Source organism: Mucilaginibacter achroorhodeus (genome assembly GCF_007846095.1).
Lineage (GTDB): Bacteria > Bacteroidota > Bacteroidia > Sphingobacteriales > Sphingobacteriaceae > Mucilaginibacter > Mucilaginibacter achroorhodeus.
This window is the reverse complement of record NZ_VOEI01000001.1, coordinates 633739-749081: the sequence shown is the minus strand read 5'-3', so window position 1 is coordinate 749081 and position 115343 is coordinate 633739. Positions and strand designations below refer to the sequence as shown.

At 42.8% G+C, this 115343-nt stretch carries 108 protein-coding genes (2 of these 108 only partly in view); 60 read left to right on the top strand and 48 right to left on the bottom strand.

Annotation, left to right across the window (positions count from 1 at the left end; genetic code table 11):
* A protein-coding gene (locus tag FPZ42_RS03540; protein ID WP_146269096.1) for a hypothetical protein crosses the window boundary here: on the top strand, window positions 1-759 show its 3' portion. It extends 87 nt beyond the left edge of the window; only the last 759 of its 846 coding nucleotides appear in the window; its start codon lies beyond the left edge, outside the window; the stop codon is at window positions 757-759.
* An 8-nt stretch (window positions 760-767) separates the two neighbouring features.
* Window positions 768-2789 (top strand): tetratricopeptide repeat protein, encoded by a 2022-nt coding sequence (locus tag FPZ42_RS03535; RefSeq protein WP_146269095.1) that lies wholly within the window; start codon window positions 768-770, stop codon window positions 2787-2789.
* Between the two features lie 160 nt (window positions 2790-2949).
* Here the strand turns inward: FPZ42_RS03535 and FPZ42_RS03530 are convergent, their stop codons facing one another.
* On the bottom strand, window positions 2950-4593 hold the full coding sequence (locus tag FPZ42_RS03530) for a M28 family metallopeptidase (RefSeq protein WP_146269094.1): 1644 nt from the start codon (window positions 4591-4593) through the stop codon (window positions 2950-2952).
* A 466-nt stretch (window positions 4594-5059) separates the two neighbouring features.
* Here FPZ42_RS03530 and ileS point away from each other — a divergent pair, with 466 nt between their 5' ends.
* The 6 genes from ileS (at window position 5060) to FPZ42_RS03500 (ending at window position 12779) form a co-directional block, all read left to right on the top strand.
* Window positions 5060-8443 carry an isoleucine--tRNA ligase gene (gene ileS, locus FPZ42_RS03525; RefSeq protein WP_146269554.1) on the top strand — a complete coding sequence of 1128 codons (3384 nt, stop codon included), beginning with the start codon at window positions 5060-5062 and terminating at the stop codon, window positions 8441-8443.
* Window positions 8444-8821: a TraR/DksA family transcriptional regulator gene (locus FPZ42_RS03520; RefSeq protein WP_146269093.1), complete on the top strand. Its 378-nt coding sequence runs from the start codon at window positions 8444-8446 to the stop codon at window positions 8819-8821. It begins immediately after the preceding gene.
* The gene (locus FPZ42_RS03515; protein ID WP_146269092.1) at window positions 8822-9427 is read left to right on the top strand and encodes a lipoprotein signal peptidase; all 606 of its coding nucleotides are present in this window, start codon (window positions 8822-8824) and stop codon (window positions 9425-9427) included.
* Between the two features lie 293 nt (window positions 9428-9720).
* Window positions 9721-9912 carry a DUF4834 domain-containing protein gene (locus FPZ42_RS03510; RefSeq protein WP_370630586.1) on the top strand — a complete coding sequence of 64 codons (192 nt, stop codon included), beginning with the start codon at window positions 9721-9723 and terminating at the stop codon, window positions 9910-9912.
* Between the two features lie 9 nt (window positions 9913-9921).
* Complete coding sequence (locus tag FPZ42_RS19105) at window positions 9922-10218, top strand: hypothetical protein (RefSeq protein WP_186458671.1); 297 nt, start codon at window positions 9922-9924, stop codon at window positions 10216-10218.
* 89 nt (window positions 10219-10307) lie between these two features.
* Window positions 10308-12779: a YfhO family protein gene (locus FPZ42_RS03500; protein ID WP_146269089.1), complete on the top strand. Its 2472-nt coding sequence runs from the start codon at window positions 10308-10310 to the stop codon at window positions 12777-12779.
* Window positions 12780-12999: 220 nt separating this feature from the next.
* Here the strand turns inward: FPZ42_RS03500 and FPZ42_RS03495 are convergent, their stop codons facing one another.
* A complete protein-coding gene (locus tag FPZ42_RS03495; RefSeq protein WP_146269088.1) occupies window positions 13000-13515 on the bottom strand; it encodes a DUF2911 domain-containing protein in 516 nt (171 codons plus the stop codon).
* 272 nt (window positions 13516-13787) lie between these two features.
* Here FPZ42_RS03495 and FPZ42_RS03490 point away from each other — a divergent pair, with 272 nt between their 5' ends.
* Complete coding sequence (locus tag FPZ42_RS03490) at window positions 13788-15440, top strand: ArnT family glycosyltransferase (RefSeq protein ID WP_146269087.1); 1653 nt, start codon at window positions 13788-13790, stop codon at window positions 15438-15440.
* On the opposite strand, the gene FPZ42_RS03485 is transcribed toward FPZ42_RS03490, so the two are convergent.
* The 4 genes from FPZ42_RS03485 to FPZ42_RS03470 all read right to left on the bottom strand — a co-directional run bounded on the left by FPZ42_RS03485 (window position 15441) and on the right by FPZ42_RS03470 (window position 21307).
* Window positions 15441-17822: a TonB-dependent receptor plug domain-containing protein gene (locus FPZ42_RS03485; protein WP_146269086.1), complete on the bottom strand. Its 2382-nt coding sequence runs from the start codon at window positions 17820-17822 to the stop codon at window positions 15441-15443.
* 211 nt (window positions 17823-18033) lie between these two features.
* The gene (locus tag FPZ42_RS03480) at window positions 18034-18228 is read right to left on the bottom strand and encodes a hypothetical protein (RefSeq protein ID WP_146269085.1); all 195 of its coding nucleotides are present in this window, start codon (window positions 18226-18228) and stop codon (window positions 18034-18036) included.
* A gap of 84 nt (window positions 18229-18312) precedes the next feature.
* Entirely contained in the window at window positions 18313-20805 is a 2493-nt protein-coding gene (locus FPZ42_RS03475) for a TonB-dependent receptor domain-containing protein (protein ID WP_146269084.1), read from the bottom strand.
* A gap of 88 nt (window positions 20806-20893) precedes the next feature.
* Entirely contained in the window at window positions 20894-21307 is a 414-nt protein-coding gene (locus tag FPZ42_RS03470; RefSeq protein WP_146269083.1) for an EamA family transporter, read from the bottom strand.
* Window positions 21308-21482: 175 nt separating this feature from the next.
* Here FPZ42_RS03470 and FPZ42_RS03465 point away from each other — a divergent pair, with 175 nt between their 5' ends.
* Both FPZ42_RS03465 and FPZ42_RS03460 read left to right on the top strand, forming a co-directional pair.
* Window positions 21483-22508 carry a fatty acid desaturase gene (locus tag FPZ42_RS03465; RefSeq protein WP_146269082.1) on the top strand — a complete coding sequence of 342 codons (1026 nt, stop codon included), beginning with the start codon at window positions 21483-21485 and terminating at the stop codon, window positions 22506-22508.
* Window positions 22509-22578: 70 nt separating this feature from the next.
* Window positions 22579-23484, top strand: a complete 906-nt coding sequence (locus tag FPZ42_RS03460) for a hypothetical protein (protein ID WP_146269081.1) — start codon at window positions 22579-22581, stop codon at window positions 23482-23484.
* Here the strand turns inward: FPZ42_RS03460 and FPZ42_RS03455 are convergent.
* Window positions 23481-24230 (bottom strand): hypothetical protein, encoded by a 750-nt coding sequence (locus FPZ42_RS03455; protein ID WP_146269080.1) that lies wholly within the window; start codon window positions 24228-24230, stop codon window positions 23481-23483. The two genes, FPZ42_RS03460 and FPZ42_RS03455, sit on opposite strands and share 4 nt — an antisense overlap.
* A gap of 195 nt (window positions 24231-24425) precedes the next feature.
* Between FPZ42_RS03455 and FPZ42_RS03450 the strand changes: the two genes are divergently transcribed.
* The 6 genes from FPZ42_RS03450 to FPZ42_RS03425 all read left to right on the top strand — a co-directional run bounded on the left by FPZ42_RS03450 (window position 24426) and on the right by FPZ42_RS03425 (window position 28751).
* On the top strand, window positions 24426-25067 hold the full coding sequence (locus FPZ42_RS03450; protein ID WP_146269079.1) for an RNA polymerase sigma factor: 642 nt from the start codon (window positions 24426-24428) through the stop codon (window positions 25065-25067).
* Window positions 25064-26359: a hypothetical protein gene (locus tag FPZ42_RS03445; protein WP_146269078.1), complete on the top strand. Its 1296-nt coding sequence runs from the start codon at window positions 25064-25066 to the stop codon at window positions 26357-26359. Before FPZ42_RS03450 ends, FPZ42_RS03445 begins: the two co-directional genes overlap by 4 nt.
* Window positions 26360-26363: 4 nt before the next feature.
* Window positions 26364-26906, top strand: coding sequence for a YceI family protein (locus FPZ42_RS03440; RefSeq protein ID WP_146269077.1), 543 nt, complete (start codon window positions 26364-26366; stop codon window positions 26904-26906).
* A 22-nt stretch (window positions 26907-26928) separates the two neighbouring features.
* A complete protein-coding gene (locus tag FPZ42_RS03435; RefSeq protein ID WP_146269076.1) occupies window positions 26929-27876 on the top strand; it encodes a DUF5777 family beta-barrel protein in 948 nt (315 codons plus the stop codon).
* 11 nt (window positions 27877-27887) lie between these two features.
* Window positions 27888-28331 carry a QcrA and Rieske domain-containing protein gene (locus tag FPZ42_RS03430; protein WP_146269075.1) on the top strand — a complete coding sequence of 148 codons (444 nt, stop codon included), beginning with the start codon at window positions 27888-27890 and terminating at the stop codon, window positions 28329-28331.
* A gap of 147 nt (window positions 28332-28478) precedes the next feature.
* Complete coding sequence (locus FPZ42_RS03425; protein WP_146269074.1) at window positions 28479-28751, top strand: hypothetical protein; 273 nt, start codon at window positions 28479-28481, stop codon at window positions 28749-28751.
* 1 nt (window position 28752) lies between these two features.
* Here the strand turns inward: FPZ42_RS03425 and FPZ42_RS03420 are convergent, their stop codons facing one another.
* The 8 genes from FPZ42_RS03420 to FPZ42_RS03385 all read right to left on the bottom strand — a co-directional run bounded on the left by FPZ42_RS03420 (window position 28753) and on the right by FPZ42_RS03385 (window position 36507).
* Window positions 28753-29901, bottom strand: a complete 1149-nt coding sequence (locus FPZ42_RS03420; RefSeq protein WP_261382212.1) for an MFS transporter — start codon at window positions 29899-29901, stop codon at window positions 28753-28755.
* A gap of 65 nt (window positions 29902-29966) precedes the next feature.
* Window positions 29967-30503 (bottom strand): hypothetical protein, encoded by a 537-nt coding sequence (locus FPZ42_RS03415; RefSeq protein WP_146269073.1) that lies wholly within the window; start codon window positions 30501-30503, stop codon window positions 29967-29969.
* A 104-nt stretch (window positions 30504-30607) separates the two neighbouring features.
* Window positions 30608-31306 (bottom strand): DsbA family oxidoreductase, encoded by a 699-nt coding sequence (locus tag FPZ42_RS03410; RefSeq protein WP_146269072.1) that lies wholly within the window; start codon window positions 31304-31306, stop codon window positions 30608-30610.
* A 213-nt stretch (window positions 31307-31519) separates the two neighbouring features.
* Window positions 31520-31732, bottom strand: a complete 213-nt coding sequence (locus FPZ42_RS03405; protein ID WP_146269071.1) for a heavy metal-binding domain-containing protein — start codon at window positions 31730-31732, stop codon at window positions 31520-31522.
* Between the two features lie 2 nt (window positions 31733-31734).
* Entirely contained in the window at window positions 31735-33174 is a 1440-nt protein-coding gene (locus FPZ42_RS03400) for a PepSY domain-containing protein (RefSeq protein ID WP_146269070.1), read from the bottom strand.
* Between the two features lie 3 nt (window positions 33175-33177).
* A complete protein-coding gene (locus tag FPZ42_RS03395) occupies window positions 33178-35523 on the bottom strand; it encodes a TonB-dependent receptor (protein WP_146269069.1) in 2346 nt (781 codons plus the stop codon).
* 128 nt (window positions 35524-35651) lie between these two features.
* Window positions 35652-36023, bottom strand: coding sequence for a hypothetical protein (locus tag FPZ42_RS03390; protein WP_146269068.1), 372 nt, complete (start codon window positions 36021-36023; stop codon window positions 35652-35654).
* 121 nt (window positions 36024-36144) lie between these two features.
* Window positions 36145-36507, bottom strand: a complete 363-nt coding sequence (locus FPZ42_RS03385; RefSeq protein WP_146269067.1) for a glycoside hydrolase — start codon at window positions 36505-36507, stop codon at window positions 36145-36147.
* A gap of 354 nt (window positions 36508-36861) precedes the next feature.
* Between FPZ42_RS03385 and dnaK the strand changes: the two genes are divergently transcribed.
* The gene (gene dnaK / locus FPZ42_RS03380) at window positions 36862-38769 is read left to right on the top strand and encodes a molecular chaperone DnaK (RefSeq protein ID WP_146269066.1); all 1908 of its coding nucleotides are present in this window, start codon (window positions 36862-36864) and stop codon (window positions 38767-38769) included.
* A gap of 139 nt (window positions 38770-38908) precedes the next feature.
* Here the strand turns inward: dnaK and FPZ42_RS03375 are convergent, their stop codons facing one another.
* Together FPZ42_RS03375 and FPZ42_RS03370 are read right to left on the bottom strand one after the other, a co-directional pair.
* Window positions 38909-39658, bottom strand: coding sequence for a class I SAM-dependent methyltransferase (locus tag FPZ42_RS03375; protein ID WP_146269065.1), 750 nt, complete (start codon window positions 39656-39658; stop codon window positions 38909-38911).
* Entirely contained in the window at window positions 39658-40185 is a 528-nt protein-coding gene (locus tag FPZ42_RS03370; protein WP_146269064.1) for a serine acetyltransferase, read from the bottom strand. Before FPZ42_RS03370 ends, FPZ42_RS03375 begins: the two co-directional genes overlap by 1 nt.
* A 38-nt stretch (window positions 40186-40223) precedes the next feature.
* Between FPZ42_RS03370 and FPZ42_RS03365 the strand changes: the two genes are divergently transcribed.
* Together FPZ42_RS03365 and FPZ42_RS03360 are read left to right on the top strand one after the other, a co-directional pair.
* Window positions 40224-41555, top strand: a complete 1332-nt coding sequence (locus tag FPZ42_RS03365) for a glycosyltransferase family 4 protein (protein ID WP_146269063.1) — start codon at window positions 40224-40226, stop codon at window positions 41553-41555.
* On the top strand, window positions 41552-42304 hold the full coding sequence (locus tag FPZ42_RS03360) for a glycosyltransferase family 2 protein (RefSeq protein ID WP_146269062.1): 753 nt from the start codon (window positions 41552-41554) through the stop codon (window positions 42302-42304). The genes FPZ42_RS03365 and FPZ42_RS03360 overlap by 4 nt, the downstream gene beginning before the upstream one ends.
* Before the next feature lie 158 nt (window positions 42305-42462).
* On the opposite strand, the gene FPZ42_RS03355 is transcribed toward FPZ42_RS03360, so the two are convergent.
* The gene (locus tag FPZ42_RS03355) at window positions 42463-44283 is read right to left on the bottom strand and encodes a serine hydrolase domain-containing protein (RefSeq protein ID WP_146269061.1); all 1821 of its coding nucleotides are present in this window, start codon (window positions 44281-44283) and stop codon (window positions 42463-42465) included.
* Complete coding sequence (locus FPZ42_RS03350) at window positions 44270-45904, bottom strand: amidohydrolase (RefSeq protein WP_146269060.1); 1635 nt, start codon at window positions 45902-45904, stop codon at window positions 44270-44272. Before FPZ42_RS03350 ends, FPZ42_RS03355 begins: the two co-directional genes overlap by 14 nt.
* Before the next feature lie 218 nt (window positions 45905-46122).
* On the opposite strand from FPZ42_RS03350, the gene mutL reads away from it, so the two are divergent.
* The 6 genes from mutL to FPZ42_RS03320 all read left to right on the top strand — a co-directional run bounded on the left by mutL (window position 46123) and on the right by FPZ42_RS03320 (window position 53267).
* A complete protein-coding gene (gene mutL / locus FPZ42_RS03345) occupies window positions 46123-47988 on the top strand; it encodes a DNA mismatch repair endonuclease MutL (RefSeq protein WP_146269059.1) in 1866 nt (621 codons plus the stop codon).
* Between the two features lie 39 nt (window positions 47989-48027).
* Window positions 48028-48744, top strand: coding sequence for a rhomboid family intramembrane serine protease (locus FPZ42_RS03340; RefSeq protein ID WP_146269058.1), 717 nt, complete (start codon window positions 48028-48030; stop codon window positions 48742-48744).
* Window positions 48745-48779: 35 nt separating this feature from the next.
* A complete protein-coding gene (locus tag FPZ42_RS03335) occupies window positions 48780-49655 on the top strand; it encodes a rhomboid family protein (protein WP_146269057.1) in 876 nt (291 codons plus the stop codon).
* Window positions 49656-49658: 3 nt separating this feature from the next.
* Entirely contained in the window at window positions 49659-50771 is a 1113-nt protein-coding gene (locus FPZ42_RS03330; RefSeq protein ID WP_146269056.1) for an endonuclease/exonuclease/phosphatase family protein, read from the top strand.
* Between the two features lie 45 nt (window positions 50772-50816).
* Window positions 50817-52310: a cysteine--tRNA ligase gene (cysS, locus tag FPZ42_RS03325; RefSeq protein ID WP_146269055.1), complete on the top strand. Its 1494-nt coding sequence runs from the start codon at window positions 50817-50819 to the stop codon at window positions 52308-52310.
* 93 nt (window positions 52311-52403) lie between these two features.
* The gene (locus FPZ42_RS03320; protein WP_146269054.1) at window positions 52404-53267 is read left to right on the top strand and encodes a hypothetical protein; all 864 of its coding nucleotides are present in this window, start codon (window positions 52404-52406) and stop codon (window positions 53265-53267) included.
* Between the two features lie 79 nt (window positions 53268-53346).
* Here FPZ42_RS03320 and FPZ42_RS03315 read toward each other — a convergent pair whose 3' ends face one another.
* Together FPZ42_RS03315 and FPZ42_RS03310 are read right to left on the bottom strand one after the other, a co-directional pair.
* Window positions 53347-54309 carry an AAA family ATPase gene (locus FPZ42_RS03315; protein WP_146269053.1) on the bottom strand — a complete coding sequence of 321 codons (963 nt, stop codon included), beginning with the start codon at window positions 54307-54309 and terminating at the stop codon, window positions 53347-53349.
* A gap of 1 nt (window position 54310) precedes the next feature.
* Window positions 54311-55732, bottom strand: a complete 1422-nt coding sequence (locus FPZ42_RS03310) for a peptidylprolyl isomerase (protein WP_146269052.1) — start codon at window positions 55730-55732, stop codon at window positions 54311-54313.
* A gap of 152 nt (window positions 55733-55884) precedes the next feature.
* Here FPZ42_RS03310 and FPZ42_RS03305 point away from each other — a divergent pair, with 152 nt between their 5' ends.
* The gene (locus FPZ42_RS03305) at window positions 55885-56502 is read left to right on the top strand and encodes a hypothetical protein (RefSeq protein WP_146269051.1); all 618 of its coding nucleotides are present in this window, start codon (window positions 55885-55887) and stop codon (window positions 56500-56502) included.
* Window position 56503: 1 nt separating this feature from the next.
* Window positions 56504-57079 carry an RdgB/HAM1 family non-canonical purine NTP pyrophosphatase gene (rdgB, locus tag FPZ42_RS03300; RefSeq protein ID WP_146269050.1) on the top strand — a complete coding sequence of 192 codons (576 nt, stop codon included), beginning with the start codon at window positions 56504-56506 and terminating at the stop codon, window positions 57077-57079.
* Between the two features lie 2 nt (window positions 57080-57081).
* On the opposite strand, the gene FPZ42_RS03295 is transcribed toward rdgB, so the two are convergent.
* On the bottom strand, window positions 57082-59673 hold the full coding sequence (locus tag FPZ42_RS03295; RefSeq protein WP_146269049.1) for an OstA-like protein: 2592 nt from the start codon (window positions 59671-59673) through the stop codon (window positions 57082-57084).
* 49 nt (window positions 59674-59722) lie between these two features.
* On the opposite strand from FPZ42_RS03295, the gene tilS reads away from it, so the two are divergent.
* Together tilS and FPZ42_RS03285 are read left to right on the top strand one after the other, a co-directional pair.
* Window positions 59723-61057, top strand: coding sequence for a tRNA lysidine(34) synthetase TilS (tilS, locus tag FPZ42_RS03290; protein WP_146269048.1), 1335 nt, complete (start codon window positions 59723-59725; stop codon window positions 61055-61057).
* Complete coding sequence (locus FPZ42_RS03285) at window positions 61054-61539, top strand: hypothetical protein (RefSeq protein ID WP_146269047.1); 486 nt, start codon at window positions 61054-61056, stop codon at window positions 61537-61539. The genes tilS and FPZ42_RS03285 overlap by 4 nt, the downstream gene beginning before the upstream one ends.
* Before the next feature lie 66 nt (window positions 61540-61605).
* On the opposite strand, the gene FPZ42_RS03280 is transcribed toward FPZ42_RS03285, so the two are convergent.
* From FPZ42_RS03280 to FPZ42_RS03220, 13 genes are all read right to left on the bottom strand, one after another.
* Window positions 61606-63219 carry a gliding motility protein RemB gene (locus tag FPZ42_RS03280; protein WP_146269046.1) on the bottom strand — a complete coding sequence of 538 codons (1614 nt, stop codon included), beginning with the start codon at window positions 63217-63219 and terminating at the stop codon, window positions 61606-61608.
* A gap of 12 nt (window positions 63220-63231) precedes the next feature.
* Window positions 63232-64368, bottom strand: a complete 1137-nt coding sequence (gene gmd / locus FPZ42_RS03275; RefSeq protein WP_146269045.1) for a GDP-mannose 4,6-dehydratase — start codon at window positions 64366-64368, stop codon at window positions 63232-63234.
* Between the two features lie 76 nt (window positions 64369-64444).
* Window positions 64445-65008, bottom strand: coding sequence for a DUF3109 family protein (locus tag FPZ42_RS03270; protein WP_146269552.1), 564 nt, complete (start codon window positions 65006-65008; stop codon window positions 64445-64447).
* A gap of 9 nt (window positions 65009-65017) precedes the next feature.
* Window positions 65018-65800: a DUF3108 domain-containing protein gene (locus FPZ42_RS03265; RefSeq protein WP_146269044.1), complete on the bottom strand. Its 783-nt coding sequence runs from the start codon at window positions 65798-65800 to the stop codon at window positions 65018-65020.
* A gap of 34 nt (window positions 65801-65834) precedes the next feature.
* Window positions 65835-66350, bottom strand: coding sequence for a DUF2480 family protein (locus FPZ42_RS03260; RefSeq protein ID WP_146269043.1), 516 nt, complete (start codon window positions 66348-66350; stop codon window positions 65835-65837).
* Window positions 66351-66430: 80 nt separating this feature from the next.
* The gene (locus FPZ42_RS03255; protein WP_261382233.1) at window positions 66431-68527 is read right to left on the bottom strand and encodes a peptidylprolyl isomerase; all 2097 of its coding nucleotides are present in this window, start codon (window positions 68525-68527) and stop codon (window positions 66431-66433) included.
* Window positions 68528-68633: 106 nt separating this feature from the next.
* The gene (gene lptC / locus FPZ42_RS03250) at window positions 68634-69209 is read right to left on the bottom strand and encodes an LPS export ABC transporter periplasmic protein LptC (RefSeq protein WP_146269041.1); all 576 of its coding nucleotides are present in this window, start codon (window positions 69207-69209) and stop codon (window positions 68634-68636) included.
* A 9-nt stretch (window positions 69210-69218) separates the two neighbouring features.
* Window positions 69219-70541 carry a hypothetical protein gene (locus FPZ42_RS03245; RefSeq protein WP_146269040.1) on the bottom strand — a complete coding sequence of 441 codons (1323 nt, stop codon included), beginning with the start codon at window positions 70539-70541 and terminating at the stop codon, window positions 69219-69221.
* Window positions 70534-71277: a type III pantothenate kinase gene (locus tag FPZ42_RS03240; protein WP_146269039.1), complete on the bottom strand. Its 744-nt coding sequence runs from the start codon at window positions 71275-71277 to the stop codon at window positions 70534-70536. Before FPZ42_RS03240 ends, FPZ42_RS03245 begins: the two co-directional genes overlap by 8 nt.
* The gene (gene purQ, locus FPZ42_RS03235; RefSeq protein ID WP_146269038.1) at window positions 71277-71969 is read right to left on the bottom strand and encodes a phosphoribosylformylglycinamidine synthase subunit PurQ; all 693 of its coding nucleotides are present in this window, start codon (window positions 71967-71969) and stop codon (window positions 71277-71279) included. Before purQ ends, FPZ42_RS03240 begins: the two co-directional genes overlap by 1 nt.
* 45 nt (window positions 71970-72014) lie before the next feature.
* Window positions 72015-73001 carry a DUF6427 family protein gene (locus FPZ42_RS03230; protein WP_146269037.1) on the bottom strand — a complete coding sequence of 329 codons (987 nt, stop codon included), beginning with the start codon at window positions 72999-73001 and terminating at the stop codon, window positions 72015-72017.
* A 229-nt stretch (window positions 73002-73230) separates the two neighbouring features.
* Window positions 73231-74220: a glycosyltransferase family protein gene (locus FPZ42_RS03225; RefSeq protein WP_146269036.1), complete on the bottom strand. Its 990-nt coding sequence runs from the start codon at window positions 74218-74220 to the stop codon at window positions 73231-73233.
* A 41-nt stretch (window positions 74221-74261) separates the two neighbouring features.
* Window positions 74262-75116, bottom strand: coding sequence for a UDP-2,3-diacylglucosamine diphosphatase (locus FPZ42_RS03220; protein WP_146269035.1), 855 nt, complete (start codon window positions 75114-75116; stop codon window positions 74262-74264).
* A gap of 441 nt (window positions 75117-75557) precedes the next feature.
* Between FPZ42_RS03220 and FPZ42_RS03215 the strand changes: the two genes are divergently transcribed.
* The 4 genes from FPZ42_RS03215 (at window position 75558) to FPZ42_RS03200 (ending at window position 78146) form a co-directional block, all read left to right on the top strand.
* Window positions 75558-76031, top strand: coding sequence for a ribonuclease H-like YkuK family protein (locus tag FPZ42_RS03215; protein ID WP_146269034.1), 474 nt, complete (start codon window positions 75558-75560; stop codon window positions 76029-76031).
* 155 nt (window positions 76032-76186) lie between these two features.
* Window positions 76187-77026 carry a sulfurtransferase gene (locus FPZ42_RS03210; RefSeq protein ID WP_146269033.1) on the top strand — a complete coding sequence of 280 codons (840 nt, stop codon included), beginning with the start codon at window positions 76187-76189 and terminating at the stop codon, window positions 77024-77026.
* A 1-nt stretch (window position 77027) separates the two neighbouring features.
* Complete coding sequence (locus tag FPZ42_RS03205) at window positions 77028-77663, top strand: hypothetical protein (RefSeq protein ID WP_146269032.1); 636 nt, start codon at window positions 77028-77030, stop codon at window positions 77661-77663.
* Between the two features lie 15 nt (window positions 77664-77678).
* Window positions 77679-78146: an SRPBCC family protein gene (locus tag FPZ42_RS03200; RefSeq protein WP_146269031.1), complete on the top strand. Its 468-nt coding sequence runs from the start codon at window positions 77679-77681 to the stop codon at window positions 78144-78146.
* 1 nt (window position 78147) lies between these two features.
* On the opposite strand, the gene FPZ42_RS03195 is transcribed toward FPZ42_RS03200, so the two are convergent.
* Window positions 78148-78762 carry an HAD family hydrolase gene (locus FPZ42_RS03195; protein ID WP_146269030.1) on the bottom strand — a complete coding sequence of 205 codons (615 nt, stop codon included), beginning with the start codon at window positions 78760-78762 and terminating at the stop codon, window positions 78148-78150.
* Between the two features lie 111 nt (window positions 78763-78873).
* On the opposite strand from FPZ42_RS03195, the gene FPZ42_RS03190 reads away from it, so the two are divergent.
* The gene (locus FPZ42_RS03190) at window positions 78874-79059 is read left to right on the top strand and encodes a hypothetical protein (RefSeq protein WP_146269029.1); all 186 of its coding nucleotides are present in this window, start codon (window positions 78874-78876) and stop codon (window positions 79057-79059) included.
* On the opposite strand, the gene FPZ42_RS03185 is transcribed toward FPZ42_RS03190, so the two are convergent.
* The gene (locus FPZ42_RS03185; protein ID WP_146269028.1) at window positions 79056-79832 is read right to left on the bottom strand and encodes an SDR family oxidoreductase; all 777 of its coding nucleotides are present in this window, start codon (window positions 79830-79832) and stop codon (window positions 79056-79058) included. The genes FPZ42_RS03190 and FPZ42_RS03185 overlap by 4 nt on opposite strands.
* Window positions 79833-79877: 45 nt before the next feature.
* Here FPZ42_RS03185 and FPZ42_RS03180 point away from each other — a divergent pair, with 45 nt between their 5' ends.
* From FPZ42_RS03180 to FPZ42_RS03165, 4 genes are read left to right on the top strand one after another with little or no spacing between them, the layout of a single operon-like run.
* A complete protein-coding gene (locus FPZ42_RS03180; RefSeq protein WP_146269027.1) occupies window positions 79878-80078 on the top strand; it encodes a hypothetical protein in 201 nt (66 codons plus the stop codon).
* A complete protein-coding gene (locus FPZ42_RS03175; RefSeq protein WP_146269026.1) occupies window positions 80075-80440 on the top strand; it encodes a diacylglycerol kinase family protein in 366 nt (121 codons plus the stop codon). The genes FPZ42_RS03180 and FPZ42_RS03175 overlap by 4 nt, the downstream gene beginning before the upstream one ends.
* The gene (recO, locus tag FPZ42_RS03170) at window positions 80430-81146 is read left to right on the top strand and encodes a DNA repair protein RecO (protein WP_146269025.1); all 717 of its coding nucleotides are present in this window, start codon (window positions 80430-80432) and stop codon (window positions 81144-81146) included. Before FPZ42_RS03175 ends, recO begins: the two co-directional genes overlap by 11 nt.
* A 27-nt stretch (window positions 81147-81173) precedes the next feature.
* Window positions 81174-82124, top strand: coding sequence for a hypothetical protein (locus FPZ42_RS03165; RefSeq protein ID WP_146269024.1), 951 nt, complete (start codon window positions 81174-81176; stop codon window positions 82122-82124).
* Between the two features lie 3 nt (window positions 82125-82127).
* Here FPZ42_RS03165 and FPZ42_RS03160 read toward each other — a convergent pair whose 3' ends face one another.
* From FPZ42_RS03160 to FPZ42_RS03145, 4 genes are all read right to left on the bottom strand, one after another.
* Window positions 82128-83222, bottom strand: coding sequence for an AI-2E family transporter (locus FPZ42_RS03160; RefSeq protein WP_146269023.1), 1095 nt, complete (start codon window positions 83220-83222; stop codon window positions 82128-82130).
* Between the two features lie 69 nt (window positions 83223-83291).
* Window positions 83292-83534, bottom strand: coding sequence for a hypothetical protein (locus tag FPZ42_RS03155; protein WP_146269022.1), 243 nt, complete (start codon window positions 83532-83534; stop codon window positions 83292-83294).
* A 243-nt stretch (window positions 83535-83777) separates the two neighbouring features.
* Window positions 83778-84695 (bottom strand): glycosyltransferase, encoded by a 918-nt coding sequence (locus FPZ42_RS03150; protein WP_146269021.1) that lies wholly within the window; start codon window positions 84693-84695, stop codon window positions 83778-83780.
* Window positions 84696-84732: 37 nt separating this feature from the next.
* The gene (locus FPZ42_RS03145; RefSeq protein ID WP_146269020.1) at window positions 84733-85503 is read right to left on the bottom strand and encodes a class I SAM-dependent methyltransferase; all 771 of its coding nucleotides are present in this window, start codon (window positions 85501-85503) and stop codon (window positions 84733-84735) included.
* A 225-nt stretch (window positions 85504-85728) separates the two neighbouring features.
* On the opposite strand from FPZ42_RS03145, the gene FPZ42_RS19100 reads away from it, so the two are divergent.
* From FPZ42_RS19100 to FPZ42_RS03135, 3 genes are all read left to right on the top strand, one after another.
* On the top strand, window positions 85729-85887 hold the full coding sequence (locus tag FPZ42_RS19100; protein WP_186458670.1) for a hypothetical protein: 159 nt from the start codon (window positions 85729-85731) through the stop codon (window positions 85885-85887).
* Window positions 85847-86458, top strand: coding sequence for a hypothetical protein (locus tag FPZ42_RS03140; protein ID WP_146269019.1), 612 nt, complete (start codon window positions 85847-85849; stop codon window positions 86456-86458). The genes FPZ42_RS19100 and FPZ42_RS03140 overlap by 41 nt, the downstream gene beginning before the upstream one ends.
* A gap of 121 nt (window positions 86459-86579) precedes the next feature.
* Window positions 86580-87254: an FkbM family methyltransferase gene (locus tag FPZ42_RS03135; protein ID WP_222431534.1), complete on the top strand. Its 675-nt coding sequence runs from the start codon at window positions 86580-86582 to the stop codon at window positions 87252-87254.
* A 6-nt stretch (window positions 87255-87260) separates the two neighbouring features.
* On the opposite strand, the gene FPZ42_RS03130 is transcribed toward FPZ42_RS03135, so the two are convergent.
* From FPZ42_RS03130 to typA, 3 genes are all read right to left on the bottom strand, one after another.
* Window positions 87261-88025, bottom strand: coding sequence for a hypothetical protein (locus FPZ42_RS03130; RefSeq protein WP_146269017.1), 765 nt, complete (start codon window positions 88023-88025; stop codon window positions 87261-87263).
* A gap of 16 nt (window positions 88026-88041) precedes the next feature.
* Window positions 88042-89355, bottom strand: a complete 1314-nt coding sequence (locus tag FPZ42_RS03125) for a flippase (protein WP_146269016.1) — start codon at window positions 89353-89355, stop codon at window positions 88042-88044.
* A 134-nt stretch (window positions 89356-89489) separates the two neighbouring features.
* Window positions 89490-91301 (bottom strand): translational GTPase TypA, encoded by a 1812-nt coding sequence (gene typA, locus FPZ42_RS03120; RefSeq protein WP_146269015.1) that lies wholly within the window; start codon window positions 91299-91301, stop codon window positions 89490-89492.
* Window positions 91302-91660: 359 nt separating this feature from the next.
* Here typA and uvrA point away from each other — a divergent pair, with 359 nt between their 5' ends.
* Window positions 91661-94507, top strand: a complete 2847-nt coding sequence (gene uvrA, locus FPZ42_RS03115) for an excinuclease ABC subunit UvrA (protein WP_146269014.1) — start codon at window positions 91661-91663, stop codon at window positions 94505-94507.
* Between the two features lie 2 nt (window positions 94508-94509).
* On the opposite strand, the gene upp is transcribed toward uvrA, so the two are convergent.
* Entirely contained in the window at window positions 94510-95166 is a 657-nt protein-coding gene (gene upp / locus FPZ42_RS03110; RefSeq protein WP_146269013.1) for a uracil phosphoribosyltransferase, read from the bottom strand.
* Between the two features lie 307 nt (window positions 95167-95473).
* Between upp and uvrB the strand changes: the two genes are divergently transcribed.
* The 7 genes from uvrB (at window position 95474) to FPZ42_RS03075 (ending at window position 102017) form a co-directional block, all read left to right on the top strand.
* Entirely contained in the window at window positions 95474-97501 is a 2028-nt protein-coding gene (uvrB, locus tag FPZ42_RS03105) for an excinuclease ABC subunit UvrB (protein WP_146269012.1), read from the top strand.
* A 126-nt stretch (window positions 97502-97627) separates the two neighbouring features.
* The gene (locus FPZ42_RS03100) at window positions 97628-98302 is read left to right on the top strand and encodes a tetratricopeptide repeat protein (protein WP_146269011.1); all 675 of its coding nucleotides are present in this window, start codon (window positions 97628-97630) and stop codon (window positions 98300-98302) included.
* Window positions 98303-98394: 92 nt separating this feature from the next.
* Window positions 98395-98892 (top strand): 6,7-dimethyl-8-ribityllumazine synthase, encoded by a 498-nt coding sequence (ribH, locus tag FPZ42_RS03095; protein WP_146269010.1) that lies wholly within the window; start codon window positions 98395-98397, stop codon window positions 98890-98892.
* Between the two features lie 208 nt (window positions 98893-99100).
* On the top strand, window positions 99101-99430 hold the full coding sequence (gene ytxJ, locus FPZ42_RS03090) for a bacillithiol system redox-active protein YtxJ (RefSeq protein ID WP_146269009.1): 330 nt from the start codon (window positions 99101-99103) through the stop codon (window positions 99428-99430).
* Window positions 99431-99722: 292 nt separating this feature from the next.
* Window positions 99723-100601, top strand: coding sequence for a lipoyl synthase (gene lipA, locus FPZ42_RS03085; RefSeq protein WP_146269008.1), 879 nt, complete (start codon window positions 99723-99725; stop codon window positions 100599-100601).
* Window positions 100602-100626: 25 nt separating this feature from the next.
* Entirely contained in the window at window positions 100627-101181 is a 555-nt protein-coding gene (locus FPZ42_RS03080; RefSeq protein ID WP_146269007.1) for an RNA polymerase sigma factor, read from the top strand.
* Window positions 101181-102017, top strand: a complete 837-nt coding sequence (locus FPZ42_RS03075) for an anti-sigma factor (RefSeq protein WP_146269006.1) — start codon at window positions 101181-101183, stop codon at window positions 102015-102017. Before FPZ42_RS03080 ends, FPZ42_RS03075 begins: the two co-directional genes overlap by 1 nt.
* 243 nt (window positions 102018-102260) lie before the next feature.
* Here FPZ42_RS03075 and FPZ42_RS03070 read toward each other — a convergent pair whose 3' ends face one another.
* Window positions 102261-103766: an NAD(P)H-hydrate dehydratase gene (locus FPZ42_RS03070; protein WP_146269005.1), complete on the bottom strand. Its 1506-nt coding sequence runs from the start codon at window positions 103764-103766 to the stop codon at window positions 102261-102263.
* A 111-nt stretch (window positions 103767-103877) separates the two neighbouring features.
* Between FPZ42_RS03070 and FPZ42_RS03065 the strand changes: the two genes are divergently transcribed.
* On the top strand, window positions 103878-104573 hold the full coding sequence (locus FPZ42_RS03065) for a YjjG family noncanonical pyrimidine nucleotidase (protein ID WP_146269004.1): 696 nt from the start codon (window positions 103878-103880) through the stop codon (window positions 104571-104573).
* Window positions 104570-105094, top strand: a complete 525-nt coding sequence (locus FPZ42_RS03060; RefSeq protein WP_146269003.1) for a DinB family protein — start codon at window positions 104570-104572, stop codon at window positions 105092-105094. Before FPZ42_RS03065 ends, FPZ42_RS03060 begins: the two co-directional genes overlap by 4 nt.
* Window positions 105095-105151: 57 nt before the next feature.
* Here the strand turns inward: FPZ42_RS03060 and FPZ42_RS03055 are convergent, their stop codons facing one another.
* Entirely contained in the window at window positions 105152-106813 is a 1662-nt protein-coding gene (locus tag FPZ42_RS03055; RefSeq protein WP_146269002.1) for an SUMF1/EgtB/PvdO family nonheme iron enzyme, read from the bottom strand.
* Window positions 106814-107026: 213 nt separating this feature from the next.
* On the opposite strand from FPZ42_RS03055, the gene porV reads away from it, so the two are divergent.
* Both porV and ispF read left to right on the top strand, forming a co-directional pair.
* Window positions 107027-108214 (top strand): type IX secretion system outer membrane channel protein PorV, encoded by a 1188-nt coding sequence (gene porV, locus FPZ42_RS03050; protein WP_146269001.1) that lies wholly within the window; start codon window positions 107027-107029, stop codon window positions 108212-108214.
* A complete protein-coding gene (gene ispF / locus FPZ42_RS03045; RefSeq protein ID WP_146269000.1) occupies window positions 108211-108693 on the top strand; it encodes a 2-C-methyl-D-erythritol 2,4-cyclodiphosphate synthase in 483 nt (160 codons plus the stop codon). Before porV ends, ispF begins: the two co-directional genes overlap by 4 nt.
* A gap of 13 nt (window positions 108694-108706) precedes the next feature.
* On the opposite strand, the gene FPZ42_RS03040 is transcribed toward ispF, so the two are convergent.
* Window positions 108707-109516 carry an alpha/beta hydrolase gene (locus FPZ42_RS03040; RefSeq protein WP_146268999.1) on the bottom strand — a complete coding sequence of 270 codons (810 nt, stop codon included), beginning with the start codon at window positions 109514-109516 and terminating at the stop codon, window positions 108707-108709.
* A 133-nt stretch (window positions 109517-109649) separates the two neighbouring features.
* On the opposite strand from FPZ42_RS03040, the gene FPZ42_RS03035 reads away from it, so the two are divergent.
* From FPZ42_RS03035 to FPZ42_RS03010, 6 genes are all read left to right on the top strand, one after another.
* Window positions 109650-110357 carry an esterase family protein gene (locus FPZ42_RS03035; RefSeq protein ID WP_146268998.1) on the top strand — a complete coding sequence of 236 codons (708 nt, stop codon included), beginning with the start codon at window positions 109650-109652 and terminating at the stop codon, window positions 110355-110357.
* A 98-nt stretch (window positions 110358-110455) separates the two neighbouring features.
* On the top strand, window positions 110456-111589 hold the full coding sequence (locus FPZ42_RS03030; protein WP_146268997.1) for an ATP-grasp domain-containing protein: 1134 nt from the start codon (window positions 110456-110458) through the stop codon (window positions 111587-111589).
* A gap of 157 nt (window positions 111590-111746) precedes the next feature.
* On the top strand, window positions 111747-112844 hold the full coding sequence (locus FPZ42_RS03025) for a carboxylate-amine ligase (protein WP_146268996.1): 1098 nt from the start codon (window positions 111747-111749) through the stop codon (window positions 112842-112844).
* A 100-nt stretch (window positions 112845-112944) separates the two neighbouring features.
* On the top strand, window positions 112945-113790 hold the full coding sequence (locus tag FPZ42_RS03020) for a type 1 glutamine amidotransferase (RefSeq protein WP_146268995.1): 846 nt from the start codon (window positions 112945-112947) through the stop codon (window positions 113788-113790).
* A gap of 156 nt (window positions 113791-113946) precedes the next feature.
* Window positions 113947-115143, top strand: a complete 1197-nt coding sequence (locus tag FPZ42_RS03015; protein ID WP_146268994.1) for a hypothetical protein — start codon at window positions 113947-113949, stop codon at window positions 115141-115143.
* A gap of 56 nt (window positions 115144-115199) precedes the next feature.
* Window positions 115200-115343 carry the 5' portion of a FeoB-associated Cys-rich membrane protein gene (locus tag FPZ42_RS03010; RefSeq protein WP_146268993.1) on the top strand. 18 nt of this gene lie beyond the right edge of the window, so the window shows 144 of its 162 coding nt (coding positions 1-144); it begins with the start codon at window positions 115200-115202; the stop codon falls past the right edge of the window.

Here is a 115343-nt window from a genome sequence, read left to right as displayed (position 1 = left end):
TTCCCGGTAAGGCCAAAGCGGTTACTGCTGTCGCCATCCGTTAGCTATTTTTATGCAAACAGCGGTTGGGATTCGTTACGCCGCAGAACGCCTTTTGCTAATAATGGGCAGTTCTCATCAATAGGTTTTTCGCTTTATGCGGAGTATGGCATAAGCAGGCGCTTAACCGCAGTGGCTTTGCTGCCTTATGTGCGCAACACGTATGAAGATAACAACTCGAAAACAACCAGTACCGGTTTAACCGACCTTGAAATAGGCCTGCGTTATTATGTGGCCAACATCAATTACATCTATTATTTTACTGTGCAGGGTACGTATATTACACCATTGTACAATGATCTTACACTGGGTTACCGCGAACAGGGCGCTGAAATTAAACTTGCCTTTGCAGGTAGCGGTAAAGTTTTAGGGAAGAACTATTATTTTACATTAGAGAATGGCGTACGCCAGTATTTTGGCCCTGATGGCCCAACCCAGGACCGCTACACCGGTACCTTTGGTTTAACGCTGGATAGGCGTTTTCATCACCAGCTCTCGGTATCATTGGGTGGCTTTTACTCATCAAGTAACTTTACCAGGTTCTCGCCCATATTGGCTGTAAATAAAAACTTTGCATTTAACCAGGCATCGCTTACTTATGGGTACACGGCAAACAAACGCCTGTCGTTTTTTGCAACCGGGGGGCATTTCATAAACGGCCGCAATACCGGCTATGGCACCACGGCATCTTTCTCTGTTTTAGTTAAGCCTTTCAGATAATATTTAAGATGATAAGATTTACAATAGCTTTTTTACTGCTGCCGTTTTGCTGCCTTGCGCAAAGCGCCGAAACCTATATAGGTGTAGGAAATACCGAAGCTAATATTAAAAATTATCGCCAGGCTATAGTTGATTTTAGTAAGGCTATAGAAATAGAGCCTAACAACGCCAAAGCCTATTTCTATCGCGGTAACGCATACAATAATATAAAGGACGCTGACAAAGCCGTGGCCGACTATACAAAAGCTATTCAGTATGATCCTAATAATGCCTTTGCCTACATGTACCGCGCTAACATCTATAATGATAAAGGCCGGTATAACGAAGCCATTGCCGATTTTGATAAGGCGATAGCGCTAAACCCAAGGGCAGATATGTATCATTACCGTGCTAATGCCAAAGCAAACATGGGCAATCACCAGGGAGCGGTAGATGATTTTACTAAAGCCATCTCACTTGACCCGCGCGACCCGTCATTATACGAGTACAGAGGTGTTGCCAAAGCTAATTTAAAGGATAACGAAGGCGCTATTGAAGATTTTAATAAAGCAGTTACGCTTGATCCAAAGAACTCAGACCTGATCTATTACCGGGCAAACTCTAAAGGTAACATGGGCGATTACCGGGGTGCTATTGCAGATTACACCGCAGCATTGGCGCTTAACCCTAAAAATGCCTACGCCGTGTTTTATCGTGGCAATGCTTACGGAAACCTTAAAAATTACAAAGCAGCCGTTGCCGATTACAAAGCAACCATTGCTTTAAACCCACGGATGCCTAATCTGTACAAGTACCTGGCCAATGCTTTAAGCAATAACAATGATAAGAAAGGGGCGCTGCAGTATTTTGGCGAGGCCATAAAACGAGACCCAAACAATGCCGAGCTGTATCTTTATGATGGTTTGGTTAAATATAACCTTAATGATAAACAGGGGGCGCTGGCAGATTTTGATAAGTCGATAGAATTGAAGGAAACCTCAGATGCTTTTCAGAACCGTGCGGATCTCAAACTGGATATGAGGTCTTTTGAAGATGCCAAAGACGATGCCGACCGCGCCATTGAGCTGGACGCAAAAAATGCTTATGCCTACGTAAGCCGTGCCCGTGCCAACCTGGAATTGAAAGACACAGCTGCAGCATTGGCTGATCTTAACCAGGGAATAAAAATGAACCCCTCTAATGATTATTCTTATGTATTGCTGGGTAACATTGCGGCAGGGAAACATCAGTACGATACTGCTGTGGGCTATTACAACAAAGCATTGAGCTACAATGGTGGTGATTCTGAAACGTTATTAAAACGCGCAGAAACCCGTTTAAAAGTTAACGACCGTGAAGGTGCACTTGCCGATTACAAGCGAATTGCGGCCATCGACAAAGACGATGATAACCTGCGCGACAGGTTTGTACGATCAATGGTGAAAGCTCAATTTTACAGCGAAGGTTTGCCTTTGTTTAATACGCTGGTGAGTAAAAACCCTAAAAACGCCAATTACCTGATAGGCAGGGGAGCCGCCAAACAACACACCGGCAACCTGCAAGGCGCTATTGCCGATTACAATGCAGCCCTTAAGTTGGATACTGCATCATCGCAGGCTTACTTTAACCGCGGCAGCGCCAAGTTTGATATGAAGGATAACAACGGTGCATTGGCCGATATTGCTAAGGGTATTAAAATAAATGACGGCCAGGAAGATGCTTATTTTATTCGCGGGCAGATACGTTTGGCTACGCAAAACTACCAGGGCGCTGTCGATGATTTTAACAGTGCCATATTTATTGACATGAACAATACTGTTGCCTATGCATGGCGTGGACTGGCCCGAAGCCTGGCCGGTGATACCCAGCGCAGCAACCTTGATTTTAATTACGCGCTGAAGATAGAGCCTAAAAACCCGGAGATCTACCTGCTTCGTGGCCGTGCAAGGGTAAACCAAAAGGATACAGGCAACGCCTGTACTGATTTTAAACAAGCCGTTAACCTCGGCTCAAAGGCCGCCGCTGCTCAAGTGGCACAATATTGTAAATAGAAACTATTAACTAACTGATCTATAAAAACCAAGGCCGGGCGCAATGCCCGGCCTTTTATGTTTTATCACTTAGCGCCTACTGACAGGATCATGTCAGCGTTCACGGCGTTCACGATGTTCACAAGTGTTCATGGCGTGAACGTGAACACCGAAGCTTTGCTTATTTCCCCATTGCTTTATCTCTCACTGCTTTAAACTCCGAGCCTTTTTTCCAGCCCGGGAAGGTAGTTTCATTGCTCAACTGTACGCCGAGTTTGTACATTAGGTCGGTGGTCTGCGCCATGCCACGGGTGTCCATAGCATCGCTGTACTCGTCTGATGGTTGGTGGTAACGTTGGTCGTTATATTCCTTTAGCTTCTCTTTACCAAACTCTTCACCGCGTTGTATGCTTTTTGCCCCGTTGTGCAGGTCTAAAGCGGGTACACCAACTTTGGCAAAATTGAAATGATCGGACCGGTAGTAACTGCCCGAGCCGGGGTTCTCATCACCAACCACGTCCCAACCTTTGGCTTTGGTCAGTTTGATCACGTAGTCATCCAAGTCGTTCTGGCCTTTTCCGGTGATGGAGAAGTTACTGGTTTCGCCAAAGTCTGACAGCGCATCAAGGTTCAGATCAGCCACCGTTTTGTTAAGCGGATAAATGGGGTGCGTGGCATAGTATTCCGAGCCTAACAGGCCTTGTTCTTCGGCAGTAACAGCCAGGAAAACTATAGAACGCTTAGGCTTCTCTTTTTGCGAAGCAAACTTTTTAGCAACCGCTAAAATAGCTGCTACGCCACTGGCATTATCAACCGCACCGTTGTAGATGCTGTCGCCTTTAGCATCAGGTTTGCCAATGCCAAAGTGATCCCAGTGAGCGGTGTATAATATGGTTTCATGCGGGCGCTCGGTACCTTGGATGATACCGATAACGTTATTTGATTTTGAGTACTTCAAATTATTTTTCAAGTCAAGCGAAACGCTGCTGCCTAACGCCACCGCTTTAAAATCCTTACGGCGTGCATAGTCACGGATGTTGCCGTTGAAGCCGGCGCTTGCCAATAATTTAGTAGCGGCCTGTTCGCTTATCCAGCCCTCAACCTTGCAGCGGTTCATGTGCTTATCGGCTTGTTGCAAATAAAGTTTTGAGCCTGCAAAGCTGTTTTGTATCACCTGCCAGCCGTAGCTTGCCGGTTGGGTTTGATGGACGATGATGACACCTGCAGCACCCTGGCGCGCGGCCTCTTCGTACTTGTAGGTCCAGCGACCGTAGTAGCTCATGGTATCGCCTTTGAATAACTTTTCCGGCGCTTTAAAACCGGGGTCATTTACAAGTACAATTACGGTTTTGCCTTTTACATCAAGGCCTTTGTAATCGTTCCAGTTAAATTCAGGCGCTACCACACCAAAACCGGCAAATACCAGCGGCGAATTTTTAAGGCTCAAGGTATCCTGCTCGCGGCGGGTTGAGGCAACAAAGTCTACACCCGGTTTCAGGGCCATGGTAGTTTTGCCACTGATGCTCATATCATTTGCGGTAGAAGTGATCTCTACCATAGGCACTTCCTGAAAATAGCTGCCATTGTTACCCGGCTCAAGTCCCAGCTTCTTGTATTCAGATGCGATGTAGTTAATGGTTTTTTCTTCGCCCTTAGTGAACGGCTTGCGACCCATCAGAGAGTCATTAGCCAATACGGCTATGTGATGTTTAATATCAGCCGCAATACCTGTATCGGCAGTAGTGTTTTGGTTTTTATCAGTATCACCGGCGCATCCTGCAAAAAACGCGGCTGCGGTAACAATAGCTATTGCATTTATTTTCATAGTGAATATGGGTTTTAATTCAAATATAGGAATTTTACTCACCCGGTCTTTGCTCCGCTCGACCACCCTCTCTTCGCTGCGCGAAAAGAGGGTTTTAGAATACTCTATCTATTCCCTCGCAATGACGCGGTGTTGAATTTGCGTTAGCGATAGTAGCGGATACCGGCCCCGAGCCTAATGCCTGTGCGCGTATAAGCGAATAGCGCGGGCAGAAGGCAACGCCCAAAAGCCTCTCTAAATTGCGAAGCATTCATGAGCTTACAAAGCCCCCTCTAAATCTCCCCCGACAGGGGAGACTTGAAAAGAATAGCTTTTTAAAAGCCCCTCTCCCTCGGGGAGGGGTTTGGGGAGAGGCTTCTTCTCATAAACTCCGTGTAAAGCTTTATGTCTTTATAGTAAAACATATACCTATTCACAATTAAATTGCCTATTTTTGCAACCTTTAAAATTCGAGTCGAACATATTGATGTACAAGGAATATAAGCAATTAGATCTATCGAAAACGGGTGAAGAAGTCCTGGAGTTCTGGAAACAAAACAACATCTTCTCCAAAAGTATCAGCAGCAGGCCGGCAAGTAACCCTTACACTTTTTATGAGGGTCCGCCGAGCGCAAATGGTATGCCGGGCATTCACCACGTAATGGCCCGCTCTATTAAGGATATTTTTTGCCGTTACAAAACGCTTAAGGGCTATCAGGTTAAACGTAAAGGTGGCTGGGATACGCACGGCCTTCCTATTGAGCTGGCTGTTGAGAAAGCCTTGGGCATCACTAAAGACGATATCGGCAAGAAAATTACCGTTAAGGAATATAACGATGCCTGCCGTAAAGAGGTAATGCGCTACACCGACGTGTGGAACGACCTTACCGAAAAGATGGGCTACTGGGTTGACCTTGAAAACCCTTACGTTACCTACGAGAACGAATACATTGAAACCCTTTGGTGGATACTGAAGGAGCTTTATAAAAAAGACCTTTTATACAAAGGTTATACCGTTCAACCATACTCGCCAAAATCGGGCACAGGCCTTAGTTCGCACGAGCTGAACCAGCCTGGTACTTACAAAATGGTGAAGGATACTACCATTACCGCACAGTTTAAAGTTAAACGCGACGGCGATTCTGAGTTCCTGTTTGACGGTGTAAATACCGATGTGTTTATCCTGGCCTGGACGACAACCCCATGGACTTTACCATCAAACTGTGCCTTGGCCGTTGGTGAGGATATCACTTACGTAAAGATCAATACTTTTAACCCATACACTTACAAGCCTGTTTGTGTGGTATTAGCTAAAGAGCTGGTTGGCAAATACTTTAAAGCTGATGGCGAGAACGCTTCTTTTGATGATTACAAAGGCGGCGATAAAGTTATCCCATGGCAAACTGCCGGCGAATTCAAAGGCAGCGACCTGGTAGGCATCCACTATTACCAACTGATGCCTTATGTAACTAATGAAGACCTGCAGAAAAATGCATTCCGCGTTATCCCTGCTGATTTTGTTACTACGGGCGATGGTACCGGTATAGTGCACACTGCATCTGTTTTTGGTGCGGATGACTTTAGGGCATGTAAAGAGAACAACGTGCCATCGGTAATGGTGAAGGACGAGAACGGTAAAGACGTGCCCCTTGTTAACAAACAAGGCCGTTTTGTTGCCGAAGTTACCGACTATGCCGGCCGTTACGTTAAAGAAGAATATTATACAGATGCTGAGCGCGGCGCGGCGGACTTTAAACCGACCGACGTACTGATCTCTATCAAACTAAAAGAAGAGAACAAAGCATTTAACGTACAAAAATACGAACACAGCTACCCGCACTCATGGCGTTCTGATGAGCCAATACTTTACTATCCGCTGGATAGCTGGTTCATCCGTACCACTGCCGTTAAGGACAAGATGGTAGAACTTAACAAAACCATCAACTGGAAGCCCGAAAGCACCGGCACAGGCCGTTTTGGTAACTGGCTGGAAAACCTGGTTGATTGGAACCTGTCGCGCTCACGTTACTGGGGTACCCCACTGCCTATCTGGCGCGAGGAGAACGGTGGCGAAGAAAAATGTATCGGTTCAATTGCTGAACTGAATGCCGAGATCGATAAAGCTATTGCAGCTGGCTTTATGCCTGAGGGCTTTAAGCTGGAAGATATGCACCGCCCTTATGTGGATGATGTGATCTTAGTATCATCAACCGGCAATAAAATGGTTCGCGAGACCGACCTTATTGACGTTTGGTTTGATAGCGGGGCCATGCCGTATGCACAATGGCATTTCCCTTTTGAGAATAAAGACGAGTTTGAGGCAGCTTATCCGGCTGACTTCATCGCAGAAGGTGTTGACCAAACCCGTGGCTGGTTCTTTACCCTGCACGCCATAGCCGTAATGCTAAGCGAAGCAAGCGACGAGGTGAAAGCCGTTAATGAGAAAGTTGGTAACCGTGGCATTGCGTTCAAAAACGTCATTTCAAACGGTTTGGTGCTGGATAAGAACGGCAACAAAATGTCTAAACGGTTAGGCAATGGTGTTGATCCGTTTGCTACCATTGAACAGGTTGGTGCCGATGCTGCCCGCTGGTACATGATCAGCAATGCATCGCCGTGGGATAACCTGAAGTTTAATACCGAAGGTTTGGACGAGGTGCGCCGTAAGTTCTTTGGTACGCTTTATAACACGTACTCGTTCTTTACACTGTACGCCAATATTGATAAATTTATATACAAGGAAGCGGAGATAGCGATTGAGAATCGCCCCGAGCTTGATCGTTGGATCTTATCATTATTAAACACCCTGAGCGCCGAGGTTGATGGTTACTATGCCGACTTTGAGCCTACCAAGGCTGCCCGTGCTATACAGGAGTTTGTTGATGCACACCTGAGTAACTGGTACGTACGTTTAGGCCGCCGCCGTTTCTGGAAATCAGATAACTCTGACGATAAGCTATCGGCATACCAAACACTTTATACTTGTTTGATCACCATCAGCAAACTGATGTCGCCTGTTGCGCCATTCTTTGCCGAGCGTTTATATACCGACCTGAACAGCGTAACCGGTAAAGAGGAATTTGAATCGGTACACCTGGCTTACTTCCCTGAGTACCACGCCGACCTGGTAGACAAAGCTTTGGAAGAGCGTATGCAGTTAGCGCAGGACATATCATCATTGGTGCTATCATTACGGAAGAAAATAGAGGTGCCGGTCCGTCGTCCTTTAAGCAAGATATTATTGCCTATCCTCGATAAAAACTTTAAATTACAGGTTGAAAAGGTTAAGGAACTTATCCTGTCTGAGACCAACATTAAAGACATTGAGTACATCACCGATACTGCCGGTTTCATCAAGAAAAAGATAAAACCAAACTTTAAAGCCCTTGGTGCTAAGGTAGGCAAGGATATGAAGGATGTGGCTGCTGCCATAAACGCTTTCTCTCAAGATCAGATTTCAGAACTGGAAACAAACGGCTCCATCTTGATACTTGATACTAAATACTCGATACTATCATCAGATGTGGAGATCATCGCCGAGGATGTTCCGGGATGGCAGGTAGCCAACTTAGGTAAACTTACTGTGGCGCTGGATGTTACCATTACAGAAGAGCTAAAAGAAGAAGGTTACGCCCGTGAGTTTGTTAACCGCGTACAAAATCTGCGTAAAAGCAAAGGGTTTGAAGTTACAGACCGTATCACCGTACAAGTGAATTGCGGTGCTGAGATCTGGAAAGCCATTGAGAGTAATATAAGCTATATCTGTGCTGAAGTATTGGCAGATAGCATAACCCAGGCTACCGACCTTGCCGATAGCGAAAAGGTAGTTATAGACGAATTTGAGATATTGATAGCCATAAATAAAAGTTAAATGGAACACGAAAAAACAAGATATTCTGATGCCGAGCTGAAAGAATTCAAAGAATTGATACAAGAAAAATTACGCAGCTCTAAAGAAGAGTTAGCTGCATTGGCTTCTTCGCTAAGCTCGCCGAATGCAAATGGCACTGATGATACTGCAGGTACTTACAAAACACTTGAGGATGGTTCTGCCACGCTTGAGAAGGAATCGATAAACCAACTGGCTGCCCGTCAGAAAAAATTTATTGAACAGTTAGAAGCCGCATTGGTACGTATCGAGAACAAAACCTACGGTATTTGCCGCGAAACCGGTAAACTGATACCTAAAGAGCGCCTGCGTGCTGTACCACACACAACCCTAACTATGGAAGCTAAACTAAAGCAATAGATGAAGGCCGCTTACACAAGACCGTTCTTAACTGCTGCGTTTATCATCCTTCTTGATCAGATCATCAAGATCTGGGTACGAAAACACATGACTTTGGGCGAAGAGATCCATTTTCTTGGCGACAGGGGCATGCTTCACTATACCGAAAATAACGGTATGGCCTTTGGTATGGAGTTAGGTGGCGAGTTTGGCAAACTTGCATTGACGTTATTCCGTATTGTGGCAGTTTTTGGTATCGGATATGCGCTGGTGCATCTGATAAAACATAAATATCACCGTGGTTTAATTATGATGGTAGCCCTGATATTGGCCGGTGCGCTGGGTAATATCATTGACTCGACGTTTTACGGCCTGATATACAATTACGCGGGTATTTTCCATGGCCGCGTGGTTGATATGTTTTATTTTCCGTTACTCCAAGGTCACTTCCCTGATTGGTTCCCGATATGGAAAGGAGAAGAGTTTATCTTCTTCCGCCCGGTGTTTAACCTGGCAGATGCCGCTATCTCCATCGGTGTTATCATGATCCTGATTAATCAGAAACGATACTTCAAACATGAAACGCCTGAGGTTAGTTACCCCAATAGCGAAATGGTAGAAGAATAAAATTTGAAAGCCCTGCAGCGATGCAGGGCTTTTTTGTTGCCAAAACGATGTTAATTCGAACAAGCGGCAACGAAGAGAGATCTAATTGCGCGATACTTTCAACGCATATGATTGCTTCGTTCCTCGTAGCGGCACTGTCTCATCTCATCTATTTTTGACACTTTCCCAAGTAAACTATCAGGTTAAATTATTCGTTATATACTTATATTTGTATACTGACTAATGATAATGCCATGATATTGATACGTTTTCTAATTATAACTATCTGCTCTCTTTATATCATACGTAGCCTGGTGCGTATATTTTTGCCGATGCTGTTCCAGAGTGTTGTAAACAAAGCGCAGGAGCAAGCGCGTCAGCAACAAAACCAATACCAGCCACCCCGCCCCGACGGTAAGATCCGTATTGACCATATGCCCGAACAGCGCAAAAGTTCTGTACCTGACTCTGAAGGGGAATTTGTAGATTACGAGGAAATAAAATAACCTGAGCCTATGCTTCCCGAGGGAATTTACAAGAGAAGAAAGAACCATAACAACACGCCACCAACAGTGCTTCTTGTTATTACAAATTGCATTGTACTGGCTCTGCTAACACAACTTTTTACCGGCTGTAACAGCATCAATAATTTTTTTTGGGGCGCTTTGGCCATCCTTGCACTTTACAACGTTTACACTATAAGGCGTAATCCGGATGAGTACACTTGGCTCAACGGCATCATCTACGTGGTAAGCATCGGGATGATGATATTGCTTTTCTTTTACTTCCAAAACCAGCCTCATAACTGCTGATTCTGTAAAACTTATCATTTTTAATCTCATCCATTTTTCTATTTTTGGGAGATTTTACGATTATAATACTATTCCCTAAAGAAGTTTAAATGAACAACTGGATAAAGCGCAATGGCGGGCATCTGATAGTTGCTGCAATTTTTTTCGTTCTAACGTACGCCTATTTCTTAAACCCTATTATGCAGGGTAAGATCTTATACCAGGGCGACGTTTTGCAGGCAAAGGCGATGCAAAAAGAGATAATGGACGTAAAGGAAAAAACCGGCCACGCACCATTATGGACCAATCAGATGTTTGGCGGTATGCCAAGCTACCAAATATGGGCCAAATACGGTAAAAACCTAACCACTTACGTTATTGATGGCTTAAAGGGGATATTCCCTAATCCGGTTGATACGGTTCTGCTGTATTTGTTCGGCGCATATATGCTATTTAATACCCTGGGTTTAAAACGTTGGTTAGCTGCCGCTGGTGCGGTTGCGTTCGCTTTTTCATCATACAACTTTATTTATATTGAGGCAGGGCACGCAAACCAGGCTTACGCCATTGCATTCTTTGCGCCTTTAGTTGCGGGTATCATCATGACCTTGCGCGGCCAATATATCCTCGGCGCTTCGCTCACAGCGTTTTTCCTGGCCATGGAGATCCGCTCTAACCACGTACAGATGACCTACTATCTTGTTCTGGCTTTGATCATCCTTGTATTTATTGAACTGTACCACGCTATTAAAGCTAAAACTACTGCGCAATTCTTTAAGGCAATTGCTTATTTGTCTGTGGGGACAATTATTGCAGTGCTGGTAAACGCCGGGTCACTTTGGACTACCTACGAATACAGCAAGCTTACTATACGCGGTAAACCTAATTTGAAAAGCGAGACCACGGCACAAAGCACCGGCCTTACCAAAGATTATGCCTACCTGTGGAGCGAAAGCCCAACCGAGATATTTACCTTTTTTATACCCAACGCATACGGTGGTAGCAGTAGTACTACGATGGGTGAAGATTCAAAAGTTGCCAAAGCTCTGATCGATAAGGGAGTTGATCCCGGTCAGGCACAACAATTTGCTTCGCAGCTACCGTTGTATTGGGGTAACAAACCAAGCACTGTAGGCCCGTGGTATTTTGGCGCTGTAGTATTCTTCTTTTTTGTACTTGGTTTGATCATCATTAAAAACCGTATTAAGTGGTGGTTATTGGGTGCCGTTTTGTTGAGTGTATTTTTATCATTCGGTAAAAACCTTCCTTTTATATCTGATTTGTTTTTTGATTACTTCCCGCTATATAATAAGTTCCGCGCAGTAGAGTCTACCTTGGTCATCGCATCGCTTTGCTTCCCAATACTGGCTTTCCTGGCGCTTAACGAAGTATTTGAAAATCCAGATAAGGCATACATTTTTGCAAAAGCCAAACTGGCGTTCTACATTACCGGTGGTATTACCTTATTGATGATCGTTCTACCTGGACTTGTGCTAAGCTTTAAGGGAACTGAACACCAAAATCTTATCAACAATTTAGCGCAGTTGTTTCGTGGTGATATGGGAGCGGCCAATTCTGTTGCCGGTGCCCTTGTCGAAGACCGCCAAACACTTGAAAGGCAAGATGCTATACGTACGCTGATCTTCATCGCAATTGCTTTTGGTTTGGTATGGATAGTTATCAAACAAAAGATCAATACTACGTTTGCGGCTATAGTGGTATTAGGTGTGGTGCTGATTGATATGTGGAGCGTGGACAAACGCTATTTAAAGGACGATACCTTCGTATCAAGTGATGTGATAAACCAGGCTTATGTACCGCGCGAGGTAGACGAATTTATCATGCGCGATAAAGACCCAAACTTTAGGGTGATGGACCTGAGTTTGAGCGATCCTTTCCATGATTCGCACTCTTCTTATTTCTATAAAACAGTTGGTGGTTTCCATCCGGCAAGGTTGCGTCGTTTTGATGAAATTGTAGAAAATCAGTTCTCCAAAAGCGTAAACCATGATGTACTGGATATGCTGAATACTAAATACATCATCACTGCCGACCCTAAAACAGGTACTGCCAATATGCAAACTAATAACACGGCCTGTGGTAACGCATGGTTTGTTAAAAGTGTTAAGTATGTGAGTGGTGCTGACCAGGAAATGCAGGCCATCAGCAGCTTTGATCCTAAGAACGAAGCGATGATCGACCAAAGCTTCAAGAAAACTGTTGAAGCTAAAACCTTGGGTTATGATGCCAATAGCTCTATCAAATTGGTAAGTTATGAGCCGGAGCATTTAGTATACCAAAGCGGTTCTATGGCTAACCAGGTGGCTATATTCTCAGAGATATTTTACGATAAGGGCTGGAAAATGCTGATAGATGGCGTGGAGCAACCTTATTACCGTGCCAACTATGTCTTACGTGCCGCTACTATACCTGTTGGTAATCATAAAGTGGAATTTATATTCCATCCGGCATCGTACTACACCGGCGAAAATATCTCTTTAGCAGGTTCGGTATTATTGATACTTGCCCTTGGCGGTGCGGTATATACGGAACGTAAGAAAACCCAGCCGGCAAAAGCTTAGTTAGTTCCCCAATAAAATTGAAGGCGATGAGAGATCATCGCCTTTTTTATTTTCTAAATATTGCATTGCGGGGAGCGACAACAACGTGGCGATATCAATTGGGCGGATCGAGTAAGCTTATCAATTGATATTGCAGCGCTATCGCCCACCGAAAAAAATATTTATAACAAACAAGGCCACGAACTACCGTGGCCTTGTTTGTTTATCTTAAGTTCTGCAATTATTTGATACGTACAGGAACAGATAATTTATCCCAGCTAAGTGTAAAACCTTTTTTGTTCATTTTGTAAACCAAACGCTCGTTCATTGCAGACGGCATAGGTTTAACCATTACGCGTAGGGCATCCTGGCTTTCATCATATTTAAAGGCGCCCCATTGTTTAGCGGTCTTATTGAAGATGATGGTCCATGTGCTTGCAGTTGGTATAGCAAATAATGCATATGTGCCTGCAGTTAGTTTTTTACCCTCAACCGTAATGTCTTTTGTGGTGGTAAAAGTAGTAGCTTCATTAGCACCGGTGCGCCATACTTTGTCATATGGTACCAGCTCGCCCCAAACCTTGCGGCCTTTTACAGACGGACTGCCATAATTAATGGTGATAGTTGAACCGTTAATGGTTGCACTAACGCTATCGCGCGGACTCGGCATAGGTTTGTTTTGCGCAAAAGAAATTGTAGCAAATAACATAGCGCATACAAACATCGCTGTATGCTTAAACAGATTGGTGGTTTTCATTTTTTAGATGATTTAGTTTTTCTTGGTGGCTAAGATAGTATATAAACTTAACCAGCTAAAAATTATTACGTTAAGCTTTTGAAAAGTGAAATTTGGCACGATACGTGCGTTACAACATATGAATTCACATTGCAGTTAGGAATAGACCGAAAGGTTAAAACAATTGTTGTGAGTTTTTGCCCTTGTCGCTCTTTCGGGCGACAGGGGTTTTTTGGTTATAACTCTCACCGTGGCTTAACAAATTTGGCGTTACAAAGCTATATTTGTCTGTAATGAGCAATAGCCCCAAGCGTATATATATAGTGCTGTTAATATTGGCGCTGATAGTAAACTTCGTCGGTTTAAATGCGGGCTTTTTTACCGACGACCCCGGGCTTTATGCATCCATCGCTAAAAATATTGTTCAAAAAAACGACTTGCTGCAGCTTTTTACCTACAACACCGATTGGTTAGATAAGCCTCATTTCCCTTTTTGGATGGCGGCATTATCGTTTAAAGTTTTCGGGACAAGCGCCTGGGCGTATCGCCTGCCTGCACTACTTTTCTTCTGCCTGAGTTTGCTATACACCTGGCTGTTTGCCCGCAAGTACTACGGTAAGGACACTGCTTTTATTGCTGTATTGATATTAGCCACCGCAGAACATATCATTATCTCCAACATAGATACCCGTGCCGAGCCTTATTTAATGGCGCTGGTAATAGGTAGTATTTATCACATCAGTCAGTATAAAGACAAAGGCACTCTTAAGCATTTTATCTTAGCTGCCCTACTTACAGCTTGCGCTATCATGACCAAAGGGCTTTTTGTGGTAGTAGCGATCTATGGCGCACTACTGGGGCAGATGATAGCCGAGAAACAATTTTTGAAACTTTTTAGCGGCAAGTGGCTATTGCTTTACGTGTGTACTGTTGTTTTTACGTTACCTGAATTCTATGCACTGTATGTGCAGTTTGATCTTTATCCGAAAAAGTTGGTGTTTGGCAGGTACAATGTAAGCGGCATCCGTTGGTTTTTGTGGGATAGCCAGTTTGGACGTTTTGCTAACAATGGGCCTATTCATCAAAAAAAGTCAGGCGATCCGTTCTTTTTTTTGCATACCATGCTATGGACGTTTTTGCCCTGGTGCCTGATGTTCTATTTTGCGGTTTATAAGAACGTAGCAAAGATGATCAGGAAAGTTGGCCTACCGGAATATTACACCTTTGCAGGCGGGATGTTACTGCTGCTGCTGTTTTCACTTTCAAGGTTCCAGCTGCCATTTTACACCAACATTCTTTTCCCGCTCTTTGCTATTCTCATGGCTCCTTATATGCTATCGGCATTGACAAGATCTGAAGAGCGATTAAGGAACGCGTTCTTGCTAATATTTGCCGTTGCATTGCCACTTACAATTATCGCTGTTCACATTTTACTTAGGCCAGCAAGCAGTTTATTGTTCATTGCGGATGTTATGGCATTTGGCGGGCTTGTTATCTGGCTTATCAAACAGCAAATACCATCAGCTTTAAAGGTTTTTGCCTGCACATGCTGTGCGGCATTATTCGGAAACTTTTATATGAATACCGTTTTCTTCCCTAAAATGGCATCTTATAATTCACAGATCCAGGCGGCTAATTTTGTAAATAAACCAATATTTGCCAATGCAAATATTTATAGTTTGAGGCAATCAAATAACAGCTTCCAGTTTTACTGTAAAAAACCGGTTAATTACATTGGTCTTGAAGATTTCGGAAAGTTCTCGCCTAAAGGAAAATCCATATTTTACGCCAGCCAAGCCTCTTTAGACCAGCTGAGAAACGAAAGTGCGCAGTTTACCATCATTGCTACTTTTGTAGATTATCCGCAAGAGAATATCCTGCCTAAGTTTATTAACTACAAAACCCGGCAACAGGTATTGTCAAAGGCCTACCTCATTACCAAATAGTTACTTTACGGTGTAATGATAAACAACCCTGCCGAGGCGCCCATTATTATTGATCCCTTCAAGTATTACACGGTAGTTACCCGGCCCGGCATTATTAAAATTGAAGGATTCTCCGCCACCGCCATCAGTTGCGATATTAGACTTCCAGAAAATTGTAGGGCGCTTGCTTTTATTTATTGCAGATGAGGGTTGATAAACCGGGTTGTAAAAACTGCGTGCAGTATAGTAACCCTGGGGAGTTACGGATATAATGCCCGGAGCCATTTCCTGGCTTATGGGTTCAGCCTCGCTTCCCTGTCTGGTATTAATGATCATTACCCCGGCACCGGCACCCATGCCATAAATCGCTGCATTGGCACCCTTTAGTATCTCTATGTTATCTACGTCTTGTATCATAACATTATCTATGGAGCCTCCCTGACCAAGCAACCCGTCCACCACTACCATCATGGGTTCTCTTACATAGTTGCCATTTGCAACAACACCACCGGTACGTAAAAAAGCCTGCCCGTTAATAAAATCAACTCCGCGAATTATATTTTGTAAGCCTTGTGACAAGCTTGTTGCACTGGGTATATCTTTTCTAAAAACAACCTGATCAGCATTACCTGCGCCTATTAGACTGGTGGTATGATAGCTTGCACCGGCTTTTCTTTTTCCTGGTTTACTCATCGCTAAATTTACAGCTACATTATTTCCTGTTGAACTGTAATTTGATCTGTCCACAACTTGAACCGGTTCCCTTGTTGGAGAAACAGGCGCCGGGTTGTAGGTTTTTTCATTAGTTACTACTGCATTTTTACGAATCGATTTATTCTCAACGTTCAGTATAAACTTACTTCCGCTGTTAAAGGATACATTATCAAAAACAAAGCTTCCGTCTTTGTCGGTAGTGGCCTGTGCGCTTTGATTAGCATCCGTTATTACGGAAATTTTTTCATTGGCAATAGGCTTGCCCGCCTTTGTGGCCAGCCTACCCTTTAGCTGCAAGTTACTTTCAGGTTGATAATTGTTTGCAGCAGGCTTTTCAATCTGCGTTTTTACTAAACCTTTGTAACCCTGGGTAAGCAACAACAGATCAAGGTTGTTGCGTGTATCTGCATTGTTTTTTTCAAAATAGTAACCTGGCTGCTCTATGTAACCGCGAATATCGGAACTAAGTAACAGGTACGATAAAATATTATCTGTCGCCATATCCTTGCATGGATCTTCGTCCTCATTTACAACCGCTGCTGAGAAACTACCTCTTTCGCTACTGCCTGTATTTTGCTTGACATTGACGTTAAGGGTCACCTTTTCCCCGCTTTGGTAGATCTGTTTATCAGTTCTAAGATCTATGTTAAGACCATCATTGCCATTGATAAATAACATCCGTTCGCCTACTTCCATCCCGTCAGGGCCAAACAAAATAACAGTTGTTAAGCCGGACGGAAAATCCTTCTTAGGCATATCAAAGCCGATTATCTGGTTATCTAATGCTGTTTTAACCGTTTTAACTATTCCCGCTGCGGAAATAACAACGGAAATATTTTTATTCTTATTTTCCAGATAATAGGCCTTGGTTGTATTGATATCTACCGAAAACTTTGCAGAATCTGAGTTATTAACCGTCATGGCAATGCCGTTGGCTACTGGTTTCGGCAGATCCACTGTAGATGACGAGCCATCGGCAAAGTTTAATTTTGCGCGGTAGGTTTTACCTGCGATAGCTGTTAAATAAAATTGCCCCATGCCCAGATGAGCCGATCTTAATTTAGCGACAACTACATCATTGTTGTCGACCACCACGCCCTGCACGTCAATGCCTAAACCATTATCAGCTACTGCCTTAAACGCAAAACGGGTGGGTATACCGGTTACAAATACCCCTGCTTCCGCAAAAAATTGCATATCGGGCTTGCCGCCGGCATTTTGCGGTTTAGCAGCCGACATGGTGCCATTAACAGGTATAGCGCGATAAAAAAAGTTGTTATCCCTATAGTTACGCATCCAGTTAGTATACGCCCTTACCCGGTAATTGCCTTTTTGCAAATAAGCCGGTAAGGCAAAATCGCCGGCGACAGTTCCGTTTTGCGTTTGCAATAAGATCGATTGTACTATCGAGTCGCGGCCGCTTATCAGATCAACATGCAGCACGCCGCTTACCTTTGATGGTTCGTGTTTTTCTCCAGCTGTTAAATATGCTTTAAAATAGATAATATCGCCTGCGTTGTAGCACGCTCTGTCAAAGTGTAAGTAGGCTTTCTCTATAAGGGAGCTCGCCTTCGCAGCTTTTAAGTTCTGTACAAACTCATCCGCATTTGCAGGGCTTAATGCCACTTGCGCACTTAATGGCAATACAAACCCCAACAGGGAGTAAACGCAAAGCAAGGTCCGTTTCATATTTCCTGTGATTTAGATCAAACCGGGTGTTGGATACCCGGCAATCATTGGTATCTAAATATACTGATTTTGAGGGGAATAAGAAATTAACACAAGCCAAGGCCAAATAGGTATTTATTGCACGCCTACTTAAGTAAGAAAATTTATCCCGGCTGACCGATGTCTTAAGCTTACAACTTATCGATATAGCATCAAATACCGCGTCGTTAAATCAATTGTCAGCTTTTATTTCTTCCCAATAAACCGTGCCATGGTAGAGGCCATTTTTGCTGGCTACCTGGAATTTAACCTTTTCCAATTCTTCCTTTAACTTCTCGGTAGGGAGGCCTGCGTTAAGCGAGGTGTAGAAAATTACATACCCAGTCTTACTGTTTATGAATTTAAAGTGTTTGTCAGCAGTATTCATAGTAATAATGCTTTATTATATAACTGCTTTCTTTAAATTTTAGTTTGTAAAAAGGGCGGTTATTTTTGTTAACCGCCCTTTTTATTATTTACCGCCGCCGCTTTCAGGAATATCTGTACCGCCATTATTATCGCGGCCCTCTTTCTCCTTGTCTTTGGCAAAATCAAGCTTACCAAATTTGTAGCTTAAAGTGATCCCGAACGAACGTAATGGCATCTGCCTCAGGCTTTCCTGATTAAAGCTTACACCCGTAGTGGTAGAGTATTGATCAACATATTTATTAAACGGATTATTTGCTACCAAACCTATGCTGGCCTTCTTATCCAAAAACTGTTTACGTACTGCAAAATTGTACCAAAAGAACTGCGGCCTTGTGCCTTGTAACGTTCTCGCGCTGGAGTTGTAGTTACCAAATATCTCAGCCATAAAATTATTAGGGAACTGATAATTAGCATTTAGGTTTATGCGATAGTTAAAAGCACTTACGCGTTGGATAGCATTATTATTAGCAGGGTCTGGTGCGGTGTTCCAGCGGTTGGCAATAAAAATATTGCTCCGCAGGTTAAGTTTACCAACAGGCACAGATGCAAATATGTTGCCACCCAAGGTGCTTTGCGTACCTCGGTTAGCACGCTGGCTAAGCAAGACGTTGGTATACCTGTCTCCATTGACAACCAATGTATCAAACTGGGTGGTATATTGCTGTATATCATCTGTGTTATGGCGGTAAAAACTACCTACATAAAAATTAGCGCCGCTATTGAACGATCGATTGTAACCCAGTTCAACACTATTGCTTTTCTCTGGCTTCAAGTTAGGATTACCTGTGCTGATGTTGTGTGGGTCACTGATGTTATAGAAAGGATTTACTTCGCCGTAATCAGGCCGCTCTATCCTGAACGAGTAACTCAATTTTATACTTTGCGTTGCATCCAGTTTATGTGAAATAACTGCCGATGGCGCCACAGTGTTGTATCCGGGAATAACCACACCGGGGAAATCGGCATTGGTTGTGGTGTACTCGTTACGCAAGCCCAATTTCACATCCAAAAAATTCTTGAATAACGATGCCGTTGTAGAGATATACCCTGCGTAAATGTTACGCTTATAGTTAAAGCCGTAAGTTTGGTTGGCGTTGTTTAAATAATTCCCGGCAGCATCGAGCGTATCAGTATTAATGGTATTGGTAAGGTTTTCTAAAACCACTTTTGCACCGCCTTCCAAACTAAAGTTTTTGGTAACCGGGTGCGTATAATCTAATGAAATGTTGGTCTCCCTGTCCCGGCCTGGGTTATAACCCCTCGTGCCGGTTGCGGTCATCATTGGCGCATCATAATCCTGGCGTTGAAAATAGTTTACGGTGTTTTTACTACTGCTGGTGGTAATTAAAAACTCCAGTTCCTGGCCTTCTTTTGCAAAGGTCTTTTTATAATTTAAGCTGAGATCGGTAGAGTAAGCACTAAAACGGCTTTCAGAATTTCTGATACTGTTAAGGTCGTTCAATAAAGCTCCTGATATGCCGTACAAACTTTCTTCCTGGTTGGTGATGCCTTTATTGCTGTTACCAAAATGATCAAAACCTACAGAAGCGGTAAGGTCGTCTTTTGGGGTGATGCTCCAGTTGAAACTTAAGCCCGATTGATAGCCACTGCGTTTAGTATCTGCGTACCCATCCTGGAAAAGTTCGCTTCTGCTGCCATCCGGATTACTGGATGTACGCTTATTTGTATTCAGCGCCCTGGTATTCAGCATAGCATTGCCGCTAAAAAATGCGTTAACGCCGAAATTCCCTTTGCGGGCGTTCAGGTTAAAAGATCCATTCTCCTGGCGTGTACCTGCTGTTAGGTTAACACTTCCATTGATACCCGATACCTTACTATCCTTTAAAATAATATTAATGATACCACCTGTGCCTGCTGCATCGTATTTAGCGCCCGGGCTGGTAATTACCTCTATACTTTTAATCTGGCTGCCCGGGATGGCCTGCAAGGCGTCGGCAAGGCTTGCCCCAAAAATACTGCTTGGCTTACCGTTGATCAGGAAACGGATATTAGCATTACCCTGTAGCTCCACGTTGCCATCAATATCAACAGTTACCTGCGGAACTTTCTTTAACACATCAATAGCTGCCCCGCTTTGCGCCGTAAGATCATTCTGGGCATTGAATACCATTTTATCTATACGGTTCTCAATTATCGGTGCTTTGGCAATAATATCTACTCCCTTTAACTGGTTTTGGTTAGGTTGCAAAAGCACAGTGCCAATGGTAGCAGTACCGCCATCTTTAACTATAACATGCTCAACTATGTACTTTTTATAACCTAAAAAATCCACGGTAACACGGTAGTCGCCTGCCGCTATGCTTTGTATGTTGAATGTGCCTTTTTCATCTGTACTAATGCCATTGAACGGGCTTGTACTGCCTTGCTTAAATACAGATACTGTAGCGTAGTCTACCGGTTGTTGCGTGGTGGCGTCTATTACCTTTCCAATCAATTTACCTTTGCCCCCGGTGTTTTGGGCAAAAGTGCAGAACGATAACAGGATAAATGAAACTGACAGGATGTAACTACGCATAATGGCCTATAATGGAGGCGCAAATCTCCACAGAAAAATCCGATTAATGCGGAGGTTTCGTAAATGTTACATACACACTAAGGCAATGTTAAAAAATAAGCACAATGCTGCCGCCGATGATCAATAAAGCGCCCAAAGCATTCTTTAAAGTGAGTTGCTCGCCCAAAAACACTACAGACAAAACAATTGCCAATGCCACACTCAGTTTATCAACAGGGGCCACTTGCTGCACCTTACCAATTTGCAATGCCTTAAAATAAAATACCCATGATAACCCCGTAGCACAACCGGAGAGGATAAGAAAGGTCCAATTGAGCCGGTTAAGCGTTTGGATGCCCGTTTGTGCGTGCTTAAAAAACACAATTGACCAGGCAAGCACCACTATTACAACAGTACGTATTGCGGTAGCTAAGTCGCTGTCAATGTCCTTGATACCTATCTTAGCAAAAATTGCAGTTAGTGCTGCAAATACAGCCGAAAGTAAAGCGTATATCCACCACATAGTTTTCTGTTTATCTAATTATTTGGCTTGCTATTCAAAAATTAATGTTATTTTAGTCAAATATATTTCGTTAAGATTAACAATAATTAGTTTTTTAGCCGTATTTTTAAAAAATATTTATAGTTGAAATACAACCGTTGTACGGAATTGTTATCTTCAACGTTTTAACCCTAATATGAAGAAAACAGATTTTATCTACTCGCAGGAGTCCGAACCGCATCGTATACGTACAAAGAAAATTCTTAAGCAGTTCCCACAGCTACGAAACTTAATAGGTAAAAATCCAAAAACCATCTGGGCTATCTTAGGCATTGTTGGCTTCCAGGTAGCATTAGCATGGTTTCTTCGCGATCAATCCTGGTGGCTTGTTTTTGGCGCAGCCTATCTGCTTGGGGCATTTGCAGACCATGCTTTGTTTGTAATGATACATGAGTGTACCCACCAGTTATTATTTAAAAATCGTAACGCTAACCGCTGGGCAGCTATCCTGTCGAACTTACCACAGGTGGTGCCAACGGCAATGTCTTTTGAAAAATATCATATTAAACACCACTCTTTCCAGGGTATACACGAGCTTGATGCCGATCTGCCAAACCGTTGGGAAGCCAAACTGATAAGTAACTCTTTTGTGGGTAAAGCTATCTGGTTATTGTTTTTCCCGCTATTCCAGATCTTCCGCCTTTCCCGCTTACGCGAGATCAATCCTTTCGATAAATGGATAGTTATCAACTTTGTGGTACAAATGGCTTTTAACGTAGCTATATGGTACTTTATGGGCTGGCAATCGGTTGTTTTTCTGGTGGCAAGCTTCTTTTTTTCTGTTGGTTTACACCCGCTGGGCGCACGCTGGGTGCAGGAGCATTACCTTACCCACGGCGAGGAGCAGGAAACTTACAGCTACTATGGTGGTTTAAATAAAGTAGCATTTAACGTAGGCTTCCATAATGAGCATCACGATTTTCCATCAATACCATGGAACAGGTTGCCGGAGATAAAAAAAGCAGCACCTGAATACTATGATACGCTGCACTCGCACCAATCATGGACCAAATTATTTTTCCGTTTCCTTTTTGATAAAGAGATATCGTTATTTAACCGCATATTGCGTAAAGAACGCGGCAAGGTAACCTTGAAGGACGTTTCTAAGCCTGATGCTGAGATCGTTTACACAGAGAAAACAACCCTCATTGTTCAAGACTAATAACTAATTATAAACTTAAATTAGAGCGGCCTGTAATATATGGGTCGCTTTTTTGTTATATAAGCTTACTATGGTCAGATCAAGAGCTGTTAAAATAATTGTCCCGCTTGTTGTATTGGTGTTTGTTGCAGCATTTGCCAAACACCGCTTTATCGACAGCAAAATGCAGCCCGAAGGCAATTTGAAAGATAAAGCGATGGACGAAACATCGGGCATAGCAGCTTCTACTATCAATCCCGATATATTTTATGTACATAATGATAGCGGCGACACCAGTCGTTTTTTTGCAATAGATGCAAAAGGAAATCTTAAAAGCACCATTTATTTTAAAGGAAATGAACAACCTCCGGGCGTAACAGATTGCGAAGATATTGCCGTTGGCCCCGGACCTAAAAAAAAACAGAGCTACGTTTACCTTGGTGATATAGGCGATAACGCTGCGCACAGAAAAGCTATCACCGTTTACCGTTTCGCAGAATCAGCAGCCTGGGCAAGTGCCGGCAACACAGAAGCTAAACCAATAGCTTTCACTTATCAATATCCTGATGGGCCAAAAGATGCAGAGGCTATGGCCATAGATCCGCTGCAAAAACTGCTTTACATTGTTACCAAACGTGGCGACAGCGTTGGCGTTTACACAGCCCCGCTCAAAGCTGGTGAAGGCGATACTACAAAACTTACCTTTAGAGGCAAATTATTTTTCTCGGGCTTAAAGCCTTTTAAATGGATCACCGCTGCAGACATATCAAAAGATGGCAGCCAGGTATTGGTTAAAAGCTATGAACGGGTTTACTATTGGCGCAGGCAAGGCAACGAGGCTATTTGGCAAACACTGCAACGCCCTGCCCGTGAGTTACCATATAAACAAGAACGCCAGGGCGAAGCTATCGGCTTTAGCGCAGATGGTAAAAGTTATTACACTACCAGCGAGGGCGTTTTTGCCCCCATATACCATTATTCTTCTCCCGATAATTAACGGTTTTTTATAAGGGCCTGGTAGTTTACTTTGTCAAATTCAAACTCGGGCATTTTGGCGGCTTTGCAATAATTTACCACCATATTGTAATTACCGGCACTTTGGCGCGGAACATACATACGGTAGCGATAAGCAGGCGGCAGCTCGGTATCTTCCCAAACACTTAGTTTTGTTTTAGGATCAATAATGTAAATATTGATATTTGATTTTTTTATAAATTGGTAGAAAGGTGGTGCTTTGAGGTTGTATTTGTTATCTCCTATCTTCTTAAAATCATTTAGTACATGCGGCTCGGGGCCCTCTTCGCCTCGGTAGATGATCGTGCTATCTGTAATAATGCGTTTATCTGCATTTCCCCAATCAGCCGGTGCATATAGGTAGCGCTCGCCCTTGTAAGTGTAAACCGGCAGCCACTCGTTAGGCAGCCCGGCCAGGTCATATTTTTTTAGCGGCTTTGGGTTACGCACCTTTAACACTCTGTACGCTTGCTTATAGTTCACAGTATCGTAATGGTCAAACTTAAAATTTACCAGATCTTTAAAGATCTGTGCCGCATGATTTTTCTCTACATAAACTATGTGGTAATAATCTTTGGTCTTCTCTTTCTGCAGAAACATGGTATCGGTTGCTGCAGGAGCGGTGGCTGTTTTGGCGATGTCTTCTTTTGCGGTATCATCAGCTTTGTTGTTGTTATTGCCGACACAGGCCGTAAGTAAAAGCGGTATCAAGTAGAGTAATTTTTTCATAGTTGTATTACCTTATTAATAAACAAGCGTAATAATTACTTCAATATTATTCATTATTTCCTGATTATTTTTGAAGGATCATTGCGATTATTAAAATATCAAAAAAAATTTAATCGGAGGCAACCTTAGCAACACCTGCTGCGTGATGTATGCAGATAAGGTAAAATTCGGGGTAGTTAACAGATAAACCCAAATATGGGCGAAGAAGAATTACGAGAACTGGTAAGCGGCTGTTTAAAGGACGACAGGTTAAGCCAAAAGCTGTTGTATAAGGCTTTTTATGGCTTTGCTATGGGCATCTGTCTCAGATATGCCAATAACCGTTACGAAGCTTCTGAAGTGATGAACCAGGGTTTCTTTAAGGTTTTCAAAAACCTGGAGAAATACGATAGAGCCAAACCTTTTAAAGCCTGGCTTGGTCGTATAATGGTAAACACTTCCATAGATTATTATCGAGCTAATCTTAAAGTTGCCTATACGGAAGAGCTTGATAAGGCAGAGCACGTTAATGACAATGATTACGCAGATAAAAATTTAAGCTATAACGAACTGCTTGAGATGGTTACCAGGCTGCCACGTGCATACCGCACCATATTTAACCTGTTTGCCATTGAAGGCTACACGCATGAGGAGATTGGCGAAATGCTGAACATCAGCGTGGGGACATCAAAATCAAACCTGCACAAGGCACGGGAAAAATTAAAGGTGATGATAGCAGAAAGTGAGCGTTTGCCAGGATACCTATCAAAACAATCAGGAGACAACATTATAACAATAAACCAAACAAATACACCCAACCTGTCCGTATCTTTTTTTAGCAGAAATAACAAGAAATGAAAGAGGAAAAAGAAGATAGTATTGATAAATTGTTTAGCCGCGGCCTCAGCGACCCGGGCGACAATGCATCATACCGCGAGGCTGATTGGGACAAGCTTGAAGCTATGCTGGATGGGCAGGCTCCTAAGGCCAGTGGCATCCCTAAAAACATTATTTATCTCATCACTACCATTGCAGCAATGCTGCTGATCGTAATTGGATTAGCTTACTTTAAGGGTGATAATAAAACCACAAACCAACAAGTAACAACTAAGAAGCCGCAGACAAAAAAAGACTCAACTAAAAACGGTTCGCCCGTGCAGCAACAGGAAGTTCTCGCAAGTGGTACACTTTCGGCCGGTAAAAACAGCGTAGTTAGTGCAAATGAAAAGAGCCGTAAACGTAAATCGTTCTTCACCTTATCTGCTGCACCGGGCAACCGTATGCTTAATAATGGCATCATTGTACCGCATTACACAGGTGAGCCATTATTGAAAGATTCTGCAAATAAAAGTTTAGTAAGAAGCAGCAGCAACGAGCCTGCTATCACTTACAATAGCATAAAGCGTGACACAACACCGCCAGATCCGGCGGTGAACCTCGCAGCACTGAAACATGCTGATAGTGTGATCAACGGCGCCAAAAGGATGGAGTTAGTATCGGTTGTAGATGATATTAAAAAGCCTCTTAAAACAGTTGGAACGGCGGTAAGCTATCAACCTACTTTCGCCATGACAATTGTTGCGTCACCGGATGTAAACAGCGTGAACGGTTTAAGTAATACCCGCGTAGGTACAAACGCAGGTTTAATGTTTACGGTTGGCTTATCAAAATGGACCATCAGCACGGGCGCGGTTTATGCTGATAAACCTTACGCTGCGCCGTTCTCCGCCTACTCATCAGCCTATAAATTTTCAACAAACCCCAGTGAGGTTTATGCAAGCTGTGCCGTGCTGGATATTCCACTTAACATTGGTTACCGGGTTTATAATAAAAATCGCAACAAGTTCAGCATAGGTACCGGCCTGTCATCTTACTTTATGCTGCGCGAAAATTACACTTTTGATTATCCACCAAATGGGGTGCAGGGACCGGCTACGTACAATATTCGCAATCAAAACCAGCACATATTTGGCATACTTAATTTAAACGCTACTTATCAGCGGGATATCAATTCGAGGTTCGGGATAGCTATACAACCTTACATGAAACTACCGCTAACAGGTATAGGCTACGGCAAGGTCAACCTCCAGTCGACAGGGGTTGCAGTGGGAGCTACATGGAACATAATATCGGGCAAAAAACCTAAGTAAAAACATGAAACATATCGGGTTAATTTTACTCGTCTGGTTTGGGATAAATCAGGCGGGGCAGGACATCTATGTCTGTAAAAATGCAGTTGTAAACATCTATTCGAAGGCACCGATTGAAGACATCGAAGCCAGATCTGCTAAGGGGACATCCGTGCTGAACACCACAACAGGAGAGGTTGCATTTGCGGTGCCTATCCGCTCTTTAAAGTTTGAAAAGGCCCTGATGCAGGAGCATTTTAACGAGAACTACATGGAGAGTGATAAGTATCCTCAGGCATCCTTTAAAGGCAAAATAAATGAAAAGATAGATACCGGTAAAGATGGAGTTTACCCGGTTACCGCTACAGGTGTGTTTGAAGCGCACGGTGTAAAGCAAAACCGCACCATACCGGGCAAAATAACCATCAGCGGCGGTAACCTTACATTAACCAGCGAGTTTATGGTGGCTTGTAAAGACCACAAGATAGACATACCCACACTGGTATTTAAGAACATCGCCGAAACTATAAAAGTGAACGTAACGGCGGCATACTCGCCTAATAAATAACAAAAACTCCCTCACAATAACCATGAAAAGATCCCTCTTATTTGCAGCATTGCTGTGCTCGGCAATTATGGCTTCTGCGCAAACAAAATCTGATAGTACTACAAAAGCCAGCAGTACGGATTCATTAATGAACACGCTAAGCTCACCCGAAAAAGGCGAACCTGTTATTGCAACCTTTAAGGCAACCCGCCTCATATTTTCGCAAACCACCGAGACCGTAAAAAAGAAAGAACTCAACTTTTTGGTGATACACCGCTTTGGCGACATTGCTGGCGCACAGGGTGGCGGCAAAACCTTTTTCGGGCTCGATAACTCTTCGGACATTTACATTGGTTTTGAGTATGGCATCAGCGACAACTTTAACATAGGCCTTGGCCGAAGCAAGTATGAGCAGCTGATAGATATGCACCTTAAATACTATCTACTGCACCAAACCACCGATAATAGCGTACCGGTAGCGGTAAGTTTATTTCTGAAGGGCGGTTTTAAACCCTACCATGTTGAAACCAACATTTACGACAATTTTGCCAATCGTTTCGCCTACTTTGCACAAGCTATTGTTGCACGGAAATTCTCAAGCGCTTTATCCTTGCAGATATCTCCCTCTTACGTAATCGACAATATTCCCTTCCCGCTGGCGCCAACAAACGAAAATAACTTCTTTGCTATATCAGCTGCAGGCAGGCTCAAGTTCTCTAAACGCATGGGTATCGTATTGGATTATTTTCATCCCTTTTCCAGGTTTAGGAACAACAGCGTAGATCCTAAATTTTATGATGGGTTAGGCGTGGGCCTGGAGATAGAGACAGGTGGGCACGTATTCACTATCAACTTAAGTAACGCCCAGGCCATATCAGAGATCAACTACATGAGCAACACAACTTCAAACTGGGCTAAAGGCCAGTTCAGGTTAGGTTTTACCATTTCAAGGATATTCGACTTTAACAAGAAACATAAATCAGCTTACTAAACAAAAAACTCATGAAAAGGCAAGAATTTCTTTCAAAATTAGGTATCAGTGTAGCTGCTGCATGCATTGGCTGTGAAGTAGTTAGCTGCACAAAAAATAACCCGAGTGCTATTGATGATAAGGGGGGCGACAATAATCCACCATCGTCGGGGGCTGTATTATCTGCAGATCTAAGCAGCGAGTTACAAACCGTGGGCAGCTCAAAAGTGGCCAATGGCGTTATCATTGTTAGGTTAGCTGCGGATAATGTACCTGCTTCTTTTACCGCAGTACAGGTGGCCTGCACACACCAGGGTACGGCTATAAATTTCAATAGTAACCAAGGTGTTTTCATTTGCCCTAATCATGGCAGCGAGTTTACCACAACCGGCGCTGTTAAGGTTGGCCCGGCCACACAACCACTTAAAAAGTACAACGTAGCTATCGCAGGTAGCAATTTAACGGTTACCGCATAGCATTTAACATTGCAAACGGCCGGGCAGCATAACGAAAAAATTTGAGGGGTTATTTCGGGATGCCGGCCGTCTTGCTTTTACATTCCATAATTTCAGAAAAAACTTAATGGCGCAGGCCTTGTTCTTATTAGCAAACTAATAATTGTAATGATGAGTGCCTACCAGCAAAAATGGATAGATATATTGCAAGCAGCCAACTTAAAAGGCTGGGAGATAAAAGCCGAAGGAAATGAGATACATGTTGAGATGCCGCATGTGAGCGATCTGAAATTGATAAGGGATAACTTACCGGCAACACTTGCTGCATTAGCACTGGACATTAATTTACCTCCCGAGCGTTTAAAGTTTATCTTCCACAACGGATACGAGAACTTTGAGTACGTGCTTAACCCAAGCGCCGAGGAACTTAACGAGGAATAGCTTAAATTTTAGCTTTGGTGGAAAATGCGGTTACGCAAACGCCCATTAAGGCAATTAGCGTAAAAGATGCGCGTAGCGAAAACGCACCTGCGATAAAGCCGATTACCGGGGGGCCAACCAAAAAGCCCATAAAGGCTATGGTAGATACCGCCGCAATAGCAACACCCGGCGACATGGTTTTTGACTTACCTGCAGCACTGTAAACTAACGGTACTACAGATGATACGCCAAAGCCTACCAGTAAAAATCCACCCAAAGCGGTGTAAATATGTGGGAAGATAACAGCAATGGCCAAGCCTGTTGCCGTAAGCATACCGCTCAATTGCAGGGTTCGCTTTAAGCCAAACCTGTGCGAAAAGCTGTCGGCTACAAAACGCCCTGTTGCCATGGTAAACATAAAGGCAGTGTAACCCAAGCCCATAATTTCTTGAGGCGCGAGCACTACCTTTTTAAAATAAATAACGCTCCAATCGAACATTGCACCTTCGCAGATCATAGAACAGAATGCGATAAGCCCGAGTTTAATAAGCGATTTATCAGGCATTACAAATGCCGGTCCTGCACTTGCGGGCTTATCAAACTTAAGGAATCTTGAGGTCGCTACAATGGTTAGCAACACCACCAGCATGATCATCACGAAATGATGCAGTGGTACAATGCCGCGGCCAATCATAAAAGTACCTATGGCTGCACCGGTAAACCCTGCCAGGCTCCATAGGCCATGAAATGAGGCTAAGATAGGCCTGCCATACATTTCCTCAGCAGCAACGGCTTGGGTGTTTACAGATATATTGACCGCATTGCTGGCAAAGCCAAACAACAATAAGCAGCAAATTAATTGAATAGTATTGGTGCAAAGTCCTAACACCGACAACGTAATGCAGTAAATGGTAAGCGAAGCAATTAACAAATTACGGCTGCCTATGCGGGTAATTATCCAACCGGAAAATGGAAGTGAGCAGATCAACCCAACCGGAAGCGAAAACAAAACACCGCCTAATGCGGCATCACTAAGTTTAAGCGTTTGTTGTATAGTCGCTATACGCGATGCCCAACTGGCAAAACAAAGCCCGGTCATAAAGAACATTACGCCAACTATTGCACGTAGCGTTGTTCTCGAAAATTTATAAGTTGGTAATACTGCGCTCAATACGATGTGTAAATGTTACACAAATATAGCTATTATCCTTATTAGGAATTGTGTTTGCTTCGGGATTATTGTTTTATGTTGAACGAACCTCTGATAGATTCTTTATGACCACTGCTATTTACAACGTCCGCAGTAAAGCCACCTTTAATTGTGCCCTTTGAATATTGATCCATGGTTGATACTGTTACCTCTACCTTACCTGTCTCGCCGGGAGGCAGGCTATAGTCAAGGTAGCTGAACAGCAGTAGATCAAACGTTCCGGTTTTATCACCTACATAGGAGAAAGTGATGGTGTCAGAATTAAGTAAACCAACAAAATCAAGTATGCCCGAAACATCGTTATACATTACCTGATTAAAAGTTTGTATACCTGTGGCACTGTTAAGTTGTATCCTGATGGTGTTTGTGCCGCCGATTGGTAAACCTATGCTATTTACCGGTTCTGGTGTGCCTGGGTTAGTACCCGTGCCCGGATCTGTTACTTTAGGGCCATCTGTTATAGGTATTAAGTTGGCCGGCAACACAGGCGGATCCATTTTGCAACTGCTAAAGGCCACAAACAAAGTTGTAGCCAATAATATTTGACAGTAAATTTTTTTCATACACTTAACATTTACACTGCGCAGCAAGGTTTTTAAGACTTAATGATCTATTACGAAAGATCACTGCCTAAAGTTAATGTTAAGGTAAGAATATTTTGTGCAAATCAACAGTTACCATCAGGGCCGCATACTGGTCCATCTACCACTTCAAACGCGCTACGTTGCTGTCCCCATTCTTCGTAAGCTTTCTCAAGGGTTTGCGTAAACACCGGTGCAGGCTGTGCGCCTGATACCGCATACTTATCATTCATTACAAAAAACGGAACGCCGCGTATGCCAAGTTGCTGCGCTTCATTAATATCCCTCCTAACTTTGTCGGCAAAGGCATCTGATGCAAGCGTTTGTTTTACCAATTCAGCATCGAGGCCAATGGAAACGCCAAGCTCAATAAGCGTAGCATCATCATCGGTATTTTTGCTATCAGTAAAATAGGCTTTGAAAAGTGCTTCTTCGGCAGCATCGCCTAAACCATGTTGTTTAGCCAGGTGGCCAAACCGGTGAGCTTTAAAACTGTTTGCCACCACGGCGTTTGATAAGTTGTAGGTTAAGCCAACTTCTGCCGCCATTTGGGTAACATGCTGGTCCATTTGATGCACATAATCTTCTGTCCAGCCTTTTATTTGGGCAAGGTATTGTGTGTGGCTAACGCTGAGATCTGTTTTCAGATCAGGGTTTAGCTGAAAACTTTTCCATTCAACCTCAACTTTATCTTTATGCGGAAACTGTTGCAACGCCTCTTCAAAACGGCGTTTGCCGATATAACAGAAAGGGCACATCACATCAGACCATATCTCAACGTTCATAAGCTTTTTATTTTTGATAAAGTTACGATCAGGAGAAATGTGAAGGGTAAGGGGAAAGTCAAAAATTGACTCACCCCGACATCGCTTCGCTCGTCGACCCTCTCTTCGCTGTGCGAAAAGAGGGTAAGGAGTTTTCTTTTACCCTCTTTGCTGCTTGTAGCAGAGAGGGTGATCAAGCGTATCGTAGAACGCGTCAGTCAACCGGATCGCGGATTACTTGGTCGTATCGCGCTCAACCAGTTCCATGCCGCATTTGCTGCAGGTGCCCGGTTTATCTGATGTTACATCAGGATGCATAGTGCAATAGTATTTGCCTTTAGGCTTTGCAGCCTCTGTGGCCTTTGCATCTTTTTGTGATGATGAATTACACGCAGTGATGCTCAACGCTGCCGCTGTTACGGCTAAGATCAAAATGTATCTTCTCATAATTATCTGTTTTTTAAAAATCCAATAAAGCCAAATACCGACACAACCAAAACGCCCAACGCTGCTAACATGCTGGCAATATCCCGCACGTTTTTGCCCGCCCAGGCCATGCCAAAGTATTTGTGTAAAAATATGAACGATAACCCTTCCGCCCTGTCTATACCGGCAACCTTTGCAGCCAACTGGGAGGTTGTAGTTTCAACATACCAGTTTTCGCCATGGGGATAGCTTATTTGCTGCACCGGCAAACGTTTATTGATGAAACCGTACTCATTTGTAAATTCACGTATCTGGGTTGTCTTAACCTTACCATCAGCATTCTTTTCCGGCTCGGCACCGTAATAGGATGCAAGGTAGTTGGCATACATGGCATCACCATTCTCAAGTTCAGCACCGTTGTCCACATCGAAATATCGCACTTGCTTTTTGGTGCCATTTAACTGATAAAAGGTTCGTCCGTAAAATTGAACTAATCCGACGTTTTTAACCAGGCTATCCTCAACAGGTAGAGAAAGATTGGATGTTTTCAGTTGAGCTGTTTTCACCATTTGCCTGATGCCCGCCTTGGCGGCATGCCTGTCATTAGCCAGTTTAACGTACAGGTGAAATGCCCCGCTGACAGTAAAAGTAAACATAACCAACGACACGGCTAAACCTAACTGCCTGTGAAAACGATGCACAAATCGGGTGTCTTTACGTTTATCGCGGCGGCGGTTCTCAGTGGCTGTCTTAAATTTTTTCCAGAATAAACCATAAACCGTAAGCCCCGATATGAGGGATAACAGCATTATCCCAACGATAATCAATAACACTACTACCCTGAACTGCTCACCGGCTATAGCAGCCAGGAACTGCCATGTATGCAATTGTTCAAACACAACCAGCATTGCTTTGCGGGTGTTGTTATTAAAGGTGCCCATACGGCTCTGGCCGGTTTCGATGTATACATCCATTCCATCAGGGCGGTCAAATGAAATTTTCCAAACCGGCAACAGATGGTTTATCGGCTGATACTCGGCATCAAAAGCTTTTTGGATAGTGATGCTTGTAATTTTGGATGTACTATCCTGCGTGAAATATCTTGCGAGATAAGTAGCGTAAAGCCTGTCGCCATTAGCCAACACGTCACCCGTGTTAGCCGAATAGTATTGGTACGTACTATCCATACCCATCACCTGGTAATAGGGTTGTTCTTGATAAGTTATTGTACCAAAATTAATGAAACCGGGCACCTTATTCTTATCCAGCACCTGCTTAAGCGATAAGGCTGGCTTTACCTGCAGAGGCTGCGATTTATAAATTTCTCTGGCAATGGTAGGCCTAAACCAGTTTGACATGAACGGGTGCGAAAGGCCGCTTAGCGTCCACATCATGACAGGGATAAGGGCTATTAAGCCCAATATCCTATGCCATTTATAAAAGTTTTGTTTTGCAGTTGCCATCTCTTAATATTTTGCAAATGAGTAGCTGATACCTAACGAATACACCCTCGGCGGCGCAGCGTTATAGGTATCGCCATATTGGTTACTGGTAACCGTTGTTGCATACAGCTTATTGGTTAAGTTAAGCACGTTAAACCAAATACCGCAACCTTTAAGCGGCCCGCCTTTTACGTCAAAGCCGGTACGGGCGTTAAAAAGATCATACCCGCCATAGGTTTTGGTATTAGCAGGATTGGTAAAATATGAACCAATGTGTTGCCACTCTCCGGAAATGCGGAAACCGTTTAGATAAGCTGGTTTGTAAGTGATCTCGCTGTTTGCTATCCAGTTTGGTGCATTAGCCATGCGGTTGCCGTTGTATACCAGTACGGTGTTTGTCCCCGTCGCATAATTGGCTCTTACTTCGCTGTAATCGCGGTAGGTATGCCATGCATTGGTACCGCTGAAACGAAAAGCCAGCTCTTTAACCGGCGCAAAAGCTATGGAGTATTCCACACCGCGATGCCGGGTAGCACCGGCGTTTTGATTCTGAGTAGTATTATCGGGCAGCAACTGGCTGATGATCTCATTACGGCCTTCCAGGTCATAAACCGATAGTTCCAGGTATAACTTTTTATCAAAGGCAGCAAACCAGCCGCCTGCTTCGTAATTGTTAAATGTTGCCTGTTTAAGAGGAGTTAGCTGGCGGGCGCTGTAAAGGTCTCCTGTCTCTGGTGGCTGAAAGCCAACGCTGTAATTTGCGTACAAACCTTTGTTGTTACCAAAATTATAGGTTAAGCCCAATTTAGGAGCTACAATATTAAAGTCGTTCGTTTCCTGCTGCTTGTATTTACTACCACTGGTGATGCCGTTAGTAAAATTATAATGGATCCTGTCGTAACGTAAACCCATAACTATTCGTAAGGCATCAGTTGGCTTGATCTCGTACTGTGTGTATGCAGCGGTGTTGAATAATTTAATGCGGTAGTTGTCAATATACTTGCCAGTATTGGTATATCCTGTGTAGAAATTATTCGCCACATCTTTCTGAATGTCGAGATATTTGGCATAGTAAGAGCTCGGGCTGTTATCCATGTACGCACCTATTATCAACCTCGAATGCAGGAAATCGAAGTCCTGGCGGTGCTGGGTTAATATGCCAATGCTGTGGAAGCTTTGGTTATTCTCCTGCCCGTTTGAGCTTACATAGTTGCCGGCATTATCCCTTACGTCAGAAATAAAATAGCTTGGTAACTGGCCGGTTGAATTGTTGCGATAGAATAGCGTAAAGAAAGTATTGCTCTTATCATTCCACTTATGATCTAAACGTGTATTGGCGCGCAGGGCTTTTACCTCGCGATAAGTGAAGCGCTGATTTGCACCGTACTTTCTGCTGTAAAATTTGGCGCTATCTAAACTGCCCGGTGTTTGGGTATTCAAATAATTATAAGCCAGCGAGGTGGTTAAGCGGGTGTTGGCATCAAAATCATAAGTTGTTTTAAAATTGCCGCTGCGTTTATCAAAGTCAGTGTAATCCTGCCAGCCATTACGTTGGCGGGCCAGATAGCCGCCTACGTACAAACCAAACTTACCACTGCTGAAACCACCATCTGCATCAACCCTGCGGTAATGGTAGTTATCACCTTGTAAGGAAATATTACCTGCATAACCTGCGGGCGGCCCTTGCGTTATGAAATTGACCGCACCGCCTACAGCATTACTTCCATATAGAGAAGAGGCCGGGCCTTTGATCACTTCAATATCGCGTACACCGCTCATATTTATTTCGTATAGTGAGTTGTGATTGAAAATGCCCGTAGGACGAATAGGCAGACCATCTTCCATATAAAGATAAAGCGCATTATAAGTGATAGGTTGGCGAATAGCCATAGTGTGCTGCTCGTTACCGAGGTCGACCATGTAAACACCGGTTACCTTGTTCAGTAGCTGATAAAGTGCAGTGGCTTTGGTATCGTGGATCTGGGTAGCGTTTATTTTGCTAATGGCGATGGGCGCATCCTGCCTTGCCTGCCTTTCGCGGCTGGCAGATACTACTACCTGCTGCAGGTCGATAGTGGATGGCTCCATCATTACATCAATGGCTTTACCATCTGCGATATCGATTATCTGCGGGGTAAAGCCAACCATGGCAAATCGCAGGGAAGAAACGTTTTTAGCCTTAATTTCAAATTTACCTTTGTTATTTGTAGTGGTTAATACAGCACCGGTAGCAGTGTTGCTTATCATTACGCCCGCCAAAGGTTCATGGGTACGGGCATCGGTAACGGTACCATGCAGGTTATTTTGTGCAAAAGAAAATGCACTAACCATACACAGTATTATGGTATATAATAATGTAGAGAGTTTCATAAAAAAGTGTTCGATAGCCTGCGTAAACAGGCATCAAGTAGAAAAATACAGTCGGGTGCAAATGCACGGTTGCGCAAGCCTTTAAAGGATGCGTCAAAACTGTAACCTGTAAAATGAATTATACTTTTTTATGCGAGCCGGGGCGGCTGATAGATGTCACGGATCTGTTGCGGCAAAGCAATGCGGTGATTTGGGACTTTGATAACCGATAGCAGCACATTGTAAAAAGTAACCTTATTAGCCTGATTGTAGAAGGCTTCCTGAAAAAGGTTCTTTTGTGCCTGGCGCTCCTCTGTGCTTTTGTTTTCTTCGGCCTGCTTTAATTTCTTCATGAAATAGCATTTGCCATTACAATGCAGCTGAGGTTTGTTACGGTTCTCGCAAAGCTTTGTCGCAATGTAATTACGGTTCAGCTCAAAACCCGCGTAGATAAAAAAACGCGAGAAGTTGGCCGATACCAGCGCTACAATCAATAAGTAAGCGGTTATGCGTTGCAACATGGGCGCAAAGGTAAAACTTGTTAGCTACATTAAAGCACAAAAATGTGCTTTACTAAACAGCATTACGAACAAAAGCCCCGCCGGGTTGGCAGGGCTTAATTAAATTATAATATGGTTAAGATTATTTTGCGCGTTTAAGTACAAAATGAGATTTGCTGCCACCAAAATCAATGTCCATAGCACAAGAGTCTGCATATGCTTTTCCTTTGTGTGGGTAATCCGTACCGGAAACGTTTACGCTGAAGGTAAAATCGTCGCCCATCACTTTACCGTTATCAATAGCAATCTCGCCCATCTGTGATGTGGCTGTACCTGTCAATTTATCACCATTAACTTTAAAATTATAAGATACATCAAGGGCGTTACCATCTGGCGTGCTGATGGTGCCGCTCCATTTGCCGTTAATGTCTGCAAAAACTGCTGCAGCAATACAAACTGCTACAAAGCATGATAGTAAGATGGTTGTAAATAATTTTCTCTTCATGTTCAAAATGGTCTATAGTTTATAGCTCTAAGATAGCGTTTTAATTGAACCAAATTATAAACAGGAGATTAAATTGGTGATTAGTTAATTATATGGTAGAGGCAAGACTTCAATTGAGTAAGTAATGTTTTGAAAGAGCTTAAATACATGGTCATACCTAATCTCTAATCACAAGTTAACTAATCTCTTCCTTTCTCCCTGCCAACCTGTCACCGAAAAGTAATCACTGCCTGACTGATTGTACACTTACTGACACTAAATTATTTGATTTTCTGCCAAAATAATATTGGCACAAGCATTGATAAATAGTGGTAGAAACAAAACATTAATCAATAAAATATCAATCATCATAATATGTCTAAAATAATTGGAATTGACTTAGGAACAACCAACTCCTGCGTTGCAGTAATGGAAGGTAACGAGCCTGTAGTTATTGCAAACAGTGAGGGTAAACGTACTACGCCATCCGTTGTAGCTTTTGTTAACGATGGTGAGCGTAAGGTAGGTGATCCTGCTAAACGCCAGGCTATTACAAACCCTACAAAAACTATCTATTCAATCAAACGCTTTATGGGTAACCAGTTTAACGAGGTTACTAATGAAGTTGGTCGTGTGCCTTACAAAGTTGTAAAGGGCGACAACAACACTCCACGTGTTGAAATCGGCGACCGTAAATATACTCCGCAAGAGATCTCTGCCATGATACTTCAGAAAATGAAGAAAACAGCAGAAGACTTTATTGGATCTGAAGTTACTGAAGCGGTTATCACCGTACCTGCATACTTTAATGATGCACAGCGCCAGGCTACTAAAGAAGCCGGTGAAATTGCAGGCCTAAAAGTACGCCGTATCATCAACGAGCCTACTGCTGCTGCCCTTGCCTACGGTTTGGATAAAGCACATAAAGACATGAAAATTGTTGTGTTTGACTGCGGTGGTGGTACACATGACGTTTCTGTACTGGAGTTAGGTGATGGCGTGTTTGAAGTAAAATCAACCGATGGTGATACTCACTTAGGCGGTGATGACTTTGACCAGGTGATCATCGACTGGATGGCTGACGAATTTAAAAGCGACGAAGGCGTAGACCTGCGTAAAGACCCTATGGCTTTACAACGCCTTAAAGAAGCTGCCGAAAAAGCTAAGATCGAGTTATCAAGCTCTACTCAAACTGAAATTAACCTGCCATACATTACTGCAGGTGCCGAAGGCCCAAAACACCTGGTTAAAACTTTAACCCGTGCAAAATTTGAGCAATTAGCTGATAGCCTGATCAAACGTACTATCGACCCTTGTAAAACTGCTTTGAAAAACGCAGGCTACAGCGCTTCGGATATCGACGAGATCATCCTGGTTGGTGGTTCAACACGTATCCCTGCTATACAGGATGCAGTACAAAAATTCTTCGGTAAAGCGCCTTCAAAAGGTGTTAACCCTGATGAGGTAGTAGCTATTGGTGCTGCTATACAAGGTGGTGTATTAACCGGTGAAGTAAAAGATGTGTTATTGTTAGACGTTACCCCGCTATCATTAGGTATCGAAACCATGGGCGGTGTGATGACCAAACTGATAGAATCTAACACTACCATCCCAACAAAAAAATCTGAAACGTTCTCAACTGCGTCTGACAGCCAGCCATCAGTAGAGATCCATATATTACAAGGTGAGCGCCCAATGGCATCTGCTAACCGCACCATAGGCCGTTTCCACCTGGACGGGATACCCCCAGCACCACGCGGTGTGCCTCAAATTGAAGTAACCTTCGATATTGATGCTAACGGTATATTACACGTATCGGCAAAAGATAAAGCTACCGGTAAAGAGCAAAAGATCCGTATCGAAGCATCTTCAGGCTTAACTGATGCTGAGATCAAGAAAATGAAAGATGAAGCTGAAGCCAACGCTGATGCCGATAAAAAAGCAAAAGAAGAAGTTGAAAAACTGAACAGTGCTGATGCTTTGATCTTCTCTACCGAGAAACAGTTGAAAGAATACGGTGACAAGATACCTGCTGATAAAAAAGCGCCTATCGAAGCCGGTTTGGAAAAACTGAAAGCTGCTTACTCATCTAAAAACTTAGAAGAAATAGAAACAGCACAAACAGAGCTGAACACTGCTTGGACAGCAGCTTCTGAAGATATGTACAAAGCTTCTGCTGAAGCAGGCCAACAGCCGGGTGCTGATGCAGGCCAGCCTCAAGGCGGAGAACAGGGCGGCAGTGCCGATAACGTAACTGATGTTGACTTCGAAGAAGTTAAATAATCGGTTCTCCTGAATAAATTAAAAGCCGGAACAGTTGATGTTCCGGCTTTTTTTGTGCTCATTTCATAAACCATGTCATTGCAATTACATAACACTTGAAAGCAATGACTCAATGACAGCGCAGCGAATGACCCAATGATTATAAAGTCGCCTTTACCACTATATACGGCGACAACGCTTTACTATCTACGGGTATAATTTTAGTAAAAACCTTACCAACAATCCATATCGCTTTAACAACCCCTTTGGCAATGGCCGATTGTTCTGATTTATTTTCCAGCCAAACGGTAAACTTGCCGTGGTAATAAGTTTCAATATCCTTTAAACCCAAGGCTTTGCAGCTATCGCGCAGCAAGTTAAGGTTCATACTACTGATGTTGTGCTTGTCGTAATTTTCTTTGTCGAAGTTTTTTTGAACCCAACCGTTAACAGCTTTAAAGTTAGGCAGCGTTATAAATAAGGTTCCGCCGGGCTTTAAAAACTTAAGGTGTTCTTTGATGATGAATTGCGTATCATTAAAATGCTCTATCAACCCAAAAGACAGCACCATATCAAACTTCTCTTTAGGCTCATAAGTAAACAGATCGGTTTCGATGATATCGATATCGCCGGGCTTAAGGTCATTGACGGTAAGCAGTTGATCTATCAGTTCCTGATGGATAAAATAATCCAGCAGCGTAGTTCTAAGATGCTGATATTTTTTTAGATAAATGGAATAATACCCCGGGAAGCCCCCTAACTCAATGGCATTTTTGATGCCCTTTGCCTTGATGATCTTGCCCAGTATATCGCCAAAAACATAATTAGGCTTGATCTTAAAGATCAACCCTTTGCGCGATTCCCAAAACGATTTCCAAAAAGGGCGGTCGGTAAGTAAATTATTATCCATCAGATGCTTTCAATAGGGCTTTCTACCCTGTTATTCAATACCCGCGCCGGGTTCCCAACCGCTACGCTATTATCAGGTATGCTTTTTACTACAACGGTACCCGCACCAATAGTTACGTTGTTACCGATTACAATGTCGCCGATTATACAAACGTTGGCGCCAACATCAACATTATCACCCAAACGCGGGCAACCGCTAAGCGAACCGTCTGCCATTTTTTTGTGGCCTATTACAACGCCATTCCGTAGCACGCAATTCTCGCCGATGACTACTTTGTTATTAACAACAAGGCCCTGACCGTGATAGAAAACAAAGTTAGGCCCGATGGTAAGTTTACGCGGCAGTTCAACGCCTAACGTCCATTCTACAAAAAAGCGGTAAAATATCAGGTAAGGGAAAAAGATGATCTTGGTGAGGGTATATGTGTTAATGGCATTCACCAGCCTGAACATGGTTAGCACCAACCGGCCCTTCACGTTGCCGCGATTGACTTTCCAATCCTGGAATATGTAGCTGAAAAAACCCATTTGTTTGTCGGTGGTACTTAAACTTCATTTAAACACAAATGAAGCAATCAAAAGTAAAATTTTTATATTTAGTATCATTATACTTGCCGCGGGAAATGAAGGTTGCACTCATAAATACATCTGATGCAGGCGGGGGCGCAGCAGAGGCCTGCATGCGCTTGCTTAACGCCCTTAGGCAACATGGCATTGAGGCAACCATGGTGGTGCAGGAAAAGCGTCGCCAGGCCGAACATGTACATGGCGTTAACCAAAGCTTTTTTGGAAAGCTGAAAGCTCGGTTCAATTTTTTATTAGAACGGATACCGTATATTTTATTTGACGAACGCGAGAAGGCTGTACGCTTTGCATTCTCAACTGCAAACGTCGGTACCGATATAACCAAGGATGATGTGATCAAACAGGCGGATGTTATACACATTCACTGGACAAACTCCGGCTTCCTTTCTGTACAAGATCTTAAAAAACTTCTTGCGTTAAATAAACCAGTGGTTTGGACGCTCCACGATATGTGGGCCTTTACCGGTGGCTGCCATTATGCAGGCCCTTGTAACCACTTTAAAAACCAGTGCGGCAATTGCTATTTCCTGCGTGATCCACAGGATGACGACCTGTCGCATAGCGGATGGCTGCGTAAAAGTAGTTTGTTCGAGCAGGCGAAAAATCTATCTATCGTAACCTGCAGCCATTGGTTGGGCGAGGTAGCCATGAAAAGCAGCCTGCTTAAAGGTTTTATGATTGAGGCTATCCCTAATCCTATTGATACGGAAGTATTCTCGCCTAAAGATAAAGCAGCCATGCGTGCCAAGTGGAAAGTAACCGATAGCGCTAAAGTGATCTTGTTCGGTGCCGCTAATATTAATGACCGCCGTAAAGGGATAAATTTCCTGGTGGAAGCTTTAGATCATTTAAAAGCTTTATCTGCTGATGAGCGTGTGGAGATTGTGATCTTTGGAAAAAACAAGCATTTCGATACTTCAACGCTACCATTCCCGGTGCACCAACTGAATACGATTACATCTCCATCAGACCTGGCAGAGATCTACAGCCTTGCTGATGTTTTCATTTCGCCTTCGGTAGAAGATAACCTGCCCAATATGATTATGGAAGCTATGGCCTGCGGAACGCCCGTGGTCGCCTTCAATACCGGCGGCATTCCTGACCTGGTAGATCACTGGACCAATGGCTACCTTGCTGAATTTAAATCATCATCAGATCTGGCAACCGGCCTGCAAATGTTGCTTAACACCCATGAGTGGGACAAATATTCATCTGCGGCACGCTACAAAGTGAAACGTGTTTTTAATAACGAGAAGGTTGCCGGTCAGTATATCTCCCTTTACCAATCAGTATTAAAGCCCGTAAACGGATGAAACAGCCCGTACTTTCGGTTATAACCATTGTATATAACAATGTTCGCGATATTGAACGAACTATGCTATCTGTTTTGAATCAAACCTATCCGGATATCGAGTATATTGTTATCGATGGCGCATCAAACGATGGGACGTTGGATGTAGTTAAAAAATACGAAGACAAGTTAGCCAAACTTATCAGCGAAAAAGACAAAGGCATTTATGATGCCATGAATAAGGGGCTTGTGTTAGCCACAGGCGACTACATTATCTTCATGAACTCGGGCGATGAGTTTTATGACACCAACACAGTTGCTAAAGTATTTGCTGCTTCGCCTGATGCCGACATTTACTACGGCGAAACCGAAATGGTTAGTGACGAGCGCCAAAGCCTTGGCCGCCGCCGACACAAAGCTCCTGAAAAGTTTAACTGGCGAAGTTTTAAATATGGTATGAGCGTTAGCCATCAGGCAATTTACATTAAGCGCTCCTTGGTAGAACCATACGATCCAAAATATCAGCTCAGCGCTGACATTGACTGGATCATCAAAGCAGCAAAGAACGCAAAGAAGATCGTAAAGGTTGAAGGCTACGTTGCCAAATACTTGGTAGGAGGTATGTCAAAAGCCAAACACCGCCAAAGCCTGCTGGAGCGTTTTGATATCATGAAAAGACATTACGGTTTGGTACCGACGCTTTTTAATCACGGTGTGATCGCCTTTAACCTCGCCTGGTATTGGCTACTGAATAGAAGGACGAACGATTGATCCTATCGTCGTCCTGAACTTGTTTCAGGATCTGAAAGTTTGCAAATTCTTATTAAAAAAACATCAAAGCGAACTTCTATTGCAACGCACTCTTTTTGATTGCAAAAAAAAGGGTGGCCTCTTGTAAGCCACCCTTTCATCATGCTATGTTCACGATGCTACATTCCTTTCTGTATTGCCTCGTAAACTGCATCCTGTATGCGCGGGCGTATGTTTAAACTACCAAGTTTGTTACCCACATTAGGATAAACACGGTTGGATAAGAAAACATACACCAGGTTATATTTAGGATCTACCCAAATGCAAGTGCCTGTAAAACCGGTATGGCCGTAAGTTTGGTCTGATGCCAGTTTTGATGGGTAATGCCTGTCGGCAATTGGATCCCAGCGGTCAAAGCCAATACCACGGCGACTAACCGCGGATTGTTTCGAAGTCCATAGGTCAACCGTTTCCGGTTTAATATATTGGACACCGCCGTAGGTGCCGCGGTTAAGCATCATCTGATAAAGGATGGCTATATCGTTTGCGCTGGCAAATAGGCCTGCGTGCCCGGCAACGCCGCCCATTAAAGCTGCAGTTGGGTCATGTACGTAGCCGTCAAGCAGTGCTTTACGGTCTTTCCTGTCATCTTCTGTTGGCGCAATTCGTACAGCCGGGAAACGCATTAGCGGCAAAAAACCAGCGGTTTGCATGCCAAGCGGATCATAAAATTTCTTTTGTACGTAAAGGTTAAGCGGGGTTGATGTAATAGTTTCAACTATTTGCTGCGCGAATATCAAACCTACATCACTGTACACATATTGGCCGCGGGTTTTTACCGGCGAGGTTAACATTGCCGGCAGCATCACATCCTCGAAATAATTTCTTCGCAGGTAATAACCCTCGTTTACTTTAGTTGGGAAAGCTGCAGATGAGTCAACGGTATGGTCAGTAGGTTTTACAACTTCAAAGGTTTTAATATCCGGTATAAGGCCTGCCTGGTGTTCTAATATTTCGCGGACAGATAAAGTTTTTTTATTAGTGTTGCGGGCTATAGGCATATAACTGCCGATGGTTGAGTCGAGGTTTAGTTTACCCTGATCGTACAATTGCATGGCCTCCATCGTGGTAGCCGATATTTTAGTCATGGATGCAACATCGAATATATCAGTTATCTTATCCTGTATACCATTGTCATACATGTGGTAGCCATATGCTTTATTGAAGATCACCTTTCCATCCTTGGCCACTAATACTACACAGCCTGGCGTAGCACGCTGCGCAATGGCCTCGCGGGCGATGGCATCTATGGCGCTGTTCAGGTTATCGGCATTAATACCGGCATCTTCCGGTACAGTGTATTGCAAACGAACTTTTGAAGTAATAAAGCCCGTATTAGCAGCATATTTAGGCGAATAGCTTTTAGTGAGCCTTTGCGTTATCGAAACACCGCCAAATATGGCCTGTGCGCTAAATAAAGCCGAAACAGGTGATACCCTTGCCGACCAGATAACAGGAGCTGTAATATCATTCAGTTGAACAAGTGAAGCGCTGTTACCAATGAATGATATCACCACATCCTTCATTTTCTGATTATTTTTGATGAACTGGATGATCTGCGGATTACTCAATTCAGCGTCGGTAAGTTGGAGGATAAGCGTTTGATAAAACTTGGTGTCCTGTACCAGCATATCAAGCGGTTTGGCACCCATGTAATCGTTTCCATTTATCACATCAACTTTGGCATACTTGTTTAAAAGGCTGTCAAAGCCAACGGCATAAGCTGTAGAGAAATGGATGCTCGCTATCCTGTTGTTATCCAGGTTACGTAGTGGAATAATATTCTTTTCGTTGTTAAGCAACACGGTGGCCTGCTCTGCAGACCGCTGTTCATTTACATATGCTTTTCCGGTAAATGGCTGTGGCTGCGCACAAGCCGAATGAACTAAAATTAACCCGAACAGTGCAGTTAAGTATAAACCGCGCTTATTTTTTCTCATAAACCTTAACACCATTTACAAACGTTTTTAACACTTTAATTTTTGGCAACTCGCTGCCCCTGGCTTTCATGATATCCTGGTCGAGGATAACGAAGTCGGCAAATTTGCCCGGCTCAATACTGCCCTTTTCCTTCTCTTCAAAATTTGCTTTGGCTGCCCATATGGTCATGCCGCGCAGGGCTTCCTGGCGGTCAAGGGCATTCTCCATTTGAAATCCCCCATCCGGCTGGCCCTTTAGATCCTTCCGTTCGACTGCAGCATAAAACGTGTACATAGGATTTATATTTTCAACCGGGAAATCGGTACCCAGCGGTATCCATCCATTTTGCTTAAGCAGATTTTTGTAGGCATAAGCCGTTTTAAGCCGATCAGCACCGAGGCGTTTGATTGCCCATGCCATGTCTGATGTAGCGTGTGTAGGCTGTACAGACGGTATGATGTTGTAATCGCCAAACAGCTTAACATCCTCCGGTGAAATGATCTGCGCATGCTCAATTCTCCAGCGTTTATCATTCTTACCTTTCAGGTTCTCTGCATATATCTTTAAGATGACCCGGTTGGCAGAATCCCCAATGGCGTGTGTTGCCATCTGGAAACCATGTTCGGCAATTTTTTTAGCAACCTCTTCAAAATGTGTTTTTTGGCTCAACAAAAATCCGTTCCATTTAGGTTGGTCGGTATATGGTTTCAGCAAACAGGCCCCGCGCGAACCCAAAGCGCCATCGGCATAAACCTTAAAGGCGCGTACATTTAAACCTGGTGTTTTATAGGCACCACGTTTAAACAAGTAATCATAATTTTCTGGTTGATCTGCCAGCATCAGGTACAGGCGCATCTTAAGGTCGCCTTTGTGCTGAAGTTGCGCAATTACATTTATAAGCTGGTAAGGAACGCCGCAATCATCAATAGTGGTTAAGCCTACAGCAAAGCAGTTCTTTTGCGCATCCAGCAGGGCAGCCTGTATCATCGGCTCGGTTGGCGTAGGTATTTTGCGGGTAACAATACCAACGGCGTTATCCACCAAAATGCCTGTTAGCTTGCCATTGATGGTTTCAATGGCGCCACCTATAATTTTTTGTCCGGGCTTAACACCCGCTATATTCAACGCCGCCTCGTTTGCAATAGCTGCATGGCCGTCAACTCGATTCAAAATAACCGGGCGTACAGGGAATAGCGAATCTAGCTTTGCCTTGTTAGGGAATGCTTTGTTTGCCCAGGTGTTTTGGTCCCAGCCCCATCCAACTATCCAGCCTTCTGTTCTATGGGTAGCATAATTTTTAACGGTATCCAATGTGGCCTGCCAGCTTTTAAGACCTACTAAATTTGCGTATTGCAAGCCCAGCCCATACTCCATAAAATGTGCGTGAGCATCAATAAACCCCGGATAAACCGCTTTGCCCTGCGCATCTATCACCTCGCGTGCCACGTATTTATCTTCAAGCGAGTCTATGTTACCAACTGCCTGTATCTTGCCATTGCTCACTACAAATGCATTTGCAGTAGAAAAAGTACTATCGACGGTGTAAACAACAGCATTTTTGATGAGCAGGTCGGCGTTATATTCCTTTTTGGGTTTGCAAGCGGCTGCAAGCAATAGTATTGCGAGGAGAGGTTTCTTCATATTGATAAACAGGCGGATGTAAATATTGTCAACACAAATAGTATATACAACTATGTAACCGTAAAGTTATGCAATCAAATAATTAATTTAGCACCTGAAAAGGTGGTTAAAGAAAGCCTCGCCCCAAACCCCTCTCCAAAGGAGACGGGCTATACCTTTTTAACCCTTTCCTTTGGAGAGGGCAGGGAGAGGCCGAACAGAGAAGGGAAGATTTTTTAATGCCAGATATAATTCAGCTTTTACCGGATGCCGTTGCCAACCAGATAGCCGCAGGTGAGGTGGTGCAACGACCAGCATCGGCAGTAAAAGAATTGATAGAGAACGCTATAGATGCCGGTGCCGATAAAATTCAGCTGATCTTAAAAGATGCAGGTAAGGCCCTGATGCAGGTAATTGATAATGGCTGCGGCATGAGCCTAACTGATGCGCGTATGTGCTTTGAGCGCCATGCCACATCGAAGATCCGCAAGGCTGAAGACCTTTTTGCCATCCGTACCATGGGTTTCAGGGGAGAGGCAATGGCATCTATCGCGGCTATTGCACAGGTTGAATTGAAGACCCGCCGCCATGAAGATGAGTTAGGAACATGTATCCTGACAGAAGGATCGGAAGTGATCAGTCAGGAAGCTTGCTCAGCGCCTACGGGCACCTCCATTTCGGTTAAAAACCTATTTTACAACACCCCTGCCCGCCGTAACTTTTTAAAAAGTAACCCGGTGGAGATGCGTCATATCATTGATGAGTTTCAGCGTGTGGCGTTGGCCAATCCGCAGATATTTTTAACCCTGCACCATGACGGGCAGGAAGTTTACCATTTGCCCGCGGCATCGCTTAAGCAGCGTATTGTACACTTGTTTGGTAATAACTATAACCAGCGATTAGTGCCGGTTGAGGAGGATACAACCATCATAAAACTGCACGGCTTTGTTGGCAAACCCGAATTTGCGCGTAAAACCCGAGGCGAACAGTTCTTTTTCGTAAACAACCGGTTTATAAAGGATAATTATCTTAACCATGCGGTACTGATAGCTTTCCAGGAATTATTGCCCGATGATACTTATCCGCTGTATGTATTATTTATTGACATTGATCCGGCCAAGATCGATATCAATGTGCATCCTACAAAAACGGAGATCAAGTACCAGGATGAGAAATCTATCTATGCAATTATTCGCTCTGCGGTAAAGCGTTCGTTAGGAAAATATAATATCACACCAACGCTTGATTTTGACCAGGAGAATAGCATCGGTCACCTTATCACCCCAAAACCTTTTGAGGAGATTAAGCAGCCGAGCATTGCTTTTAATCCGGATTTTAATCCTTTCGCTACAGAAAAGAAAACGAACGAGCGCGAAACTGCGTCTTATAGAAGTACCGGCGTAAGTGATCACCGTACAGCCATCCCGCGTAACTGGGATACGCTTTACGAAATAGCCAAAAAGGAAGAAACGCAACAGCATGAATTACATCAGGAAGCGGCTACTATGGCAGTTAACGAGCAGGATGTAACTAAAAACAGCGAAAAGCAATTCTTCCAGGTGCATAACAGGTATATACTTTCGCAGATAAAATCAGGCTTTATGCTGATAAGTCAACAGGCAGCGCATGAGCGTATCTTGTACGAGCGTTTTTTACAGCAATTGCAAAACCACTCGGGTGTTAGCCAGCAAAGTTTATTCCCGCAGTCGGTTACACTAAACAGCGCCGATTTTGAGTTATTGAAAGAACTGTTACCTGATATACGCGCGTTGGGTTTTGATATACGCGAGTTTGGTCGTAACACCGTTGTAGTTGAGGGGATACCTGCCGACCTTACCAATGCTAACGAACACGAATTGCTTGAGCAGTTATTGGAAGGTTTTAAAAACAACCTGGCCATCCTAAAGTTAGATAAGCGTGATAACCTGGCACGTTCGCTTGCCCGCAATGGCGCCATGAAAGCCGGCACAAAGCTATCTATGGAAGAGATGAACCAACTGGTAGATCAGCTTTTTGCTTGCCAGATGCCAAATCTTGCCCTAAACGGCAAGCCGGTTATCAGCACGGTAACACTTGCAGAACTTGCCGAACGATTTGAAAAATAGCAGCGATGCTTAAACCATAATTACAATAATAAATAAAGGATGCAATCACCATTTGCCAATTTAACGCCGGTTGTAAAGAACCTCATCATTATAAATATCATCTTTTTTATAGCAACATATGCTTTAGCAAAAGTAATTGATATGGAGGCTTTATTCGCTGCATATTATCCCGCTTCGCCTTCTTTTAAACCCTGGCAGCCCATAACCTACATGTTTATGCATGGCGGGTTATCACACATCTTTTTCAATATGTTTGCCTTGTTCTCTTTTGGGCCATTGCTTGAATACGCTTTAGGTTCTAAAAGATTTTTCAATTACTATTTCATCACCGGCCTGGGCGGCTACGTATTGTACATGGCTGTACAGGCTATCCAGATACATGCTATCACAGGCTCGTTCTCTGTACCAAATGCAGGTGTAGAAGCATCTTACTTTCAGTACGGAGGCGGTCAGGAAGTTGCCCAAAAATTATATACCCTGGTAAATATGCCAATGGTTGGTGCATCGGGTTCTATATTTGGGGTATTGGTGGCTTTTGCAATGCTTTACCCAAACCTGGAGATGATGATCATCTTTATACCGATCCCTATAAAAGCCAAATACGTAGTTATCGGTTATGTGGCCATAGAGCTGTTCTCTGGTATAGGCAGGTTTGCAGGCGATAATGTAGCCCACTTTGCACACCTGGGCGGGGCTTTGTTTGGCTTCCTGCTAATTAAGTTATGGAATATAAAGCGCCCCAACAATTTCTATTGATAATGGTTTAATTGTATATAATAGTGGAGTAGGTTATGAGTACGCTTTGGCAGGACATCCAATACAAAATGTTGAAATCGCATAGCAGGTTAAGCCTGCTAATTGGCGTAAACGTTATACTTTTTCTGGCGGTTAACATTGTCTCGGTGATCTGGAAACTTGCCAATAACATGGGCGATGATACGATAATGTACTACGCCAATGAGTATCTTTTGTTACCCGCCTCATTACCTAAACTTACCCATCGCTTTTGGACGCCCTTCACTTACATGTTTATGCATGCGGGTTTTTTTCACATCCTGTTTAACATGCTTTGGCTGTATTGGATGGGGCAGATATTTGAAGAATACCTTGGTAATAAACGCACTATCGGATTATATATCTTCGGCGGCTTGGCAGGCGGTTTACTGTTTGTAGCTGCGTACAACTTAATACCCGGATTTACCAGGATAGATGCTGCAGCTAACGCCACCGTTGTTGGGGCATCAGCCAGTGTTATGGCTATAATCATTGCCACCGCTACGCTGCTGCCCAATTATGCCATCCAACTGTTTTTGATAGGTCCGGTTAAATTAAAATGGCTGGCTATATTTTACATAGTGATAGATTTTATAGGCATAGCAGGCGCCAACGCAGGTGGAGAAATTGCTCACCTTGGTGGCGCGCTTATGGGTTTCATTTATATTAAGCAGTTGCAACGTGGTAATGATTGGGTAGGGGGCATCACCAAACTGTTTGCACCTAAGCCTAAACTAAAAGTGGTAAGCACCAATTTTTCGGCAAAAAAAGCTGTTGCCGGCGTACCACATCAGGATGAGATAGACAGGATCTTAGATAAGATATCAGCTACAGGTTACGATAGTTTAAGCAAACAGGAAAAGGAAAGCCTTGATAGCTTGAGCAAGCATTAACAAATGAAGTTTAGAAACAGGAACCTTCCTTTTATTGATAAACTATTTCTTTGGATAAATTACCTGCTTTGCCTGGCTTTGCTGATAAGCTACCTGGCACCGGTAACAGATCCGCGTAAGTTTTGGCCAATAGCTTTCTTTGGGCTTGCTTACCCGCCGTTATTGGTTGGTAACCTGATAATGATAGCGTACTGGTTACTGCGAAGGAGATGGTTTGTTCTTATTTCTGTGATAAGTATCCTCATTGGCTGGAACGTGCTTACCAATAATGTAGGTATACGCCTGCCCGCGGGCGAAAGCAGCACGCCTCCGCAACATCAGCTCAGGATCATGACCTATAACGTACATGATTTTAAACGTTTTGGTGCCAAAAATGATGTTTCAACAAAGCATGAGATACTCAATCTGATTGGCGAGCAACAGCCTGATGTGATAGGCATGCAGGAGTTTTTTACCAAAAAGAAAGGTATTTATAATATGATAGACTCTTTAAAGCAGGTGATGCGGGCCCAGTATTATTATTTTGAGCCTACCATGACCAGCCAAAGTGAATCTATCGGCTTAGCCATTTTCTCCAAGTTTCCAATTAAGGCTTATGGGTTAGTACAACTATCTGAAAAGAACAGTGGGAACCAATGTATCTACGTAGATATACAGAAAGATAGCACCATATTCAGGATGTACAGCGTTCATTTGCAGTCTATTAAATTTGAGCCGCAGGATTATCAGTATCTTGATAAGTTATCATCAAAAGGCAAAACAGACATTGGCGCTACAAAAAGGGTAGGCTATAAATTAAAGCTTGCGTTCCAAAAACGGGCCGATCATGTTTTTATCATTAAGAACCACGCTAAACAATGTCCTTATCCATACATCATTTCCGGCGACTTTAATGATACTCCATCTTCATTTGCGGTAAACCAAATGGCGAAAGGATTAAAAAACGCATTCAGGGAAAAAGGTGCAGGCTTGGGCCGTACCTATAACGGTGCGTTCCCCAACTATCAGATAGATTATGTGATGGTTAGCCCGCAATTTTCAGTGTCCGAATATAAGATCATCGAGAAGAAATTGTCAGACCATTATCCTTTAAGCACCGTTGTTTCACTAAAATAAAAACAGCCAAATAAACTCAGCGCGTAAAATTGTAAGTTTGCCCTCATGACGGAACAAAAACTGTTTGTTTACAACTCGTTAACACGTACCAAAGAAGAATTTATCCCGCTTAATCCAGGCCACGTTGGCATGTATGTTTGCGGGCCTACTGTATATAGCGACGTGCATTTGGGCAACTGTCGCACATTTATTTCTTTCGATCTTATCTACCGTTATTTATTGCACCTGGGCTATAAGGTGCGTTATGTACGCAATATAACTGATGCTGGTCACCTGGAAGGCGATAGCGATGAAGGTGAAGACAAAGTATCCAAAAAAGCTAAATTAGAACAACTGGAGCCAATGGAGATCGTACAGAAATACACTGTAGATTTTCATAAGGTAATGGAGATATTTAATACTCTGCCGCCAAGCATTGAGCCCACCGCAACCGGCCATATTATTGAGCAGATTGAATTGGTAAAAACCATATTGGATGCAGGTTTTGCCTATGAAGTTGGTGGTTCTGTTTATTTTGATGTAGAGAAATATAGCGAGACCCATGATTACGGCGAACTTAATGGCCGTAAACTGGAAGACCTGCTGACCAATACCCGCACCCTTGGCGGCCAGGATGAAAAACGTGGTAAGCTCGATTTTGCACTTTGGATAAAAGCGAAACCCGAGCACCTGATGCAATGGCCGTCGCCATGGGGAATGGGTTTCCCGGGCTGGCACCTGGAATGTTCTGCAATGAGTAATAAATACCTGGGCCATCAATTTGACATTCACGGTGGTGGTATGGACTTAATGGCTACTCATCATACTAATGAAATTGCGCAAAACATTGCTTGCTGCGGAAAAACGCCTGCGCACTATTGGGTACATACCAACATGCTTACGGTGAACGGGCAAAAAATGTCAAAATCATTAGGTAACAGTTTTTTACCTTACCAGCTTTTTACCGGTGAGCATGCCTTGCTTAGAAAAGGGTATAGCCCAATGGTGATGCGGTTCTTTTTTATGCAGGCCAGTTATCGCAGTACAGTTGATTTCTCAAACGAGGCAATTGATGCTGCCGAGATCTTTTACAAAAAACTGGCAGAATCAGCTAAAAAACTTGCGGCATTACAGCAACAGAAGGTTGGGAAAATTGACGAAGAGACCGATAAAACTATCAATGGATTTTGTGATGATTGCTATGCCAGCATGAATGACAATTTTAATTCGCCTAAAACGTTAGAGGCTTTGAACAATCTATCAAAGTGGATCAACTCTTATGCGGCCAATACCCGTAATTCGGGTGAGATAAGTGCAGAAACTTTTGACAGGTTACGCAAAACTTATAACGCTTTCTTTTTTGATGTGCTGGGTTTAAAATTAGAAGACACTGAAGGTGGCGATACTGATGAACTAATGCAACTGATAATTAAGCTGCGTAATGAAGCGAAAACAAATAAGGATTACGCTACATCAGATAAAATAAGAGAAGGCCTTAAACAGATCGGGTTTCAGTTAAATGATAGCAAACAAGGCACAACCGACTGGATAAGAATTTAACAAAAATTAAGAAAACAAATTGGCACAGGTGATATTATGTAATCAGTTTTAAATTAATATTAACTTGCCCTATCAAATCTATACTATCTAAGCATGAAAAAATCATTACTGGTTGCATTAATACTTTCCGGAACTGCTCTTGGCGCTGCTGCGCAAGTTAAGGTATCTGTAAACGATGTTGTTGCCGCCGAAGAAAGTTTTAATAAGAGTGTTGCACGTAAAGGCATAAAAGAAGGTTTTTTATCAGTTGCTGATCCTGAAGGGATCGTGTTCAGGCCAAACCTTGTAAAGATATCCGAGTTCTATGGTGCTATTGATAAGCAACCGGGTAAACTCACATCTACACCAAAATTTGCACGCATATCAGCTAACGGCGACCTTGGTGTTACTGCAGGCCCCTATGTTTATCAAAATGGTAAAAGCGATGACGACAAGATCTATGGTGATTACATTTCTGTTTGGCGTAAAGACCTTACAACCGGTGTTTTCAAATTGCTTATTAATGTGGGTGAACAACACCCGGAACCTGAGCAGGAAGCTACTGTTGACTTCAAAGAGCCTGACTTAACAAAGCAAAAGGCCGCAAGTAAAGACCCGTTTGCGGGTAAGAAGATACTTACTGCAAATGACCAAACCTTAAATCATTCATTAGAATTATCTACACTGGCTGGTTACAAAGAGTTTTTAAGCCCGGAGGCACGTTTTTATTTTCCTGGTTTTGAGCCGGTAACAGGTGTTGACAAGATCTTGAAATTTGTTGCCAACGAGGCTATTAATATTACAGCCACAACGGTTAATACAGGCCGCTCAAGCAGTAACGATCTGTCTTACTCTTACGGTACTGCCCGCATAAAAAAAGGCAACATTGTTAACAACTACAATTACGTACGCGTTTGGGAAGCTGATGATAATCATCGTTGGAATCTGTTGTTAGAGATATTCTCAACTATCGAATAATAGTTGAACTAAATAAAATAAAAAAGTCCTGATAATTTTATCAGGACTTTTTTATGGAACGTTATTTAAACGCTAAGATTTAGAATAGCTGCTCAATGATGTCATTTGCAGACAAGCCATCGGCTTCGGCATGGTAGCTACGAACTATGCGATGGCTTAAGATAGGTTTGGCTACTGCACGCACATCTTCAATATCAGGAGAATATTTACCGTTTAAAACAGCATGGCATTTTGCCCCAAGTATCAGAAATTGTGACGCCCGTGGGCCCGCACCCCAGTTTAGCAGGCGTTTTATTTGTGGTGTGGCCAACTCGCCGTTGGGGCGGGTTTTACCAACCAGTTTCACGGCGTATTCCAGCACATTATCGCTTACAGGAACGTTCCTAACCAGTTGCTGAAAATAAGTTATCTGCTCTGCATTAAGCTTTTTGTTGACACTTGCTTTAACCGTACCTGTGGTGTTTTTAACTACTTCAAGCTCTTCCTTAAATGAAGGGTAGCCAAGCGTAACGTTGAACATAAAGCGGTCTAATTGCGCTTCAGGTAATGGATAAGTGCCTTCCTGTTCAATGGGGTTTTGGGTCGCCAGCACGAAAAACGGCTTACTCAAAGTATGGGTAATGCCAGCGGCTGTTACTGCTTTTTCCTGCATGGCCTCAAGCAGTGCGGCCTGGGTTTTAGGCGGCGTACGGTTTATCTCATCAGCCAATATAATATTAGAAAACACCGGGCCTTTAATAAACTTAAAATTGCGGTCTTCGCCCAAAATCTCCGATCCGATAATATCAGATGGCATCAGGTCGGGTGTAAATTGTATGCGTTTAAAATCAAGGTCTAATACTTGTGCGACGGTTTGCACCAGTAAGGTTTTGGCAAGGCCAGGCACACCAACTAAAAGACAATGGCCGTTGCTGAAGATAGAGATGAGCACAAACTTGATCACCTCATCCTGCCCAACTATAACCTTACTTATTTCGGCACGTATTTCCTGATAAGCACTTTTCAATGCATCAGCGGCCTCAACCTCTGAGCGGTATTGCATATTATTTGTTGGTGGTGGCGGTGTTAGCAGGAGTTGCATCAGCAACACTTGCTGTAGTTTTTGCAGATGCTGCAGGCAGCCATCCTTTCAACACGTCACAGGTCTGATATCCCGGATCTATTTTGATGTAGGTTTCTTTACGGCGTTTTTCAAACCACTGTGCAATAGTGCGATTAAGCTTATCATTCATAGCTGCATCTTTCAGCTTGGCAAAGTCTTGCTCCATGTTAGCTTTATGCGCGTTAACGGCTGATTTAAGATAAAGTATCTTGTAGCTCTTTTTATTAGTTTGAGGATCAGTAAACAGCTGAGGTTTTGAAATGCTACCCACTTTCATGGTATCAACCACAAGCGCAATTTGCGGATCAAGTTTATCGGTTGGGATAAAAGTTGTACGGGTCTGTACGTTCTCAGCATTCAACATCATACCACCGTTATACTTGGTTTCTTTATCATCCGAGTAAAATGCTGCAGCACTTGAGAAATCCAGTTTCTTCATGGCAAGTAATGATTTGTAAACACTATCTGCAGTACTATGTGCACGGTCAAGACTTGCCTCTGTAATAGTAGGTATAATAATGATGTGCCTTGCATGTACCTGTTCGCCACGGCGTTCTATCACCTGCAAGAAGTGGAAACCAAATTCTGTTTCAAATACCGGCGAAATTTCACCTGCTTTAAGTCTGAAAGCATTGGCGGTAAATTCTTTGGCCATTTGCTGGCGGTCAAAGAAACCAAGATCGCCACCTTGCTGTGCAGACCCATCTTGTGAATAGATCCTGGCAAGGTTTGCAAAATCTTCGCCCTTTTTAACTCGCTCGCGCAAATCAGTTATTTTTTTACGTGCCGATTCTTTCTCTTCTTTTGAAAGTTTAGGTTGGAAAACGATTTCGCCAACTTCTACTTCCTTATTGTAAGTCGGGATACTGTCTTTAGATATCTTATCAAAATAGTTTTTCACATCTAAAGGCGTAACATTTACCTTTTCAGTGATCTTGGCGCGCATACGCTGGGCCACTAAAGACTCTTTTATATCCGGGCGCATCTCATCTTTGTACTGGATGATAGAACGGCCCAGGAACTGTTCCAATTGCTCCTGCCCGCCAGCGCGTTGTAAAAACGAACGCATACGCCTGTCTACCTCGTTATCTACCTCATCATCTTTTACCTGCACACTATCAATAACCGCCTGTTGTGCCAAAAGCTTTTGGGTAAGCTGGTTTTGCAGTATAAGGCATTTAATGCTTGGGTTTGGCTGCTGGCCGCTAACAATATATTGTGCGTACTGTAGTTCTACGTCAGATTGTAAAACTATACTGCTACCCACAACAGCCGCAATTTTATCAAGCGTGCGTTTTTGCTGTGCATTGGCAACAGTGATAATCAACAGTATATTTAAAAGGGAAAGTCCTAATTTTCTCATGTAATGTTATAAACTAAAAGCGGGAGAGTGGCTCCGTAAGTATGCAAATTTCGGTAAAATTTATCAATATTAATGTATAATTGAACCGTTGTGCGAATATGCTTATAAAGCTTCAACCCAAATAGGTATTTTTGGTTAAAATTTGTTAAAATATGAGAGTTGAGTATCCACAAGCCTACCGCTTTATATTGCAGGAAGATCTGATTCTGCTGCCGCAGGATAGGCTTGCTGTAAGCGATATTACACCGGAGGATAAGGAAGCGCAACTACCGATATCACCAGATGTCGTTAGCTTAGGCGAGTTCACGGATAATCAAACTCCTAAAGTTTCAGAACAACAAACCACCGCAAACCCTGCCGCGGTTCAAACTATTAAACAAACGGAAAACACCGGATTTAAGTACTTGGGCAGCAATCAAAAACAGTTTTTGATCTTGGTAAACTACGCTAATGAAGAATATATAGCTGCCGGGCACTTAACTGCACTGGAAAGCATACTTGCAAGGAAGGGTTTAACGCTTAAAGATGTAGCGATACAAAATTTAAATAGTATCGCTCCGGTAAAACTTTCCGATTTAGTGAGCCATTACAATCCCACGAGGTTGTTGATCATGGGGGAAGATGCCTTGCCACAAGGAATAGGAAACCTGCCTTTAAATAAACCCGTGCAGGGGAAAAAGATACACGTACTGTACAGTTTTAGCTTTGATGAAATGATGAGCAGTAACGATAATAAGAAAGCTTTTTGGGAACAAATGAAATCGCTTTAATATGCAACAGTTAGTTTTTGCCACCAACAATAAACATAAACTTGAAGAAGTAGCCGCCAAAGTAGGTGATAAGCTGAAACTGGTTACCCTGAATGAAATAGGCTGCCAGGATGATATTGCTGAAACCGGCCATACATTCTACGAAAATGCATCTATTAAGAGCCATTACATATTTGAGCATTACGGACTCAATTGTTTTGGTGACGATAGTGGATTGGAGATAAATGCTTTAAATGGTGGGCCCGGTATATATTCTGCACGTTACGCAGGCAAACATGGCGACCATGATGCCAACAACAGCCTTGTGCTGCAGAAACTATACGGCCAAACAGATCGCAGGGCTCGTTTTCGCTCGGTTATATCGCTGATATGGAACGGTGACGAGCATTTTTTTGAAGGCGTTTTAGAAGGTACCATCAGGCAGGAACTTAGCGGCAACAAAGGTTTCGGTTACGACCCGATATTTGAGCCGGATGGTTACGATATTACCCTTGCCGAGATGACCGTGGACGAAAAGAATGCTATTAGTCACCGCGGGCAGGCTGTGGCTAAATTGGTAGCATTTTTAAAGGAGTAAAACTAAAGCTGCTTTGTAACTACCGTATCCTTCTTAATGTTTTTAGGCGCCAGTGGTGAGGTGTTATCTTCACGCTGCCTGTTTTGTATTGGCGCAGGTACCACGTTTGTAGTGTCGGTGTTTATTCTAACCGGCACTTTTACCTTTACGCTATCGGTGGTGTTATTTGTAGGCACAGTCTGCTTGTTGCTTTTGCCAACCGTTGTTTTTGATTTGCCCGACGTGTTAGTTGCCGGGGCACTCAAAGTTGGTTTATTGCGTAGTGAATCTAATGTCCTGGTTCCTGTTGGCTTAGTACCCGGTTTAGCAACAGAAGGTTTTTTTGATGTTGGATTACGCGCTTCCATCTTACGGCGGTAGGATGGAAGGATAGCTTCTTTTGATGCAGGGCGTTCCTTCGGTTTCCAGATAAAACCTTTTAATACCTTGTCTTCTTCTGTAAATTTCGACAGTGGGCCATAACGGTGTTCCGGCTTTGTCAAGAATACGATGGTCGACGCTTTGTTGTTCTTAAAATGAACCCGCATGCGGCTGCTTACAGATCGCTGCATACCGTCAACTTTCTTTAAACTGTCACGGCTAAAATAGATACTCTCAGCATTGCCTACCACAAACATCCTGTCGAGCTTATCATTCAGAAAATACCCCTTCATGCGCTTGCCCGCAACCTGGTTAAAATGCGTGGAATCGCCTTCCTCTATGTTCACTATAAACGATGACGGATACATGGTAAGGTTATCCATCTTTTTATTTTTCATTTGCACCATTATGGTATCTCCTGATAGCTGTGAGTTTTGTGCCCACAGTATCGGGTTTACATACATGCGTAAGGTAGAATCTGCATAACTGTAGAACATTGAATCCGACTTAGCCTGCAGGTCAGACTTGAACATCTTAGCGTTGTGATAAGCTTTTACGATCCGTATCCTGGCGGTATCTTTTAATTCCAGCGGTGGTGTGTAAAACAGCGGATCCTGATCCAGATCCTCGTCATCATCTCTTGGTGCGCTACCATCGCCACCTGCTTTCGGCTGCTTTGCGGCAACCTTGCCGTTTGCACCGGTAATACCGTTTTTGCTCGCCGCAACAGATTTATTTTTTGCAGCTTTAGCTGCTGCAGAATCCGCTCTGGCCTTAAGCATAGCAGCAAAGTAATCGCGATGGATTATAAGAGAAGTGTCCCTGCGTTGCCATGGCGGCAGATACATCAAAGTTTTGCTATTAACGGAAGATTTCTTTTTTGCCTTCGCAGTGGTATCACGTACTGGTTTGGCCTGCATCGCCTTGTAATCCTTAAAGGTCAACATCTGCGATTCAAGCGTATCGGCAGAAATAAATACCGAATCACGCTTAATTTTTTGAGGTGGCGCCACGATAGTCTTGTTCTTGGTGGTATCAGTAGCTTTTTGGCCAGACAGCGATTTTACCGGCATTGTACCAGCAGGAGTCTTTGCTGCTAATAGGTCTGCCTTTTTTACTAAGGTGCCTGCCTGGGTTACCACCCTTTTTACTGTATTCTTTATACGTGCCGTATCTGCTTTTACCGAATCTTGAATTGGGATGGGCAGCGACTTAAGCGGTAAACCATTCTTTGGCACGTTTGCGGCTGCGTTTTTAATAATATTGGTTTGCCCCTTCGAAGAAACTTTTGATCCTTTTGCTGGGACGGTCTTAACTGGGGTGGTATCTGTTTGGGTAGTGTCTTTCTGCTCTGTTACAATTATCACATATGGGTCTTGCGTAACAACAACACGTTCCGTAGCGCGATAGTAATCGGCCAGTTGGCCTTTAAGTGTCATGTTTTGTTTTTTATCCTTAAACACGATGTTTTTTATAGCCCTGCCATATCCCTGTGCCCTATCATAAAATAAGCTGTCGCCGGTAAAGGTCTTGGTATCCTGCTTGTAAAGATTCTTCTTACCAAAAAAAGCTTGCTCCGTTGCCGTATTGTAAGTGCCATTCTCCGTATACAGGGTATCTTTTTTTTGCTTAGTATCGTAAATGTTGGTAGGCCCGTAAAAGAAAGCAATGCGGCTGCCAGTGTTGTACCGCAGCGTGTCGGTCTTTATCAGGGCATCCGGTGTAACTAAAACCACATTGTACCTGAAATATGAATCGCGCGAGTAGGCAAAATAATAGCCGTTTTTGCTGGTAAGCGTATTGTCCTTGTTTATCAGTTTACCGCCACCTGTATATGTTCCTATGCGTGTTGCCGTATTATAAGTAAGGTAATTGGTTGTAAGTATTGCATCTTTATCAACCATGCGCACATTATCTGTAAGAATAGCTATTTTGGTGTTGCCGTTGTAATTGAGTTTATCTGAATAGATGTTTAGTGTATCGCCCTGGGTGATATGCACATTGCCAAATGCATCAAAGGCGTTATCCTGTGCGTAGAAGTATCCGCTGTCTGATCGCATGGTAGAAAAATCCTGCGTAAAAACACCCTGGAAAACCTTAACCACATCCTTGCCGTTAATTTTTACTAACTGGCTATTTTTTGACGAGATCAGCTTAACAACAGATTTTTTTTTCTGTGCTGAAACTGTTGAGGTTAGCAGTAAAAGTAGAGCGCTAAGGATGTATTTTATCACGTTGCAAAATTAGTTTTTTGCGGGGCTTATTAAATTAATAATTTTGGCCATGCTGCCGGTTAAACGCTTTATTGATTTTGTTGAACAAAACAGGCTTTTTAAGCCCGCCGATAAAGTGCTCGCAGCAGTAAGCGGAGGCATGGATTCCGTGTTAATGGCGCACCTGCTCAAAGCAGCAAGTTACAATTTTGCCATAGCCCATTGCAACTTTATGCTTCGCGGTGCTGATGCTGATGCCGACCAGCATTTTACCAAACAAATGGCTATTAACCTCGGCGTTCAGTTCCATACCATCAACTTTGATACAGCTCAATATGCTCGCGAGCATAAAGTATCTATCCAGATGGCTGCCCGAGATCTGCGTTACCAATGGTTTGAACAATTGCGCCTGCAACATGGTTTTGATGCCGTTGCACTTGCTCACCATCAAAACGATACGATCGAGACTATATTGTTAAACCTTACCCGGGGTACAGGCATAGCTGGCTTACACGGTATTTTGCCGGTTAATGGCAATCTTGTGCGCCCGTTGCTTTTTCTTTCGCGGGATGAGATACAGACCATAGTAGAGGCCGAAGGTTTAAATTATGTGGAAGATGCTTCCAACGCATCAACAAAGTATGCGCGAAATAAATTAAGGCATAAGGTTATACCTGTTTTAAAGGACCTTAACCCCAACCTTGAGGCAACGTTTGAAAATAACCTGCGTACGTTTAGGGAACTGGAGATGCTGTTGGATAACCAGGTAAATTTGTTGGCCAACGAACTGCTGGTTTCTCATGGGGATAATACAAGCATTTCAATAGAAAAGATTAATCACCTGTCACCAAAACGATTGCTGCTTTTTAAATTGCTGCAGCGCTTTAACTTTACCGAAGGTACGGTTGATGACCTGCTGACCGCATTGCACAAGCATTCCGGACGTAGATTTGAAAGCCCCACACACAACCTTGTAGTGGACAGGCAGGATATCATTATAACTGAGAGAACGGAGATAGAGCTTGATTATATCATCTTTAATGAAACAGACCATGAACGAAAATGGGGCAACTACCGCATCAATATTCTCCATGATGATAGCCCTATTATAGTACGTGATAATCCACTGGCTGTTTCTATCGATGCATATAAATTAATTTATCCGCTTAAAATCCGAAGCTGGCAGCAAGGTGATACATTCTATCCCCTGGGGATGAAAACGAGGCAAAAGCTAAGCGATTTCCTGATCCAGCAAAAAGTGCCGTTACATGTAAAGAAAACTGTTCCATTATTAATAAATGGAAACGGAGATATTATGTGGATAGGTGGCTACAGGTTAAACGACAAATACAAAGTGAGCGCTTCAACCAAAAAAGTTACTATATTCGAATTGTTTAAAATATGAGTGAAAAAGCCGTTTTTGTAGAAAAGCAATACCTTGGCCGCGAGTGGATACCTATAACCATCAGGCTGGTACTGGCGCTATTTTGCTTTGCCGCGTATTTTTTTACCGATGAGCGCGAGCGTAATGGCGATCTGCTGGCCATTGTTGGCTTTGTCATTATCATCATATCCATTATCATGGGTTTTCTGTTGCACTTTAGCACTACTGTGAAAAACAAAAGTGTGCTTTTAGATGGCTTGTGGTCAACCCGGCGTGTTAAGATAGATCTGAACAGCATTATTAAAGTAGAGAAGGGAACTTACAGTCGTTACCTTTTTAACAATCCGGTTTATAATCTTCACACCAAAGGAACTATCCGTTTTTACGCAGCCGGTAACGATGCCATACACCTCACAGACAGGGATGGTTTGATCTATATTATCGGTTCGCAACATGCCAACGAATTTTTAAGAGCTATTAAGGCAGAGATGAAAGAAGCCTGACAGGAAATACTCAATAAACAACAAAGGCAGCCATTGGCTGCCTTTGTTGTTTATTGAAAGTTAAATTTAATGCGTTTTGTAGCTGGCGAGATCAGTATAAATATTCCTGAATGAGCTGCGGACGCCAAAAGTTATCATGCCCGTTTTATCGTTGAACTGGCTGTTTTTTTCGTTACGATAGATTCCGCCAAGCTCAAGACGTAGATTATATTTCGGATTAAGCATGTAGCTTACCTTGCCTTGCAGGTAGATCATGTTAGTGGTTAATCCCTGGCCGATAATGTTGTTATCCTGATGCACAGGTTTTGTATACGGTTGAAAAATATCTTTTCCGTAATTGTCACCATTAACGTCTAATCCATAACGTCCGTAATCTACTTCGCCCATAAGGTTGAAGCGTTTGTACGAATAATTTAACAACCCAAGTACTTCACGGAAATTAGCACCCCAGGGATGAGCTAATGGTTCGCTGTTAGCAGAGTAATTTAGGATAGATGCTCTTTCACTAAAAGTATAAGGCCTAACTGTATTGTGTTCTACCAGGTAATTAAGGTTTTTAATTCCAAACAGGTTTGCACCTCTTAAGCCTAACTGATATCCAAATTTATTACGCACGCTTCCGGTGTTCTGAAAAAACTCTTTTGCTTGAAATTCATCAAGAGAGAATTGGCCGTAGGCCGTTACGCCATCGGTAATTTTGTATTTTGAAGTAAATCCAATAAGTGCATTATCAGGTGAGCCGTTTGCAGCTTCAACCGGGCGAAGGAAAATGATCGGATTGATATAATTGAAATCAAACCCGTGTTTATGCCCCTCGTCATCAACATCACCCCAAATAACAGAATCAAAGAAACCGATAGATAAACGTTTACTTATGTTCCAGTCTAAATAATGGAAAACGCCCCATTTGGCACGGTCGGTAAACTGATCGCTTGTACTTGCCGGGTCATCAAAACGTGCCCACATAGCCATGTAAGTTACGTTGCCCAAATTTCCAGTTAATTTTAGGAAGGGGTAGGGAGAGGCGTAATCAGACAGAAGCAATGAGCGGTAGCCGTCACCTATAAAAGTTTTATCGCGCCCGGCGGTGATGTTTAAGTATTTATTAGGCGTATAGGATGCAATTGCAGTAATGTAATCCCAGCCGTAAGCTCGAGGGTTGTTGTTAAATGTACCTGCGTAAGCCATACCAGGCATTATACCTACCTGCCGCACATATGTTGAAATATAGTCTGGCACCTCGGCACGGTTAAGATAACCGGTAACATTATAGAAAAATTTATCACTTACGGTACCGCCAATCTGCAGGCCTAACGAACTTTGCCACAGATTTTGTTTTTGGGCAAAATCTCGCCCGATAACAAAATCAGGTAAAAGATCAGCATAAAAAGTAGAGTTTTGGCCTTTTACATCTATTTGATGCTCATTAAAGAGCTTCCTTAAAAAAACGTTGTCATACTTTCCTGTACCATAATTCATGATAGAATCATATCTGCGTCGCAGTAATGAATCGGTTATAAAATAGGACTGTACAGCCGAATGTATCCTTGTTTTAGTAGAGTAGATATCCGCATCAAACTTCTGATAGAATTGGTAGGAATAAGGTTGGTAAACCGCCTGAGCGCGTGCTACCCCGGCCGCAGCCAACAACAAGCTGATGCTGATAAATATTTTTTTCATAGAAAAGTCTTACTATTCAAAGTAATTTAAAGTTTTGAAGCCGCCATTCTTCATGTATTCGTCTTTTTTGGCGAGATGCAGGTCTGACTGCACCATATCTGTAACCAAGGCCTGGAGGTCATATGTTAATTCCCAGCCTAATTGATTTTTAGCTTTTGAAGGATCACCTATAAGCAGGTCGACCTCAGTGGGACGGAAATATTTTGAATCAACCCTTACAATGGTTTGTCCAAATTTAAGAGCATCGGTATTAAGACCAAGCGAGATTGCTTTATCTTGATCAATATCAATTATAACGCCTTTCTCATTCTCGTCTTTTCCACTAAATTCAATCTCTATACCCAATTCGCCAAATGCCATTCTTATAAAATCACGAACGGTTGTGGTAATACCGGTTGCAATAACATAATCCTGCGGTTCATCCTGCTGCAACATTAGCCACATGGCTATAATGTAATCCTTAGCGTGGCCCCAGTCGCGCCTGGCATCAAGGTTGCCCACATACAGGCAATCCTGCAGGCCCAGGCTTATTTTTGCAACAGCACGGGTGATCTTGCGGGTAACAAAAGTTTCCCCACGGATGGGGCTCTCATGATTGAACAGGATGCCATTACAAGCATACATGTTATACGCCTCACGATAGTTTACAATTATCCAGTAGCCATATAGCTTGGCAACCGCATAAGGAGAGCGCGGGTAAAAAGGCGTGGCCTCGCTTTGCGGCACATGTTGCACTAAGCCGTAAAGTTCTGATGTGGATGCCTGATAAAGCCTTGTTTTATCGGTTAAACCTAATAAACGTATAGCTTCCAGTATCCGCAATACGCCAATGCCATCGGCGTTGGCGGTATACTCAGGCGAATCAAAACTCACTTTAACGTGGCTTTGCGCACCCAAATTATATATCTCATCCGGCTGAATTTCCTGTATCAGCCTGGTTAAGTTCATAGAATCAGTTAGATCACCGTAATGCAGAAAAAACCGTGCACCGTTCTCATGCGGATCATGATAAAGGTGATCTATCCTATCTGTGTTAAAAGATGATGCACGGCGTTTAACGCCATGTACCTCATATCCTTTTTTTAGTAAAAATTCAGCTAAGTAGGCACCATCTTGTCCTGTTATGCCGGTTATCAAAGCTTTTTTCATTTACAAACTTTAGAAAGTGCAATATTATTAAATTAATTGTAAAAGCTTGTAAAAACCAGCAGTGGATGGTAAGTGCTTAGAGATGTTCTACGGCTTCTTCCAGTTCGCGATACCATTCTTCTCCATATTTGCGGGTAAGCGGCCCCTTTAAAAATTCATGCACACGTACCTTAAGCTCATCGCCAAAAGCACAGGCCGGGCTGCAAATACTCCAGCGGTCGTAATTTAGAACATCAAACTCAGGGTATGCCGTAATGCGGATAGGATATAAATGGCAGGAAATAGGTTTTTGCCAATCAATATCGCCGGCTTCGTAAGCTTTCTCAATAGCGCATTTAGTGATCCCGTTCTCCCAGGTGACGTAGGCGCACTCTTTATTGGTATCAACACAAGGCGTGGTGTAATCGCCTTCAAAATCAGTTACGTGGGTACCTATTGCTTCAATGGTAGCAATGCCCTTGCTTGTCATGTATGGCTTTACTTTAGGATAAATATCCTTTAGTATTTGCAATTCATTATGGTTAAGTGGGGCACCAGAGTCGCCTTCAAGGCAGCAGGCACCTTTGCATTTGTTTAGGTTGCAAACAAAGTTATTTGATACTACATCTTCATGCACCAGCACGCTGCCAACTTCTATCATCATAAAATATTATTTTTTTACAGGATTAAGCGGATATTTTAAGCCGCTTGCCTGTGTGAGATCCATGGTTAAGCTACCTACAACTATCTCAACGTTGGCCTTAACCGGGATACGGTTCTTATCATCAGTGATCCACAAATATAGCTTACTGTTCTTTTTAAATATACGACCGGGAATTATTGTGGGGCTAAATTTTAAACAGTTGAAAGTGCCGAGGTTGCATTTCGTCTGTTCCTTGCCAAGATAAGTGATGGTAAGCGGGTGAATGCCATCTTCCAGGAAATATCTAAGGGTTAAAACATCGCCCACTTTTAATCCTGTTATATCAATGTTTCGCGCGTAGTAGTAGCACGATAAGAAATCGAATACATCTCCTTTGAAAGAGAATTGCCCCTTATCGGCAGTTATAATATTCTTTTGCCTGTCAAAAGTTACTTTATCAGTGTGGCGGTACTTGGCCTCTTTTCTGTTTTCCCAGTAATAATACGGAAGTAAGGTGGCAGGATCTATATAACTATGGTACTCGTTTCTAACATTAAACAAAAAGTTAAATGTACCCAGGGTTTTAGCTTGTGCGTTGATATGTAAAACTGGCCGCCCCTCAAACTTTAGCGGACTATCTTCAACCTTAATAACCGTTTCTGCAGCACTTAAAAAACCGTATCGCAATTTGTAGGTTATCTGCTCTCCCGCTTTAAAGGCTACCTCCTTTGTTTTGGCAACCTGCTCTTGCGCCCACGCGCCCGCTGTATTGCATAGTATTATTAACAGGGCGCTTATAAATTTCTTCATTTAATCGTTTTAGACGCAATATGCATGCTACGGTTTAATCCCGGCGCTTGTAAATGGGTACTGTTGAACATGGTTCGCCAAACATCAAACTTTTTGCAACGGGTGTTAATTTCTGCGTCAATTCAACATAGGCCGACACAGGTACCGGCACATCACCACAGCCTTTTATTACAATGCGCTGATCGCGATATTGTTCAACATCCAAGTCTTTCATTGCCTTTACAAATAGCACCGTTTCTAAAACATCTGCATCACCAAATATAACTTCTTTTGCATAAGTTGCCATTTTGTTGGCTAACAGCATGTAAGCCCAGGCAGGTACTATAGCATCTGCAGTACAGGTTACGGCCACATACTTATCCTGGTATTGTGCCCAATCATGGCTCTTCACAAACTCACGGAAATCTTTTTCCCTAAGGATAAGCCCGTGGAACAGATTGTCTTTAATATCATAAACCACCCGCTCGCCTGCAACATAAAATTGCGCAGGATCTAAGGTGACCAAACCGCTTTGCGCAACTTTATTGATGATATTTTCCTGTATTTCCATATCTGATAGTACCTGTTCTAAATAAAAAATCCGGCAGAGCTATAACGCAGCTGCCGGATGTAAAATTACTTTATTTTATGTTACAAGAACTTAGCTCTGTTATCTTTTACATTAGCCTTATCTTTTAAGGCATCAAGTAAAGAACCAGGGGTGCGCTGTGCCAATACCTGGCTCAGCTGTTGTTTCTCTCTTACAGTGTTAGTTAGCGGCGCAGGGTTTACAAAGCTTTCTACAGTGTAAACATACACGCCGCTTTGGCCTTTCACAGGCGCTGATAATTTATTTGGCTGCGAACCGAAGATAGAACCTACAAGCAGATACTCTGCTGATGAACCCGGTAACACAGGGTTAGCAAATACGATATTTTGAACAGGAGTTACTTTGCTGCCTGCTTTTTGAGCAACCTGATCAATACTGGTTGATCCATTTAATGCAGACTGGAATTTCTCTGCCAATTGTTTGCCTTTAACATCAAGCAATACAGCCGGCTCAATCTGTTTTTTAATCGCTTCTAAAGGTAAAGCGCCTTGTGGCTTAATATTGCTTAAACGGGCAACAACATATTGATCGCCTACGGCAAACACCTGGTCGCCAATGGCGCCTTTATCTGCACCAAAAGCCCATTTAACTATTGGTCTTGCGTTATCAAGGCCTGCTAAACTTGACGCAACACCGGTTACATCGTCAGAAGTTTTAACAGCTAATCCTGCTTTTTTAGCTTGTGCAGTAAAGTTATCTGAGTTAACTGTAGCCAAAAATTGCTGGGCTTTTGCGTAAGCTGCGTTTTGAGTTTCGCTGCTTGGCGTAAGCGATTTATCTATAACGGCAACTTTAACTACTTTAGATGAGCCTTTTTGACTTTCTATTTGCAAAAGGTGCACACCAAATTGAGATTTAACAACTTTAAGGTCTCCGGCTTTGCCATCAAAAGCCGCATCTTCAAAAGCAGGAATCATGGCACCACGGCCAAATGTGCCAAGGTCGCCACCTTTAACAGCTGAGTTTTTATCGATTGAGTAAGTCTTAGCCAGTTCGTCAAATGATTTACCGCCCTGGATCAATTTTTTTAACGAGTCTGCCTTTGCAACAGCTTTATCCATACCACCTTCAGTTGCAGGATTTAGTAAGATGTGACGCGCTTTAACTGAGTCCGGTCCAACTTTAGTATCAATTAGTTTGGCTATTTTATATTTGCCGCCGGCAAGGTATGGTCCGTAAACGGTACCTTTTGCTGCATTGAACATCGTAGAATCGAGCGTTGGGTCTAATTGGCCTTTCTTTGCATATACTAACGGTGTTTTTGTTTCAGCATTGATCTGTACAAATAATGAATCGTTAGGAGCTGATTTGAATGATGCAGCTAATTTCTCTACCTGATCTTTGATAGCTGCACTATCTTGTTTAGATGGGGCTGCATTAAAGCTTACGTACTCAAAGCTGCGGGTTTCTTCAGGGTTTTTAAACTGGCCTTTGTGCTCGTTGTAGTAAGTGCTATAATCGTCATCAGTAAGCTTAATTTTGCTATCCGGTAAGGAAGCATAATCAAGTACAGTGTACTTGAAGTTAGCCAGCTTGTTCTTATCAGTGTAATCGTCTTGTGCCTCAAGCGAGTTTACATACAGGCCATTGCTTACCAGTGCAACGTATTTTTGTTGTCTTTTAGAATCGATAACGTTTTTAACAAAGTTGCCCCATCTTTCAAACTCGGCAGCAGGCACTTTGCCTGAGTTGATATAAGAAAGAAACTGGTTAAGTTTAGCTTTGTCGAATTTGCCGGTTTCGTCAGCAAATTGGCTTTGTATCTGCTGGTCAGGATTGTTGCCGCTTATCATTGATGCGGTTTCGGCCTCACCAACAACTAAACCTAATTTATCGATCTCCTTTTTCAAAAGGATGCCGGTAAGTAATTGGTTCCAGGTTGTATTTTGAATGTAGTCGGTAACCTGTGGGGTTAGCGGCTGGTTATATTGCTGCCTAAACTGATCTGTACTTGCTTCGATACGTTGGCTAAAGTCTTTGTAGTCAATCTTTTCGCCATTTACTTCGGCAACAGTGGTTGCGTCACCTCTAAAAAACGAACTGCCGCTGTGTACAACTTCACTTCCGATAAAGGCTAAAAGCGCCAATCCAATAACAAATGCGAGAATTTTTCCCATCCTGTCTCGCAGGTAACTCATGATACCCATACAACTATTCTATATAATTTTTTTCTTAAAAGAGGCGCAAGATACAATTTTTACTAAACTTTTATGATACAAAAGTTTGCGGAATAATTTGCTCTTTTTATTGAGCTTCTTCGCCGTTTACGTGGATAACAGCGGTGGCATTTTGGAAGACCGGATTTTTAAGCCCAATGCTTTCAAAACTTGTACCCTCCATTTGGTCGCCAGTAGGCTTAGTCATCAAAACCTTTTTGGTGGAGTATATTTTATTGGTCTTACGGTCCCAGATCAATTCTTCCGATTGATATTTGGTACCCTCGTCATTTATCGCAACTACGTTATGTTTGAATTTCGCCATTTCTTTGGCGTCGTAGTAGTAACCTGTATCAGCAGTTACCGTACCTTCAGGGTTTGTGGTGCCATTGAAAAGCAAAACCTTCACCCCTTTAGGCATAAACTTATGTGCTGTGCTGTCCTTAGTATCATATTCGTAAAGTAGCGGAGTAAGTAAGCGTGCCTTTAGGACAGAAGAATCATTCAGGATCATATCAACACCCGTAGTGCGCTGTATTGGCTTTGTAGCGTCAGCGGCTGCAATTGCGCGCACTTTGTTAAGGTCGTTCTCACAAGCGCCTAAGAGTAATCCTGTGATTACAACCGATGTATAAAGCAAACAGTTTTTTAGTCCGCCTGGCATTACCCTAAATTAATCAAACCTGTATTTCTGGAACCACTTATCATTAAGTGTAAACGATAGATGGATATTAACATAGTTCTCTCTGATCAAACCGTTAACGAGTGTTCCGCGTCTGCCAACTTCGGCACCCACGTTGATCTTGTAGAAACTGCTATTATTAGCCCTTAAAGGAAGCCCAAGTCCTGCCGTAACAGCATAGCGTTTTATATCAGTATCGTTTATTTTCATGTACGTTTGGTCGTAAATGAAGCCCAAACGATAATCTACCGATGCAAAATAATTATTTAAGGAGTTTGAATTTGGTGTAATCTGGCCGCCAACGTTCAGCGTGCGGCTATCCTGCAAACCACTGTTCACGCCGGCAATGGTTAGTTTTGACCAATTGCTCATCGAATAATCCGCTCCGATCAAATACTTGCCATCATATTGGTAAGAAACACCAAAGCGGTTGATGTTAGGTAACCTGATCTTTGCAGCGGCTTGCTGGTTATTAACAGAAGTATCAGTTGCAACACCTTCGTCACCATTTGCACTGCGGAAATAGCTGCTTACAATATAACTGCGCTGACTGTTAAGATTAGTAGAGGCTGCGCCCGAGTATCCAAAGGTTAAGTGCCTGCGTGCCGAGAAGTTGAAAGCGTATTGCAAACCGTACTCATAGTTCCAGCCTTTAATGCTGTTGCTTTCCTCGATGCGCGAGTTATGAACGCCCGCTAAATTTGGTATCTCAGTTGATTGTGATTCTTTAAGATTACCAAATATGTAAGATGCATTGGCACCAATTGAAAGGTTCTTGCCTATTTTAAAACCATAACCAACATGGAAACGTGTAAGGCCTCCATCGCCGTTGTAGATATAGTTAACAGCATTGGTATCTACTGCATTACCGGTACCCAGATTTGAAGCGACTGACCTGTAGCTGTAACCTAACTCGCTATAAGGCATTAAGCCAAAGCTTAGGGCAGAATTTGCTGTAACCGGTATAGCAAATGCAACGTGGCTTAGCCTAAAGTTGGAATTGGTTTGTGATGGAGAGCCGTTTTTTTCGAGCGTGTTAAAACTGCCGTAAAGACCAATATCAATAGTAGTAAGGTTTACGTAAGCGTAAGAGGCCGGATTGATGATGTTAACGTTGTTGAAACCGCTTATACGGTTTGTTGCAACACCAATTCCACCCATAGCAAGATTTTGCGGTAATAACGCAGGATTGATATCGCCCAGGCCATAACGAGAATATGGAGAGCTGGTAGTGGCTGTACTTTGCGCCTTTACGCTAAGTGTTGCTGTGCTAAGTAAAAATAGTGCCGGTAATAACCTTAAATATTTAGTCATTATGCTTGTTTATCGCTGCGTTTAATCCTTTAAGAACCAGGTACGGTTCAATTTTAACATAGGGGGCAAAGATGCTATTTTTCAATAGAGTATCAAAAAAAATACTGTCGCCCCCGTGCAGTATAATGTTGTACCCGGCACCTTGTTTTATATACTCAGATATGAAGCCTTGCAGCTCATATTTTATTCCGTTTTGTATGCCCGACCGTATGGCCGAGGCGGTGTCTTCGCCGTAGATTGCATCAAATTTTTCGTCCGCATTTAATAGGGGCAAAGCAGCTGTATAATAGTTAACCGCTTTATAACGCATATTTAAGCCCGGTGATATACTGCCGCCAAAATAATTTGCTGCTGTATCAACAAAATCGTAAGTGATGCAAGTGCCGCCGCCTATGATGATGTTGTTATGCGAAGGATATAAATAATGCGCCCCAATTACAGCGGCCCACCTGTCGGCACCAAGTGTTTGCGGTGTTTTATAGTAATTGTTGATGCCGGCAGTTATCTGGCTGTTAAACTTTGTAATGTTAAACTTATCGGCCAAAATGCTTTGCCATGCATCTTCAGTTTGTTTTACTGATGAAATGATAACATTTGCAAAACTGCGCCCGGCAATAATAGCGTCAATGTCACTTAAATCAACGTGTTCGTATTGCTTAGCCTTTATCAGATCGTCGTTTTCAAAAACAGCGATCTTTATGAAGGTGTTGCCAATATCAACGGCCAGGTTAAGCATTAAGCGTTAGCCAATGACAAAATCGACTCAAATATAGCTAAGCCATCCTGGTTGCCCACCAAACTTTCAGAAGCACGCTCCGGGTGTGGCATAAAGCCGAACACGTTACGCTCTTTATTGGTGACACCTGCAATGTTCTCTAATGAACCGTTAGGGTTGCTTTCGTCGGTAATGTTTCCGGCCTCATCGCAATAGCGGAACAACACCTGGTCGTTATCATTAATGCTTTTCAACACGTCAGCGTCAGCAAAATAATTTCCTTCGCCATGCGCCAAAGGTATTTTAAGCGCCCTTTGCGGGTCGATGCCGCGTGTAACCATTGAATTTTGGGTTTGTGCCCTCATGTAAATGTTGCGGCAAATAAACTTGCGGTTCTTATTGTGTAACAATGCTCCCGGTACCAGGCCAGCCTCTGCCAGTATCTGGAAACCATTGCAGATACCCATTACTTTACCACCTTTTGCAGCAAACTGGATAACCTCTTGCATAATAGGGGAGAAACGTGCGATAGCGCCGGAACGAAGGTAATCGCCAAAAGAAAAACCACCCGGTAAAACAATGAAGTCGGCACCTTGCAGGTCATGGTCTTTGTGCCATAAACGTACCACTTGCTGGCCCATTACGTTCTGCAGAACGTGAATGATATCTTCATCACAATTTGATCCGGGGAAAATTACTACACCAAATTTCATGTTACAAAGCTAACATAACCGCTGAAATTTGGACGAATGTAATAGTTAAAAAGTGTTAAACTGGAAATATATGATGCTGATAAGCAGCAGTAAATAAAGGCTTTCATAAAACCATTTCCGGCTGGCGTTTACAAAATAGTATGCCAGAAACACAGACGAAGGCACTGCACATAGTATGAAATGCGTTAAACTGAACCGGCTTTTTACATAAAATGATAACCCGCCAATTACAAATATTACCAGCAACAACTGAAAGGATTTGCGAACTTGTACGTAGCTTTTGTAATAATTCTTTTGGAAATAAAATAGGAACAAACCTATGATAACAATCACCGGCACCAGCACCAGGTAGTTTAAATATTTAATGTTGATGCTGTTTGGAAATTTAGTGCCAAGCGGTGCCCATATCTGGTAAAAGCTGCCCAAGCGGTTATTCAGATAATAAAACACAGCGAAGAAGAAAAATACCGTAGCATAACCAAGCACACCTGAGATCCATTCGCGCCAGTTAAATGGTTTAAAAATGATAAGGCCTATCCAAATGGCCAAAAACAGGTATACGTAAGGTAAATAGATAACCGTACCAATTGCTACGATCATTCCCAGATCATAGGCAGTTGATTTTGCATCCTCTCCCTTATAAAAACTGAATAGCTTAAACAGCATCCATATGAGCAGGAAGTTGCATAGTAATGGTGCACTCAATATTAAAAACTGCGGAAACAATGCCGTAACCGTAACATACATTAATGATGGCAAAAAAGTTGATCTGCCAAGTAAGTTGTACTTATTAACCAGGAAATTTAACAGTACAGCTTGGCTTAATATCAGCAAGCCTGCAATGAAAACGTTTTCAAAAGGGGAAAATGCGTACTCATAACCAACGGGTAGCAGCAGCCTTGCAAAAGGCTCAACAGAAATAAACTGCAGTTTATCAGGGGCCTCAGCGATGTAGCCGATACGAAAAATAAACACCAGGATAGCCAGCCAAAGAACATTAAGTGGATTAAAGGACTTAAAAATATTGATCATAGCGTTACCTGCAGCGCGGTAAAATTAACAGAAAATATTAGAGTGTAGGGAATGTATGAATGTTTGAGTGCGAAACGAATGCTGTATCGCCTTTTAGGGGCGAAGATATTGCTACTTAAGTATTTCATGAGTAATGGGAGTAGTGTGATTAAAAGCCTGTGGATGTACCTTTTCTTTTTCCGCAATCACGTCCATTCCTAATAAAATACTGCAAGGTTAGAGAAGCTGATTATCGCCTTGCATATTTCTTTACCATCTCATCAACGATCTGCGCCGTTTCATCTGGGAAATCAACAACAATACGATTGTCATTGGCCAGCCAGTTGTTGATACGCGGGACGAAATCATGCCCGATGGTGTGTATCACCTCAACGCCAAGCTTAGATGCGGATAGTGCGTTGCATTGTTGTTCGTACTGGCCTCTCATAGGGATCATCAAAACTTTTTTACCGAGGTAAAGTGCTTCTGCAGGCCCTTCAAAACCGCCGCCTGTAAGCAGGCCGGTACAGCTGGCCAGGCTGGCATTAAACGCCTCGTTATTTACCGGGAAGATTTGAACATTACCCTCCCGATATTGGGTTTTCTGGCGCTTGCTGAAGATCTGCCACTCAACATCGCTGGTTTGGCTCAGATATTTTACCAGGGTTTTATCGCTATAAGCAGGCAGGTAAACGGCATAGTGACCTTTATCTGATGTTTCCATTTTGCGGATATCACTACGTATAACCGGGGTATGGATAAAATGGTCATACCGCTCAAAGTGAAAACCGATATGGTGGGTGGTAGGGGAGTAGTATTTGAACAACCACTCGGCATAGTTCCATTTTTTTGGCCGGGGCGTTTTATCTGATACAAACGAGCATTGGTGACTTAATGATACCGAAGGTACTTTTTGCAAACGACAAGCCCATGCACTAACGGGCTCGAAATCATTGATGATGAGATCGTAATCGTTAAGCGGCAAGCTGTGCAAATCTTTCCAAAGCTGCCGCAAGTTCATGATCTTAAAGGTGGCCCAATTATCAACACCACCATTTTTGCCAAAAACAAAGCTAAAGCCGTGGAATTTATATTTAAGCGGTTGCGACAGGCTTACCTCCGCCTCGGTTCCGCTAACCAACAGGTCAACCTCGCCGTATTGCTGCAGTAAAGGCACGATCTCGCGGGCACGGCTAATGTGGCCGTTGCCTGTACCCTGTATACCGAACAATATTTTCATGAGGTTGAGATGAGCAGCAAATATAATCGCTTTAGTAAATCTTAATGCGTTTCCTGCTTAAATCTTTCTAAAAGGCTGCGCACGTCTAATTTGGCATCAAGGTCTTCCGCGTCGGTTGTGTCGTCGTCTTCAGCCTCCTGTTTAAAGTCATCAGGCTGATATTTAAATATGTCCCACTTTTTGTTGTTGTACTCCAATGCAGTAAGGCTTTCAACCCAGTCGCCACTATTTAAGTAAGTAACCTCGCCTGTGCCGTTTGTTGCATTAATTTGGCGCATTTCGGCATGGTGAATGTGCCCGCAAATAACATAGCTGTAAGATTTTTCGACAGCCAGGTCGGCGGCCGTTTGCTCAAACTGATTGATGAACTTAACAGCATCTTTAAACTTTGCTTTTACCTTTTGCGAAAAGCTCATTTTGGGTTTACCCATTATAGTTAAGAACCAGTTTGTAAGGCTGTTGATCAGTATCAGCGTATCATAACCTATTGCACCTAATTTAGCCAACCACTTTGAGTGCTGCATGGTAACGTCAAAAACATCACCATGGAATATCCAGGCTTTATGGCCATCGATATTTAAGACGATCTTATCCAGCAGTTGAAAAGTGCCCAGGTTAAAATCAGTGAATTTACGCAGCATCTCATCATGGTTGCCGGTAAGATAATAGACCGGGACACCCTCGGTGACAAATTTGAGGATACGGCGCACTACCTTCATGTGTGCCTCTGGCCAGTATGACTTACTGAATTGCCAAATATCAATGATATCCCCATTGAGGATAAGCATTTTTGGCTTAATACTTTTTAAATATTTGAGGAGTTCTTTTGCGTGGCAGCCGTAGGTGCCCAAGTGTACATCAGATATAATTACAATATCAACTTCGCGCTTTGCCATCTAAAACATTGAGGCCGGCATGGCCTGATAATTTTTGATTGGTATTGGCTGGCAATGCAAACGTTCAGAAAGATCTTTCTTCTTCCTCGTCTTCATTAACCTTTAGTTCGTAAGGGCTTAAATAGAATGCACCCAGCAATACCAGTAATCCTATTACAAACAAGTAAGCAAATTCAAAATTCATCTTTCCTTATTTTTACAAAAGTCGGGTAATCAAATTATTATAACGTTAAGACTGTGTTAAATGTAAAAGGTTACAACCCGCTCTAAAATAAAATAGCCTGTAGTTGTAAAGTGTTTTTGCGCCAGCTAACATGTTAGCAATCAAATAAATGTTAACAAATAAATCATCGCTTCATAACGTTTATAAAATAAGTTATCGCTTATTTTTATAGACCTGTAACTGGTCATTGAATTAAAAATTAACTAAACCCAATTTTTATGACCTGGAGAAAATTTAGCGGCGAGGTGATCCAAACACCTATTCTTGAAGAAGTAGAAGCAGCTATTGAGCGCGAAACATCCCTCGGCAACAAGCTTAAAGTTTGTATCGGTACAGATTCGCAGGTAAAGGGAGCGATTACTGATTTTGCTACCGTTATTGTGTTCATCCGCGAGCAGCGTGGTGCTTTTATGTTCATCCACCAGGAGCGTACATCGCAAAAAATGAGCATCAAGGAGCGTATGTTACACGAGGTACAAAAATCAATTGACATCGCCTACAAACTTTGCGACCTGCTTGACCTTTACGATGTGGAACTTGAGGTACATGCCGATATTAACACCAACCCAATGTTTAAAAGCAACCAGGCCTTGCATGAGGCTATGGGGTATATACTAAGCATGGGTTTTGTATTTAAAGCTAAACCCGAAGCCTTCGCAAGCTCATGCTGTGCAAATAAGATGGTTCAGTGACGAGTTGATCAGGAATCTGTGATTAGAGATTAGTTAGCTGCGGTTTCATTTCTGCTGAGGTTTTTCTAACTTGCCTTTAATTAGGCAGGCAGGGGCTTGGTCGCCGATAATGAGACCTGATCTCTCACCTCCAATTAACTAATCTCTGAAAAAACATGTCCCCATTAATAGAAATTACCGACCCTAAAATATATGATCCTGCTGTTGTGTTGATAGATGTGCGTGGCGGCGCTGACGCTCACGAACGCTATTTGCAGGGGCATTTACCAAACGCAATTTTTGCTTCGCTTGATGATGATCTGGCCGATCATCCTGAAGATGCAGCATATGGCGGCCGCCATCCGCTGCCTAACCTACACGACTTTGCTGCAACGTTACAGCGCTGGGGCCTTACGCCCGATAAGCACGTTATTATTTATGATGATAAAAATGCCGCTATGGGTGGTGCAAGGCTGTGGTGGATGCTGCGTTCGATAGGGCATGATAACGTGCAGGTGATAAACGGCGGTTTAAAAGCAGCTACAGACGAGGGTGTTGAGTTAAGTACTGATGACTACAAGCCCCAGCCTGCAGCCACCCTTTACCCTGTTGCCGATAGTTATAAAAACACCGTTGATATTGAAGAGGTTAAAAAGGCCGCTAAAGACGATAACCGTGTTGTTATAGATGTGCGCGAAGGTGCCCGGTATCTTGGCCATACTGAACCTTTAGACCTGGTTGCCGGGCATATCCCCGGCGCGGTAAATTTGTTTTACAGTAATAGCTTATCTCCCGAAGGAAAATACCTTACTGCGCAGGCCTTAAAAACCTTGTACCAGAACACCATTGGCAACATTAAACCCGGCGATGTGATAGTGCATTGTGGGTCGGGAGTTACGGCCTGCCATACGTTGCTGGGTATGGAACACGCAGGTATAGTTGGTCCGCGTTTATATGTTGGCTCGTGGAGCGAATGGAGCCGCCGGGATTTACCAATTGCAACGGAAAAAAATTAAAATGTTAAAACTTTATAACTCTAACAAGAAAAAGATTAGAGGTTGGAAAAGGCGTCTAAAATATATTGATAGGTGGGGTAAAATTATAGCGATACCATCTTTAGTAACATTCAATAAAACTGGTTATGACTACGAGCGGTGTTATCTGCCATCTTTTTATAAGCTTATACGCCGACAGCCTCCGCTATGGGTTTATAAAATTATCATTGGGAAATTTATAACTGCCTTTAACCAATGGGAAAGCATCTTCAAATCCCATGGTTCTCCTTTTGATTTGATACTTTGGCTATATGACCCTGCATATATTCAATCGGAAATTATATGTTATAAGATAGATCAGATTGGTGAACACAAACGGTTTTATTGGGAATCTAAACTATCCAAACCTTTTCCTTTTCAAAAGCTCTTTTCCCCTTTCTATGATCTTGAACAATTTGAATGGATATTGGGGGATGATAGCAATATAATTTTTCAATCAGAGATAGAAGACGACGGGTTAGATGTAAATGATTATCTTAAAGAAGGATACACCAAACATTTACACGCGCAGCATGGTGTCTATTATGAAAAAAGGAATGGAGACATTTGGATCGGACGGCGAAAATTAGTCAAAGACAGTAACACAAATGCCAATTGATATTGTTGTTTTGGCGTGAAAACATACGCGTTAAAATTTAAACAGAACATCCCCATCAGCATTGATGAAGCCTGGGATTTCTTTTCTTCGCCGCTTAACCTTCAAAAGATTACTCCGGAAGACATGAAATTTGTGGTGACATCAGATTATACCGCCGAAACCAAAATGTATGCAGGTATGATCATCACATACAAAATATCGCCGCTGCTGGGCATTAAAATGAGCTGGATGACCGAAATTACCCACGTAGCAGATAAGCAGTACTTTGTAGATGAACAGCGTTTTGGCCCGTACGCCCTATGGCACCATCAGCATCACTTTAAGGAAATTCCGGGCGGTGTAGAGATGACTGATATCTTGCATTATGCTATTCCATACAGCGTTGTAGGCACTATAGCCAACAATGTTTTTGTAGGCAAAAAGGTTAAAGATATTTTTAAATATCGCACTAAGGCTATCGAAGATATGTTCGGGAAGATGTAATTCAGATCTTATCGATGCGCACCCACTGCATATCGGCGGCAATTGCAGCCTGTACGCCCGGTTCGCCATCCTCAAACACAAGGCATCTTTTTGGGTCTACGCCCAATTTTTCGGCTGCGGCCAAAAACGGATCAGGGTAAGGTTTGCCATTGGGTGTTTCGCCTGCGCACACCAGCACCTCTACCATATCTAATATTCCTAAAACGCTTAAAGTTTTCTCAACAGATCTGCGGCTGCCGCCACTTACAACTCCAACACGCACCTTACCGACATGGTTCTTAAGGTGGTTGACCACGTAATCAATCGGCTGGGTATGCTCAATAAACTCGTTAAAAAATATCTTTTGCTTGCGGCCGGCAAAATCTGCCGGATCAAAATTAGTGTTATAGCGCTTATTTATTTCGCCTATCACATTTTGGGTAGGGAGGCCGGCAAACTCATCAATAATATCACCTTCTATCACAATACCTTCATCGGCGGCAACACGAATGTAACTCTGTTTATGCGCACCCATATTATCTGCAAGGGTACCATCGCAATCGTATAAAAATGCCTCAAAATCTCCTGATGAAAGTTTGGTAAGGGCTTTATATTTCTTTAGTGAAGTAGCTTCCATTTCGGTTGCAAGTATAACAAAACTTAAAACAGTGCCATGTCAAAAGTATATTACCATTAGATTGATAAATAACTTTTTCTGCCTAACTTATGTAACCAATAATTAATTACAATGAAGCCAAATATTATACTGCTTATAACCGGCCTGGTGTTAGCAGGGGTACTTACTCTGATAAGCATCAAAACAACTAACCATAATACCGAACGGTGGACCAGTGTAGGTGCTGGTTTTGTAACCGGCGTACTGCTTTTGAAAGCGCCAAAGGCTCTAACGCAGCGCAAAGGGCAAGAGGTTTAATAGATACTTCTTCCTGCGCCGCCATCGATCTGTATGGTTTGTCCGGTGATGTAGGCGGCTTGTTCTGATGCCAGGAAGGTAACCAATGCAGCCAGCTCTTCGGGATTACCGATACGGCCCAGGGGAATGCTTTTGGTTTTCTCCTTTATAGCTTCTTCCGGGTCAACATCCTTAGGTAACGTGTGTTTAATGCGATCGGTAAGTATAAAACCCGGCGCTACGTTGTTTACGGTGATATTGTAAGGCCCAAGCTCGTCTGCCATTAGTTTCGCCATACCAACAACGCCCATCCTCATTGTGGTTGATAATATCGAATTTGGCAATACAGATTTCACCGACCCGCTGATGATATTGATGATGCGCCCGCTCCCTGTAGGTTTCATATATGGGAGTACCAGCCGCGATGTACGTGCCATGCTTAGCAAATTAAGCTCGAAAGCTTTTTGCCATTGCTCGTCATCAAAGTTTTCAAACTTATCAAACGGTGGCCCACCCGCATTATTTAATAGTATATCTATGCGGCCGTAAACGGCAACAGCTTGCTTTACAAACTCATTAACACCTTCGGCATCAGCAACATCAACCCGGATAGCCGTTACCTCGTTGCCGGTTAAGTTGCGTATGTCCTGGGCCGTTTTGTTTAATTCTTCAGCGTCGCGGGAGCCAATGATAACTTTTGCGCCTTCGGCAGATAGCGTATTGGCAATAGCCTTGCCCAATCCCTTGCTGGCGGCCAGTACAATGGCCACTTTATCGGTTAGTTGTAAATCCATAGCGTAGAAATGCTTTGCTGAGCAAATTAAATATATTTGCAACAAATGAAGAATCAATTAAGGCGTACGGTGATCTTGTTGGCTGTTGCGTGTGTGTGTTATTGGATAGTGGTTTTCTTCGCTACAAAAGAAAATACCGACATGATGAACATTTTACGGGGTGCTACCGCCGGTTTTGGCCTGGCTGGCTGCATTAGCTTTTTAATGATGCTGTTTGGTAATTTAAAGAAGAGCCGCGCCAAATGAAAAAGCTCATCCGCAGTTTTGGTTTTGCGTTCAAAGGGTTTAAGTATGCCTTTGTTACGCAACAAAATTTCAGGATACATGTTTTTGCAGCTTTAGCGGCAAGCGCTTTGGGCTGGTGGCTGCATATTAACGCTAACGAATGGCAATGGATAATACTCTGCATCATGCTTATGCTGGTTACCGAAATGCTGAATACCGCCATAGAAACGCTTACAAATCTTGTATCACCAAACTATAATAAACTTGCCGGTCACGTTAAGGATGTAAGCGCCGGGGCAGTTTTGCTGGTGGCAATTTTCTCACTTATCACCGGCTGTATTATTTTTATCCCGAAGATCATCACGCTTATCAATGCTGTATAAAACCAGAGGCATAGTTTTTAAAACTACTGATTACAGCGAAAGCAGCGTTGTTGTACAGATCTTCACCGAAAAATTTGGTCTGCAATCATACATCGTTAATGGCGCTAAAAAGCCAAAAGCTAAAATAAGCCGCAACATGCTGCAGCCTCTCCATTTGGTTGATATGGTGGTTTATCACAAGGCCAACGGCAACGTGCAGCGAATCTCAGAGTTAAAAAATGCCCCCGTTTTGCAAAGCGTGCCTTATGATGTTATCAAAAGCTGCATCGCTATATTCCTTAACGAGGTGCTTTACAAAGCTATTAAACAGCAAAGCGCAGACGAAAACCTGTTTGATTTTGTATTTAATGCCATAGAACTGCTTGACCATAAAACCACCGGACTGGCCAACTTTCACCTGCTCTTTCTGATTCAATTAACACGCTACCTGGGCTTTTACCCTCACGGTAAACCAGCCGATTTTTTTGATATGAAGGATGGTGTTTTTGTTAACTACAAGCCCGATACGCTTAACTATTTATCGCCGCCGCATACCAAAAATTTTCACCATTTGCTTCAAAGCAATTTTGGCAACATCGATAGCGTAAAACTAAGTAACGATGAACGCCGTTATCTCATCAATAAACTGCTGGAATACTACGCCATGCACATAGAGGGGTTTGGCAACATCCGCTCGCACGAGGTTTTGGAAGAGGTTCTGGGTTAGATACATATAATTATATAATTTAGCAGCATGTCTGTCACGTATAAAAACGCTCTTATACTTTTAATCACATCTATATCAATCATCACCGCATGTAAATACCGCTCGCAACGGCCGGGACATGGTGAGAAACCCATAACTTCTTTTAAAAGCGTGGAGGGCATTACCTTCATAGAGGTATCGCGCAGGCAGAAAAGTAACGGTCTATCCTATAACGAGTACGGCTACCACTTAACTCCTGATTGGCGCTTACGCTTTGTATCATCAGATTCAGCAGCTTTGTATAGTCCGCAGAAAGATGCCTATTATAATTTCCCGCTGGCTTTAGGTACCGATTCTGTTTTTAATATCGCCCATGCCTTCCTTAAAATGAAAAAAATAAGCAAGGATAGCCTGGTTTTTGAGTTATTGGAAGCACAAGGCGATTCGATAGACATCCATAAATCGCGCGTGGTTATGAAGCTTTATTCGGAACCTTATATTAAACGCACAGGAAAGGATTTGAAACAGTTGCAAGCTGCCAGCAAAAAAGATACTTTGTTTGTTCGCGGACTGGTTAATAAGGCCAATGCCGATATTAAAAAAGCTTTCGCTGCAGCCAATCCGGTACAACTCATCAGTAAAAACCCCAACCTGCAGGTTACCAAGCGCAAAACCAAGCCAAGCCTTTTGGATAATAAATACGCTACCGATGACGATTACCTTACCCCAACTTACGATATAGTGATCCATAAGGCCTATCAGGATTTTGATTATTCATTTGAGGCTACTGTTGACTCAGCAGGAGTTTGGCATTATAACAAACCGCTCGTTCCTTTTTTGGGCGATGACGATGCACAGGCTAATTATATTAAAGTATCAACGGCAATCATGAATACTTACCTTAAGATGTTTATGACAACTATTCCCGGTGAAACACTCGGGATGAAGCAGGCCAGCACCATATCGGTAAATATTAAGGGCATTAAAGCCGCCAAATAGGGTTTATTTTTTTGACTTGAATAATTTGGTAAGGAAATTTCCTTCTTCACCCTTCTTTTCCTTTGGCGGCCCTATCAGGAAACCATAATCATGCAGGGGTTCAAAATTATCGCAGATGATCTTAAAGATGCCTAACATTGGTACGGCCAGTATCATGCCAGGGATACCCCATACAGCCTCGCCAACAACGATGATGAGGATAGTAAACAACGGGTTGATGTTTAGCCTGTCGCCCACTATCAGCGGTTCAAGCACATAAGTTTGCAATAGCTGTACACAGCCATAAACTATCAGTACACCAAAAACTATTTTAGTATCGCTGCTTTGCGCTAAAGACATTAATACCGTGATAGAGGTGCCGGTGATGTTACCCGCAAAAGGTACGAGCTCCAGCACACCGCAAAGTATGGCAAAGAATAATGCATTCTTAACACCAACAATGCTGAAACCTATGCCGTACATGATCCATAGCATCGCAATCATTAATGCCAAACCACCCAGGTAACTTTGTATCACTTTGCCGGCGTTATCCAATACCTTTTCTGTAGTTGGCTTATCTTCAGTTTTAAACAACCTCAATACAAATTTTTTAAAATGGGCACGGTAAAAAATAAATAAGAAGGTATATACCAACACCAACACTGTATCAACCAGGATACCTGCAAATGAACCCAACAGGGTAGTGATCATTCCGGCAGCCTGTCCCATGCCACCTGCTTGTTGTTCTTTGATTATCTTTTGCTGCTCTTTATGCGAGATACCAAAATGCTGTTGTATATAATCTTTAGTAGAATCTATAAGCTCACTTATCCGTTGTTCAATTTTTGAAAGGTCGTCTAACAGATCGGTGAGTTGATATTGTAATAACGTAACAATCCCTGCTACTAAAGCAATTAACGATACTATGCTTAATGCTGAAGATAAACCATTACCCAAACCTTTTTTCTGGAGCCAGTTGCAAACCGGCAGTAACAGCAGGGCTAAAACCAAACCGAAGGTAAGCGGCACCAATACAACCGAGCCAAAGTAAAGCACAACAAAAGTGAGAATAAAAAGCAGTAATATGCGAAGAGTCTGGTTGAGGTATTGAACGGTCATAGGCGGTAGGACTGAGTGAAAATATAAAGAGCACAAAAGAATTTGTGCTCTTTAATTGGATAAGCAATATTATCCTAAAATACGTTTCTTGATGTAATCTATCGCCGAGTCGGCAAGTTCGTTACCCCCTGTTTGTACCAGGCAACCATCTTCCTGTATGCTAAGTTCAGCATTGATGTTGTTGTCTATTTGTACGGTTAGTTTATTTTGTTCCTTTTCAACTTTGCAGTTTACTTCGCGGCCAGAATAGTGAATTTCAAACTCGTATTTGCCGTCACGCTCTGCCGGTGCGGTATCTTTATCTTCCTTCATTGGTTTAGCATTTATAGGAATAACACCAAAAAGTACACCAATGTTTCAGAAACAAAAAAGAGAAAACTTATGGTTTTCTCTTTTCGTGTTTTTACTGACCTCATTATTTATCATAAAGAACAATTGGTTGGAGTAGATAGATAACAATTAAGTCAAATATAATATCTATATACTAAGTAGACTAATTTTTATGAATAATATTTGTTAACAATCAAGAAAAACACCATTTAATTGTTGATAAACCTACCCGCGAGAAAAGTATTTAACTTTCAGTTGTTTAGCTCTTCGTATCAAGCGTTTTAATATTGAACCTTTCCTGTTACTTAAGAAGTATTTTATTGCATCATACGCCTTTTCATTTTCCTTTATCACATCTGGGAGGTATGTAACAGGTTGTTGAGCTACATGTGTGCTGTACATATTTTCTATGTTGGAATGCGTACCGCTGCCGTCGTGGCCAATGTTATGCACCAGCGACCGGGAAGGGTTCAGGGTAAGTCCGCCATTTAAGAAAACAGATGCGTACCAGCGTATAGCCCAGGAATTGTTTTTGCCGGCCTTAAAATCAAGCATCTGTTTCCAGAAGTTCATGGTGCCTTCAATGGAGAATTGATTGATCTTTTGCGCATCAAACTTTGAGATGAGTTTATCAATATCCGGTTCAAAGTTTTTCCAGGCTCTATCCCAGGTAGCCCAGCCCCAGCTAAAGGCAGCGCGGAAAAAAAAGGTCTCCGGCAACTCACTATTCTCCAGCGGAAAAATATAAGAGCTAATGTGCATTACCTTGTCATCGTTTTGGTAACGTTCCAAGGCATCGTTGAAATACTTTAAAGTGTATGGCGATGATACAAGATCGTCTTCAAACACAATTACCCGCCCGTGGGTATTTACAAGATCAGTAACCCCGCTGATGACGGAGTTTGCCAACCCCAGATTACTTTCTCGTTCAATAAGTTTTATGGTTTTAAAGCCTGTAACCTCCCGGGCAATCCTCCGGACATCTAATACGCCCTGTTTATCCTTTGCAGTTTTGGCACCATCCGAATAAATAAACAACTCGCTCTCTGAAGCAAGCTCGTTTTTTCTCAAATGAGCAAGCGTTTCGCTGGTATGATCGGGCCGGTTATAAACAAAAAGCGCTATGGGAGCAGGAGATGTCAATTAGTGAATTATTGAGTTAATGATTAATGATATCGGCTTAGAATATCTCAGCCTGCTTATCGGTTTTGCTGCATAATACCGTATAGGCATTGGCAAACTTTTCTTTGTAGGCCGAACTTAATTTTATTAGTGTGTTTTTTACGGCAAACTCTGCACTTATCTTAAAACTTTTCAAAAAGTTCTTAGCTTTTTTCTGGTTGATGAAAGTATTAAAGCGGGTAACCTCAGGGGCTATGATGGATGTAAGGTCTGCTTTAATTTCAAAGCCTTCTGTTTGCAGCAGGTACCGTAATGAAGTGGGAGTATAAACATTGATATGTCCGTAAGCCAAAAAATGTTTAATGCGTTTATCGACATTGGTTTTATAATCAATAGGTACTTCTATAACAAAGTTTTTCGCTACCCTTTTGATCTCCCTAAGCAACAAACGTTCGTGTTCTACATGCTCCAAAACATGCGATAGAATGATGAGGTCGAAAGAGTCATCTTCAAACGGTAGTTTGTACCCATCAAAGATCTGTACCGATGCCAGATTTTTGATCTGCCTGTTGGCAATGTGCGCAACGCCGCTCTCAGATATTTCTACTGCGTGATATTTGGCCGCAAAGCCGGCATCTGATAAGTATTTCAAGATACTACCATCACCGGCACCAACCTCAAGCACTTTTCTGAATTTATGGCCACTGCTAACTCCGATGATATGCTGCGCCTTATATTTAGCGCCAAGCATACGCCATTCTTCATCATGCTTTTTGTAGAACTCGTCATAAGCAGTTTTTACGTTACCGCTAAGTTGGGATACCTGCATATCGCAATATTAATAATATAACACTGCTCAATCAATAAAATTATTTTTAATAGCATTAACCAAAATTTAATTAAAATTTCATATTGGTTATAAATAGTATTTTATATATTACGTTTAAAATAATTATTGCCTATGAAGAAATAAAATACAATCTTTTGTTTTGAGCACAGTGTTCAGTACAATTAATAAAACCTTAACAAAATTAAATTCCTAAAACTTACATTCATGAAAATTTTTAAGAACGCCTTTATAATAGGCTCTGCACTATCAGTATCATTGTTTTTTATTGGCTGTTCAAAAGAACAAAAAATTCCAGAAGCTAACGAAACCAAAAGCGCTACTATTGAAGCTAAAAAAAGCACATTTAGTGCTAAATATTGGTGATATAGCAGAAATAGACATCTCTAAAGGTGATACTTGTTACTACTGGACAAAATCTGGTACGGTTTCTTCTGGGACTTCAACTAACTCTGTTCAGTACAGGTCTCCGGTTCCATACTCTCTTCCATCAGGGAAAACGCCGGGCAATGTTGTGGCAATTGCAATAGCAAATACTAATTGGTGTTATTTTTGGTACTCAGATGGTACTATGTCTGTTGGCTTCAGCAATAATGCAACCGCGCATATCGCCCCTAAGCCATATGCTATGCCCTCTGGCAAAACGCCTGCTGATATTGTGGCAATCTCTATCGCCAAAACAAACAACCAGGTTTATACATGGTATAAAGACGGCACTGCTTCTGTTGGTAACTCAACAGATCTTGGCGCGATACGCTCGCCTTATCCTTATACGCCTGCTTCTGGTAAAACCATAAGCAACATTGTAGGTATAGGTATTGCCGGTAGCAACGATCATACTTACGCGTGGTACAATGATGGTAGCACAAAAACTGTTTCATCAGGTTATACTAATATCCTTGATGCTTACTTTAGCCCATTACCAGCTTCTTTCTAATAAAAACAGTTTTGCCAATACAAAAAGCCGGCTAAAGCCGGCCTTTTGTATTTATAATCATGAACTGTAATACTGGCTTATCAATTGAGCAAAGATTTTGTAATTTGGCACAATGTTTAGCTTGAAGCAAATACTCGTTAAATACCTTCCTTTAAATTATTTTCAAAAATACACATCATACTCTCAAGAGGGTGAGGATATGGTTTTGCGATCTTTTTATGAGGGTAAGAAAAATTACAAAGGCTTTTTTGTTGACGTAGGGGCGCATCACCCCTACAGGTTCTCAAACACCTTATTCTTTTATAAACAGGGTTGGCGAGGCATAAATATAGAGCCGACACCCGGTTCTATAAAAGCTTTTAAATTATTCAGAAAAAAAGATATTAACTTAAATATAGGCATAAGCCCTACTAAAGGTGAGCTTACTTTCTATTGTTTTAATGAGCCGGCACTAAACGGCTTTTCGAAAGAACTATCGCAGGAGCGAGACAAAGAGAACAGTAAATATAGGATAACGCAAGAGCTGCCGATTTTGACCATGCCCCTGGCCGATGTTTTTGATCAGTACCTGCCCGTTGGCCAAGCCATAGATTTCCTTACCATTGATGTGGAGGGTTTAGACTTGGCTGTGTTACAATCAAATAACTGGGGAAAATATAAGCCAGCTTATATCGCTGTAGAAGACAGAGTTGATCTGGAAAATTTAAAAGATTCTGCTATTTATGAGTACTTAAAAGAACAGGGCTATAGCTTTATTGCTAAAACTTTGCGCACCCTGTTCTTTAAAAAAATGTAATTTGGCCTATTTGTGCCTGATGTACTTTTGCAGATAATTAGCATGGGCTAACGTATCCTTTCTCCATATGATCAAAGAATCATTGGTGAGTTTTTGAATCTCGAAACTTCTCTCAAGTTTTTTATCGCCTTTATCAAGTGTAAGTCTGCATTCACCGTCTACTGTCCAACTTCCGGCCAGGTAATTACCATTGCTTTCGCGCTCATACATTGTGTTTGGTTTTAACCAAAAATATCCGACCGGACGCTCGGTATATCGGCTGTATATTTCATTATCATCATAATACTGATATTCTGTTTCAGTATTATCCCATGTAACTATAAGCTTTGATATATCGAAACAATTAAAGGCCGCAAAATGGCTGGTAAAAGTTTTGTTGCCTTGGGTGTATCGTAATACCAGAGAATCCTTGTCAAGCTTAACTACATCAAATTCTTTTTTGTAAGACCTGCCGGCGTCGAGAACAAACTTGCAGCTGTCAGTTACGTCCCACTTACCTTTTTTTGGCGCAACATCGCTTAAAATTCTGTAGCTGCCATCACTGTTTATCCAAAAATATCCTAAAGGATAAATTGTCGCGGTTTTTTTAACAGATCCGTTAACTTCTGTTATCTCAGTAAATGCGCTTTTCCATTTTTTAAAGTAATCTGTTTTATCGTTATATAAACAAGATTTTTTGAGATCGTCTATAGCTTCTTGTGACCGTACGCATGACGCAAGTGAAATAGCTAAAATGAACAATGATAAAATTGTAGGTAAAGATCTTTTCATGTATAAGGTTTAAAATTTATTTAAATATACGGCGAATTAAAGATACTAAAAATAGCGATTTTAACATCATTAATCCCTGAGAGCTGGCTTTTGGTATTAAAAGAATAAAAAATGTTGAACTTGCATAAGCTATAAGTGTTGCAACTGCTGCTCCTTTGATGCCCATTGATGGTATAAGTATAAGGTTGAGCACTATATTAACAATCGCTCCAAAAGCGGACCGAATGAAGGTTATCTTCACCAAATTTTCGGCTATTAAATATTGCCCGTTGGCTGCGCCTAAAAAAACAAACAAACCTGACCATATATGAATGGATAAGGTTGGGGCAGCATACGCATACTCCGGAGTATATAGCTTATAAATTAGCGGAGAAGCGAATGTAATGATCAAAGCTACCGGAAGACTCAGATAGACCATCAGATCATACAAATTCTGGATACGCTTTGAATACCTGGCGGGGTCATCTCGTCGGGCATTTAAAATGGCCGGGAATAGCGTTGCTACTATAACAGAAGGTACAAAATTCCAGGCTTCACTCAAAGCGGCCACGGTTGCGTAAGCCCCTGCTTCTTTAACCCCTGCAATATTTTGGATCATTAACTGATCGATCTTCATATATAATGACACCATTATACCTGATATGATAAGCGGCCATGAATAATGCAAAAGTTTTTTTGCCAATTTGCCATCAAAACGCCACTTTAACAAGTTGCGTCCCTGGCGTTGGTAGGTTAAACAATAGCCTATTGCCAGCAATAAAAAATCTGAGCCATATGCGTAAACGAAGTATATAAGCGGCATCTTAAAATATATCAATGCCAGTTTTACAGCAGCAGAAACCAGGTTTCCTGCGACTTGTACCTGCATAATATATTTCGATTTAACTTCCGACTGGAAATATGAATCGATAATGTTAAAAGCTTGCGCGACACCTGTGGCGGATAATATTACAACATAAAGAAATGGTGTGTCTTTTGCAGGGTATACATGGTAAGCCAGCCACATCAATGGAATACAGCATAAACTGGCTGTAAACTTCATCCAGAAAGATGTACCAAGAATGCTGTCACGAAGCTTGGGGTATTGATGTAACTCTTTAACTACAAATTGGTCTAATCCCAGGGTGGCAAGAGCCGAGAAAAGGTATACATAGGTTAAGCCGCCTGTTACAATACCTAACCTATCTTTACTTAAGTAACGAGCAACCGCAATACTCACCAGCATTTTAATAAGCAGGCTGCCTACCTTACCAATAAGTGCCATACCTGTATTTTTAAAATACTTTTCTAAAGCAGCTTTATCAAATCCGGGGATGTTAGGTATTCGCATTTAAGATGTAAATATAACTGTTAGTGGTTACAGTTCAGATATCGTTAAGAGTGAGGATTAGCGTTACAAAAAAGGCATCCATAACGGATGCCTTTAAATTATTTAATGTTAAAAGATTAACCTCTAATATCTAATTATTGGCTTACAAACCTTTTAGCGTTTATTTTGCGCTCGTTCTCATTAAGGTATATCTTACGTAAGCGAATGCTTTGCGGGGTTACCTCAATGTATTCATCAGCCTGGATATACTCCATAGATTCTTCTAACGAGAATTTAATTGCAGGTGCAATACGTACGTTGGTATCGCTACCGGATGCACGCATGTTGGTTAACTGTTTGCCTTTAGTTAAGTTGATAACCAAATCGTTATCGCGGATGTGCTCGCCTAAAACCTGGCCTTCGTAAACATCAACACCCGGATCTACGTGGAAACGACCACGATCCTGTAATTTATCGATAGCGAAAGCTGTGGTTTTACCTGTATCCATAGAAACCAATACACCGTTCAAACGACCAGGGATCTGACCTTTCCACGGCTCGTATGCTTTAAAGCGGTGTGCCATAATAGCCTCGCCACCTGTAGCAGTTAATACGTTGTTACGTAAACCAATAATACCACGTGCAGGGATGTTAAACTCTAAGTGTTGTAGGTCGCCTTTTGGCTCCATTACCAATAGGTCACCTTTACGTTGTGTAACCAGTTCAATTACCTTGCCGGCAACATCACCCGGAACGTCAACTATCAGGGTTTCAACAGGCTCACATTTAACACCGTCAATTTCTTTAACGATAACCTGTGGCTGGCCTACCTGTAACTCATAACCTTCACGACGCATGGTCTCGATAAGTACCGACAAGTGAAGGATACCACGACCGTACACCAGGTATGAATCCGGCGACTCGGTTTCAACAACCTTAAGTGCCAGGTTTTTCTCCATCTCTTTGTACAAACGATCGCGTAGGTGGCGCGATGTTACAAATTTACCCTCTTTACCAAAGAATGGTGAAGTGTTGATGGTGAACAGCATGTTCATAGTAGGCTCATCAATTTTGATAACCTCTAATTGCTCCGGTTTATCAAAATCGGCAATTGTATCGCCAATGTCAAAACCATCAATACCAACAACGGCACAGATATCGCCCGAGCTAACTGAAGTAGCCCTAACTTTACCCAAACCTTCAAAAGTATAAAGCTCTTTAATACGTGTTTTTTGAATAGTGCCGTCGCGTTTTACCAAAGATACCGGTTGGTTTTCTTTAACCGTACCACGAGCAACACGACCGATTGCTATACGACCAACGAAAGATGAATAATCTAACGACGTGATCTGCATTTGCAAAGTACCTTCTTCAATAGGAGCCGGTGGGATGTTCTCCAGGATAGCATCCATCAACGGGAAAATATCCTGCGTTGGTTTTTTATAGTCGGTGCTCATCCAACCTTGTTTTGATGAACCGTAGATAACCGGGAAATCCAGTTGCTCTTCGGTAGCTTCAAGGTTAAAGAACAATTCAAATATCTGTTCGTAAACCTCTTCGGGGCGGCAGTTTTCTTTATCAACTTTATTTACAACCACTATTGGTTTAAGGCCTAAAGCCAATGCTTTTTGCGTTACAAAACGCGTTTGAGGCATGGCGCCTTCAAAAGCATCACAAAGCAGCAATACGCCATCTGCCATTTTCAATACGCGCTCAACCTCGCCACCAAAGTCGGCGTGGCCCGGGGTATCAATAATGTTTATCTTCACATCCTTGTAACGTACCGATACGTTTTTAGACACGATAGTGATACCGCGCTCGCGCTCAAGGTCGTTGTTGTCAAGGATAAGCTCGCCTGTTTCCTGGTTGTCGCGGAAAATGGCGCAGCTATGTAAAATTTTGTCAACCAAAGTGGTTTTACCGTGGTCAACGTGTGCGATGATCGCAATATTTCTGATTTTTTGCATGAAATGCCGCCTTATAAATTTTGCGCAAAGATACAGTTAATTTGCGGGATAAGAAAACCCTTTAAGCTTTTTACAAACGCTTGATTTTTACTTAATTATTTGATAATCTTATTTACAGCGTTTATGCCGGTTTTATCGCCATAAATTGCTTGGATATTGAGACAAGGTTAAGCTGTTATTTATTCATTGATATGGTTACGTGCGTTTAGGCACGTGGTTTAATGTAAATGTAAACATGGAGGCCGTGACTTGGTTAACCCTATGAAAGCCCGACAGTTTTACGTATATTTGCGAAAATTTTTAGCAATGCGCTTATAGCCTAAAACTAAGCCGCATTTACAATGTTTCCTTAAAGATATATGAACGAAAAAATAATAGATCTGGGCGAGCAAAGTGAGGTTGAGGTTTATGGTGCCCGGGTACATAATCTAAAAAATATCGATGTTTCTTTTCCGCGCAACAAGCTGGTTGTAATTACCGGCCTTAGTGGCAGCGGAAAGTCCTCGTTGGCCTTTGATACCATTTACGCTGAGGGCCAGCGCCGTTATATGGAAACATTTTCGGCTTACTCACGCCAGTTTATGGGCGGTATGGAGCGCCCGGACGTTGACAAAGTATCAGGCCTTAGTCCGGTTATTGCTATTGAGCAAAAAACCACCAGCAAAAACCCCCGCTCAACAGTAGGTACCATTACCGAGATATACGATTTTATGCGTTTGCTTTTTGCCCGCGCAGGTGATGCCTACAGCTACACCACCGGCGAAAAGATGGAGCGCATGAGTGAAGATCAGATACTTAAAACCATTTCTGAAAAATTTGATGGACAGCCGGTAAACATCCTGGCGCCAGTAGTAAAGGCTCGTAAAGGACATTATCGCGAATTGTTTGAGCAGATCCGCAAGCAAGGTTATCTAAAGGTTTATGTTGACGGCCAGATAATGGACGTTGAGCCCAAAATGCAGCTCGACCGTTATAAGATCCATGATATTGATATTGTAGTGGACCGACTGATGGTTAGCGAAGCAGATAGCAAACGACTGTTCACTTCGGTACAATCAGCCTTGAAAACTGCTAAGGGAATTATCCGCATTGCCGATAAGGACAATAACGTTGCTTACTTTAGTAAATACCTAATGGACCCGGTATCGGGCATTTCTTATGATGAGCCACAGCCGAATACCTTTTCATTCAACTCGCCTTATGGTGCTTGCGAAAAGTGTAATGGCTTGGGATATATATTTGAAGTGGATGAAGCTTCGGTTATACCTAATCCCAAACTGAGCATCATGAACGGCGGTTTAGCCCCTATTGGCGACTACCGCGAAACGTGGATCTTCCAGGTTTTAAAATCATTGGCTAAAAAATATGAGTTCTCGCTATCTACCCCGATAGAAAAGTTAACACGCGAGCAATTGGATATCATATTGAACGGCACGCCAGATATGATAACCGTTGCCGTTGAGTACAATAAGTGGAATGTTCAAAGCTATCAGATCACGTTTGATGGTATCATCCGTATGCTGGAAGAGCAACAGGAACGCCGCGGCGATGAGGGCATGGACGATATGGAAAACTATCGTGTATTGCGTACTTGCCCGGTTTGTAATGGCGCCCGTTTAAAGAAAGAATCGCTGCATTTTAAGGTTGATGAGAAGAACATTTTTGAACTGGCTTGCATGGATATCACCACGCTTGATGCCTGGTTCACCGGTTTGGAAGATCGTTTGAACGAACGCCAGAACGTTATAGCCAAAGAAATATTAAAAGAGATCCGTGCCCGTATAGGCTTCCTGCTGGATGTTGGTTTGAGTTATTTAACGCTTGACCGTACAGCCAAAACCTTATCAGGTGGCGAGGCGCAGCGCATCAGGCTGGCTACGCAAATAGGCTCACAGTTGATGAATGTGATGTATATTCTTGATGAGCCAAGTATAGGCCTGCACCAGCGCGATAATGAGCGTTTGATCAACGCCCTTAAAAACCTGCGTGATCTGGGTAACACAGTTTTAGTTGTTGAGCACGATAAGGACATGATACTGGAAGCCGACCACGTGATTGATATGGGGCCGGCGGCAGGTGTGCACGGGGGCACTGTTGTTGCACAAGGAACGCCCGCTCAACTAATGAACGCCACTACACTCACCACATCATACATTAACGGCAAAAAAGAAATTGCCATCCCAAAAAAACGCAGGGAAGGCAATAGTAAAGTGCTAAGCCTCAAAAAAGCAACCGGCCATAACCTCAAAAAAGTTTCGGTTGATTTTCCGTTGGGTAAGTTGATAGGGGTAACAGGTGTATCGGGCTCGGGTAAATCGAGTTTGATCATCGAGACTTTATATCCTATCCTTAACCACCACTTTTTCCGTGCTAAGAAACATCCGCTGCCTTATGATAAGATAGAGGGGCTGGAAAACATTGATAAGGTTATCGAGATAGATCAGACGCCTATTGGCCGTACGCCGCGTTCAAACCCGGCTACTTATACCGGTGTGTTCTCTGATATTAGGAATTTATTTGTGGCCCTGCCGGAGTCGCGTATACGGGGTTACAAACCCGGGCGTTTCTCTTTCAACGTAAAGGGCGGCCGTTGCGAAACATGCCAGGGTGCGGGTATGAAAGTGATAGAAATGAACTTTTTGCCGGATGTACAGGTTCCATGCGAAGAATGCCAGGGCCGCCGTTACAACCGCGAAACTTTGGAAGTACGTTACCGCGGCAAGTCTATCAGCGATGTGCTGGATATGAGCATTGAGGATGCTACACCATTTTTTGAACATATCCCATCTATCTACCGTAAGGTGAAAACTTTAAATGATGTGGGTTTAGGTTACATTACACTCGGCCAGGCCTCAACAACCCTATCAGGCGGTGAAGCTCAGCGTGTAAAACTGGCTACCGAGCTTTCTAAAAAAGATACCGGTAACACCTTCTATATATTAGATGAGCCAACAACAGGCTTGCATTTTGAGGACATTAACGTATTGCTTGGTGTATTGCAGCAACTGGTTGACAAAGGCAACACCGTACTGGTGATTGAGCACAACCTTGATGTAATAAAAGTAGTAGACCACGTAATAGACGTTGGTCCCGAAGGTGGAGCAGGCGGCGGCAAGATCCTTTTCAGCGGCACCCCCGAAGGCCTTTGCAAGGTAAAAGATAGTTTTACAGGTAAGTTTTTGAAAAAGGAAATGGGGATAAAGTAGGTTTACGCCTTCTCCCCAAACGCCAGATCACCGGCATCACCTAAACCGGGGACGATGTAAGCTTTGCTGGTCATTTCATCATCTACGGCACAGGTCCAAATCTTAGCTTTAGGCAGGTTAGCGCGTACATGGGCAATACCTTCGGTGCTGGCAATAATGCAGGCGATATGCAATTGCTTAATATCATAAAGCGCCATCAGTTCTTTGCAAACAATAACAATGCTTTGCCCGGTTGCCAACATGGTATCACATAAGATCAGCGTTTTTCCGGTGAGATCAGGGCTGGATATGTGATTGAGTTGAATGGTAAACGAGCCGCTCTTTTTCACTTTTCTGAAAGCCGTTACAAATGCCGACGGCGAACGATCAAAGAAATTGATAAATCCTTGGTGAAAAGGAAGGCCGGCGCGCATAATAGTTCCTATCACCGGCGCATCAACAGGCATATTTACCGGCGCAATGCCTAACGGGGTTTGCACTTCTCGCTCAACGTAGTCAAGAGTTTTGCTTATTTCATAAGCTAATATGCCACCTAATCGTTCTTGATTTTGTCTAAAGCGAGATTTATCCTGTTGAATGTTGGCGTCCCTCAGCTCCGCTAAAAATTGATTGGCAATGCTATTGGTTTTATTAAGGATAAAAGGCTGTGTTGTTGGCATGGTTAAATATAATGATTTCAGGAAAGCTTTGCTAACTTATGGACTCACCCCAGCTCCTCTTTGCTTCGAAGAGAGGGATTTTGTTTTTTCACTTCACCCTCTTTTCGCGCAGCGAAGAGAGGGTCGACGAGCGTAGTGATGTCGGGGTGAGTAAAATAACGCGTGGGCTTTTTTACTCTTGACATACCCTTGTCACTAACCCGTCTTTCCTTTGCACTACGATGTCGAACATTGCACGGTCAAAATCGTTAACTGATATTGCCGGTCATCAATTAACTAAACGTTTATACGTATTTTTGTTTAACGCATGGATTTTAAAATAACCTCTCAATATGTACCTTCCGGCGACCAGCCAGAAGCTATCCGCCAACTGGTTGATGGCGTAAACAATGGCGATCAGTTTCAAACCCTGCTCGGTGTTACTGGCTCAGGTAAAACTTTTACTATCGCAAACGTAATTGAGCAAACGCAAAAGCCAACGTTGATATTAAGCCATAACAAAACTTTGGCGGCACAGCTTTACGGAGAATTTAAGCAATTCTTCCCGGAGAATGCGGTGAACTACTTTGTATCTTATTACGATTATTATCAGCCGGAGGCATTTATACCTTCGTCTAATACTTATATAGAGAAAGATCTCCAGATAAATGAGGAAATAGAAAAACTCCGCCTGCGTACAACATCAGCATTAATGAGTGGTCGCAGGGATGTTATTGTAGTCTCATCTATATCCTGCATCTATGGTATGGGGAACCCGGAAGACTTTGCCGCTTCTGTATTTAAATTTGCAGTAGGCACCCGCGTAAGTCGTAATGCGTTTTTGCACCGTTTGGTTGAGATATTATATGCCCGCACCACTGCAGATTTCAAACGCGGAACCTTTAGGGTTAAAGGTGATACCGTAGACATTTTCCCGCCTTATCTGGATTATGCTTACCGCGTTTCTTTTTTTGGTGACGATATTGAAGAGCTAAGCAGCTTTGATATTACTACCGGCAAAACCATTGAGAAAACCACGCACATGGTGGTTTATCCGGCCAATCTTTACGTTGCCCCGCGAGATCGTTTTCAGCAATCTGTTTGGGCTATACAGGAAGAGTTGGAAGTACGCAAAAAGCAATTTATAGATGACCAGCGTTTCATCGAGGCCAAACGCCTTGAGGAAAGGGTTAATTACGACTTGGAGATGATACGCGAGTTAGGGTATTGTAGTGGCATAGAAAACTATTCGCGCTTTTTTGATGGCCGGCAGCCAGGCATGCGCCCATTCTGCTTGCTGGATTACTTCCCTGATGATTACCTGATGGTGATCGATGAAAGCCACGTTACTGTGCCACAGATCAGGGCTATGTATGGTGGCGACAGGTCTCGGAAGATATCATTGGTTGAGTATGGTTTCCGTTTACCGGCGGCTATGGATAATCGTCCGTTAAACTTTCAGGAGTTTGAACGTTTGGCACCGCAAACTATTTATGTAAGCGCAACCCCCGGCGATTTTGAACTGGAAAAATCTGAAGGGGTGGTAATAGAACAAGTTATACGCCCTACCGGATTGCTTGACCCTGTTATTGATATCCGCCCGGTAATTAACCAGGTGGATGATCTGCTGGACGAGGTTGATAAAACTATCAAAGCCGGCGACCGCGTATTGGTGACCACCCTGACCAAGCGCATGGCCGAAGAACTGGCTAAGTACATGGATAGGTTAGGCATAAAATGCCGTTACATCCACTCAGAGGTAAAAACCTTGCAGCGTGTAGAGATATTGCGCGGACTGCGTTTGGGCGAGTTTGATGTACTAATTGGTATCAATCTTCTGCGTGAGGGGCTTGATTTACCCGAAGTATCTTTGGTAGCCATTTTAGATGCTGATAAAGAAGGTTTTTTACGTTCCGAGCGTTCGTTGATACAAACGATAGGCCGGGCGGCCAGGAACGATCGCGGAAGGGTAATTATGTATGCCGATACTATTACCGAATCGATGCAGATCACAATTGAGGAGACAAATCGCCGCCGCGAAAAGCAAATTAAATACAACGAAGAACATGGAATAATCCCTAAAACGGTAGGCAAAACCAAATCGGAAATAATGGAGCAAACCTCTGTTGTGGACTTTAAAGGTGGTGTGCAACAGGCATATGTAGAGACGGAAGTGGCAACGCTTGCTGCAGACCCTATAGTGCAGTACATGACCAAAGCCGATCTGAAAAAATCTATCGAGAACACCCGTAAAGACATGGTTGCCGCAGCCAAGAACATGGATTTCCTGCTGGCGGCCAAGCTGCGTGATGAGATGTTTGCCTTGGAAAAAATGATGGAAGAAAAGTTTTCGTAGCCATTGCATCCATACGTCATCTCAAATATCTGCACGCCTGAAATTTGCGCATCTGAAATCGGCAAAACTTTAATTTGCTAAAAGGTTTGAAAACCGTATTTTTGCAAACTTAATTTTAAAATACAGATGTCAGCAACGGAGGTAAAAACTAAAACTGAAGCAGAGAAAGCACGTGTTGTAAAGGGCGGAAGTTTTGTTCAGGAAAACCAAAAAAGCTTGTTATTTATTGCAGCAGCAATTGTTGTAATGATTGTTATTTATGTGGCTTATCTTAAACTTTACCTGGCCCCGCGTGAAGGTAAAGCGGCGAACCAAATGCACGTAGCACAAGATTTTTGGGCTAACAAGGAATGGGATAAGGCCATTAACGGCGATGCAGGTTATCCTGGTTTTAAAAAGATCATTGCTGATTACAGCAACACCAAAACTGCTAACCTTGCTTATTTTTACCTGGGTACCGCATATCTTAACAAAGGCGAATACCGCCAGGCTATTGAAAATTTAAGCAATTTCCATGGTGATGATAACATGGTTTCTGCAGAGGCACTTGGTGCTACAGGTGATGCCTACGTTGAATTAAAAGATTACGATAAGGCAGAAACCTACTTTAAAAAAGCTGCAGACAAAGCTTCAAACAAATTCTTAAGCCCGCTTTATCTTAAAAAGTTAGGCTTGGTTTACGAAGCTAAAAAAGACAAAGCTGCCGCTGCTGAAGCTTACAAAAAAATAAAATCAGATTATCCTGAAAGCGCCGAAGCTCAAAGCATTGATGCTTACATTGGCCGCGTTGAAGCAAAATAATTTCACGCTGAGATCATAATATTAATAATGCCTGCCGCAAGCAGGCATTATTTGTTTACAACATTTATATTTAGCACAATTGCATAAATAACATGGCTACCCAATTAAAAAACCTTTCCGATTTTTCAACCGCGAGTGAAATACCATCAGCAGAGAACTTTAGCTTCGGCATTGTTGTAGCAGAATGGAATGCAGAAATAACTCATGCACTTTATAAAGGCGCTTATGATAGCCTTGTAAAATATGGAGCGAAACCGGAGAACATATACTCGTACCCCGTTCCGGGCAGTTTTGAGCTTACTACAGGGGCAGAACTACTGTTAAAAAACAAAAAAGTTGATGCTGTTATCACGCTTGGCTGTGTTATACAAGGAGAAACCAGACATTTTGATTTTATTTGTGAGGCAGTTGCAAATGGAGTAACAAACGTTGCCATAAAATACTCAAAACCTGTTATATTTGGGGTGTTAACCACTGATAATCAACAACAGGCGATTGACCGTAGTGGTGGTAAACATGGCAACAAGGGCGATGAAGCGGCCGTAACTGCCATAAAAATGGCTGATTTAAACAAAACCCTTACCACATAAAATAGTACAAAATACCAATATAAATGAAAAAGATTTTTTACATCGCAATTATTGCACTCACGCTTGGCGGCTTGGCTTCATGTTCAAATAAGCTTTGCCCTGCTTATGGTTCTTACCCTAATCACCGGTAACCACAACCAGTCAGAAAATTAAGGTAGTTTTACACTGTTTTTACTTATAAGAAACATTATAACACTATTTTTGCGCTATGGAATGGACAAAGTTGGAAACGGCTGATCAGCTGGAAGGTATTAAGAATAAACAAGGCTTTAGCCTTATTTTCAAACATAGCACCCGTTGCTCTATCAGCATGATGGCTAAACGCCGTTTCGAGATGGATTGGGATAGCTTGCCGGCAGATATGCCAGTATATTTTCTAGACCTCATCCAACATCGTGATATTTCTAACAAAATAGCTCAGGACTTTTCAGTCCATCATGAGTCACCGCAAATGCTGGTTATTAAAGATGGTGAATGCATCCTTGACCAATCGCACGGATCGATCTCCGTTGATGAGGCGATGAGTGTAATGGCGTAGTAGAGAAGCAAGAATTTTAAATTCAGGAATCAAGATATTTTTAAGTCCACGGGGTTTTTCCTGGGGACTTTTTTTGTTTATACATCTATACGATAATGTCAATTGCGAGCGTAGCTCGGCAATCTCATAGGCGACAATTACCTCACGCATCATTGCTGATCAATCTATGAGATTGCTATGTCGCTATCGCTCCTCGTATTGACATAGCTGAATAAAGCCTGCATTATCGTTTCTGCGTAATATTCGTTTACAGTGCGGGTGCACATACTTTGTTTTTCGCTATTTTTGTAGCATGATTGATTTGCCAGTAGTACCAGCAAACCCGCCGCAACGTAAGCCGGATTGGTTGAGAGTAAAACTTCCGGTAGGGAAAGAATATGCGCACGTTCGTGGTTTGGTTGATGAGCATAAACTTCACACCATCTGCGAAAGCGGCAATTGCCCAAACATGGGCGAATGCTGGGGCGCAGGCACTGCAACCTTCATGATATTGGGTAATATTTGTACCCGTTCCTGCTCTTTTTGTGCCGTAGCTACTGGAAGGCCGCTTGCTGTTGATACTAACGAACCTGAGCGCGTTGCCAATTCGGTAAAACTGATGCAGGTTAAGCACTGTGTAATCACCTCTGTAGACCGTGATGATCTTAAAGATGGTGGTTCTATTATTTGGGCAGAAACAATCAATGCAATTCGCCGCGAAAGCCCGGATACAACGCTTGAGACCCTGCTTCCTGATTTTCGCGGAATATGGGAAAACCTCGACCGTGTTATAGCAGTTCGCCCGGAAGTAGTATCACACAATCTGGAAACTGTTCGCCGTTTAACACGCGAAGTTCGTATACAGGCAAAATACGATCGTAGTTTAGATGCCCTGCGCAGGATATCTGCAGCTGGTCTTCGTACAAAATCAGGCATTATGCTTGGTCTTGGCGAAAAGGAAGGGGACGTACTTGAGGCGATGGATGATCTGCTTGAAGCAGGCGTTCACATTCTTACCCTTGGGCAATATTTGCAGCCTACGCGCAACCACCACCCGGTAGTCGATTGGATACATCCTGATCAGTTTGCATCATATAAAGAATGGGGCCTGAAAAAAGGATTTAAGTACGTAGAAAGCGGCCCGCTGGTAAGGTCTTCTTACCATGCAGAAAAACATTTGTTTGATATGTGATGTTTCCTTTCTATCTTACTGCGATTTGAGCCCAAAACGTAAAATATCACTATCAGAAGAAGAACTGATACAAGCGCTGCGCAACCGCGAGAAAATTGCTGTTGAGGCTTTGTATGACATGTACTCTGCATCGTTGTACGGTGTTATTGTTCGGATTGTAATTGATGAGGAGCTTGCCGAAGATATTTTACAGGAAACTTTTGTGAAGATCTGGAACTCTTTTTCTGGTTACAGCGCCGAAAAAGGTCGTTTGTTTACCTGGATGGTAAACATTGCCCGCAATTTATCGATAGATAAAGTAAGATCTAAAGATTTTAGAAACCAGGGCAAAAACCAAGAGCTTGAAAATAACGTAACTTTCATTGACGAACAAAGGAATACGGTTTACAATCCTGAACTGTTGGGTATAAGGGATTTAGTACAAACACTGAAACCCGAACAAAAATCTATCCTCGACCTCGTTTATTTTAAAGGGTATACACACGTGGAAGCTGCCGAAGAACTCGACATTCCATTGGGTACTATTAAAACACGGTTGAGAATGGCTATTCAACAGCTCAGAAAACATTTTAATGAATAGTGGAAGACGTTAAGGCATATATTGAATCAGGAGTGCTGGAGCTTTATGTTCTGGGGGACCTTACCCCGGACGAAAGGCTTGAAGTAGAGCGGATGGCCCTGAAATATCCTGCCGTGAAGGCAGAAATTGCCGAAATAGAAAAGTCAATGGAAATGTATGCACAAGAACATGCCATTGAGCCATCTGAAAATCTCAAAGACAAAATAGTTAACAGCACCCTGGTTAACCTCGGCGACGACAGGATATTTACAAAACAGCGTAAACACACTGATGAGATAGCGTACGAGGATGACAATGTTATAACCATGCCAAAGCGTACACAATTTTACAAGTATGCTTTTGCAGCCTCCGTTGCTTTGTTGCTTATCAGCATTTATGGATTGGTGAACCTTTACAGCCAATTGCAGGAATCCAATACCCAATTAGCGGTTCTACAGGCTGATAAAACTAAATTTGCAAATCAGGTTAATTTAAAGGATGAGCAATTAAAGCTGTACCTTGATACTAATTACCACATAGTAAGGCTTAAAGGATTACCAAAAACACCATCGGCTTCCATGGTACTTGCATGGAACCCGTCAACCCAAAAGGTTATGGTTGACATGAATGCCATGAAGTTACCAAAACATGATGCCGAACACCAGTACCAGTTGTGGGCACTGGTTAAAGGTAAGCCTGTTGATATGGGTATATTTGACAACGCAACTGTTGATAGTGCCATTGTTAAAGAAATGAAGAACGTTGCCTCTGCCCAGGGGTTTGCAGTAACACTTGAACCCAAAGGTGGCAGTATTAACCCTACGTTAAACCAGATGGTAGTTATTGGTCAGTTCTAAAATAATATATAAGTACTTATAATAATAACAAACGAAGGCCGAATTCTACCAGAATTCGGCCTTCGTTTGTTAAATTTTTGTTAAATATTATATTTAATATAAAACTTTCTAATATTTCGCGTTGTTAACTGTAACGAATGACCGCAAAGCGCGTCATATATACAGTTAGTTAGAAGTATGTAGTTCTTTATAAGATCAGTTAATAGTTTGAAAAGCGAATGTCTATACTTGCATTCGCTTTTTTTATGCAATCAACTTTGCCATGGTTGCTGGCAATTGGTTTGCTACTTGTTGGGGCAATACCACGTTTAAACGGTTTGGTAAAGCCAATTCATCACCCGCCTTGCCGTGGATGTAAATGCCTGCTAAACACGCCTGCTCCGGGGTGTAATGTTGCGCTAAAAGGCTTGTGATAATCCCTGTAAGTATATCGCCCATACCTCCGGTTGCCATAGCCGGGTTTCCTGTTGAATTAAAGTATAATTTCCCTGCCGGCGTTGCAATGATGGTGTAATCGTTTTTTAAAACAATATAAATCGCCAGCTCTTCGGCTTTAGCTTTTGCCTTTTGTGCACGTTGCCACCAGTTTTCGTGTTGGCCAAATAAACGATCAAATTCTTTCATGTGAGGGGTAAGGATGCTACCGGTTGGCAGTTCGTTCAGCAATTGTTTATTATCTGCCAATAGATTCACAGCGTCTGCATCTATCACTACCGGCTTTTTGTAATGCTCAATAATGTCATTTAACAACTGCAACGTATCGGTGCTTTTCCCCAAACCGGGCCCAATGCCAATGGAAGAAAATTTATCCCATGCTATTGCAGGCAATTCTTCATCTTTACGAATAAGCGCCATTACTTCGGGCATAGAACTGTTCAGGGCAATTAGGCCACTTTGAGGTATACAAGCAGTTGTCAGTCCGGCACCGGCATGTGCACAAGCCGAAGATGCCAGCAAGGCAGCACCCATAGTTTCATCCTTGCCCGCTATGATCAAGGCGTGGCCATAGGTTCCTTTATTGCTGAAACGTTTGCGGGGTTTTAAAATCTTCCTTATATCCTCTCGCTCCACCAAATAATAGGGCGTATCAACTGCATGGATAAACTCTTCACTCAAACCAATTTTTACCACCTCGCAGCAGTCAATGTAGGGCCCCGACTCCGGCAGTAGAAAATTGATCTTGGGTTGTTGAAAGGTAATAGTTATATCCGTTTTCAGAATAGTGGCGTCTTTCGGTATCTCCGCATCAGTGTAAAACCCTGTCGGCACGTCAACGGCAACAACGGTTGTATCAAGTTTATTCAGGTATTCTACCAGATTTTTATAATCACCCGCCAGCGGCTTATTTAAACCGCTGCCCAGCAAAGCATCGATAATAATATCAGCTTGCTGGTTAAAATCAGTCTCGCCCTTATTGATCTCTGTTATTTTAACATCGGTAGCTTGTAGTCTTTCAAGGTTAGTTTTAAAATCATTGCTGGCTTTATCAGAAAATCGGATAACCTTCACAGTCAAATTTTTGAAGCCATGCTCACCCAGGATACGGGCAATGGCTAATCCATCTCCGCCGTTGTTACCTGTACCGCAATAAACGGTTATGCTTTGCTGCTTGTCCTGAAAATGATTGACAAACCAGCCTACAAATGCCTTAGAGGCCCGCTCCATCAGATCGACAGAGCTTATTGGTTCTTTTGCTATAGTATAGGCATCGGCATCCCGAATTTGTTTTGCAGTGAGTAATGGTAGCATAATAAGGTAAGTTAGTATTTGCCGGGTTTGTTTGTAAATAGTGGCTAATAAAACTATGCAACGATAATAAGCTTTAAAACTTGTTTAGCTTTACACCGTTTTACAAGTGCCATGAAAACATACCGCCATATTTTCTTCGATCTTGACCATACCATTTGGGATTTTGATAAAAATGCTGAGGAAACCCTGCAGGAACTTTATGGCACTTATGAATTACAGGAAGTTGGTGTTGATTCTGCAGAGGTTTTTATAGAAACTTATACTCGCCATAACCACACACTTTGGGCACAATATCACCTGGGGCTAATTACAAAGGATGCCTTGCGCGAGGCCCGTTTTAAAAGCACCTTTTTAGAGTTGGGATTAGCGCCTGATAAGATCCCCGCCAATTTTGAAGATGCTTATGTAAAGCTTTGCCCTACCAAAACCAATCTTTTCCCGCATGCGCACGAAACGCTGCGTTATCTGCAGGATAAATATACGCTGCATTTAATATCAAACGGTTTTAAAGATTCGCAGGCACTAAAATTAGATGGTTGCAATTTGGGAGGGTATTTCAAAAACCTGATCATATCTGAGGATGTTGGCGTTAACAAACCCGATCCCCGGATATTTGATCATGCGGTTAAAACAGCAGGCGCTACAATCGAAGAAAGCGTGATGATAGGTGACAGTATAGAGGCCGACATCCGTGGAGCGATGGGTGTTGGTATGGATGCTATTTATTTCAATCCCTTCCATCTGGATAAACCGGCAGATGTTAAAGTACAAATTCACGATTTAAAAGAGTTAACTTTAATGTTATGAACCTTGTTAATGAGCGCCGCGCTATTGATGAAGCTTTGAGCAGTTACCGCAACCTGCTTGAAGATATAAACGAAGATCGCTTTACTGAAACACCATCAAAGGGCGGTTGGAGCTATGCTGAGGTTTATGATCATATTCTAAAAGCAACACTTGCTTCAAGCATTGCGCTGGAACGCTGTACTCATAACGTGTGCGCGCCAACCAAATCCGGGCCAACATTAATAGGCCATTATGTGCTTCTTTCAGGTACTTTCCCGCCGTTTAAACTGAAAGCCCCGCCAGAGATGGAGGCAACGGTTAAAAAGATCTCCAGGGAAGAGGCTAAAAACCTTATCATAAAAGCACGTAAACGACTCGATGGCATTGTGGCCCCCATTAAAACAGCCAAACCGAAGTGGCGCAATAAACATCCGCGTATGGGTATGTTAAATGCCTGGCAATGGTTAAAATTCATTCGTATCCACCTTCAACATCATTTGAAACAACTGGAGCGCATTAAGGCAGATTTTAACAGACCTTAATCCATAAAAAAAGCCGATCCCATTTCTGAATCGGCTTTTTATATCTTAAAAAGTGCTTTACCTCGCTTTAAAAGGTTTTGCCTTTTTAACCGGCAAGTGTGGCTTACCTTGAGGGTGTATCTCCGGTGCGCCCACCATGGTCATAGCACAGCGGAAACCTATTTCGGCACTGGATTCGTCCTGGTCTTTAAAACGACGGGCGGCCGGGTTTAACCAATAAGCCATATCGTTCCATGATCCGCCCTTGTAAACCTTAGAGTGGTCGTTAACCAGGGTTGTTGTACCATATAGTGCAGTATTCACGGTATCTCTAAAGCCACGGCTATCTGCAGTGTAGGCTTTGCCCGCAAGCGGGTCTTTGGTTGGAGTTGCGCCATTAGCAAGCTGTGCACTGTTGCCATTAGCGCCCGCTTGTTGGTTAGCTCCTGCAGCCTGTCCGCCTTGTTGTAAGGCCAGCATTTCGCTGTATTTTAATTTCTTGTTAGACTTTGCTGCGTCTTTAATCGGCCTGCCATATTTATCTTTTGCATAAAGGCCTTTTGCCGGGTCGGCGAGGCGTTTGTTGGTAAATTCATTACCACGGAACGGGTTAAAATCGTCCACATCCTCAAAAGAGGTTTGGCGGTAGGTATCAGCAACCCACTCGTTTACGTTACCAGCCATGTTATATAAACCAAAGTCATTTGGTTCGTAAGACCGTACTGGTGCGGTAATATCCGCTTTATCATTTAGTCCGCCACCTACACCGGCGTTATCACCGCTGCCACGTTTAAAGTTAGCTAAGATCAAACCGCGGGTTTTGCTTTTGGGTGAGCGCACACCAAGGCCGTTCCATGGGTAAACCTTACCATCGTTGATGTTCTCAAACTGCGTATTGCCTGCAAGAGATAATGCAGCATATTCCCACTCTGCTTCAGAAGGCAGGCGGTAACCTTGTTTCACAATACCGTCTTCCATGCGCACAGGGCGTACAGCACGTCCGTTTTTGCCTGTACCATTTGATTTAGCATTAGGGTTAAGGTCGGTTATCATTTTCTTACCATCTATTCCCTGGCCGCGGTATTGTCCGTTCAAATAAATATCAGTGTTAAAAGGCTGGTCTGCTCCGGTACCGGCTCCTGCGTTGCCCTGGCCTTGTTTACCTGCTTTATCTTTCCAGCTTACCAGGTTACCGCGCTCGCGCAAAATATTCTCGTTGGTACGGTCGGTACGCCATATGCAATACTCCTGTGCCTGGTTCCATGTTACACCCACTACAGGATAGTCCTGGAAAGCAGGGTGGCGCAGGTAATTGCTTACATAAGGCTCATTGTAAGATAACGGACTGCGCCATACCAATGTGTCTGGCAGGGCATTGTAATACAATTCATTATCGTTAGGGAAAGTAATATTTATCCAATGCAGGTAATCCAGCCAATCCTGGTTAGATACCTCGGTCTCATCCATGTAAAAAGAAGGCACAGTTACCCTCCGGCGGATGTTGTTATACTCATAGGTAATGTCCTGATCGGCACTGCCGCCAAGTACAAACGTACCACCCTCAATAGGGACAAGACCAGGGCCCGGAGAAGGGTGGTTTTGCCTGAAACGCAAGTACCCGCCATTTGTCCTGTCATTATAGGTAATGCCGGTTTTTTGCGACTGCTCCTTTTTACTGCAACTGCTTAGCATAAAGCCTAAGCCCAACATCACTAAAGCAGTATTGGTAAGTAATCTCATCTTCAAATTGTAAATATTTGCTGGTAAATTTATAAAAAATTAAATAACAAACTGAGCCTAAAGGACGCCAAAAGCCACATAGACTGTTGCCTTTATACGTGTTAATTTTGCTTGCGGTTACATTTTTTTGAAGCACCCGAGATGAGGCTATTGTCTTTCATAATTGCATGTTTAATTTATCGCTTATTTGTTTAATAACATTAAATTGCACCAATGAATTTTCTTAAGCCAAAGTGCATCTTGTTATATCTATTGTTAGGCATGCCTGCAATTGTTGCTGCACAAAGCTCAACCGGTGTAAATGGTAGCAACACCAATGCAATACCAACAGCCGTTCCTTTCCTTAATGTAACGCCCGACTCGCGCTCCGGTGCAATGGGTGATGCCGGTGTGGCATTGTCGCCGGATGCAAATGATAATTATTGGAACCCGGCTAAACTTGCTTTTTTAGAAGATAATCATAACGTATCCGTATCCTACAATCCCTGGCTACGCCATTTGGTGCCTGATGTAAGCCTTTCTTATTTAAGCTATGCCTATAAAATGGATGAGCGTAATACGATCGGGGCTTCTTTCAGATATTTCAACCTGGGATCGATACAACTGATAGACAAGAACCAGGTTGATATGGGGACCTACACGCCAAACGAGTTTTCGTTTGATGTTGCCTTTGCACGTAAATTTGGTAATAATCTATCCTTAGGCTTGCAGGCCAGGTACATCTACTCAAATTTTAATAATGGTTCTTTTATAACAGGTAGCGGCCAGCCCTATAAGGCCGGTAATGCTTTTGCTGCCGGTGTGTCTGCTTATTATACAAAGCCCTATGGCGATAATAAGACGTTTTCTTTTGGCGGTAATATCTCAAACATTGGTACCAAGATCACGTATGCAGATAACGGTACCAGCTACTTTTTACCAACCAATTTAAAACTCGGTGTTGCAAATAGCTGGAAACTGGATAGCCTTAACAAGTTCACAGTAGCATTTGACGTGAATAAACTCTTGGTTCCTACGCCGCCTATTAGGGATGCGCAGGGTAACATTGTTAAGGGGCATGATGACAATGTGTCTGTGCCGGCTGGTATATTTCAATCCTTTGGAGATGCGCCGGGCGGGTTTAGCGAGGAATTAAGAGAAATTACATTGTCTCCTGCGGTTGAATACATGTACAACGATATGCTTGCCATACGTGCAGGTTATTTTTACGAGAACCCGCAAAAGGGTGGTCGCCATTATCTTACAACAGGTTTTGGGGTTAAGTACAAAGATTACCGTTTTGATTTTGCATACCTTATAGCGAGCCAGCAAAATAGTCCGCTTGCCAATACCCTGCGTTTTACATTATCAGCTAACTTTGGCGGCGTAAGCAATGCCACTACAGCGGCAAAAAATAAATGACTAAAATTAAAGTAGGCTTTGGCTTTGATGTACATCAGCTAAGGCAAAACCACCCGTTTGTATTAGGTGGCGTAAACCTTGAACATACCAGTGGTGCATACGGCCACTCTGATGCAGATGTAATGTTGCATGCCATTTGCGACGCACTGTTAGGTGCAGCCAACCTGCGCGATATAGGTTATCATTTCTCCAACAAAGATGACCGCTGGAAAGGTATCAGCAGCCTTATCCTTCTACAGCACGTTGTTAAGCTGATTGGAGAAAAAGGCTGGAAGATAGGAAACATAGATGCTATGGTTTGCCTTGAAGCTCCTAAGATAAACCCGCACATACCGGCTATGCAGGCCAACATTGCGCAAGCTGCAGGTATCGATGTTGAAGATATCTCCATTAAAGCAACTACCAACGAGCAGCTCGGTTTTATAGGCCGAGAAGAAGGTGTGGTTGCCTATGCAGTTTGTTTGATACAGAAGGATTAATTACCCTGTAAGGCTATTTCCCAAACGCCCAGCACAAAAACTTAGGCATGGCTTTGCCCCATGTTGCGGTGTCATGCGTTCCGTTCAGCATCTCCAGGTATTGGATGTCGCTGCGTTGTGCGCCTTTAGCTAAAAGTTCCTTAATGATGTCGATAGTATCGTCAATAGAATCAATGATGCCGTTGTTGTTGCGGTCGGCGGTTTCATCTTTGGTGCCGGTTTGCAGCCAAAATTTCAGATCAGGTTTTGTTGCGGCATTCTTGATAACTGCGTGCATAATGCGGTCGTCATTGGTGTAGCCCTTGCCCAGGTCCTTGCTTCTCCACCAAAAAGAACCGGAGAATGTTCCGACTTTTTCAAATACCTGCGGATTGTTCCAGGCAATATCAAAGGCCGATAAGCCTCCTAAAGAAAATCCGGCTATCGCTGTACTTTCAAACTCATCCACATCCGTTTCCGCTTTGATAAATGGAATAAGCTCCTTTAAAATGAATTGCGTGTAAAGCGCCGCTTTGCTGCCACGCTTTTTAAAGTCGGGTCTACCAGCTACGCCATATTCCTGCAGGCGCTCGTCATTAGCGTGTATAGCTACAACCAGCACAGGCTTTATGCTATTACGGTCGTAAAGTTGCTCAAGTGTATCAACAAGCCCAAGTGCGTTTACTTCCTGGCCATCGTTAAGTAGTAACAAATTCAAAGGTTCAGTAATTGCATCTGCCTGTGGCTTAAGCAGGGTGCAGGTAATATCCCGGTCAAGTATCTTAGAAGTAACTATCAGTTCCTGTTCGTCTATCATTATCGCTGTCTCTGTACTGTAGTACATAGGTGTTTTTAAATTTAAGGGGACAAAAATAAGTTTTAAAGTTTACCAAAAGCTTAAAACAGAATTATTTGGCATAATGTTGACATTAACATCCAAACCCATTAACTTACCTTTTTAATTTAACCACCGGCAATTGAAGGAACAATATCATCGCTGGCACTCGCCAAATTTAAACCTCGACGTTGAGATGCTGGTTTTTGGTGACCGTGGTTACCCGGTGCTTTTATTCCCGACTACGAAGGGCGCATATTATCAGAATAAAGACCACGGACTTATTGATAGTGTGCGATGGTTTATTGATGAAGGCCTGGTCAAGATCTACTGCCCATCAACCTTTGATGACATTACCTGGTACGATAAAGGTATCCATCCCGCAGATCGCGCCCGCCGATATGCCTGGTACAATAAAATGCTGCTTGAAGAGCTGGCACCATGGGCCATGCATGAAACGGGCGTAGGCAAGGTAGCCGTTGCCGGATGCAGTTTTGGTGGTTACCATGCTGCCAACTTTGCCTTTAAACATCCCGAGAAAGTTGGGCACCTCTTTAGCATGGGAGGCGCTTTCGATATCAGAATGTTTACCGATGGGTATTATGATGACAACATATTTTATAATAATCCGGTAGATTACTTACCGCGCAGCGACAACTGGGCGCTTTGGCAAATGAACATCATTTTAGGTACATCAGACTGGGATATTTGCAAGGAATATAACCTTACGCTATCTCATATTTTAAATAACAAAAACATCAATCACTGGCTGGATATCCGGCCTGATGGCAAGCACGACTGGCCGATTTGGAAAGAGATGTTCTCGCATTATTTGAGTACGATAAAATAGAATAAAGAATTAAGAGACAAGAATCAAGATAGCTACTTAAAAATAAAAATCTTAAAGAAACACGTCCGGCTCTCTCAACCGGCACCAAACAAACTACCATGAAAAAAATAGGCATTTTATTTGGGCAGGAAAATTCATTTCCTCAGGCATTTGTTGATCGCATTAACGAGAAGGCCGAGAAAGGTATCAGCGCCGAATTTGTGCGCATTGATAAAATGTTGCAAGGTGAGCCATTGGGCTATTCGGTAATTGTTGACCGTATATCGCAGGATGTGCCTTTTTACCGCGCATCGCTTAAAAATGCAGCTATCACCGGTACGGCGGTTATCAATAACCCATTTTGGTGGAGTGCTGATGAGAAGTTCTTTAACAACGCCCTCGCTACTAAAATAGGCGTGCCGGTGCCTAAAACGGTGTTATTGCCATCAAAAGATCATCCGGATAACACAACTGATAGATCATTTCGTAACCTGGCCTATCCGCTGGATTGGGAAGCAATGTTTAACTACGTTGGATTCCCGGCCTACATGAAGCCCTTTGATGGTGGCGGTTGGCGCGATGTTTACAAGATCAGCGATGCCGAAGATCTTTGGGCAAAATTTGCCGAAACCAAGCAGCTGGTAATGTTACTGCAGGAAGAGATCATCTTTGACGATTACTTCCGCTGCTACTGCATTGGTGGAAAGCACGTGCGCATTATGCAGTACGAACCGCGTAACCCGCACCACCTGCGTTATGAGCATGGCAAAGCACCTGCATCCAAAAAAATGCTGGAAACTATTACCGATTATGTTTTGCGCCTTAACCAATACTTAGGCTACGATTTTAACACCGTTGAGTTTGCCGTGCGTAACGGCATTCCGTATGCAATAGACTTCTGCAACCCCGCACCTGATGCCGAAGTGACCAGCGTGGGCCAGGAAAATTTTGACTGGGTGGTTGAAACCGCAGCAAGCTATGCCATTGAACGCGCCAAAAAGCAAAAAGACGACCGCGATAACCTTACCTGGGGCGAGTACCTAAAAACCTCTGTTGCGGGTAAAGAATTGTACGTGGCAAAAAATATCAGTCTGCAAGCCAATCCTGTAACAGAAGGTCCAATAGATCATACAATAGCTGAAGAAGGCAAGGCGAAAAAGAAAGCGGCACCTAAGAAGGCAGCCGCAGCGAAAGAAGAAAAGTCTAAAAAGGTTGCCGCCGAAAAAGCAGCACCTAAAAAGACGAAGAAGTAACTCACCCCGACTATGCTTCGCTGGTCGACCCTCTCTGCTGCGCAAAGAGGGTGAAAATTAAATTCCCTCTTTCCGCTTGCGGAGAGAGGGTGGTCGAGCGGAGCGACGACCGGGTGAGTCAAAACGAACTGTTACAACCAATAACCCCTAACCAATTATGAACGAGTTCACCTTAGGTGTTGAAGAAGAATTTATGGTGATTGACCCTGTGACCAGGGAACTCACATCGCACGAACAGAAGATTGTTGATAGTGCGCAAAAGATACATGAAGACCAGGTGAAGGCCGAAATGCACCAGGCTGTGGTTGAGGTGGGCACACACATTTGCCGTAACACGCAGGAGGCTCGAGCTGAGGTGACCAAACTACGTGGCACCGTAGCCCAACTGGCTGGCGACCTGGGCCTGCGGATAGGTGCCGCGGGCACGCACCCATTTTCGCACTGGCAACATCAATTGATAACAGACCATCCGCGATATTTTGAGATAGTGGATGAGATGCAGGAAGCTGCACGCTCAAATCTTATCTTTGGGTTACATGTGCATGTGGGCATCCAATCGCGCGATATGGCCATACACATTGCCAACCAGGTGCGGTATTTTTTACCGCACGTATATGCGTTATCAACCAACTCGCCATTTTGGGAGGGTCGGAATACAGGATTCAAATCGTTCCGTACCAAAGTGTTTGATAAATTCCCAAGGACGGGAATACCCGATTACTTCGGCAGCATTGAAGAATACGACCGGTACATCAAATTGCTCGTAAAAACCAACTGTATTGATAATGCTAAAAAGATATGGTGGGATATCCGCGTGCATCCGTTTTTTGAGACCATAGAGTTTCGCATTTGCGATTGCCCTATGTTGGTTGATGAAACTATCGCCTTTACAGCATTGTTCCAGGCGTTGTGCGCCAAGCTTTATAAACTGCGGTCACAGAACATGAAGTTTATCAACTATTCGCGCGCTTTGATCAACGAGAACAAATGGCGCGCGGCCCGTTACGGCATCGATGGGAAAATGATAGACTTCGGCAAGGAAATGGAAGTGAACACCCGATCGCTAGTTTTAGAGCTGCTTGATTTTGTTGACGATCTAGTTGATGAGCTTGGCTCAAGGGATGATCTGGCCTACGTACACAAAATACTGGAGCACGGCACCGGTGCGGATAGGCAACTGGCTGTTTATAACCAAAGTAATAACTTTGTAGATGTGGTTGACTATATCACATCACAAACGTTAAAAGGGATTTGAAGCCTCACCTAAATCCTCTCCATAGGAGAGGACTTTAAAAAAAGATTTTAGAACCCTCTCCTTTGGAGAGGACAGGGTGAGGCCTAATTAGAAAAAGATTATGAATACTAACACACCGGAAATTAAGGTAGCCATATTAGACTTATACGATGGCGTGGCAAATGAGGGGATGCGGGGTTTCCGGGAGATACTGGAGCGCTACAAAATGCAGCACAATTTAAATTTAAGCTACCAGGTTTTTGATGTACGCGGCAAGGCAGAAGTGCCGGGCCTGGGTTTTGATGCTTACATATCAAGCGGTGGTCCGGGTAGTCCGCTGGATAGCGAAGGCAGCGTTTGGGAACGCAGTTATTTTAATCTTATAGATCAACTGGAAGATCATAACCTGGGCAACAGCGCCGATAAAAAGCATGTTTTCTTTGTTTGTCACTCTTTCCAGTTGATGTGCCGCAAGTATGGTTTGGGCGAGATCAATACACGGCGGTCGTCGTCTTTTGGCGTGCTGCCTGTGCATATTGTTGGCAACGGGAATAATGAACACATATTTGATGGATTGAGCAATCCCTTTTACACGGTTGATTCGCGTAGCTGGCAAGTGATAAATCCAGATGAAAAGCGTTTTAAAGATTTAGATATGGAGCTGGTTGCACTTGAAAAGGAGCGCCCGTACGTTGACTTGCCCCGTGCTATGATGGCGATAAGGTTTAGCCCGTACTTTTTTGCAACACAATTTCATCCGGAGGCTGATGCGCACGGAATGAGCATGCTGTTACAGCGCGAAGATAAAAAAGCCGACGTGATAGAAGAGCACGGCGAAGCGAAATACAACGAGATGATAGAGCGCCTGGAAGACCCGGATAAGATAGTACACACACAGCACACCATCATTCCCAATTTTTTGAATAAGGCATTGCTGAAGTATGAGAAGTTGGAACCAAGAGTGTAAGACGGTGCGCCAAAATATCAAATGTCATTGCGAGGAGCGTCAGCGACGTTGCAATCTCATAGCGAGTTTTAACATATATCCTATGAGATTGCCACGCTATCGCTCGCAATGACATAATTTGGCAGTTTGTACGCATTATTTAAAACATCATCACCCATGAACCCATCTGTCAGAACCGTATTTAATCAAAACTTCACTGAAGAAAAATATGCCGATTTTCTGGTCGACCTTAATGCAGGACTGGATAAGCCGGTAGAGTTTCGCGTGGCAGAAACCCCCGTTTTCCTAACAGACGATTTTAGGGATAAACTGGTACAGGCAGGGCAGGAGATAATAGATGTTGTAACCGCACCGGGCTTTAAGGAACTGAGCGAGCGTGCCATACCTGATAAGTGGCGCGTTGCCAACGAGAATGACCATCCTCACTTTATAGCGCTGGATTTTGGGGTTTGTAAAGATGAGGCGGGCAACATCGTTCCTAAGCTGATAGAGATGCAGGGCTTCCCGTCGCTGTATGGTTTTCAGTTGCACCTGGCCGAAACTTATCGCCATACCTTTAACGTGCCTGGTAATCAAACCATTTTTTTTAACCAGCTAAGTAAAAGCAGTTACATAGATCTGCTAAAGGAAACCATCTTAGGCCCGTACCAGCCCGATGAAGTGGTACTGATGGATGTAAACGCGCCCGAACAAAAAACCGCTGTTGATTTCTATCTTACAGAACGATACATTGGTACCCCGATAATTTCACTTGCCGATCTGATACAGGAAGGCGATCAGCTTTTTTACCATAACGCTGATGGTGAAAAGAAACGGATAAGGCGGATCTATAACCGCCTGATATTTGACGAGATAGAAAGTGATCAGAACATATTTGATAAAGTAGTTGATATACGCCAACCCCTTGATGTGGAATGGATAACGCATCCTAACTGGTTTTATCGAATCAGTAAATACACCATTCCATTCCTAAAAGGGAATTATGTGCCGCAAACACAGTTTGTAAATAAGCTGGCAACAATTCCTGATGATTTGCATAATTATGTGCTTAAGCCGCTGTTTAGTTTTGCGGGGCAGGGCGTTATCATTGATGTAATGGATGATGATATAGAAAAACTGCCTGACCCTGAGAACTGGATACTGCAGCAAAAAGTTGATTATGTGCCCGTTGTCGAATCGCCGGATGGTGGCGTTAAGGTGGAGATAAGATTGCTGTATCTTTGGCCCGATGGGCATAATAAACCTACCCTTGCGATAAACCTGGCAAGGTTAAGCAGGGGTAAAATGATTGGCGTACGCTACAATAAGGATTTTGACTGGGTGGGCGGCACGGTGGCTTTTATGCATAAATAGCTTTTTATACTTTTTTGCCGTGCATAACGTATATATTTAATACTTAATTTTGTAGCATGAATATTCAGGTTGTTATCATAGCCATATTATTTATTGTAGCTATTGCTTACGTTGGCCGCATTATTTATAATAGCTTATTCGCAAAAAAAAGCTGTGGCAGTAATTGTAAGTGCGGTGTCGATTTTTCTGGTATAGAGCCG

Bases quoted from the DNA above. Each gene is read 5' to 3' on its own strand.
- FPZ42_RS03330 (WP_146269056.1), top strand. From the start codon at position 49,659: ATGAAGTTTAGAAACAGGAACCTTCCTTTTATTGATAAACTATTTCTT.
- FPZ42_RS03480 (WP_146269085.1), bottom strand. From the start codon at position 18,228: ATGAATACTGCTGACAAACACTTTAAATTCATAAACAGTAAGACTGGG.
- typA (WP_146269015.1), bottom strand. From the start codon at position 91,301: ATGCAAAAAATCAGAAATATTGCGATCATCGCACACGTTGACCACGGT.
- FPZ42_RS03180 (WP_146269027.1), top strand. From the start codon at position 79,878: ATGAAGAATCAATTAAGGCGTACGGTGATCTTGTTGGCTGTTGCGTGT.
- FPZ42_RS03485 (WP_146269086.1), bottom strand. From the start codon at position 17,822: ATGAAACGGACCTTGCTTTGCGTTTACTCCCTGTTGGGGTTTGTATTG.
- purQ (WP_146269038.1), bottom strand. From the start codon at position 71,969: ATGAAATTTGGTGTAGTAATTTTCCCCGGATCAAATTGTGATGAAGAT.
- FPZ42_RS03375 (WP_146269065.1), bottom strand. From the start codon at position 39,658: ATGGATAATAATTTACTTACCGACCGCCCTTTTTGGAAATCGTTTTGG.
- FPZ42_RS03065 (WP_146269004.1), top strand. From the start codon at position 103,878: ATGAAAACATACCGCCATATTTTCTTCGATCTTGACCATACCATTTGG.
- FPZ42_RS03360 (WP_146269062.1), top strand. From the start codon at position 41,552: ATGAAACAGCCCGTACTTTCGGTTATAACCATTGTATATAACAATGTT.
- FPZ42_RS03320 (WP_146269054.1), top strand. From the start codon at position 52,404: ATGAAAAAATCATTACTGGTTGCATTAATACTTTCCGGAACTGCTCTT.
- FPZ42_RS03060 (WP_146269003.1), top strand. From the start codon at position 104,570: ATGAACCTTGTTAATGAGCGCCGCGCTATTGATGAAGCTTTGAGCAGT.
- FPZ42_RS03465 (WP_146269082.1), top strand. From the start codon at position 21,483: ATGAAGAAAACAGATTTTATCTACTCGCAGGAGTCCGAACCGCATCGT.
- FPZ42_RS03305 (WP_146269051.1), top strand. From the start codon at position 55,885: ATGAGAGTTGAGTATCCACAAGCCTACCGCTTTATATTGCAGGAAGAT.
- FPZ42_RS03255 (WP_261382233.1), bottom strand. From the start codon at position 68,527: ATGAGTTACCTGCGAGACAGGATGGGAAAAATTCTCGCATTTGTTATT.
- porV (WP_146269001.1), top strand. From the start codon at position 107,027: ATGAATTTTCTTAAGCCAAAGTGCATCTTGTTATATCTATTGTTAGGC.
- tilS (WP_146269048.1), top strand. From the start codon at position 59,723: ATGCTGCCGGTTAAACGCTTTATTGATTTTGTTGAACAAAACAGGCTT.
- FPZ42_RS03425 (WP_146269074.1), top strand. From the start codon at position 28,479: ATGATGAGTGCCTACCAGCAAAAATGGATAGATATATTGCAAGCAGCC.
- ileS (WP_146269554.1), top strand. From the start codon at position 5,060: ATGTACAAGGAATATAAGCAATTAGATCTATCGAAAACGGGTGAAGAA.
- FPZ42_RS03415 (WP_146269073.1), bottom strand. From the start codon at position 30,503: ATGAAAAAAATTTACTGTCAAATATTATTGGCTACAACTTTGTTTGTG.
- FPZ42_RS03055 (WP_146269002.1), bottom strand. From the start codon at position 106,813: ATGAGATTACTTACCAATACTGCTTTAGTGATGTTGGGCTTAGGCTTT.
- FPZ42_RS03475 (WP_146269084.1), bottom strand. From the start codon at position 20,805: ATGCGTAGTTACATCCTGTCAGTTTCATTTATCCTGTTATCGTTCTGC.
- FPZ42_RS03185 (WP_146269028.1), bottom strand. From the start codon at position 79,832: ATGGATTTACAACTAACCGATAAAGTGGCCATTGTACTGGCCGCCAGC.
- dnaK (WP_146269066.1), top strand. From the start codon at position 36,862: ATGTCTAAAATAATTGGAATTGACTTAGGAACAACCAACTCCTGCGTT.
- FPZ42_RS03310 (WP_146269052.1), bottom strand. From the start codon at position 55,732: ATGAGAAAATTAGGACTTTCCCTTTTAAATATACTGTTGATTATCACT.
- FPZ42_RS19105 (WP_186458671.1), top strand. From the start codon at position 9,922: ATGCTTCCCGAGGGAATTTACAAGAGAAGAAAGAACCATAACAACACG.
- FPZ42_RS03205 (WP_146269032.1), top strand. From the start codon at position 77,028: ATGTTAAAACTTTATAACTCTAACAAGAAAAAGATTAGAGGTTGGAAA.
- FPZ42_RS03225 (WP_146269036.1), bottom strand. From the start codon at position 74,220: ATGAAAATATTGTTCGGTATACAGGGTACAGGCAACGGCCACATTAGC.
- FPZ42_RS03145 (WP_146269020.1), bottom strand. From the start codon at position 85,503: ATGCAGGTATCCCAACTTAGCGGTAACGTAAAAACTGCTTATGACGAG.
- lipA (WP_146269008.1), top strand. From the start codon at position 99,723: ATGATTGATTTGCCAGTAGTACCAGCAAACCCGCCGCAACGTAAGCCG.
- ribH (WP_146269010.1), top strand. From the start codon at position 98,395: ATGGCTACCCAATTAAAAAACCTTTCCGATTTTTCAACCGCGAGTGAA.
- ytxJ (WP_146269009.1), top strand. From the start codon at position 99,101: ATGGAATGGACAAAGTTGGAAACGGCTGATCAGCTGGAAGGTATTAAG.
- FPZ42_RS03355 (WP_146269061.1), bottom strand. From the start codon at position 44,283: ATGAGAAAAAATAAGCGCGGTTTATACTTAACTGCACTGTTCGGGTTA.
- FPZ42_RS03440 (WP_146269077.1), top strand. From the start codon at position 26,364: ATGAAACATATCGGGTTAATTTTACTCGTCTGGTTTGGGATAAATCAG.
- FPZ42_RS03165 (WP_146269024.1), top strand. From the start codon at position 81,174: ATGTCTGTCACGTATAAAAACGCTCTTATACTTTTAATCACATCTATA.
- FPZ42_RS03400 (WP_146269070.1), bottom strand. From the start codon at position 33,174: ATGGCAACTGCAAAACAAAACTTTTATAAATGGCATAGGATATTGGGC.
- uvrA (WP_146269014.1), top strand. From the start codon at position 91,661: ATGAACGAAAAAATAATAGATCTGGGCGAGCAAAGTGAGGTTGAGGTT.
- ispF (WP_146269000.1), top strand. From the start codon at position 108,211: ATGACTAAAATTAAAGTAGGCTTTGGCTTTGATGTACATCAGCTAAGG.
- FPZ42_RS03405 (WP_146269071.1), bottom strand. From the start codon at position 31,732: ATGAGAAGATACATTTTGATCTTAGCCGTAACAGCGGCAGCGTTGAGC.
- FPZ42_RS03160 (WP_146269023.1), bottom strand. From the start codon at position 83,222: ATGACCGTTCAATACCTCAACCAGACTCTTCGCATATTACTGCTTTTT.
- FPZ42_RS03460 (WP_146269081.1), top strand. From the start codon at position 22,579: ATGGTCAGATCAAGAGCTGTTAAAATAATTGTCCCGCTTGTTGTATTG.
- FPZ42_RS03335 (WP_146269057.1), top strand. From the start codon at position 48,780: ATGAGTACGCTTTGGCAGGACATCCAATACAAAATGTTGAAATCGCAT.
- FPZ42_RS03280 (WP_146269046.1), bottom strand. From the start codon at position 63,219: ATGAAAAAAATATTTATCAGCATCAGCTTGTTGTTGGCTGCGGCCGGG.
- FPZ42_RS03490 (WP_146269087.1), top strand. From the start codon at position 13,788: ATGAGCAATAGCCCCAAGCGTATATATATAGTGCTGTTAATATTGGCG.
- FPZ42_RS03370 (WP_146269064.1), bottom strand. From the start codon at position 40,185: ATGGGTTTTTTCAGCTACATATTCCAGGATTGGAAAGTCAATCGCGGC.
- mutL (WP_146269059.1), top strand. From the start codon at position 46,123: ATGCCAGATATAATTCAGCTTTTACCGGATGCCGTTGCCAACCAGATA.
- FPZ42_RS03495 (WP_146269088.1), bottom strand. From the start codon at position 13,515: ATGAAAACCACCAATCTGTTTAAGCATACAGCGATGTTTGTATGCGCT.
- FPZ42_RS03340 (WP_146269058.1), top strand. From the start codon at position 48,028: ATGCAATCACCATTTGCCAATTTAACGCCGGTTGTAAAGAACCTCATC.
- FPZ42_RS03520 (WP_146269093.1), top strand. From the start codon at position 8,444: ATGGAACACGAAAAAACAAGATATTCTGATGCCGAGCTGAAAGAATTC.
- gmd (WP_146269045.1), bottom strand. From the start codon at position 64,368: ATGAAAAAAGCTTTGATAACCGGCATAACAGGACAAGATGGTGCCTAC.
- FPZ42_RS03020 (WP_146268995.1), top strand. From the start codon at position 112,945: ATGAATACTAACACACCGGAAATTAAGGTAGCCATATTAGACTTATAC.
- FPZ42_RS03175 (WP_146269026.1), top strand. From the start codon at position 80,075: ATGAAAAAGCTCATCCGCAGTTTTGGTTTTGCGTTCAAAGGGTTTAAG.
- cysS (WP_146269055.1), top strand. From the start codon at position 50,817: ATGACGGAACAAAAACTGTTTGTTTACAACTCGTTAACACGTACCAAA.
- FPZ42_RS03245 (WP_146269040.1), bottom strand. From the start codon at position 70,541: ATGACTAAATATTTAAGGTTATTACCGGCACTATTTTTACTTAGCACA.
- FPZ42_RS03155 (WP_146269022.1), bottom strand. From the start codon at position 83,534: ATGAAGGAAGATAAAGATACCGCACCGGCAGAGCGTGACGGCAAATAC.
- FPZ42_RS03210 (WP_146269033.1), top strand. From the start codon at position 76,187: ATGTCCCCATTAATAGAAATTACCGACCCTAAAATATATGATCCTGCT.
- FPZ42_RS03385 (WP_146269067.1), bottom strand. From the start codon at position 36,507: ATGAAGAGAAAATTATTTACAACCATCTTACTATCATGCTTTGTAGCA.
- rdgB (WP_146269050.1), top strand. From the start codon at position 56,504: ATGCAACAGTTAGTTTTTGCCACCAACAATAAACATAAACTTGAAGAA.
- FPZ42_RS19100 (WP_186458670.1), top strand. From the start codon at position 85,729: ATGAAAATTTTTAAGAACGCCTTTATAATAGGCTCTGCACTATCAGTA.
- lptC (WP_146269041.1), bottom strand. From the start codon at position 69,209: ATGCCAGGCGGACTAAAAAACTGTTTGCTTTATACATCGGTTGTAATC.
- FPZ42_RS03445 (WP_146269078.1), top strand. From the start codon at position 25,064: ATGAAAGAGGAAAAAGAAGATAGTATTGATAAATTGTTTAGCCGCGGC.
- FPZ42_RS03515 (WP_146269092.1), top strand. From the start codon at position 8,822: ATGAAGGCCGCTTACACAAGACCGTTCTTAACTGCTGCGTTTATCATC.
- FPZ42_RS03015 (WP_146268994.1), top strand. From the start codon at position 113,947: ATGAACCCATCTGTCAGAACCGTATTTAATCAAAACTTCACTGAAGAA.
- FPZ42_RS03390 (WP_146269068.1), bottom strand. From the start codon at position 36,023: ATGTTGCAACGCATAACCGCTTACTTATTGATTGTAGCGCTGGTATCG.
- FPZ42_RS03350 (WP_146269060.1), bottom strand. From the start codon at position 45,904: ATGAAGAAACCTCTCCTCGCAATACTATTGCTTGCAGCCGCTTGCAAA.
- FPZ42_RS03535 (WP_146269095.1), top strand. From the start codon at position 768: ATGATAAGATTTACAATAGCTTTTTTACTGCTGCCGTTTTGCTGCCTT.
- FPZ42_RS03220 (WP_146269035.1), bottom strand. From the start codon at position 75,116: ATGGCAAAGCGCGAAGTTGATATTGTAATTATATCTGATGTACACTTG.
- FPZ42_RS03455 (WP_146269080.1), bottom strand. From the start codon at position 24,230: ATGAAAAAATTACTCTACTTGATACCGCTTTTACTTACGGCCTGTGTC.
- FPZ42_RS03285 (WP_146269047.1), top strand. From the start codon at position 61,054: ATGAGTGAAAAAGCCGTTTTTGTAGAAAAGCAATACCTTGGCCGCGAG.
- FPZ42_RS03100 (WP_146269011.1), top strand. From the start codon at position 97,628: ATGTCAGCAACGGAGGTAAAAACTAAAACTGAAGCAGAGAAAGCACGT.
- FPZ42_RS03190 (WP_146269029.1), top strand. From the start codon at position 78,874: ATGAAGCCAAATATTATACTGCTTATAACCGGCCTGGTGTTAGCAGGG.
- FPZ42_RS03215 (WP_146269034.1), top strand. From the start codon at position 75,558: ATGACCTGGAGAAAATTTAGCGGCGAGGTGATCCAAACACCTATTCTT.
- FPZ42_RS03070 (WP_146269005.1), bottom strand. From the start codon at position 103,766: ATGCTACCATTACTCACTGCAAAACAAATTCGGGATGCCGATGCCTAT.
- FPZ42_RS03030 (WP_146268997.1), top strand. From the start codon at position 110,456: ATGAAAAAAATAGGCATTTTATTTGGGCAGGAAAATTCATTTCCTCAG.
- FPZ42_RS03430 (WP_146269075.1), top strand. From the start codon at position 27,888: ATGAAAAGGCAAGAATTTCTTTCAAAATTAGGTATCAGTGTAGCTGCT.
- FPZ42_RS03260 (WP_146269043.1), bottom strand. From the start codon at position 66,350: ATGGAAATACAGGAAAATATCATCAATAAAGTTGCGCAAAGCGGTTTG.
- recO (WP_146269025.1), top strand. From the start codon at position 80,430: ATGCTGTATAAAACCAGAGGCATAGTTTTTAAAACTACTGATTACAGC.
- FPZ42_RS03365 (WP_146269063.1), top strand. From the start codon at position 40,224: ATGAAGCAATCAAAAGTAAAATTTTTATATTTAGTATCATTATACTTG.
- FPZ42_RS03500 (WP_146269089.1), top strand. From the start codon at position 10,308: ATGAACAACTGGATAAAGCGCAATGGCGGGCATCTGATAGTTGCTGCA.
- FPZ42_RS03450 (WP_146269079.1), top strand. From the start codon at position 24,426: ATGGGCGAAGAAGAATTACGAGAACTGGTAAGCGGCTGTTTAAAGGAC.
- FPZ42_RS03265 (WP_146269044.1), bottom strand. From the start codon at position 65,800: ATGAAGAAATTTATAAGCGCCCTGTTAATAATACTATGCAATACAGCG.
- FPZ42_RS03435 (WP_146269076.1), top strand. From the start codon at position 26,929: ATGAAAAGATCCCTCTTATTTGCAGCATTGCTGTGCTCGGCAATTATG.
- FPZ42_RS03270 (WP_146269552.1), bottom strand. From the start codon at position 65,008: ATGATAGAAGTTGGCAGCGTGCTGGTGCATGAAGATGTAGTATCAAAT.
- uvrB (WP_146269012.1), top strand. From the start codon at position 95,474: ATGGATTTTAAAATAACCTCTCAATATGTACCTTCCGGCGACCAGCCA.
- upp (WP_146269013.1), bottom strand. From the start codon at position 95,166: ATGCCAACAACACAGCCTTTTATCCTTAATAAAACCAATAGCATTGCC.
- FPZ42_RS03315 (WP_146269053.1), bottom strand. From the start codon at position 54,309: ATGCAATACCGCTCAGAGGTTGAGGCCGCTGATGCATTGAAAAGTGCT.
- FPZ42_RS03195 (WP_146269030.1), bottom strand. From the start codon at position 78,762: ATGGAAGCTACTTCACTAAAGAAATATAAAGCCCTTACCAAACTTTCA.
- FPZ42_RS03040 (WP_146268999.1), bottom strand. From the start codon at position 109,516: ATGTACTACAGTACAGAGACAGCGATAATGATAGACGAACAGGAACTG.
- FPZ42_RS03410 (WP_146269072.1), bottom strand. From the start codon at position 31,306: ATGAACGTTGAGATATGGTCTGATGTGATGTGCCCTTTCTGTTATATC.
- FPZ42_RS03240 (WP_146269039.1), bottom strand. From the start codon at position 71,277: ATGCTTAACCTGGCCGTTGATATTGGCAACACCTTCATAAAGATCGCT.
- FPZ42_RS03230 (WP_146269037.1), bottom strand. From the start codon at position 73,001: ATGATCAATATTTTTAAGTCCTTTAATCCACTTAATGTTCTTTGGCTG.
- FPZ42_RS03125 (WP_146269016.1), bottom strand. From the start codon at position 89,355: ATGCGAATACCTAACATCCCCGGATTTGATAAAGCTGCTTTAGAAAAG.
- FPZ42_RS03530 (WP_146269094.1), bottom strand. From the start codon at position 4,593: ATGAAAATAAATGCAATAGCTATTGTTACCGCAGCCGCGTTTTTTGCA.
- FPZ42_RS03470 (WP_146269083.1), bottom strand. From the start codon at position 21,307: ATGTGGTGGATATACGCTTTACTTTCGGCTGTATTTGCAGCACTAACT.
- FPZ42_RS03395 (WP_146269069.1), bottom strand. From the start codon at position 35,523: ATGAAACTCTCTACATTATTATATACCATAATACTGTGTATGGTTAGT.
- FPZ42_RS03025 (WP_146268996.1), top strand. From the start codon at position 111,747: ATGAACGAGTTCACCTTAGGTGTTGAAGAAGAATTTATGGTGATTGAC.
- FPZ42_RS03130 (WP_146269017.1), bottom strand. From the start codon at position 88,025: ATGAAAAGATCTTTACCTACAATTTTATCATTGTTCATTTTAGCTATT.